This is a genomic window from Parafilimonas terrae (assembly GCF_900115755.1).
Classification (GTDB): Bacteria; Bacteroidota; Bacteroidia; order Chitinophagales; family Chitinophagaceae; genus Parafilimonas; species Parafilimonas terrae.
In genome coordinates this window covers 1-115,343 of the sequence record NZ_FOXQ01000008.1, presented here as the reverse complement: position 1 = coordinate 115,343, position 115,343 = coordinate 1, and the positions used below count along the sequence as shown (strand labels likewise).

The 115,343-nt window shown below is 39.0% G+C and carries 109 protein-coding genes; 59 read left to right on the top strand and 50 right to left on the bottom strand.

Annotated elements, in window-relative coordinates; translation table 11 throughout:
• Positions 1 to 78 precede the first annotated feature (78 nt).
• From BM015_RS13845 to BM015_RS13825, 5 genes are all read right to left on the bottom strand, one after another.
• On the bottom strand, positions 79 to 1,188 hold the full coding sequence (locus BM015_RS13845) for a C1 family peptidase (protein ID WP_090659489.1): 1,110 nt from the start codon (positions 1,186 to 1,188) through the stop codon (positions 79 to 81).
• A gap of 104 nt (positions 1,189 to 1,292) precedes the next feature.
• Positions 1,293 to 2,423 carry an NAD(P)/FAD-dependent oxidoreductase gene (locus tag BM015_RS13840; RefSeq protein WP_090659485.1) on the bottom strand — a complete coding sequence of 377 codons (1,131 nt, stop codon included), beginning with the start codon at positions 2,421 to 2,423 and terminating at the stop codon, positions 1,293 to 1,295.
• Positions 2,413 to 3,120 carry a methyltransferase domain-containing protein gene (locus BM015_RS13835; protein ID WP_245751422.1) on the bottom strand — a complete coding sequence of 236 codons (708 nt, stop codon included), beginning with the start codon at positions 3,118 to 3,120 and terminating at the stop codon, positions 2,413 to 2,415. Before BM015_RS13835 ends, BM015_RS13840 begins: the two co-directional genes overlap by 11 nt.
• On the bottom strand, positions 3,105 to 4,193 hold the full coding sequence (locus BM015_RS13830) for a type III polyketide synthase (RefSeq protein WP_090659482.1): 1,089 nt from the start codon (positions 4,191 to 4,193) through the stop codon (positions 3,105 to 3,107). The genes BM015_RS13835 and BM015_RS13830 overlap by 16 nt, the downstream gene beginning before the upstream one ends.
• Positions 4,190 to 5,050, bottom strand: coding sequence for a UbiA family prenyltransferase (locus tag BM015_RS13825; RefSeq protein ID WP_245751420.1), 861 nt, complete (start codon positions 5,048 to 5,050; stop codon positions 4,190 to 4,192). The genes BM015_RS13830 and BM015_RS13825 overlap by 4 nt, the downstream gene beginning before the upstream one ends.
• 142 nt (positions 5,051 to 5,192) lie before the next feature.
• Here BM015_RS13825 and era point away from each other — a divergent pair, with 142 nt between their 5' ends.
• The 3 genes from era to bioA are packed head-to-tail and all read left to right on the top strand — an operon-like array spanning position 5,193 to position 8,728.
• Positions 5,193 to 6,065: a GTPase Era gene (gene era, locus BM015_RS13820; RefSeq protein ID WP_090659770.1), complete on the top strand. Its 873-nt coding sequence runs from the start codon at positions 5,193 to 5,195 to the stop codon at positions 6,063 to 6,065.
• Between the two features lie 18 nt (positions 6,066 to 6,083).
• On the top strand, positions 6,084 to 7,397 hold the full coding sequence (gene der / locus BM015_RS13815; RefSeq protein WP_090659476.1) for a ribosome biogenesis GTPase Der: 1,314 nt from the start codon (positions 6,084 to 6,086) through the stop codon (positions 7,395 to 7,397).
• Between the two features lie 53 nt (positions 7,398 to 7,450).
• The gene (gene bioA / locus BM015_RS13810) at positions 7,451 to 8,728 is read left to right on the top strand and encodes an adenosylmethionine--8-amino-7-oxononanoate transaminase (RefSeq protein ID WP_090659473.1); all 1,278 of its coding nucleotides are present in this window, start codon (positions 7,451 to 7,453) and stop codon (positions 8,726 to 8,728) included.
• Between the two features lie 12 nt (positions 8,729 to 8,740).
• On the opposite strand, the gene BM015_RS13805 is transcribed toward bioA, so the two are convergent.
• From BM015_RS13805 to BM015_RS13775, 6 genes are all read right to left on the bottom strand, one after another.
• Positions 8,741 to 9,253, bottom strand: coding sequence for an SRPBCC family protein (locus tag BM015_RS13805; RefSeq protein WP_090659470.1), 513 nt, complete (start codon positions 9,251 to 9,253; stop codon positions 8,741 to 8,743).
• A 62-nt stretch (positions 9,254 to 9,315) separates the two neighbouring features.
• Positions 9,316 to 11,070: a sodium:solute symporter family protein gene (locus tag BM015_RS13800; RefSeq protein WP_090659467.1), complete on the bottom strand. Its 1,755-nt coding sequence runs from the start codon at positions 11,068 to 11,070 to the stop codon at positions 9,316 to 9,318.
• A 294-nt stretch (positions 11,071 to 11,364) separates the two neighbouring features.
• Positions 11,365 to 11,865 (bottom strand): thioredoxin family protein, encoded by a 501-nt coding sequence (locus tag BM015_RS13790; protein ID WP_090659462.1) that lies wholly within the window; start codon positions 11,863 to 11,865, stop codon positions 11,365 to 11,367.
• Between the two features lie 48 nt (positions 11,866 to 11,913).
• Complete coding sequence (locus tag BM015_RS13785) at positions 11,914 to 13,032, bottom strand: hybrid sensor histidine kinase/response regulator (RefSeq protein WP_090659459.1); 1,119 nt, start codon at positions 13,030 to 13,032, stop codon at positions 11,914 to 11,916.
• Between the two features lie 26 nt (positions 13,033 to 13,058).
• The gene (locus tag BM015_RS13780) at positions 13,059 to 15,212 is read right to left on the bottom strand and encodes a sensor histidine kinase (protein WP_090659454.1); all 2,154 of its coding nucleotides are present in this window, start codon (positions 15,210 to 15,212) and stop codon (positions 13,059 to 13,061) included.
• 106 nt (positions 15,213 to 15,318) lie between these two features.
• Entirely contained in the window at positions 15,319 to 16,050 is a 732-nt protein-coding gene (locus BM015_RS13775) for a hypothetical protein (protein WP_090659451.1), read from the bottom strand.
• Between the two features lie 176 nt (positions 16,051 to 16,226).
• Here BM015_RS13775 and BM015_RS13770 point away from each other — a divergent pair, with 176 nt between their 5' ends.
• The 9 genes from BM015_RS13770 (at position 16,227) to BM015_RS13730 (ending at position 24,891) form a co-directional block, all read left to right on the top strand.
• Positions 16,227 to 16,691 carry a response regulator gene (locus tag BM015_RS13770; RefSeq protein ID WP_090659447.1) on the top strand — a complete coding sequence of 155 codons (465 nt, stop codon included), beginning with the start codon at positions 16,227 to 16,229 and terminating at the stop codon, positions 16,689 to 16,691.
• A gap of 129 nt (positions 16,692 to 16,820) precedes the next feature.
• Positions 16,821 to 17,138: a thioredoxin gene (gene trxA / locus BM015_RS13765; RefSeq protein ID WP_090659444.1), complete on the top strand. Its 318-nt coding sequence runs from the start codon at positions 16,821 to 16,823 to the stop codon at positions 17,136 to 17,138.
• Between the two features lie 121 nt (positions 17,139 to 17,259).
• On the top strand, positions 17,260 to 18,522 hold the full coding sequence (locus BM015_RS13760) for a NupC/NupG family nucleoside CNT transporter (RefSeq protein WP_090659441.1): 1,263 nt from the start codon (positions 17,260 to 17,262) through the stop codon (positions 18,520 to 18,522).
• A 153-nt stretch (positions 18,523 to 18,675) separates the two neighbouring features.
• Positions 18,676 to 19,143 (top strand): methylglyoxal synthase, encoded by a 468-nt coding sequence (locus BM015_RS13755; RefSeq protein WP_090659438.1) that lies wholly within the window; start codon positions 18,676 to 18,678, stop codon positions 19,141 to 19,143.
• A gap of 22 nt (positions 19,144 to 19,165) precedes the next feature.
• On the top strand, positions 19,166 to 20,326 hold the full coding sequence (locus tag BM015_RS13750) for an MFS transporter (protein ID WP_090659435.1): 1,161 nt from the start codon (positions 19,166 to 19,168) through the stop codon (positions 20,324 to 20,326).
• 89 nt (positions 20,327 to 20,415) lie between these two features.
• Entirely contained in the window at positions 20,416 to 21,210 is a 795-nt protein-coding gene (gene cysQ / locus BM015_RS13745; protein ID WP_090659432.1) for a 3'(2'),5'-bisphosphate nucleotidase CysQ, read from the top strand.
• Between the two features lie 21 nt (positions 21,211 to 21,231).
• Positions 21,232 to 22,176, top strand: coding sequence for a sulfotransferase domain-containing protein (locus BM015_RS13740; RefSeq protein ID WP_090659429.1), 945 nt, complete (start codon positions 21,232 to 21,234; stop codon positions 22,174 to 22,176).
• Between the two features lie 11 nt (positions 22,177 to 22,187).
• Positions 22,188 to 23,294, top strand: a complete 1,107-nt coding sequence (locus tag BM015_RS13735; protein ID WP_090659426.1) for a glycosyltransferase family 4 protein — start codon at positions 22,188 to 22,190, stop codon at positions 23,292 to 23,294.
• 271 nt (positions 23,295 to 23,565) lie between these two features.
• The gene (locus tag BM015_RS13730; RefSeq protein WP_090659422.1) at positions 23,566 to 24,891 is read left to right on the top strand and encodes a UDP-glucose dehydrogenase family protein; all 1,326 of its coding nucleotides are present in this window, start codon (positions 23,566 to 23,568) and stop codon (positions 24,889 to 24,891) included.
• A 74-nt stretch (positions 24,892 to 24,965) separates the two neighbouring features.
• Here the strand turns inward: BM015_RS13730 and BM015_RS13725 are convergent, their stop codons facing one another.
• From BM015_RS13725 to BM015_RS13710, 4 genes are all read right to left on the bottom strand, one after another.
• A complete protein-coding gene (locus tag BM015_RS13725) occupies positions 24,966 to 25,415 on the bottom strand; it encodes a single-stranded DNA-binding protein (RefSeq protein WP_090659419.1) in 450 nt (149 codons plus the stop codon).
• Between the two features lie 135 nt (positions 25,416 to 25,550).
• Positions 25,551 to 27,941: an alpha-ketoacid dehydrogenase subunit alpha/beta gene (locus BM015_RS13720; RefSeq protein ID WP_090659416.1), complete on the bottom strand. Its 2,391-nt coding sequence runs from the start codon at positions 27,939 to 27,941 to the stop codon at positions 25,551 to 25,553.
• A 51-nt stretch (positions 27,942 to 27,992) separates the two neighbouring features.
• Entirely contained in the window at positions 27,993 to 32,873 is a 4,881-nt protein-coding gene (locus tag BM015_RS13715) for a translocation/assembly module TamB domain-containing protein (protein WP_143075867.1), read from the bottom strand.
• A gap of 213 nt (positions 32,874 to 33,086) precedes the next feature.
• Positions 33,087 to 34,202, bottom strand: a complete 1,116-nt coding sequence (locus BM015_RS13710) for an acyltransferase family protein (protein WP_177191908.1) — start codon at positions 34,200 to 34,202, stop codon at positions 33,087 to 33,089.
• A gap of 179 nt (positions 34,203 to 34,381) precedes the next feature.
• Here BM015_RS13710 and BM015_RS13705 point away from each other — a divergent pair, with 179 nt between their 5' ends.
• From BM015_RS13705 to trpB, 10 genes are all read left to right on the top strand, one after another.
• On the top strand, positions 34,382 to 35,770 hold the full coding sequence (locus BM015_RS13705) for a sulfatase-like hydrolase/transferase (RefSeq protein ID WP_090659407.1): 1,389 nt from the start codon (positions 34,382 to 34,384) through the stop codon (positions 35,768 to 35,770).
• A 168-nt stretch (positions 35,771 to 35,938) separates the two neighbouring features.
• Positions 35,939 to 37,387: a sulfatase-like hydrolase/transferase gene (locus BM015_RS13700; protein WP_090659404.1), complete on the top strand. Its 1,449-nt coding sequence runs from the start codon at positions 35,939 to 35,941 to the stop codon at positions 37,385 to 37,387.
• 292 nt (positions 37,388 to 37,679) lie between these two features.
• Positions 37,680 to 39,092, top strand: a complete 1,413-nt coding sequence (locus BM015_RS13695; protein WP_090659401.1) for an anthranilate synthase component I family protein — start codon at positions 37,680 to 37,682, stop codon at positions 39,090 to 39,092.
• 42 nt (positions 39,093 to 39,134) lie between these two features.
• Entirely contained in the window at positions 39,135 to 39,719 is a 585-nt protein-coding gene (locus tag BM015_RS13690) for an anthranilate synthase component II (protein ID WP_090659767.1), read from the top strand.
• A gap of 39 nt (positions 39,720 to 39,758) precedes the next feature.
• Complete coding sequence (locus tag BM015_RS13685; RefSeq protein WP_090659398.1) at positions 39,759 to 40,187, top strand: GxxExxY protein; 429 nt, start codon at positions 39,759 to 39,761, stop codon at positions 40,185 to 40,187.
• A gap of 8 nt (positions 40,188 to 40,195) precedes the next feature.
• Positions 40,196 to 41,188 carry an anthranilate phosphoribosyltransferase gene (gene trpD / locus BM015_RS13680; RefSeq protein ID WP_090659395.1) on the top strand — a complete coding sequence of 331 codons (993 nt, stop codon included), beginning with the start codon at positions 40,196 to 40,198 and terminating at the stop codon, positions 41,186 to 41,188.
• Positions 41,185 to 41,988: an indole-3-glycerol phosphate synthase TrpC gene (trpC, locus tag BM015_RS13675; RefSeq protein WP_090659392.1), complete on the top strand. Its 804-nt coding sequence runs from the start codon at positions 41,185 to 41,187 to the stop codon at positions 41,986 to 41,988. The genes trpD and trpC overlap by 4 nt, the downstream gene beginning before the upstream one ends.
• Positions 41,989 to 42,079: 91 nt before the next feature.
• Positions 42,080 to 42,799: a phosphoribosylanthranilate isomerase gene (locus tag BM015_RS13670; RefSeq protein ID WP_090659389.1), complete on the top strand. Its 720-nt coding sequence runs from the start codon at positions 42,080 to 42,082 to the stop codon at positions 42,797 to 42,799.
• A gap of 2 nt (positions 42,800 to 42,801) precedes the next feature.
• Positions 42,802 to 43,293, top strand: a complete 492-nt coding sequence (locus BM015_RS13665) for a GNAT family N-acetyltransferase (protein ID WP_090659386.1) — start codon at positions 42,802 to 42,804, stop codon at positions 43,291 to 43,293.
• A 276-nt stretch (positions 43,294 to 43,569) separates the two neighbouring features.
• Positions 43,570 to 44,790: a tryptophan synthase subunit beta gene (trpB, locus tag BM015_RS13660; protein WP_090659383.1), complete on the top strand. Its 1,221-nt coding sequence runs from the start codon at positions 43,570 to 43,572 to the stop codon at positions 44,788 to 44,790.
• Here the strand turns inward: trpB and BM015_RS13655 are convergent.
• From BM015_RS13655 to BM015_RS13645, 3 genes are all read right to left on the bottom strand, one after another.
• Positions 44,779 to 45,777 carry an NAD(P)H-dependent glycerol-3-phosphate dehydrogenase gene (locus BM015_RS13655; protein WP_090659764.1) on the bottom strand — a complete coding sequence of 333 codons (999 nt, stop codon included), beginning with the start codon at positions 45,775 to 45,777 and terminating at the stop codon, positions 44,779 to 44,781. The genes trpB and BM015_RS13655 overlap by 12 nt on opposite strands.
• Before the next feature lie 211 nt (positions 45,778 to 45,988).
• Positions 45,989 to 47,347 carry an efflux RND transporter periplasmic adaptor subunit gene (locus BM015_RS13650; protein WP_090659380.1) on the bottom strand — a complete coding sequence of 453 codons (1,359 nt, stop codon included), beginning with the start codon at positions 47,345 to 47,347 and terminating at the stop codon, positions 45,989 to 45,991.
• A gap of 24 nt (positions 47,348 to 47,371) precedes the next feature.
• Positions 47,372 to 48,793 (bottom strand): TolC family protein, encoded by a 1,422-nt coding sequence (locus BM015_RS13645; protein WP_090659377.1) that lies wholly within the window; start codon positions 48,791 to 48,793, stop codon positions 47,372 to 47,374.
• A 232-nt stretch (positions 48,794 to 49,025) separates the two neighbouring features.
• Here BM015_RS13645 and BM015_RS13640 point away from each other — a divergent pair, with 232 nt between their 5' ends.
• The 5 genes from BM015_RS13640 (at position 49,026) to BM015_RS13620 (ending at position 53,531) form a co-directional block, all read left to right on the top strand.
• Positions 49,026 to 49,556, top strand: coding sequence for a 5' nucleotidase, NT5C type (locus tag BM015_RS13640; protein ID WP_090659375.1), 531 nt, complete (start codon positions 49,026 to 49,028; stop codon positions 49,554 to 49,556).
• Positions 49,557 to 50,200: 644 nt separating this feature from the next.
• Positions 50,201 to 50,845 (top strand): sensor histidine kinase, encoded by a 645-nt coding sequence (locus tag BM015_RS13635; protein ID WP_177191907.1) that lies wholly within the window; start codon positions 50,201 to 50,203, stop codon positions 50,843 to 50,845.
• 109 nt (positions 50,846 to 50,954) lie between these two features.
• Entirely contained in the window at positions 50,955 to 51,596 is a 642-nt protein-coding gene (locus BM015_RS13630) for a response regulator (RefSeq protein ID WP_090659369.1), read from the top strand.
• Between the two features lie 180 nt (positions 51,597 to 51,776).
• The gene (gene upp, locus BM015_RS13625) at positions 51,777 to 52,430 is read left to right on the top strand and encodes a uracil phosphoribosyltransferase (RefSeq protein WP_090659366.1); all 654 of its coding nucleotides are present in this window, start codon (positions 51,777 to 51,779) and stop codon (positions 52,428 to 52,430) included.
• A 96-nt stretch (positions 52,431 to 52,526) separates the two neighbouring features.
• Entirely contained in the window at positions 52,527 to 53,531 is a 1,005-nt protein-coding gene (locus BM015_RS13620; RefSeq protein WP_090659364.1) for a PorP/SprF family type IX secretion system membrane protein, read from the top strand.
• Here BM015_RS13620 and BM015_RS13615 read toward each other — a convergent pair.
• From BM015_RS13615 to BM015_RS13575, 9 genes are all read right to left on the bottom strand, one after another.
• A complete protein-coding gene (locus BM015_RS13615; RefSeq protein WP_090659361.1) occupies positions 53,528 to 54,532 on the bottom strand; it encodes a chorismate synthase in 1,005 nt (334 codons plus the stop codon). The two genes, BM015_RS13620 and BM015_RS13615, sit on opposite strands and share 4 nt — an antisense overlap.
• Complete coding sequence (locus tag BM015_RS13610) at positions 54,529 to 54,966, bottom strand: PIN domain-containing protein (protein ID WP_090659358.1); 438 nt, start codon at positions 54,964 to 54,966, stop codon at positions 54,529 to 54,531. Before BM015_RS13610 ends, BM015_RS13615 begins: the two co-directional genes overlap by 4 nt.
• Positions 54,966 to 55,175: a hypothetical protein gene (locus tag BM015_RS13605; RefSeq protein WP_090659355.1), complete on the bottom strand. Its 210-nt coding sequence runs from the start codon at positions 55,173 to 55,175 to the stop codon at positions 54,966 to 54,968. Before BM015_RS13605 ends, BM015_RS13610 begins: the two co-directional genes overlap by 1 nt.
• Before the next feature lie 9 nt (positions 55,176 to 55,184).
• Positions 55,185 to 56,489, bottom strand: a complete 1,305-nt coding sequence (aroA, locus tag BM015_RS13600) for a 3-phosphoshikimate 1-carboxyvinyltransferase (protein WP_090659352.1) — start codon at positions 56,487 to 56,489, stop codon at positions 55,185 to 55,187.
• A gap of 5 nt (positions 56,490 to 56,494) precedes the next feature.
• Positions 56,495 to 57,523, bottom strand: a complete 1,029-nt coding sequence (gene aroB / locus BM015_RS13595) for a 3-dehydroquinate synthase (RefSeq protein ID WP_090659349.1) — start codon at positions 57,521 to 57,523, stop codon at positions 56,495 to 56,497.
• 81 nt (positions 57,524 to 57,604) lie between these two features.
• On the bottom strand, positions 57,605 to 58,696 hold the full coding sequence (locus BM015_RS13590) for a chorismate mutase (protein WP_245751418.1): 1,092 nt from the start codon (positions 58,694 to 58,696) through the stop codon (positions 57,605 to 57,607).
• Positions 58,697 to 58,927: 231 nt separating this feature from the next.
• Positions 58,928 to 59,416, bottom strand: a complete 489-nt coding sequence (locus tag BM015_RS13585; RefSeq protein WP_090659758.1) for a RidA family protein — start codon at positions 59,414 to 59,416, stop codon at positions 58,928 to 58,930.
• Between the two features lie 144 nt (positions 59,417 to 59,560).
• Positions 59,561 to 60,643, bottom strand: a complete 1,083-nt coding sequence (locus BM015_RS13580; RefSeq protein WP_090659346.1) for a DNA topoisomerase IB — start codon at positions 60,641 to 60,643, stop codon at positions 59,561 to 59,563.
• Positions 60,644 to 60,661: 18 nt separating this feature from the next.
• A complete protein-coding gene (locus tag BM015_RS13575) occupies positions 60,662 to 61,003 on the bottom strand; it encodes a response regulator (RefSeq protein ID WP_177191906.1) in 342 nt (113 codons plus the stop codon).
• Between the two features lie 292 nt (positions 61,004 to 61,295).
• On the opposite strand from BM015_RS13575, the gene BM015_RS13570 reads away from it, so the two are divergent.
• The 5 genes from BM015_RS13570 to BM015_RS13555 all read left to right on the top strand — a co-directional run bounded on the left by BM015_RS13570 (position 61,296) and on the right by BM015_RS13555 (position 66,055).
• Positions 61,296 to 62,765: a sigma-54-dependent transcriptional regulator gene (locus BM015_RS13570; RefSeq protein WP_090659341.1), complete on the top strand. Its 1,470-nt coding sequence runs from the start codon at positions 61,296 to 61,298 to the stop codon at positions 62,763 to 62,765.
• A gap of 144 nt (positions 62,766 to 62,909) precedes the next feature.
• On the top strand, positions 62,910 to 64,358 hold the full coding sequence (locus BM015_RS13565) for an ATP-binding response regulator (protein WP_090659338.1): 1,449 nt from the start codon (positions 62,910 to 62,912) through the stop codon (positions 64,356 to 64,358).
• A gap of 105 nt (positions 64,359 to 64,463) precedes the next feature.
• On the top strand, positions 64,464 to 64,616 hold the full coding sequence (locus BM015_RS21405) for a lmo0937 family membrane protein (RefSeq protein ID WP_143075866.1): 153 nt from the start codon (positions 64,464 to 64,466) through the stop codon (positions 64,614 to 64,616).
• A gap of 172 nt (positions 64,617 to 64,788) precedes the next feature.
• Positions 64,789 to 65,421, top strand: coding sequence for a DUF4136 domain-containing protein (locus tag BM015_RS13560; RefSeq protein WP_090659335.1), 633 nt, complete (start codon positions 64,789 to 64,791; stop codon positions 65,419 to 65,421).
• A 13-nt stretch (positions 65,422 to 65,434) separates the two neighbouring features.
• Complete coding sequence (locus tag BM015_RS13555) at positions 65,435 to 66,055, top strand: outer membrane beta-barrel protein (protein ID WP_090659333.1); 621 nt, start codon at positions 65,435 to 65,437, stop codon at positions 66,053 to 66,055.
• Positions 66,056 to 66,116: 61 nt separating this feature from the next.
• Here the strand turns inward: BM015_RS13555 and BM015_RS13550 are convergent, their stop codons facing one another.
• A complete protein-coding gene (locus BM015_RS13550; RefSeq protein ID WP_090659331.1) occupies positions 66,117 to 66,944 on the bottom strand; it encodes an alpha/beta hydrolase in 828 nt (275 codons plus the stop codon).
• A 197-nt stretch (positions 66,945 to 67,141) separates the two neighbouring features.
• Here BM015_RS13550 and BM015_RS13545 point away from each other — a divergent pair, with 197 nt between their 5' ends.
• Positions 67,142 to 68,869: a M14 family metallopeptidase gene (locus BM015_RS13545; protein ID WP_090659328.1), complete on the top strand. Its 1,728-nt coding sequence runs from the start codon at positions 67,142 to 67,144 to the stop codon at positions 68,867 to 68,869.
• Positions 68,870 to 69,047: 178 nt separating this feature from the next.
• On the opposite strand, the gene BM015_RS13540 is transcribed toward BM015_RS13545, so the two are convergent.
• The 8 genes from BM015_RS13540 to rplK all read right to left on the bottom strand — a co-directional run bounded on the left by BM015_RS13540 (position 69,048) and on the right by rplK (position 74,140).
• Positions 69,048 to 70,262: an alanine dehydrogenase gene (locus tag BM015_RS13540; RefSeq protein WP_090659325.1), complete on the bottom strand. Its 1,215-nt coding sequence runs from the start codon at positions 70,260 to 70,262 to the stop codon at positions 69,048 to 69,050.
• Positions 70,263 to 70,311: 49 nt separating this feature from the next.
• Positions 70,312 to 70,752 carry a tRNA (adenosine(37)-N6)-threonylcarbamoyltransferase complex ATPase subunit type 1 TsaE gene (gene tsaE / locus BM015_RS13535; RefSeq protein WP_245751416.1) on the bottom strand — a complete coding sequence of 147 codons (441 nt, stop codon included), beginning with the start codon at positions 70,750 to 70,752 and terminating at the stop codon, positions 70,312 to 70,314.
• Between the two features lie 88 nt (positions 70,753 to 70,840).
• A complete protein-coding gene (locus BM015_RS13530) occupies positions 70,841 to 71,173 on the bottom strand; it encodes a nucleotide pyrophosphohydrolase (RefSeq protein ID WP_090659320.1) in 333 nt (110 codons plus the stop codon).
• Positions 71,174 to 71,230: 57 nt separating this feature from the next.
• The gene (locus BM015_RS13525; RefSeq protein ID WP_090659317.1) at positions 71,231 to 71,725 is read right to left on the bottom strand and encodes a hypothetical protein; all 495 of its coding nucleotides are present in this window, start codon (positions 71,723 to 71,725) and stop codon (positions 71,231 to 71,233) included.
• A gap of 126 nt (positions 71,726 to 71,851) precedes the next feature.
• Positions 71,852 to 72,232: a 50S ribosomal protein L7/L12 gene (rplL, locus tag BM015_RS13520; protein ID WP_090659314.1), complete on the bottom strand. Its 381-nt coding sequence runs from the start codon at positions 72,230 to 72,232 to the stop codon at positions 71,852 to 71,854.
• Between the two features lie 167 nt (positions 72,233 to 72,399).
• Positions 72,400 to 72,927, bottom strand: a complete 528-nt coding sequence (gene rplJ / locus BM015_RS13515) for a 50S ribosomal protein L10 (RefSeq protein ID WP_090659311.1) — start codon at positions 72,925 to 72,927, stop codon at positions 72,400 to 72,402.
• 56 nt (positions 72,928 to 72,983) lie between these two features.
• Entirely contained in the window at positions 72,984 to 73,676 is a 693-nt protein-coding gene (gene rplA, locus BM015_RS13510) for a 50S ribosomal protein L1 (protein ID WP_090659308.1), read from the bottom strand.
• Between the two features lie 20 nt (positions 73,677 to 73,696).
• Complete coding sequence (gene rplK / locus BM015_RS13505) at positions 73,697 to 74,140, bottom strand: 50S ribosomal protein L11 (protein ID WP_090659305.1); 444 nt, start codon at positions 74,138 to 74,140, stop codon at positions 73,697 to 73,699.
• 524 nt (positions 74,141 to 74,664) lie between these two features.
• Between rplK and BM015_RS13500 the strand changes: the two genes are divergently transcribed.
• The 3 genes from BM015_RS13500 to BM015_RS13490 are packed head-to-tail and all read left to right on the top strand — an operon-like array spanning position 74,665 to position 77,375.
• Complete coding sequence (locus BM015_RS13500) at positions 74,665 to 75,240, top strand: NfeD family protein (RefSeq protein ID WP_090659302.1); 576 nt, start codon at positions 74,665 to 74,667, stop codon at positions 75,238 to 75,240.
• 6 nt (positions 75,241 to 75,246) lie between these two features.
• Complete coding sequence (locus tag BM015_RS13495; protein WP_245751414.1) at positions 75,247 to 76,770, top strand: flotillin family protein; 1,524 nt, start codon at positions 75,247 to 75,249, stop codon at positions 76,768 to 76,770.
• A gap of 32 nt (positions 76,771 to 76,802) precedes the next feature.
• Complete coding sequence (locus BM015_RS13490; RefSeq protein WP_090659300.1) at positions 76,803 to 77,375, top strand: hypothetical protein; 573 nt, start codon at positions 76,803 to 76,805, stop codon at positions 77,373 to 77,375.
• A 125-nt stretch (positions 77,376 to 77,500) separates the two neighbouring features.
• On the opposite strand, the gene BM015_RS13485 is transcribed toward BM015_RS13490, so the two are convergent.
• The 3 genes from BM015_RS13485 to BM015_RS13475 all read right to left on the bottom strand — a co-directional run bounded on the left by BM015_RS13485 (position 77,501) and on the right by BM015_RS13475 (position 80,935).
• Positions 77,501 to 79,399: a T9SS type A sorting domain-containing protein gene (locus BM015_RS13485; RefSeq protein WP_090659297.1), complete on the bottom strand. Its 1,899-nt coding sequence runs from the start codon at positions 79,397 to 79,399 to the stop codon at positions 77,501 to 77,503.
• A 129-nt stretch (positions 79,400 to 79,528) separates the two neighbouring features.
• Positions 79,529 to 79,969 carry an ester cyclase gene (locus BM015_RS13480; protein ID WP_090659294.1) on the bottom strand — a complete coding sequence of 147 codons (441 nt, stop codon included), beginning with the start codon at positions 79,967 to 79,969 and terminating at the stop codon, positions 79,529 to 79,531.
• A 135-nt stretch (positions 79,970 to 80,104) separates the two neighbouring features.
• Complete coding sequence (locus tag BM015_RS13475) at positions 80,105 to 80,935, bottom strand: helix-turn-helix domain-containing protein (RefSeq protein WP_090659291.1); 831 nt, start codon at positions 80,933 to 80,935, stop codon at positions 80,105 to 80,107.
• A 369-nt stretch (positions 80,936 to 81,304) separates the two neighbouring features.
• Between BM015_RS13475 and BM015_RS13470 the strand changes: the two genes are divergently transcribed.
• The 12 genes from BM015_RS13470 (at position 81,305) to BM015_RS13415 (ending at position 92,319) form a co-directional block, all read left to right on the top strand.
• Positions 81,305 to 81,745, top strand: a complete 441-nt coding sequence (locus BM015_RS13470) for a VOC family protein (RefSeq protein WP_090659288.1) — start codon at positions 81,305 to 81,307, stop codon at positions 81,743 to 81,745.
• 119 nt (positions 81,746 to 81,864) lie between these two features.
• Complete coding sequence (locus tag BM015_RS13465) at positions 81,865 to 82,734, top strand: DUF808 family protein (protein WP_090659285.1); 870 nt, start codon at positions 81,865 to 81,867, stop codon at positions 82,732 to 82,734.
• 138 nt (positions 82,735 to 82,872) lie between these two features.
• Positions 82,873 to 83,700 carry a helix-turn-helix domain-containing protein gene (locus BM015_RS13460; protein WP_090659282.1) on the top strand — a complete coding sequence of 276 codons (828 nt, stop codon included), beginning with the start codon at positions 82,873 to 82,875 and terminating at the stop codon, positions 83,698 to 83,700.
• Positions 83,701 to 83,771: 71 nt separating this feature from the next.
• Positions 83,772 to 84,695, top strand: a complete 924-nt coding sequence (locus BM015_RS13455; RefSeq protein ID WP_090659279.1) for an SRPBCC family protein — start codon at positions 83,772 to 83,774, stop codon at positions 84,693 to 84,695.
• A gap of 133 nt (positions 84,696 to 84,828) precedes the next feature.
• Complete coding sequence (locus BM015_RS13450) at positions 84,829 to 85,293, top strand: carboxymuconolactone decarboxylase family protein (protein ID WP_245751413.1); 465 nt, start codon at positions 84,829 to 84,831, stop codon at positions 85,291 to 85,293.
• A gap of 84 nt (positions 85,294 to 85,377) precedes the next feature.
• A complete protein-coding gene (locus BM015_RS13445; RefSeq protein WP_090659273.1) occupies positions 85,378 to 85,719 on the top strand; it encodes a YciI family protein in 342 nt (113 codons plus the stop codon).
• A gap of 79 nt (positions 85,720 to 85,798) precedes the next feature.
• Positions 85,799 to 86,149, top strand: a complete 351-nt coding sequence (locus tag BM015_RS13440; protein ID WP_090659271.1) for a YciI family protein — start codon at positions 85,799 to 85,801, stop codon at positions 86,147 to 86,149.
• 45 nt (positions 86,150 to 86,194) lie between these two features.
• Positions 86,195 to 87,421 (top strand): RNA polymerase sigma factor, encoded by a 1,227-nt coding sequence (locus BM015_RS13435; RefSeq protein ID WP_090659269.1) that lies wholly within the window; start codon positions 86,195 to 86,197, stop codon positions 87,419 to 87,421.
• A gap of 162 nt (positions 87,422 to 87,583) precedes the next feature.
• The gene (locus BM015_RS13430) at positions 87,584 to 89,587 is read left to right on the top strand and encodes an FAD-dependent oxidoreductase (protein WP_090659267.1); all 2,004 of its coding nucleotides are present in this window, start codon (positions 87,584 to 87,586) and stop codon (positions 89,585 to 89,587) included.
• 192 nt (positions 89,588 to 89,779) lie between these two features.
• A complete protein-coding gene (locus BM015_RS13425) occupies positions 89,780 to 90,151 on the top strand; it encodes a response regulator (RefSeq protein WP_090659265.1) in 372 nt (123 codons plus the stop codon).
• Positions 90,152 to 90,518: 367 nt separating this feature from the next.
• Positions 90,519 to 91,796 (top strand): DUF4861 domain-containing protein, encoded by a 1,278-nt coding sequence (locus BM015_RS13420; protein WP_090659263.1) that lies wholly within the window; start codon positions 90,519 to 90,521, stop codon positions 91,794 to 91,796.
• A 340-nt stretch (positions 91,797 to 92,136) separates the two neighbouring features.
• Entirely contained in the window at positions 92,137 to 92,319 is a 183-nt protein-coding gene (locus BM015_RS13415) for a hypothetical protein (RefSeq protein ID WP_090659261.1), read from the top strand.
• 106 nt (positions 92,320 to 92,425) lie between these two features.
• Here the strand turns inward: BM015_RS13415 and BM015_RS13410 are convergent, their stop codons facing one another.
• The gene (locus tag BM015_RS13410; protein ID WP_090659258.1) at positions 92,426 to 92,836 is read right to left on the bottom strand and encodes a hypothetical protein; all 411 of its coding nucleotides are present in this window, start codon (positions 92,834 to 92,836) and stop codon (positions 92,426 to 92,428) included.
• A gap of 296 nt (positions 92,837 to 93,132) precedes the next feature.
• On the opposite strand from BM015_RS13410, the gene BM015_RS13405 reads away from it, so the two are divergent.
• Together BM015_RS13405 and BM015_RS13400 are read left to right on the top strand one after the other, a co-directional pair.
• The gene (locus BM015_RS13405) at positions 93,133 to 94,623 is read left to right on the top strand and encodes a hypothetical protein (RefSeq protein WP_090659256.1); all 1,491 of its coding nucleotides are present in this window, start codon (positions 93,133 to 93,135) and stop codon (positions 94,621 to 94,623) included.
• A 14-nt stretch (positions 94,624 to 94,637) separates the two neighbouring features.
• A complete protein-coding gene (locus tag BM015_RS13400) occupies positions 94,638 to 95,477 on the top strand; it encodes a glycoside hydrolase family 19 protein (protein WP_218148500.1) in 840 nt (279 codons plus the stop codon).
• A 51-nt stretch (positions 95,478 to 95,528) separates the two neighbouring features.
• Here BM015_RS13400 and BM015_RS13395 read toward each other — a convergent pair whose 3' ends face one another.
• Both BM015_RS13395 and gldA read right to left on the bottom strand, forming a co-directional pair.
• Positions 95,529 to 96,200 (bottom strand): DUF2461 domain-containing protein, encoded by a 672-nt coding sequence (locus tag BM015_RS13395; RefSeq protein WP_090659254.1) that lies wholly within the window; start codon positions 96,198 to 96,200, stop codon positions 95,529 to 95,531.
• Positions 96,201 to 96,282: 82 nt separating this feature from the next.
• Complete coding sequence (gene gldA / locus BM015_RS13390; protein ID WP_090659252.1) at positions 96,283 to 97,233, bottom strand: gliding motility-associated ABC transporter ATP-binding subunit GldA; 951 nt, start codon at positions 97,231 to 97,233, stop codon at positions 96,283 to 96,285.
• Positions 97,234 to 97,906: 673 nt separating this feature from the next.
• Here gldA and acs point away from each other — a divergent pair.
• Entirely contained in the window at positions 97,907 to 99,841 is a 1,935-nt protein-coding gene (gene acs, locus BM015_RS13385) for an acetate--CoA ligase (RefSeq protein ID WP_090659250.1), read from the top strand.
• Between the two features lie 330 nt (positions 99,842 to 100,171).
• Here the strand turns inward: acs and BM015_RS13380 are convergent, their stop codons facing one another.
• The 6 genes from BM015_RS13380 to rpmH all read right to left on the bottom strand — a co-directional run bounded on the left by BM015_RS13380 (position 100,172) and on the right by rpmH (position 105,588).
• Positions 100,172 to 101,542 (bottom strand): di-heme oxidoreductase family protein, encoded by a 1,371-nt coding sequence (locus BM015_RS13380; protein WP_090659248.1) that lies wholly within the window; start codon positions 101,540 to 101,542, stop codon positions 100,172 to 100,174.
• 17 nt (positions 101,543 to 101,559) lie between these two features.
• On the bottom strand, positions 101,560 to 102,639 hold the full coding sequence (locus tag BM015_RS13375; RefSeq protein WP_177191904.1) for an imelysin family protein: 1,080 nt from the start codon (positions 102,637 to 102,639) through the stop codon (positions 101,560 to 101,562).
• 83 nt (positions 102,640 to 102,722) lie between these two features.
• Entirely contained in the window at positions 102,723 to 103,160 is a 438-nt protein-coding gene (locus BM015_RS13370) for a QcrA and Rieske domain-containing protein (protein WP_090659243.1), read from the bottom strand.
• Positions 103,161 to 103,250: 90 nt separating this feature from the next.
• Positions 103,251 to 104,387 (bottom strand): hypothetical protein, encoded by a 1,137-nt coding sequence (locus BM015_RS13365; RefSeq protein WP_143075865.1) that lies wholly within the window; start codon positions 104,385 to 104,387, stop codon positions 103,251 to 103,253.
• A gap of 204 nt (positions 104,388 to 104,591) precedes the next feature.
• The gene (gene pgl / locus BM015_RS13360) at positions 104,592 to 105,320 is read right to left on the bottom strand and encodes a 6-phosphogluconolactonase (protein ID WP_090659240.1); all 729 of its coding nucleotides are present in this window, start codon (positions 105,318 to 105,320) and stop codon (positions 104,592 to 104,594) included.
• A gap of 112 nt (positions 105,321 to 105,432) precedes the next feature.
• Entirely contained in the window at positions 105,433 to 105,588 is a 156-nt protein-coding gene (gene rpmH / locus BM015_RS13355) for a 50S ribosomal protein L34 (RefSeq protein ID WP_090659238.1), read from the bottom strand.
• A 198-nt stretch (positions 105,589 to 105,786) separates the two neighbouring features.
• Between rpmH and recO the strand changes: the two genes are divergently transcribed.
• The gene (gene recO / locus BM015_RS13350) at positions 105,787 to 106,524 is read left to right on the top strand and encodes a DNA repair protein RecO (RefSeq protein WP_090659236.1); all 738 of its coding nucleotides are present in this window, start codon (positions 105,787 to 105,789) and stop codon (positions 106,522 to 106,524) included.
• On the opposite strand, the gene BM015_RS13345 is transcribed toward recO, so the two are convergent.
• Positions 106,525 to 107,709, bottom strand: a complete 1,185-nt coding sequence (locus BM015_RS13345; RefSeq protein ID WP_090659234.1) for an amidohydrolase family protein — start codon at positions 107,707 to 107,709, stop codon at positions 106,525 to 106,527.
• A 116-nt stretch (positions 107,710 to 107,825) separates the two neighbouring features.
• On the opposite strand from BM015_RS13345, the gene prfA reads away from it, so the two are divergent.
• A complete protein-coding gene (prfA, locus tag BM015_RS13340; RefSeq protein WP_090659751.1) occupies positions 107,826 to 108,893 on the top strand; it encodes a peptide chain release factor 1 in 1,068 nt (355 codons plus the stop codon).
• Between the two features lie 79 nt (positions 108,894 to 108,972).
• On the opposite strand, the gene BM015_RS13335 is transcribed toward prfA, so the two are convergent.
• Positions 108,973 to 110,220 (bottom strand): metallophosphoesterase, encoded by a 1,248-nt coding sequence (locus BM015_RS13335; protein WP_090659232.1) that lies wholly within the window; start codon positions 110,218 to 110,220, stop codon positions 108,973 to 108,975.
• 137 nt (positions 110,221 to 110,357) lie between these two features.
• Here BM015_RS13335 and BM015_RS13330 point away from each other — a divergent pair, with 137 nt between their 5' ends.
• From BM015_RS13330 to BM015_RS13305, 6 genes are all read left to right on the top strand, one after another.
• On the top strand, positions 110,358 to 111,038 hold the full coding sequence (locus tag BM015_RS13330; protein WP_090659230.1) for a metal-dependent hydrolase: 681 nt from the start codon (positions 110,358 to 110,360) through the stop codon (positions 111,036 to 111,038).
• 196 nt (positions 111,039 to 111,234) lie between these two features.
• On the top strand, positions 111,235 to 111,717 hold the full coding sequence (locus BM015_RS13325) for a DUF6169 family protein (RefSeq protein ID WP_090659227.1): 483 nt from the start codon (positions 111,235 to 111,237) through the stop codon (positions 111,715 to 111,717).
• 3 nt (positions 111,718 to 111,720) lie between these two features.
• The gene (locus BM015_RS13320) at positions 111,721 to 112,521 is read left to right on the top strand and encodes a ParA family protein (protein ID WP_090659225.1); all 801 of its coding nucleotides are present in this window, start codon (positions 111,721 to 111,723) and stop codon (positions 112,519 to 112,521) included.
• Positions 112,522 to 112,607: 86 nt separating this feature from the next.
• Positions 112,608 to 113,528 (top strand): ParB/RepB/Spo0J family partition protein, encoded by a 921-nt coding sequence (locus BM015_RS13315; protein ID WP_090659222.1) that lies wholly within the window; start codon positions 112,608 to 112,610, stop codon positions 113,526 to 113,528.
• 28 nt (positions 113,529 to 113,556) lie between these two features.
• Positions 113,557 to 114,195 carry a DUF5683 domain-containing protein gene (locus tag BM015_RS13310; RefSeq protein ID WP_143075864.1) on the top strand — a complete coding sequence of 213 codons (639 nt, stop codon included), beginning with the start codon at positions 113,557 to 113,559 and terminating at the stop codon, positions 114,193 to 114,195.
• A gap of 213 nt (positions 114,196 to 114,408) precedes the next feature.
• A partial coding sequence (locus BM015_RS13305) for a hypothetical protein (protein ID WP_143075863.1) occupies positions 114,409 to 115,343 on the top strand: 935 nt, incomplete at its 3' end.

The window sequence follows — 115,343 nt, the reverse complement described above, 5'->3', positions numbered from 1 at the left end:
AAGCCCTGTTATACTTTGATGCGATTAATTCCTAAAGATTATCAACAAAAACTAAAAATTATAAATAAGGGTTGCCGCTTAATTCATTACGAGCTTTTTAAGCTCATTAGCCGGCAAAGCCTTTTTATTCACAATTACCGAAATGGTATTAATGGCAAAATATGGAATGCTCACATAGATATAACCTTTGTAAGGCCCTACTTCTCCCCATGAATTCTTCACTATAAAATATTCAGCACCATGCTCATCTTTTGCAATACCGGTTATCTGCATTAAGTGGTCGTCCTGTGTTATTTGTTTGTCAAATAAATCCTGTCTTATTTGCTGCGTATAACCCGGCTCATTAAACGATAAAAATGCGGCAGCATCATCGGCATTGGTCGTCCATTTGGCAATACCCGTTTTCTGGCGAAAGCCAATATTGCTTACATCCGCATCCCAGGTTAAAGTGTAGCCTTTTTTAATGGCTTCTTTTGTGGCATTTATTAATTCATCCAATGGAAGATTATAATAAGCATTGCTGTTATAATTATCCGGAACTTCCATTGCAAATTCTGTATAAAAAGGATGATGTGTGAAAGAAGTGAGGCCAATAAAATCAGAAGGTTTTTCTGTTATGTATGCGGCTGCAAAACTTGCAGGCGTGAAATGCTTCCCCTTGTAATCAAATGCAGCAGGTGGCTGGCCAAGATAGCTATTCAATATTTTAATAAAGCCATCTTTCCAGTTTGCGGGTATTGAATCGGTATTCGCGGCCAGTACACTGTCAAGATAATCTTTTAACTGGCCAGCCATTTTATAATTATGCGCCATGATGGTGTCGCCGCCAATGCCCGGATAAACTTCCTGTGGCATTGCACCAAAATTAGCAATGGCATTCAGCATATCCTGTCCAAGGCCTCCTTCTGTGAAACGGGTATTACCACGGCGGCGGATATATTTCACCGCTTTATCAATGTATAAATTATAAACGGTATAAGTTTCAGATAAATCAAGTTCCGGTTGTTTGTTCATCAACAAGTCGCTTTCTGTCATGGCTGTTGAAGAATAACACCAACATGTACCGGAATGCCCCTGGTTTTTTACAGGCGTTGCGGCATTATTTTTTATAACTGTGAATTGTTTTGTCTGTGCATGCACAACTGTAGCAGCAAGCATAAAACTGAAAGCAAAAAATATCTTTCTCATTGATGTAAATTAAGTGTTGCTTCAAATGTTGGTTTCGACAAAAATAATATGGCAGGTGTTAATACTTTGCTATGCTTATAACATATAAATTAAAAACAGCTATTTTAAAACGGCTTGCCATGCGTGGCACGTATAAGGTTCCTGCCAAGAAAAGGCAGGCCATGCAACAGTTTTAAAACAACAGAAGTTGAATTATTTCCCATACATCTTTGCACCATTCTTCCGGTAGCAAGCCTTAAAGCAAATTGTTTTTTCCATGCTGACGTATAATTTGTTTCCATCTCAAATCTTGAAATTCTTCCTTTTAAAAAATCATTCATTTCGGCAAACGCAAGTTTGGATGCATGTATAGCCATACTCATGCCATTACCGCATAAGGGCGTTATCATGCCGGCAGCATCGCCCAACATTAAGATATGATTTTCAATTTGCTTTTTTTTATCAAAACTTATCTGCGAAATGGTAAGCGGCGCATCATACAAAAATTCTGCTTCGGTAAACAGTTTTTTTAAACCAGGGTTTTTATATAAAACCTGTTCCTGCATTTTTTGAATTGAATTAGCACTGGCAGAAAGGTTTTTTGCAGTGGTTAAATAACATAAACAATATTTATCATCTTCAATGGCTGATATGCCGCAATAACCGTTTTTAAAATTGTGCAAGGCAATATGATCTTTTTCAAACCCGGTACGTACATGGTACTTCACGCCAATATAATTATTGAGTTTATCTGGTTTTCTTTCAACAAAAGAACGCTTCCATTTTACATCAAGGTTACTGCGTTTTCCATAAGTACCAGCAACAATTTTTGCTGTAACTTCTCTTTTGTTTGATTGAATAATATGATTGTTTTGATTGAAGCTTATATCAGTTACTTTTTCTTCTGTAAAAACAGTAACGCCTGCTTTTAAAGCAAGCTGGTAAAGCATGTTATCAATCGTATAACGACTGATTCCAAAACCGCCGGGATCAAGTTTAAAATCATACAACCTTCCGTTTACATCGCTTACCTGCAAATTCTTTATTTCAGGCAAATTCATATCGGCTAAAGGCAAACCCAGCAGTATTAAAAAATCATAGCTTTCGTAACTTATATATTCACCACAAACTTTATGAAAAGGATACTTTTCTTTCTCAAACAATACAACCGAATAACCTGCATCGGCAGCCAGCAGAGAAAGGCAGAGGCCTGCCATCCCGCCACCGGCAATCCCTATATCATAATCATTTGCCATGCTTAAAAATGATAAGATAACGAAACGCCCATTTCCATTTGATAGTATAATTTTTTATACCGGCTTTATTAAAAATGTTTATCCATTCCTTTTTATGAAAACCGCGTGCCACACTTAGCGGCGCATCATTTTTTACAAGATAAGAAGATGAAAAAAGTTGAGTAATAATTTTTATGGAATGATAGGCAAACCAGTTGCGTTGCAAGTCATTTATAAAAAAACCAATCGTTGAATTTTGCTGCATAAACTTAAGCTGTTCTATTAAGTCTTTATCGCTGAAATGATGACAGAATAAACTCGAAAAAATTATATCAGGCTTTGATGTAAGTTTTACAGTTTTATAATCCTGTGCCAGCCAAACCGCATTGACTATTGCATATTTTTTTTTAGCCGCTTCAATACATTCGGCTTTTATATCAATACCTGTGCAACTGAACTGAACATTATTTTTCTTGCACCATTTATATAATTGATAAAGATTGTTGCCATCACCACAGCCTATTTCGCAAACATGAACTTTCTTTCTATGGCTTAATAATTTTCTAAACCCGTTTATCGTAATTGCGTGACCACCAAGCGAGGCATTAATGGTATTTATTTCCTGCATGTTCCGTTGTATATCTTCAAACGGGATATCATCTCCATCCAATAATTCTTTATTATATGAACGGTAACGCAGGTTTATTGTTTGGTGCATAAGAATGTTTCCATAGTTAAGCCAGGGCCAAATGCGGTGCCCATAATATTTGCAGGTTTGTCATCAAGATTTTCCAAAATCTCTTTCAATACAAATAAAACTGTGGGTGAAGACATATTCCCAAACCGGCTTAAAATATCTTTTGAAAAACGCAGGTCATCTTTATCCAAATTCAATTGCCTTTGAATGGCATTTAATATTTTTTTGCCGCCGGGATGGGTGCACCAATGTGTTATATCTTTTACTGATAAACCATAATGCTGAACAGCTTCCTCAACCAGCAGGGCAATATCCTGTTCAATTAAATCGGGAATATAACTGCTGAGCGTAATAATAAAGCCACGATGGCTTAGCTCCCACGCCATATCCTTTTTTCCCTTATAAGCCACTTTGGAATAAAAATTACTTAACTGTAATTTTCTTTCAGATTGAATTTTATTTGAAATCAAAACGGCTGCGCTGCCATCAGCAAAAATGATAGAACTTGAAGCGTTATCAGGCGAGTATTCTTTTTGAAAATGGATAGAACATATTTCTGTTGCAACAATCAATACGTTTGAATTGGGCGTACTGTCGCAAATAAGTTTGGCAAGTTTTAAAGCATGCACGGCGCCATAACAGCCCATAAAGTTTACAGATGTTCTGAATACCTGCGGCTGCATATCCATCGCTTCTGCAATTTGCAAATCAAGGCCGGGCGCACTCATGCCTGTGCAGCTAACGGTAATAAGATGTGTTATATCAGCAGGCAGCACATTTTTCTTTAAACAATCATTTATTGCTGCTATGGAAAGCGGCAATGCTTCGCGGTTATAGATTTTCATCCGCTCATCAAGATTAGGCAAAGGTTCATCCTGCGATAATGGTATAAAATTCCAATATTTTTCATCGGGTTGTGTGTAATCAGCGAGTACAGTATATCGTGTTTCAATTTCACTTTGCCTGTACATAAATGCAAGCCTGCGTGCTTCCTTATCATCCAGCCCATAAATTTTTTGCATCATGGGTATTACATCCCGCTGATTAAAGCTGTGCTGTGGCACTGCCGTTCCTATCGAAATAATTTCAATCAAAGCTGGTTTAATATTAATATAGTGATGAATGCCATGTTAGTGCAGGCCGATGCAATTTTATTCATGCGCATGGTATGTTTAAAATCTGCACAGGCAGCATTTTTATTTACTTGTAAAAACCATACCGTAAAATAAATAGCCACCGGGATAAAGAATATAAATAGAATAAAAAACAATAATAATTTATTTACAGAAAGGAAATAAATAAACAAGATTAAAAAAGCCAATGCGTATATAATGCCGCAAAAAATAAATGTTCCCGTTTCTCCAAGCAGCATGCTTATGGTTTCCACATCATCATTCCTGTCTTCTTTATGCTGATAAATTTGCGTGATTGGATAGAACCCTCCTATTAATAATGTTGCACAAATGCCGCCAGCCCATGGCACTACAGTATCAGCGTCATTATTTGCAGCATTAAATACGGTAAAAAAAATAAGTGCACCCTGGTTAAGAATTACAATAAGATAACCAGCAAGCGCATATTTTTTTAATCGTATTCGCCTGTAACTATACAATCTTGAAAACATGATATAAGTGAAAATGCATGCTGCAGTAAGTGGTGAAATAAAAAACGATAATAATACCGCCGCAACATCCATTATAACTGTAAAAACAAATAACTGGTTGGTTGGCTGCAAAGGGTTTTTTATGCCGCCAATGCTCGTTGTATCCTTGTCCATATAACTGTTATAGCCATTGCTGGCAGGATATACCAGTAAATGAATTATGAAAAACAGCAATACAGTATCAGGTACATTAATTTTTTCAACGAACGATAAAGCAAACCAAAAAACCGGCATTAAAAAGAACGAAAAAGGGATACGCAGAAGTTGTATGGTGGATTTCTGTACCAAGATCAGCAGGTTTAAATTTAAAATTAATGGTTATCACTTTACTTCAAAAATTAAACCTTGTTTTTATATACCGGTGAAATGCCAGGCATTACTTCAGGCGCCATCAGCTTATATTTGCCGTTTCATTTTCCTGAAAATAAACATGAAAGCAGGTTTTGTAAATATTTTCGGTAAGCCCAATGCGGGCAAAAGCACGTTGCTGAATGCATTGGTTGGCGAAAAAATGGCCATTGTTTCCAGCAAGGTGCAAACTACAAGGCATCGCATAAAAGCTTTTCTTACAAAGCCCGGCGAATACCAGGTAATTTTTTCCGATACACCCGGCATCATCGAACCGAAATATAAATTGCATGAACGTATGATGCAAAGCGTAAAAAGCGCTTTGGAAGATGCAGACATTGCATTGTTAATTGCTGATGCAACAAAAAATGTGGATGAAGCAAAAGAAATCTTTCAAAGCCTTCGTTTAAAAGTCCCATCCATACTTGTACTAAATAAAGTGGATAAATTAAAGCCGGCACAGATTGAAGCGGCAATTGAAAATTTCAGGCAATCCTCATCATCCTATAAAAAAATAATCCCGGTTTCAGCTTTAAAGCAAGACAATCTTAATGCGCTTTTATCAGCCATTATTGAATTATTGCCTGAAGGCGAATCTTTTTATGATGAAGATGAACTAACGGATTTGCCAACCAAATTTTTTGTAAGTGAAATCATCCGCGAAAAAGTATATGAATTATTTACAGAAGAAATTCCGTATCAGACAGCCGTTATTATTAATGAATTCAAAGAAAAAGAATCCTTAATAAAAATTCAGGCAGATATAATTGTGCAACGCGAAAGCCAGAAAGCCATTTTATTGGGTGAAGGCGGAAAGATGATTAAAAAGCTTGGCACTTTGGCAAGAACAGAAATTGAAAGCTTTCTTCAGCAAAAGATATTTTTGCAACTCTTTATTAAGGTAAAACCTAAATGGAGAGATAATGATTTTAAATTGAGGGAATACGGATATTAACAGCTAAAGCTAAAAATAATGGGTTTTACAGTAGCAATAACAGGAAGGCCAAATGTTGGCAAAAGCACGTTGTTCAACCGTTTGCTTGAACAACGCAAAGCCATTGTAGATAATGTAAGCGGCGTTACCCGCGACAGGCAATATGGCGTTGCCGACTGGAACGGAAAAAATTTTAATGTAATAGACACGGGCGGTTTTGTGCCCGACAGTGAAGATATTTTTGAAACTGAAATACGCAAGCAGGTTAAGATAGCCATTGAAGAAGCCAATGCTGTTATTTTTATGACCGATGTTTCAACCGGCATAACAACGCTGGATGAAAGCATGGCGGAGATACTGCGCAGATCTACCAAGCCTGTTTTTCTTGTCGTGAATAAAGTTGATAATTCGGAACGGCAATTGGATGCTACGGAATTTTACAGCCTTGGTTTTGACAATATTTTTTTTCTCAGCAGCATGAGCGGCAGCGGCACCGGCGAGCTGCTGGATGCCATAACGGAATTAATTCCGGAAGAAGAAGCTGAAGCTGCAACGGCAGATAATGAATTGCCGCGTTTTGCCATAATCGGCCAGCCAAATGTTGGTAAATCATCTTTATTGAATGCGCTGGTTGGTAAGGAAAGAACAATTGTTAGTGATATTGCCGGCACAACAAGAGACACTATTCACACACATTATAATCTTTTCCAGAAAGATTTTATACTCATTGATACAGCCGGTTTGCGCAAGAAGAATAAAGAAAAAGATGACCTTGAATTTTATTCTGTTATCCGCGCTGTAAACGCCATGGACGAAGCGGATGTTTGCATCCTGGTACTTGATGCGGAAAAAGGCATTACGGCGCAGGACGTAAATATTTTTTCGCTGGCTGCAAGAAAGGGAAAGGGTATTGTATTGCTGGTAAATAAATGGGACCTGGTTGAAAAATCAACCAATACGGCAAGGGATTATGAAAAGCAACTAAAAGAAAAGATTGCGCCTTTTACCGATGTGCCTGTTTTATTTATTTCTGCCAAAGAAAAAACACGCATTTTCCAGGCGATGGAAACAGCATTAAAAGTATATGACAGCCGTAAGCGCCGCATTGCTACCAGCAAATTAAATGATGTTATGCTTAAAGCCGTTGCGGCGCACCATGCACCGGTTGTGCGGGGCAATTCGGTTAAAATAAAATACATCATGCAACTGCCAACGGCTGTGCCGTCATTTGCATTCTTCACCAATTATCCGGATGATATAAAAACGCCTTACAAGAACTATCTTGAAAATCAACTGCGGGCTTCTTTCGATTTTAAAGGTGTGCCTGTTAGAATATTTTTTAGAAAGAAATAAGTTGCCGGCCGGCCCGCTGTCGCAACCGGCAGCCCATTTACTACCTTTGCCGCATGAACTTAATTGAACGCGACAGGAAGTATATATGGCATCCGTTTACGCCTCAAAAAAATATGAATGCGCCGGTTGCCATTACCAAAGCAAAAGACAGTTATTTATTTGATGAAAATGGCAACGCTTACATTGATGCCATTAGCAGCTGGTGGGTTAATATTCATGGCCATTCAAATGAATATATCGCCCAAAAAATTTATGACCAGGCTTTGCAACTGGAGCACATCATTTTTGCCGGCTTTACACATGAACCGGCTGTTAAGCTGGCTGAAAGATTATTGAAAATACTTCCTGGTAATTTTTCCAAAATATTTTATAGCGACGATGGCTCTACTTCAACGGAAGTGGCAATAAAAATGTCGATTCAATATTGGTGGAATGTTCGGTCAACGGTCAACGGTCAACGGTCAACGACTAAAAATAAATTGCTTGCTTTTAAAAACAGCTATCATGGCGATACATTCGGCTCAATGAGCGTGAGCGACCGCAGCGTTTTTACATTGGCGTTTCATGATATATTGCTCGATGTAATTTTTATTGATACACCTGATGAAAATAATATCAGTTCAATAAAGGAAGAAATAGCAAAACACGAGAATTCAATTGCAGCATTTATTTACGAACCTTTGGTGCAGGGCGCGGGTGGCATTAAAATGTATGATGCAGTGCTGCTGGATGAACTGCTTTATTTTATACAGCAAAAAAATATTATTTGCATTGCAGACGAAGTAATGACCGGCTTTGGCAGAACGGGTAAAATGTTTGCCAGTGAGTACATGCAAACAAAGCCTGATATTATTTGTTTGAGCAAAGGCATAACCGGTGGTGTTATGGCGCTTGGTGTTACGACCTGTTCAGAAAAAATTTATAATGCATATATAACCGATGATGCACGAAAAACCTTTTTTCACGGGCATTCGTTTACAGCAAACCCGTTAGCTTGTACAGCTGCAAACGCAAGCCTTGACCTGTTTGAAAAAAATAATGTGCTGGCACAAATAGAAAATATCAGTGCGCAAAACATTGCATTTGCAGCACAATTGAAACAATTGAATGGTATTAAAAATGTGCGGGCACTCGGTACTATACTCGCATTTGAAATTGCTCAGGGTGATGATGTTTACCTGAACAATATAAGCCAGGTTGTAACCGCAAAGGCTTTGGAGAAAGGCGTTTATATCCGGCCGCTTGGTAATACGGTTTATATAATGCCGCCTTACTGTATTACGAATGAAGAGCTTGAAAAAGTGTATGCGGTGCTTACAGAAATTTTGTAGAATTAATAATCGCTATGGATTAGTTCCTTCGCAAACCCTTTTCAGTTTAGCAAGACTTACTTCCATAGACGGGCCAAAAACTTTATCGTGCAGCATGGCACTTAACCTTTCCCACGGATACCATTTAAGCTTTTGTTGAAAACTCCAGTTGATTAATGTGTTACCGTTTGAGTTATTGGTTAATTCCAGGTAATTCAGTTGTTCGCCGCCACTGCTTCCTTTCCAAAAAGTGGTGATATGTTTTGGATCGATGGAAATTATGGTAATGGTAAAAGAGCCAAGTGCAATTTTAGAATCTTTATCAGTTGCAGAGCTGGTGAGTTGTTTGAAGTAAGTTGTATCAGCGCCATTGATCCAATATTTCCAATGAGCAATATTATTGGTGTAATACTGAATGGTATCAGCGGGCGCATTTATCTCAACAGAGCGAAAAACAGTTACGGAAGAAGGCATTAATAAACCCATAAGCGTGAGCAGTATAAATAATATTAAAAGGCCTCCAAAAACAATTTTTATATAACGCATAAAAAATTAAAGCTGCAAAAGTAGCAGCGAATGCTTGTGTTGATTCTTTAATAAAACATAAATTATTTGACCAATGATGAAGGCGGTGGTAAAATGCGCTGCACCAAAAAACTTATGCATAAAACGGCCACAGCACCAACTACATTGAGCCAGAGAAAGCCCAGGCCAATTATATTATTGTTATCAAGTATAAATAAAATAACAACAATTATTTCCGATATAACCGATGACCAGAACACCGCCGTACCTTTTATTTTTTTGCAATAAAACGCTACGAGAAAAATACCGAGTATAACGCCATAGAACAGTGAGCCAAGCACATTCACCGCTTCAATTAAACTGCCCATGCGGTTAGCAAATTCCGCTATCACGATACAAAAAACTCCCCACCCAAAAGTTAGCCATTTTGAAATGCGGTAGCGTTTTTCATCTTCATAATCTGATCTTTCCGGATGCAGATGATGCTTTTTTAAACGCATGTAAAAATCTATCATCGTGCAACTTGCCAGTGAGTTTAATGCTGCTGCAATTGAACCCCATGAAGCCAGGAAAATGATTGCGATTAATAAACCAACAAGGCCTTTAGGTAAGTTATCTGTAACAAACCGCAGAAAAATATAATTGGTATCATTGGTATCTGCAGTTGGGTCTGCTTTTGATAAAACTGTTTTATAATTACTGCGTAGTTCATTAGCCTGCGTGTTCAGTTCCTGCAATTGCAGTTTCAAATCAGTTGCAGTTGCTTCATCATTTTTATTTAAGGCTTTAGCATAACCTGCTGCTGTATTTTTTTGCCTGGTATTTACATCGTTAAATGCTGACGATATTGCTTTAAGTGAATCATTATAAGGCGCAGCATAAGTTTTTGTTTCCGCTGTTTTATTAAAAAAAACAGGCGATGGCTGAAACTGATAAAACACAAATAACAATGCACCTAATAACAAGATCAAAAACTGCATGGGCACTTTTACCAGGCCATTCATCAACAAACTCAGTTTGCTTTGCGTATTATTTTTAGCGGTAAGATATCGTCCTACCTGGCTGTGATCCGTTCCAAAATAACTGAGCGCTAAAAAGAAGCCGCCTATTACACCGCTAATAATGTTGTATTTATCTTTCCAAACAAAACCATTGCCTTCTTCAAAGCCTGTTGTTATTACATTCAGTTTTCCCGACGCGCCGCTTATTTTTAAAGCATCTGTAAATCCAATATTTTGCGGCAGCAGGTGCACGATATAATAGCCTGCAATGCACATGGCCGTTATAATAATTATTAGTTGCAGTTGCTGGGTATAGGCAACGGCTTTGGCGCCGCCGCTTACTGTATAGATTATAAGAATACCGCCCATTAAAATGTTGGTATAAAAAATATTCCATCCAAATAAGGAAGACAAAATAATAGAAGGCGCATATACGCTTATGCCTGTGGAGAAACCGCGGGAAAGCAAAAACAATGCGGCTGTAAAAGTTCTTGTTTTTAAATCGAACCGCTGCTCTAAAAATTCGTAAGGTGTAAATACTTTCAGCTTTGAAAAAACGGGCACGAAGGTTATGCATAAAATCACCATCGCTATGGGAAGCCCGAAATAATATTGTACAAAACGCATCCCGTCTGTAAACGCCTGGCCGGGTGCGGAAAGAAAGGTAATGGCGCTTGCCTGCGTGCCCATTATGCTAAGCAACACAAGCCACCAGGGCATACTGCGGTTATTTAAAAAATATCCTTCAAGGTTGCGGCTGGTGCGGCTTTTATACAAGCCATACACAACTATTAACAGCAGTGTAGCAATGAGTACTATCCAGTCGGCACTACTCATGAAAAATAATGTGTAAACCAGGTAAAGAAAATAATAAGCAATACCAGCACAACTATTACCAAAATATACCAGGAGCGCCAGCTTTTAAATAATGGTATTTGAGGTTTTGTTTGCATGGCGGTTAAATTACGGGTAAATATAAAGGAAGTTATATTTTTTATGTACCGGCAATTGGTACGTTGTTGCAGCACGATTGTACAATTTATTCCGATGACTACCGGAACTCCTTCAACCATATATTTTATAGCAACTATAAACGCATGAGGAAGCAATAATGCCAGCAAGCTGCATATATTATTTCACAGGCTGCTTCCCGCTTCTTTTCAATGCTTCGTTGGCAAAGTTCAGCAACACATCAGAAGGCAGGTAGCCTGCCGTTATTAATACAGGTTTCCCTGAAGCATCGGCAATAATCAATGTAGGGTAGCCTTCAATAGCATATTTTTCTGCAAGGCCCGGCCCCACTCCTTTTTCACCATCAACAGAAACATTTATAAAATTCTTATTGAAAAACTCACCCACTTTGGCGTCTGTAAAAGTGTATTGTTTCAGCATTTTGCAAGGTCCGCACCATGTGGCATAAATATCAAGAAACACAAGTTTATTTTGAGATTGTGCAGTTTTTAAAGCTTTATCCCAATCCTGTTCTATAAATGTTATGCCGCCATCTTTTTTAACTGCCACTTCTTTTACTGAAGAATATTTTATTTCACCGCTAAAAATACCTGGTGAAACAAAGCTGGTTGTAACCAATCCAACTGCGGCAAGCAGAATATAAAGTAATGCTGATTTCATTTCAATAATAATTCAGCGAAATAAAAATTAAATTTTCAGAATAAAAAGCTAATTCGATTCCTGGTCTTCCTTCTTCTTTTTGAAGTTTGGAATCATAATATGGAATGTTGTGCCTACACTATAAGCTGATGCTACAGAAATATCACCACCAATTCTTGAAAGTGCTTCCTTTACAATATACAACCCAATGCCAAGCCCGTTTACATGCGTGGTACTGCGGAAAAACATTTTGAATATATTATTTAAATGTTCTTCTACTATCCCTATACCGTTATCTGCTATTTCTATCTGGGCTTTATATTCATCAACTTTAATGTTAACCTCAACTTTGGGGGCTTCGGTGCTTGGTTTTGAATATTTAACCGCATTGGAAAGAAGGTTATCCATAATAATGGATACACGGAAGGGATCATTAAAAAACACCACTTGCTGGTCAACATTCAGTACGAATTCTACAGATGGCTTTTGCATGCGGCATATGGCAATCGTTTCTGAAAGCATGCTCTCAAAATCTATTTCCGCATATTCATCTTCTACCCTGATGCTTTTATAATACTCTATTATTTTCTGGATAAAGGCATCCATTTTATTGACGCATGTTTCTATCATTCCCAAATAATTATTGGGATCATCAACAGAATTTTCCATGCGGGCAAGGTTTATAATGCCCATGGCAGAAGCAAGAGGTGAACGCAAATCGTGCGATGTGCTGTAAACAAAACGGTTTAATTCATCGTTTGTTTTTTGAAGTTCACTTACCTTTCTTTTTAACTGCAACCTTGTTGTGTATAATTCGAAAGCATTTTGAACCGCATTTTGCAATTCAAATTCATCCCAGGGCTTTTTTATGTAGCGGAATATCTCACCTTCATTAATGGCATTGATAATAGCTTCAGCATCTGTATAACCGGTTAGCAAAATACGAACGGGGTCCGGGAAGGCTTTGCGGATAACCTGGAAAAATTCCACACCTGTTGATTGCGGCATCCGCTGATCGCATATAATTACCTGAATATCTTTTTCGTCGTTTAAAATGCTCATTCCTTCGGCAGAGGAAGATGCAATAAATATTTTGTATCTACGGCGAAAGCTTGCCTGGAATGCAAGCAAATTATTTAGTTCATCATCAATATACAGAACCCTGATTTTTTTATCTTCAGCAAACATAGTATGGTTTTTCACAGTTTTTAGGGTTAATCATCTCCCTTATATTTATGAGGTAAAGTTATTATAAATTCAGCACCGTTTCCGGGCGAAGAATTAATATTTATTTTTCCAAAATGCTTTTGAATAATTTTAAACACAATGGCCATGCCCAGCCCTGTTCCTTCACCAACATCTTTGGTTGTAAAAAATGGTTCAAAAATCCTGTGCTTTGTTGCTTCATCCATACCGGGCCCGGAATCTTTAATTGAGATTTCAATTTGACCATCGTTCGTATCTCTCGTTTTAATGGTAATTAATTCATCTCCTTTTACTGCTTTCTGCTTTATAGCCTGTATTGCATTGGTGATAATGTTCATAAAAACCTGGTTTAACTTTCCGGGGAAACATTCTATCACACCTTCGGCATTAAACTCCTTAACCACCTTTATATAGTAAGGAATAGTATTTTTAAGCAGCACGATTGTAGATAATATTCCATCGTGAACATTTACAGTTTTTAATGATGCTTCATCAATCCTGCTGAATGTGCGCAAGCCCCGCACAATTTCCGCCGTACGCTCTGCGCCTTCTTCAATGCCTGCTATCAGGTTTTCGATCTCACTTTGTACATAAGTGAGATCAATTTCGTCTTTTAGATTTTTTATTTTATCAAGATTGGATTTAAAATTAGTATCATCTTTTAACGAATGCAATTCGCCGTATGCATTTAATACTTCAAGCAAATCCTGGATGTCAAGCCTTAAGGGATTTATATTCGACTTAACGAAGTTAATAGGGTTATTTATTTCATGTGCAATGCCTGCTGTAAGCTGGCCCAATGATGCCATTTTTTCTGCTTCTACCAGTTGCGTTTGTGCATCTTTAAGGTTAATAAGCGCTTCATTTAAATGATGATTGGCGTTTTGCAATTCTGCCGTTCTTTTAGACACTTTTTCTTCCAGAATAATGTTCTGTTCGTTTACGAGGCGCTCATTTTTGCGGGACTGTTCCAGGGCTTCAGCCTGCGATTGGTCTTTTTCTTTTTTTAGCACGTTTATTTTATCAGCAAGCGCAATGGAAAGCAATACGGTTTCTATGGCAGAACCTATGTACAGAATGTAATTCGTAAAATAATTAGCGGGTAATATATCTGAATTTCTAAGGCTGAAAATAAGCAACCCTGTTAAAAACAATACCCACGAAACAGCATAAAACGTAGCGGGCCTGTAGCCTTTAAACATGATAATAAATGCGGCAACAATAGCCACGATACTTACCACCACCTGGAAAAAAACAATCATGTAATAACTGATTGAATTAAGGTGCATGAAGCTTGCTATAATTGATCCAAGCAAGGCAAATAATATTATAATAAATATCTTATGAATGAAGGGTGTATAAAGTTTTGTTCTTAAAAAATTCATAGAAAACAATACGCCTGATATGATAGCCATAGAGGAGGAAACAGGTACTGCGTAATAATTAATCCACGGATAATTCATCCACACATACTTAAACAAGAAACCAGCTAATGTAAACTGGGCAAAACCAAGAAAGAAAATATAAAGTATATAAAAAATGTAGCCTTTATCAACCGTTACAAAATAGAGAAAAAGGTTATAAAAAAATATAGCTAATAAAATACCGAAATAAGTAGTAATTATGTTTAGCTTTTTGTTTGCCTGTTCAATCACTTTACCATAAGAGCCCACATACATATCCAGCACTGCAGGGTGGGCGCTTTCAATATGGCCATAATAAGTAACAGCAGAATTTTGCTCCTGGCTTAAATTGGCTATATAATTTGGCAGCTCGCTTCTATTTTGTTGTTTTAATGCATTGCCGGCCATATAAATTTTAACAAGTGTACCGGCAGAATCTTTATACAGCGTTATAAGGGATGTGTTTGCATGATCGAGATTAAGATAAACATCACCTCCTGATTTATTAACTATGGAAAACCTGATCCATATATTCACATCCAGCGATGAAAACACAGGCATTTTTCGGGTACTGGTGTAAAATTCTTTTGCGTCAATTATATTACTGCTATTATACTTCTTATTGCTGTTGTTGAGTATTTCAAGAGACTCTCCTATTTTTTGAGCGTCCGTCCCCTTATTTAAAATAATGTCTCCCGCAAAAGTCTTTGTAACAATAAAAAGAAAAGCTATGCAAATGCAAACCTGCTTTATAGACATCGGTTTTTAAGATATTAAATATTACTGTAAACTGTAAAGAAAGCAATTATTCAGTAAGTATAAAAAGGTTCGTTAAAAAATAAAATATTTTCTTCTCCTCTTTTATTTATACAACATTAAATTCATTCTGTTTAATGCCTTTAACTTCAAGCTCATAATGCACCTTAACAGTTATGTTTTTAAACGGGGATTTTTCTTCGTGCACATTGGAAAGGTTTTCACGCATCCAGAACATTTTTACCCGTTCACGCGGATGGGCTTTGTTTAAAGTGAGCGGGTCTTCCAAAAAGATAATGGTTGCGAGCAAATCAATTTTGGGATAATAAAATGTGCCCTGGTTGCCCACTTCGGTAAATACCCTGGCGCCAATCCACTGGTTAAACCTTAATGTTACCGGCGAGCATAAACTAAACAGGGAACCTAAACCCAACTGGTTAAGAATAACAATAGAAGCCCTTGAAGGAAAATAGCTGCCTATGCCCAGGCCTGCCACTTCAATTGAATTCCATAAACCGCACAACTCTGCAGTACCCGTTTTTGAATAATGCTTTATGTAATCATAAATCTTAGGGTCCATATCGCCCGTAGCCGTTTCCAGCGGCAGGGGGTCAATGCCATTAGCAATATGAATACGGGCGCCGCCATATAATTTTTGCCTGTCAAGCGATTCTACTACAATAACAATAACTGAAGGGCTGTCTATCCATGCATTGGTTGAAGAGGTTACTTTTTGAATGCCGTGATTTTCCAATACTTTTTGATGCCCTAAAACAAACTTTATACATGTTTCTTTATCATCAGTGGCTCTAAAAGCCCTGATTCTTACTTCTGTTTCCATCAGAGAGTTAAAAGTTCAATTGCGAATATTAATTAATCGGTACTTATGTAAAAATTTTTTAAGCAGTAACTTCAGAATATTTACAATTACGCTATATTTTGCGATAATAAAAAAAATATCTTTTATTCAGTAACTTTATCCTTATTCCAATAATCCTTTTATAAAACCAAAGCAACATGAATGACAAAAAAATAAATTTATTGTACATAGATGACGAACCACATAATCTTATAGCATTCAAAGCTGCATTTCGGCGCGATTTCAATATATTTATTGCTGAGTCTGCTTCTGAAGCCCGCAAAATAATAGACGAAAACGACATTCACGTTATTTTAAGCGATCAACGCATGCCGGTAATAACGGGCATTGAATTTTTTGAATCAATTTTAGAAACACATCCCGAGCCTATTCGTATTTTAATTACCGGTTATACAGATATAAATGCCGTAATTGATGCCATTAACCGCGGGCAGGTTTACAAATATCTTACCAAGCCCTGGAATGAAAACGATATTCGCATTTTTGTAAGAACAGCCCACGAAGTTTTTATGTTGCGCAGGGAAAATGCAGAGCTTACACAAAAACTTATGGTGGCAAATGGAAAGCTGGAATTTTTAGCCCGCCAAAGCCTTCTTTCATAAAAACACTGCCGCACTGTCAGTTATTAACGGCATTTTAGTTGTTCACATGGCTTAATAAGTCATTAAGTTATTAAAATGATATTTGGGCTTATTTTTGTTCCCTATTAGCTCAACATAAAAACAAAATATATGGCACTTGAATTTACAGATACGAACTTTGAAACAGATGTTCTGAAGAGCGATAAATTAACTGTAGTTGATTTTTGGGCTGAATGGTGTGGCCCTTGCCGCGCTATCGGTCCCGTTATTGAAGAACTTTCAAAAGATTATGCAGGCAAGGTAAATATTGGAAAGGTAAATGTTGACCTTAACCCCAACATAAGCATGAACTACGGCATAACTTCTATTCCTGCAATATTATTTATTAAAGGAGGTAAAGTAGTTGACAAACAAATTGGTGCAGTTCCAAAATCTATACTGGATAAAAAAATACAGGCAAACCTGTAATTAAATTTCTTTTTTTATAAGAAAGGCTGCCGCAAGGCGGCCTTTCTTGTTTTAAATAATCTTGCAATAAGATAAAGATTTCGTTAACTTATTTTAATTTGAGCGCTTAAACCGCAACTTAATGCAACGACTACAGGGCCTTGCTGGCATTGTACTAATTCTTGGTTTAGCATACCTCGTATCAAATAATAAAAAGAAGATTAATTACAGGCTTGTATTAAGTGGTGTCGCTTTGCAGGTAACTATCGCTATATTGGTATTCAAGGTTCCTTTTATTGGCAACTTTTTCCAATGGCTCGGTCACGGTATGGGCAGGCTCGAAACATTTGCAAGGCAGGGTGCATCATTTGTTTATTCCGGTATAAACGTAACCCAGCCCGATGGCAGCGCCGCCGATTATCTTAAAGGCGGTTTTGTATTTGCCTTTAATGTTACGGCAACTATTATATTGGTTTGCGCAATCGTGGCAGTGTTATATCATTTTAATATTATGCAGCACATAGTATCGCTTATTGCGCGGGCTATGAATTATGTAATGCGGGTGAGCGGTGCTGAAGCCCTTAGCAATGTAGCCAGCGCTTTTGTGGGCCAGGTGGAAGCACAGGTAATGATCCGCCCATATTTAAAAGGCATGACAAAAAGTGAACTGCTGGCAAGCATGAGCGGCAGCCTTGCCTGTATTGCCGGCGGCATATTAGTGGTATATGCAAATATGGGCGCACAGGCCGGGCTTGACCTCGCACCTAAACTTATAACAGCCAGTTTAATGGCGGCGCCTGGCGCACTGGTGATTTCAAAAATCGTTTTTCCCGAAACGGAAGAAAGCGAGACTTACGGGCGTGTAAAACTGGAAGTACACAGCACTTACACAAATGTGATCGACGCCATTTCTCATGGTGCAGCAGATGGCTTTAAAATTGCCATGAATGTTATAGCCATGCTGATTGGCTTTATTGCCGTTGTCGCTTTATTGGATTACATATTGGTACATATAGGCCATTTGTTTAATAAAGATTTTGACCTTACGCTGAATTATATTTTCGGCAAGGTATTTTATCCTTTTGCATGGAGCATGGGCGTACCGGCTCAGGATGTAAACAATGCCGCCACACTTTTAGGCCAGAAATTAACCATTAATGAATTTGTAGCTTTTCAAAACCTTACTAATAAATCGGTTCCCATATTAACAGATAAAGGCTTGCTTATTATTAGCATTGCCATTTGTGGATTTGCCAATTTTAGCAGCGTGGGCATGCAAATTGGCGGTATAGGTGCGCTGGCGCCTGAAAGAAGAAGCGATTTAGCCAAATTAGGATTAAAAGCATTGTTCTGCGGCACTTTGGCATCTTACTTGTCGGCCACTATTGCAGGAATCTTAATGTAACCTATTAACTTTCAATTACTAAACTTATTTAACAGGTTACTTTTTTCCATTTCCGGTATTAATGTGTACAAAATACACCGTACGATTGATTGCATCAGTTTCCTTGAGATTGATGCTTTCTTTTTATAGGGACAAATAAAAACAAGAACAATTATGAACAAGATAAAACATATCGCAATTATTGCATCACCCGATAATAAAACAGATCTTATTGAATGGTCTTATTTTAATAAAGATGCACTTGCAAAACATGAAATATTAGCATCAGGAAATACGGCAAATATTCTCGAAGGCACGCTAAATAAAAAAGTAAATGTTTCAGAATCAGGAAAGCCGGGCGAGTATTCTGCTTTGCGTAATCTTATAGAAGAAAATAAAATTGACGCTTTAATAATGTTTAATGACGCTGAGGAAATCATGCATAACAGGAGTTTATATGGCATTCTGGAAACGGCAATTAAAAACAACATCATCATTGCAACAAACAGAACAACCGCTGATTTTGTCATTAATTCAAAATTGATTGATAATGAATACAAAGTCAGCACAGATGAAAAAAAAATAGCCAATAAAAATACTTTTACAGTGGCTAAAACTTACCCGCTGGCAAAAGCAAGCTGAACATCTATATAAAGACTTTTCCATGAATATTACACTTTCGGCAAACAGCCGGGTACACAGAATAGCAATAAGCGTATTCTTTTTTATAGCCGGGCTTGTGAGCGCAAGCTGGGCAAGCCGGATACCGGATGTAAAAATGAGCCTTCAATTAAGCGAAGCGGCTTTGGGAGGCGTTCTTTTTGCTGTTCCGGCCGGCCAAATTGTTGGCCTTCCATTATCAGGCTGGCTTATTTCAAAATTTGGCAGCAGGCAATTATTGATTTCTGTATCAATATTCTTTCCCCTCACTTTGGTCATGCTTTCGCTGGCAGCATCAACCTGGCAACTGGTTGGCATACTATTCTTTTTTGGTTTCTGGGGAAACCTTTTTAATATTTCGATGAACACACAGGCCGTGGCAATAGAGTCCCTATATGGAAGGTCAATCATGGCTTCATTTCATGGCCTCTGGAGCCTTGCCGGGTTTACAGGCGCTGCTTTGGGTAACTTTTTCGTATCAGGAAAAATATCCCCGCTTATACATTTTTCAATCATTGCCATTTTAGTCTCGCTGCTGGTTTCATTTTTTTACAAATACACTTTGCCGCAGCATAATACAACAACAGAAGAAAAGCAGGCGCTTTTTGTAAAACCCGATAAACGCATATTGCTGTTAGGTTTTATTGGTTTCTGCTGTATGATTTGCGAAGGCTGTATGGCCGACTGGAGCGGTATTTATTTTCATGAGGTTATTCATTCACCTGTAAAATATATAACGCTCGGCTATGTTGCATTTATGGCTACTATGGCAACGGGCAGGTTTATTGGCGACAAGCTTATTACAAAGTTCGGCGTTGAAAAAATACTGCAGTTAAGCGGTGCTTTTATCGCTTCCGGCTTTGCTTTGGTTATTTTATTTCCGGCTTTGCAAATAGCTATAACTGGCTGTTTGCTGGTAGGCTTCGGTGTTTCCTGCGTGGTGCCGCTTGTATATGCAGTGGCTGGAAAACTAAAAGGTATATCGCCCCAGTTTGCACTCGCAGCCGTTTCCACCATTAGTTTCCTTGGCTTTTTAATAGGCCCGCCGGTAATTGGTTTTATTGCACAGGCATCAAATTTAAGATGGTCGTTTGCCGTGGTTGCAATACTTGGCTTTTGCACTACTTTATTAGCCGGTAAAATAAAAAAGGTAATTGATTTTTAATTATTTCAGAGGCGGCCCGGGCCGCCTCAATTGTTTATTAAACATTCCTGCATTATCTTTCGCCCATAACAAAAAATTCCTCATCCAATATGAATGATTTACTGAAAGTCTCTATTGAAGCCGCAATTAATGCCGGCAAAAAAATCCTTGAAGTTTATGAAAACGAGTTTGAAGTAGAAACCAAGACCGACAACTCACCGCTAACCGAAGCTGATAAAAGAAGCCACCATGCAATTAAAGACGCTTTGGCCCCGCTTAATATTGATTTGTTAAGTGAAGAAGGTAAGCTCCTCTCCTATGAAGAAAGAAAAAACTGGAAAAAATTCTGGCTGATAGATCCGCTTGACGGCACAAAAGAATTTATTAAACGCAATGGAGAGTTCACTGTAAATATAGCGCTTGTTGAAAACGGTTACCCGGTTGCAGGCGTTGTGCATGTGCCGGTTACAGGCAAAACCTATTATGGCTCTGCAGAAGCCGGCAGTTTTGCATTTACTTACGATCCCAATTCTTCTGCATCTATAGAAGATTATATAAATAACGCTTCAAAACTTCCGGATGCCCAGGCTCCGGCAGTTTATACAGTAGTAGCCAGCCGCAGTCATAATACGCCCGAAACAGAAAGTTTTATTGAAGAAAGAAGAAAACAACATGGCGAAGTTGAAAGTATCAGTTCAGGCAGTTCCATTAAACTGTGTTTAGTGGCAGAAGGCAAAGCTAATGTGTATCCGCGCCTTGCACCAACTATGGAATGGGATACTGCTGCGGGCCATGCAGTTGCCAAGTTTGCAGGTTGCAATGTTTACAATTATGAAACCGGCAAAGAACTGGAGTATAACAAAGAAAACCTCCTGAACCCCTGGTTTGTGGTTGAACGCAATTAATCAGTAACAAACAACTGTTGCATGAGTGAAAAACAGGCGCCATTTCCTAACGCTTTTTTGATAGGTGTACAAAAGGCCGGCACTACAACTTTAAATGACTGGATCAGCCAACATCCACAGGTGTATTGCTATAATTCTTTAAAAGACATACCGCTTTTTGTAAAATTCCCGGAGCCTGATAGACTTAATAAACGTTTATTGCTCGAAACACCTGCATATCAAAACGAGCCTGTTGTTTTTCACGCTGCGGTAAACTATATTTTCTATCCATCACTTTTGCAGCAGATTGCCGCAAAGCAACCTGCTGCAAAACTTTTACTCATATTACGCAATCCCGTGGCAAGGGCTGTTTCTTCTTATTTTTATTTCAGGAAGATGATGCGCGAAACAAGGGATATAGAAACAGCACTCGCCTATCAACCCAAAAAAGATTTTGAAATAACAAGGGACAACAACGATTTTACTTATATAGAACATGGGTTTTATTATGAACAGGTAAAAAATTGCCTTCAATATTTTTCAAAAGAACAATTATTGGTGCTGGATTATGATGAGTTGAAAAATAATCCGGAAAATCTTTTACAGGAAGTTTTTCATTTTTTAAATATTGATGAGACCTTTAAGCCCGATCTCACTGCAAAAAATATTACCGGTGAGTTAAAAAGTAAATATTTACAACAAAGGCTTATAAAGAAAAGCGGCTTTCGTAAATGGATTGTTGACAAGCTGATTGATCCATGGCTGCCGGTTAATAAAAGAAAATTGCTGAAGAACAAAATGTTTGAGATGAATACATCAAAAACAGCCAGGCAACCTGCTGACGTTTTTGTTGAAGAAGAAACACTTAAAAAAATAAGGGAAAGACTAACTGAATTTTATTTGCACGACACTACAAAACTTGACGAATTACTTAATACCAACTTTTTTTCAAAATGGTTTGCGCATAACACAATACCTAAAGAATAACCAGGCTGCTTATGTATAAAATAGTTCAAATGGTGCCTGCATTAGGCTGGGGCGGAGCGCAGGTTTTTTGCATTCAGTTGTGTAACGAGTTTGCAAAAAAAGAGGGTTATGAAGTTACATTAATTTCCATGTATCATCACGATCCCCAAAAGCACCTCCCGCTTTCCATGCTCGATGAGAAAGTAAAGTTCATCACACTCGGCAAAAAATCAGGTATTGATCCTTCCATGTTTTTAAAGATTTATAAAACGCTCAAAAACATCAGGCCCGATGTGGTGCATACCCATTTGCATGCAGGCTATTATTGCTTTTATACTTACCTGCGTTTAAAATATCCATATAAGAAAATTCACACGTTACATAACCTGGCAAAGCAGGACGCTCCACCGCATGGCCGTAAAATGTTTAAGTATTTTTTCAAGAAAAATATTATTGAAGCGGTAACCATATCTGAAGAGGTACATAAAAGTGCACTTGAAGAATATGGTACATATATTAAAACACTTATTCCAAACGGCTCGGATGAAGTAAAGCCTACCGCAGCATTACAGAAAACAACCGAAAAAATAAACAGTTTAAAAAAAGACAGCCGCACAAAGGTTTTACTGAATGTGGCGAGAATAACAAAGCAAAAGAATCAGAAACTTTTGCTTGATGTAATGCGCAACCTTACCGGCGAAAATGTTATTGCTGTTATTTTAGGTGATTATGTTGCCGATGATAAAACCATTTATGATGAGCTTATCACCAATAAACCTTCCAATGTTTACTTTTTAGGTAAAGTTGCTAACGTAAGTGATTACTATCTGAATGCCGATGCATTTGTACTTACTTCAATTTTTGAAGGCCTGCCGATAAGCTTGTTAGAAGCATTATCTGCAGGTGTTATACCTGTCTGTACACCGGTAGGTGGCATTATTAATATTGTAACAAAAGATATTGGTTTTTTGAGTGATGATGTGAGCGAAGCATCATTTCTGCAGGCATTGAAGAATTATCTTCATTCAAATGAAACAATTATTGAAACTTTAAAAAGCAACGAAAAGCAATTATATAATAAAGAATATAGTATGCAAAGCTGCGCTGATAAGTATAATGCGCTGTATCATTCGGCATAAATGCATTCATTACTCATTATCGTTTTTAAGAAAAAGCATGGCAGGGTTTGAGTTTTTAATAAAAATTAAATTTCTTTGCACCTCATTTTGAAGAGCTGAGGAAATATTTTTGGCTTATCTTATTTAAATTTTAATAAAGATTTACTCGCTTACTTGCAATTAAATCTATGAAGCCTCGTAATTACCGGATCTTTACCCCAACGTATGCTATTAATCGTTATTATTAAAAATAAAACGTTATTTAAGAACCAAAATTTTAAACACTGTTAATATGAAAATAGTTGTAGTAGGCACAGGATATGTTGGACTTGTAACCGGCGCATGCCTTGCAGAAGTGGGTACCGAAGTTATTTGCATAGATGTGAACAAAGAAAAAATTGCCAATCTTCAAAAAGGCATCCTGCCTATTTATGAACCCGGCCTTGATGTGATTGTAGAAAGAAATTATAAAAAAGGCAGGCTGCGCTTCAGTACGAATATTGAAGAAGCTATTAAAGGCGCACAAATTGCATTTATTGCAGTAGGTACGCCGCCGGGTGAAGATGGCAGTGCTGATCTTAAATATGTATTGCAGGTTGCAGACCAGGTGGGTACTTATATGGATGGTTATTTAATTGTTGTAACAAAAAGCACTGTACCTGTTGGCACGGCATCCAAAGTAAAGAAAACCATAAAAGCCGCTCTTGAAAAACGTAATGCTGCGCTTGAATTTGATGTGGCATCCAACCCGGAGTTTTTAAAAGAAGGCGCTGCTGTTGATGACTTTTTAAAGCCAGACCGCATTGTTATTGGCGTTGAAAATGAAAAGGCAAAATCATTGCTTCGCCAGTTATATGAACCTTTCGTATTAAATGGCCATCCTGTTTTATTCATGGATATTCCATCAGCAGAAATGACGAAATATGCCGCTAATGCAATGCTGGCAACGAAAATTTCTTTTATGAATGAGATTGCCAACCTGTGCGAACGTGTTGGTGCAAACGTAAATGAAGTGCGCAATGGCATTGGTTCAGACCCGCGCATTGGCAACCGCTTTATTTATCCCGGTATCGGTTATGGCGGTTCCTGTTTTCCAAAAGATGTAAAAGCACTAATACGCACAGCCCGTGAATATGAATATAACATGCGCATCCTTCAATCGGTGGAAGATGTAAATGATGATCAGAAGAAAGTAATGTTTGAAAAAATTAAAAAGCATTACAATGGAGATATTGCCGGTAAAACATTTTGTATTTGGGGGCTTTCATTCAAACCTCAAACAGACGATATGCGTGAAGCGCCTTCGCTTGTTTTAATAGATGCTTTGCACGAAGCAGGTGCTAAAGTGCAGGCCTATGATCCGGTTGCCATGAATGAAGCAGAGCATTTGTTACATGGCAAAGCTTCTTTAAAGAAAGACGAAACAGCCGCAGCTGAAAATGCAGATGCGATTATCCTGGTAACGGAATGGCCCGAATTCCGCCTGCCGGATTGGGATTCAATTATAAAGAAAATGAAAGGCAGGGTTATGTTTGACGGCCGTAATATTTATAACAACGAAGAAATGAAAAGGCTCGGCTTTATTTATCATGGAATCGGGAAGGAGACTAAGGATTAGGCCACTCAATTAAATAAGTTATACAAATAAAAAGAGGCGGATAATCCCGCCTCTTTTTTTATTCGTTTCTTTTATTAAAATGGAAGGTCATCACCGGCATTGCTCATATCATCATTACTGCCCTGCGCTGTATTATTTGCATAACTGCTGCCGTTTGATGTTTGATAGGATCTTTCCTGCGGCTGGCCTCCCGCATTTAATCCATCAGCACGTGAACCAAGCAGTTGAACGCTTTGTACACGCAGGCTTAGCGAAGCGCCGCTTTTTCCATCATTTGTTTGATAGGTACGCACTTCAGGCGTTCCTTCTGCATACACCTGCGTTCCTTTTTTTAAGTAAGGTGCAATACCTGTACGGTCAGTCCAGTAAGCGCATTCAACCCAGGTTGTTTTTTCCCTTTGTGCCCCGGTGCTATCCTTAAATTTTTCTGTATGTGCAACATTGAAATTTATAACGTTTTTTCCATTTACCGTGTTTACTATGCAGTCTTTGCCAAGATTGCCAATTACCATTAATTTGATCATAGCATTATTTTTTTAGTACTGTGAATGTAAGGGAATTAAAATAAATTTTCAGATTAAAAAAATAAGATTTGCGGCCAAAATTTAGCACCTGCAAGTGCTGGAATATTTTTATAAAAAATATTTACAGCAGATAGTTTATTCTGCCATTAAAGCAATAACAGCTTCATAAATCTCTTCTGCATTTGGTTTACTGAAATAATCGCCGTCACTGCCATAGGAAGGCCTGTGTTCCTTTCCTGTTAAGGTTTTGGGAGCAGCATCCAGATAGCGGTAACCTTGCTGCTCTTCCATTATTTTATTAAACATAAAAGCAGCAGCGCCGCCGGGCACGTCTTCGTCAATAAAAATAATACGGTTTGTTTTTTTAAGGGATTCAACAATTAAATGTTCTGTATCAAAAGGCAGTAAAGTTTGCACATCAATCACCTCGCAGCTTATATTTTCTTTTTCAAGTTTTGCGGCTGCATCCATAATAATGCGCAGCACGGAACCATAAGAAACAATAGTTACATCATCTCCTTCTTTTAATATTTCAGGAACGCCCATTGGCACCCTGAAATCAAGCAGGTTTACAGGAAGTTTTTCTTTTAAGCGATAACCATTTAAGCTTTCCACTACAATTGCCGGATCGTTGCTTTGCAATAAAGTGTTATACATGCCTGCCGCCTGCGTCATATTGCGCGGCACACAAACATACATTCCGCGAAGGGAATTAATGATCATGCCCATTGGCGAACCGCTGTGCCAGATGCCTTCCAGCCTGTGCCCGCGTGTGCGCACGATAAGCGGGCAGCTCATTAAACCATTCGTTCTGTAGTGCAGCGAGGCCACATCATCTGTAAGCGGTTCCAATCCATACACCAAATAATCGAGATACTGTATTTCTGCTATTGGCCGCAAGCCCCTTAAGGCAAGCCCTATGCCCTGCCCAATTATAGTTAGCTCCCTGATGCCTGTATCAAAAACCCTGTCATCACCATACTTTAACTGCAATCCTGCAAATGCCTGGTTTACATCACCAATTAATCCAACATCTTCGCCAAATGCAACCACACGCGGATCATGGCTTAACAACTGGTCGAAATATTTATTCAATACTTCATAGCCATTTGCAATGGTTGGTTTATTGCCATATTCAGGTTTAACTTCTTTTACTTTTACAGCGCTTTTTACGCCTTCATTATACAAGTAACGATTATAAAGAGATTTGTTTAAATCTTTTAGCTCGTTATAGTAATCAAGCAAATTGCTGTGGCCTGGATAATTTTTTGTAATAAGTACAGCGGCTGCAACAGCTTTCATCACATCTTTACGCAAAGGCTCTGTATTTTGCTGCAGCTGTTTTATTAACGCCTGCAACTCTCCATGCCTGTCTATATCGTTTACCGTAACTGCCTGGATTAATTCAATTGCCTTTGCCGCCTGTTCTTTTATTGGCTGAATATATTCTTTCCATGCATTGTTACGGCTTTGCAACACTTTCTTTTTTGCTTCAATTTCAATCTCAAACAATTCTTCGCTTGTTGCAATATTGTTTTCAATAATCCATTCGCGCATTTTCTTTACACAATCCCAATCCCTCTCCCATTGCAAACGCTCAGGTGTTTTATACCTCTCATGGCTGCCTGATGTAGAATGGCCCTGGGGCTGCGTTAATTCTTCCACATGAAAAACTGCAGGTATATGTGTTTCTCTTATTTTATTAATGCCATTTTCAAATATTTCGCACAAGCCCGCATAGTCCCAGCCTTTTACAGTATAAATATCAATACCGTTTGTATCCGGCCTTTTCTGCAGGCCTTTCAATGCTGCTGAAATGGAGCCCTTGGTAGTTTGATTTTCTTTTGAAACAGAAATGCCATATCCATCATCCCAAACAAATATGGCCAATGGTATTTGCATAACGCCGGCTGCATTTACGGCTTCCCAAAAATGCCCTTCCGAGGTGGAAGCATCGCCTATGGTGCAAAAACAAATTTCATTACCATTATTGGAAAGGTTTGTGAACGGTTTTAATGTTTTACTGTTGCGGAATAATTTAGAGGCAAGTGCAAGGCCCACACTACGCGGCATTTGCGCGGCTGTTGGCGCCATATCTGCCGCCACATTTTTTTGTGCTGCAAGGTTTATCCATTCACCATTTTCATCTGTATTGGCTGTTGCATAATGGCTCACCATTTGCCTGCCGGCGCTAAAGGGATCGTGTTCTTTGTTTGGATCAGCATACATCTGTGCAAAGAATTGCTGAATGGTGCCAATGCCTGAAGCAAACATCCAGGTTTGATCGCGGTAATATCCTGAACGAAAATCACCGGGCTGAAAAAATTTAGACAGCGCCACCTGCGCCACTTCTTTTCCATCCCCAAAAATGCCAAACTTGGCTTTACCGGTTAATACTTCTTTACGGCCAAACAAACTTGTTTCGCGGCTTTCAATAACAATGCGGTAATCTTCGAGCACAGCATTGCGAAAGCCTTCATACGAAAGCATGTCTTCCGGTAGGGTATTTGCGGCAAAGTTGTCCATGCGGCAAATGTAAGTATTATGATTTTAACGTCTTACGCCAGGTTGCACCGTTCATTTCTGGCGTTTTTGCCTGCGCAGTGCTGTATCTGCGGTTGATGGTGCTATAAAGAAACTGTCGTTATAGTTTTTACCAAAAAGTTTATCAAAATCCCTTGTATAGGAAATGCTGATACCCTGTCTTGTAACGCGGCCGATTGTACCTGTATTGGTAGCGCCAAGGCTGCTGTGGTTAAAAATAATGGCCCGCAGTTTTCTATCCCTGGAAAGAATAATCTGAACTGAAATATCCGGCAGCCATTGTAAATTATTATTGGTTGCAGTAGCCGCTGCTGCGCCGCTTACATTAAAATCGAGATCGCCGCCAAATGTTATTATAAGCTTGTTATTTAAAAGGCTTTTATTCAGTTTTAATTCAACCGCAGTTCTGTCTAATGTATTGCCCGATGAAGAAGCGCCATTGATACTATAGCTGCTGTAAGTTTTAGCGCCTACATCAAAATGCAAAGTACGGTCGCCGGTAAGGTTATATAACAAGTCGGAGATTTTGCTGTTTAATACGCTGGCAACCTTCTGCGAAATCGTATTATAGGCTGTTGACTGCACAAAGGTTTGGCTGCCTGAAATTTCTCCATAAGGCGAGAAAGAATCAAACACAATAAGCCAGGTAACCTGTTTCAGCATTTCGTTTTCATCGCTTTCCATTTTGGCAAGCAGCCTGTTGAAATTATCATTGGAACGTATGGCGCTGCCTTCGGGAAAATCAAGCCTGAATTTAATTTGCGGCTGCGTAAGCCTTCCAACCAGCTCGGCGATCACATATACATCTCCCCTGTAACCCGATATGCTTTGATCAAGCAGGAAACCTGAGTTATTTACGAGATCGCTTACGGATACATTCTTTGCCGCATATCTTGCTGTAATATTTATTGTAGCGTTGTAAGGGTCGCCGTTCCATTCTATATGGCTGTTTTGATCGGGCAATAATTCAAATGGCTTTTTTACCAGAGACTGAAAATTGAAGTTATAATTTCCCTGCTCAATATTATAACGCCCATTCATTGACACATCGCCTGTTGCAGGCACTTTAATAAGCATTCTGCCATTGCCGGTAGCCTCAATAATATCGCCGGTTAACTCATCCAGTATCACAGACATGGTTACTTTATTGTTGGCAGTAAGATCAAGATTTATATTAAGATTGGTTATTGCCGTTGTATCGGTTTTTGGCTGCTCTCCATATTGTTTAAAGATGATGAAATCAGCATCGGCGCTTTTCTTACTCGTATTGGTTTGGATAAATACATGTGAGGCTTCAGTGGGTTCGCCGGAGATTGACATCTGCATATTTTCCTGCGGGCCACTCAATATTAAATTTGCTTTACCTATAACATTGCCATAAAACAAGGCATTATCTTTTGCCTTTGTATCAAGCAGCAACAGGTTATCTGTTGACATATTAAATGCATAGCGGTTATTTTTAAAAGCCGTTTCATTCAATACACCAGTTACTTTACCGGTGTTTCCAAATTTGTCTTTAATAATGAAGCTTCCAAAGTCAAGCCTGTCATCATAAAACACAAAATCTGCGGAAGGAATAAAATAACGCACCTGCGTATATTTTACCGTAAGCGCACCACTGTCAAGATGTGCATTACCTGTTAAATGCAGGTCTTTAAAACTGCCGTTAAGATGTATAGTGCCTGTTGCAAGCCCGGTAATATCATCGAATATGGTTCCGAGGAAACTGTTAAGTATCCCAATCTTTGCATGATCGAGATGCATGGTAGTGGCAAGCGGTTTATTGGTTGAGTCTTTCAGGTTGTAAAAACCATCGCTGTTCAATACAAAATTTTCATTGTTTGATTTTATGCTGAATATAATTTTCCCAATATCAGCATTATACTTTGTTGAAAGATCAACAAGCCCTATTGAATCATTGTTCAGCCTGAATTGTGTTAAGTGTATTTGGCCGTCGGCAATAAGTTTGGTGTAAATATCCCTGAAAAAAATATTGCCGTTTGCAATGCCTTCTATTAATGGATTTGTAACAAACAACGGCATGATATCGCCAATATCAACATCTTTCAGTTTCACTGCAAGTGCATTGGAAGTGCCTGTTTCATCGGGCACAGATTCAATGGAAATTTCCTGGAAACCCTGTGTGAATTTCATATTCTTCGCAGAAGAGAAATCCCTTTTAATTACTACTTCGCCCTGGTTTTGAAGATTCCATTTTTTATTATTCAATACAAAACTTGAAGGATGGAATGTAATGCTTACACCTTCAGGCAAAGTGCGCACATCTGCATCTAACTGCGCATCATTTAGCGTTGTATTGGCGCTCGTGGTTATAAGCACGTGTGATAAATCGTTGGCAGAACTGATCGACATTTTCGTATTTGGAAAATACATACTGTCGCTCACATAGAACCTTCCAATATTACCTGTAAGCAATAAACTGTCTTCATCGCCATCACCCGTAAACTTCGCATCTTCCAGCAACAGGTTTTTATACCCGGCAACCGGAACGTTTATATCAAAATTAAAATGCTTGCCATTGACGGTGGTGATGCTGCCGGTTAACAGTGCATCATTAAAACCTGAAAAATTAGAATCGAGTATTTTGGCATAGCTTTCAAAATCGCCGGTGTGCACTGAAACATTAAAATTCTGGTTGCTCAATTCCGTTTTTGGAGGGCTGATGAGGGAAGGATAATAGCGGTTAAGGATAGCCTGGAAGTTTTGCGGCAATTGCAATATTTTATATTGCCCTTCCACTGAAGCTACCAGTTCGCGGCTTTCGAGCTTCAGCACTTTTACATTATTTGAATCAAGCGCAGTAGATAAAGTTATTGAATCAAGGTATAACTGCTGATCGTTATGCTTAACCGATGCATTGAGTATTTTAGCGAATCCAAGAAAGTCATCAATATTATGGCCCTGGAAGTTCATATCAAACAACCCTGTAACCACAATGCTGTCTTTAGTAAAATTCAAAGCGTGCAGATTGGCATTTACAAGGTCGCCCAAAATATTAAATGAAGGCGCTTCCCCGTTCAGGTCAATTGCTATATTACTGGTGAAGTTGAAGTTGGTATCAGCAGCAATAAACTCTCCCTGGAAATTGCGTTGTTTTATTTCACCATTAAAACTCAGGTTTTGATACGCATACTCTTTAAAAGTAAGCATGCTGAAATCACCATTAAGCTGTGTTGATATTTTAGACAGGTTAAAACTTCTGCCTGAAATATTGCCCTTGAAAGTAACATTACCAAGATCAGCCACAGACAAAAACTTGCCCAGGTTAAATTGCCTCGTTTCAATAGCGCCTTTATAATATGGTTCTGCCTTTTGGGGAAAAGACAAAGACAGGTCTGTATAAATGCCGCCTAAAGCGCTGGCAAGCGTGCCCTTTGCTTTAAACTCGTTTAAGGTACCTGCAAAATTGCCAACAAACCTTACGTTGCCGAGTGCAGCGAGGTCAGGCGATTTGATAGTGGCAATATCAGGCAAAATAAAAGCAATGTCTTTGCTGTTGGTTTGCGCATTAGCGCCATTTAATGTAATGTTTATCTTACCGGGGCTTGTAGTGTTTTGTATGGCAAGGTCGCCCGATACATAGGTGTTATTACCATTCTTTGCGAAAAGATTTTTTACAGTAAAATCATTTACGGTACCATTAAACGTGCCGCCCAGTGTAAACAACTGGTTCCATTTGGAAAGCGCCGGTGCAAAGAAAGCAATATCGTCTGAGTAAACCTGGCTGCTTTTTATATTGGCCGCCATAACAACTTTGTTTGTATAGTCGGCCATGTCTTTATTAAAATCTTTATACTTCATTACAAAATAATTTGTAATGGTGCTTCTGTTTGTTTTTAAAAGCAGTTTTGAAAACTCCATTTTCTGCGGCGTTAATTTGTATTGCGCCTGTAGTTTTCTTACGCGCAAGCCGCTTCTTTCAGCAGCATTTATGTCAATGCTGGCCGTAATGGTGTCTTTAAGAAAATTAAGGTTTTTAATGGTTCCGTTAATCTTACTTACCATCAGCTTTCTTCCGTTAAAAAAACCTTCATGCGTTATTTCGTTACGCCATCCTGTGCCAAAAAAACAATCTGTAATATTTAAAGTTGATACACGTACACGCAAATTGCCCGGATTAAAATACATGCGCCCCGAATCCCTTACCGTTACTTTCCTTGGTGTTTTATCAATGCCGTCGAAATTTTCAATGTTGTAAGATGTTTTATCCATATCAATTGAATTGATAAGAATAAGGTTTTTGGAAATATCTATGTTATCGGCATCAATCAACAGGCTGCCTGTTTTTAAAATTGTTTTTTGTCCGCGCCACAAATCATTCTTTACATACACCACATTTTTTAAATCAAGCTTTTGTATTTTAAGTACGATGTTCTTGCTTTGCTTTTGTGCTTTATCAGGCGAAGAAAAATGATCGATGAGAAACTGGTAATTCCAGGTAGAATCGTTTCTCTGCTGGTTAATAACTGCATCTTCAATGCCGATATATTTCAGTTCAATATTCTTCTTAATAAAAAACCAGTCTGTAATACGCAGTTTTAAAGCGCCGGCTTTTAACAGCGTGTCTTTATGCTGATCGAGAATAAACGTATTGTTGAGGTTCATTTTATCGAACAAAGAAAAATTCACCTCTCCTATCTTCACCGTTGTTTTTAAATCGGCAGATAGTTTGGCAGCAACTTTACCGGCAATATAATTTTGAACAGGCGATAACTGAATCAGCAGCCACATCAATAACAAGAGAGCAAAAAGGCCAGTTATAAAACGAAGAAATGTTTTTGGCCATAACAATAAAAATGCTATCAGCACATAAACTATAATCAGCAATAACAGGTTTGGCCAGATATACATCCATGCAACTACTGCAATGCCTAAACCCAACAATATTTTCACGATATTTTTAACCAAGCCAATGTGTTATGCGGGTAAAGATAAAATGAAGATTGAATAGTGAATGGTGAATAGTAAGTTGTGAATGATGAATAATGAATCATAATGAAGCGGATTTTATAAACACCTTTAAATAAACTATTAACCATTGACTGCTGACTGATATTGATTGACCGGTAACCGTTTTTTTTACACTCAAAAAACCTGCTATCATATTTACAACTTAAAAAATATTTTCTTTTTATATAAAAAATAACATAAACCCCATTCCAGCGCAAAAATACAAAGCGATGAAATGATGGAGGCGGGCAAGTCCGGCACTTTTATAATTTCCATTAGCCCGCCGCTTATAGCTGTTATATAATCATTAAACCAGCGATGGCCAACTATTTCAAAAAACAGGTAAATAAATAAAGAGTTCATGCCAACTATCACAAAAAACCTGAGATATTTTTTATGATCAAGCACGTCAATCCACCAGTAACAAAATGCAAGGCCAAGCAAGCACCAGCCAAGGGATGCCAGCGTAAACGATGATGTGGCAATGCGTTTAATGATGGGCGTTATGTGCACAATATCCAGGCCATAACCAATAATCAAACATATAAATGCCCATAACACAAGCGGCTTCAATTTATTTTTTGAACCGCTTAAAAACAGCTTACCTGCTAAGGCGCCGGCAATTGTATGCACCGATGTTGGAATACAATTAATAGCCACCCAGCCGCCGCCGTTTATTTTGTTCATCAGCAACAGGTCTATATAATTTCCAAAATTATGTTGGTCGGTAAATGGCTGGTTAAAGTTGGGAACATTGGTAAAGCGATATAACGTTTCCGTAAGCAATAAAAGAAAAACACAAAACAATATTTGTGTGGTTACACGCCATTCAAATATTAAAAATGTAACCAATGTTGTAAAAGAAAGCTGCGTTAATACATCCCAGAGTTCAAACGATAATCCAGACTTTCTAACCGCATAATCCAGCACACCCCAAAAGAACAGCCATGCACTTCGCCTAAGTGTTTTTTTGAACGACCTGTTCCATGTATAACCCTGTTGTTTTTGTTTCCTTAATGAATAAGCCATGGAAACACCAGCCATAAACATAAAACCCGGCTGAATGAGGTCCCAGAAATGCAGGCCATTCCACGGGTGATGAAAGAACTGCTGCATAAAGCCGCGAAAAATACTTTCTTCAGAAGATGCGTCAAAAAGATGTTCATATAAACCTGTGCTTTCAAGCGCCAGCAATACCATTATAAAGCCCCGCATAAAATCGAGGGAAAGCAATCTTGATGAAAAGGAGTTGGTAGAATTAACCGGTTGCATAAACGGTTTTTAAAAAACTTATAGTACTATTAATTCAGTAATAAAAAACAATAATATGAAATCGATATTTAAGAAAGCTGAAATTGTTAAAATTAAAATTGCTTAATTAATCTGCACAGATTCTCCTAAAAAGTTATCTTTTATTATTTATTTCGTGTTCATTTTACAGAAACCAAATAATGAGCACTGTTTTTTCCCGCCTGTTGCAATCAGCTTTTTATCTTTTAATTTTTATAACAATAACAAATACTGCCTGCAAAAAAACTGATCCTGCAACGCCGGTTATTCCCGATCCTTTGCCGGGCTCGAAGCCAAATATTATACTAATTATGGGCGATGACATTGGCTTTGAAGTACCTGGTTTTACAGGCGGTGAATCTTATGCTACTCCGAATATGGATGCAATGGCCGAACAGGGAATGCAGTTTACCAGGTGTTATGGAAGCCCAATGTGTTCACCATCCCGCTTTATGTTGCTTACCGGGAAATACAATTTCAGAAATTATGGAGATGAATCATGGGCAGATTTGGGACTGGATCAAAAAACAATAGCCAATACACTTCAGTCTGCCGGGTATGCAACTTGTGCTGCCGGTAAATGGCAACTTAACCACGGCGATACAGGATTGGCAACTTTTGGCTTTGATAAATATTGCATAACAGACCCTTTTAAACTGGCATCAGAAAATAACTCGGCAACATTAAGGCTTTACAAAAACCCAACTATATACGAAAATGGCGCTTACCTGCCTGAATCGGAGATGGAAGGAAAGTATTCTGAAGACATTTTTTTGAATTACATGTTGAGTTTTATTGACAGCTCGAATAAAGTAAAGAAACCTTTCTTTATATATTATGCACCAAATCTTTGCCATAAACCTTTTTCGCCAACGCCTGATGATCCTGAATTTGCTGCCTGGGATCCATACAAACGGGAATCGTTTTCAGACACTGTATTTTTTAAATCGATGATAAAATATTACGATAAAAATATGGGTACGCTTTTGGCGAAACTAAAAGCAACGGCCATTGAACAAAATACGCTGATATTATTTATAGCCGGAGATAATGGAACAGATGATGAGATCAATTCAAAATTTCAGGGTACATATATCAGTGGCGGAAAAGGACATACTAAAATAACAGGCACCCATCTTGCTTTCGCAGCATACTGGCCGGGGCACATTTTACCTTCCAAGAATGGAAACATTGTTGACCTTGTTGATTTTCTGCCAACCATTGCAGCTGCTGCAGGCGTTGGCGTATCTGCAGGTAACGGCCCACTGGACGGTATTAGTTTTTATGATCAGTTAATGGGAAGCAGTAATGCAGAAGCAAGACAGTACAGTTATAACTGGTATGATTTAAATCAGCGCGGACCTGATGCTGATCCTCCAATTGTGTGGGCGATGGATAAAAAATATAAACTTTACAGCAGTCAAACAAGCCTGATAAATTATGCAGAAGATATCCTGGAAAAAAACCCGATACCTGAAAACGAACAAACAAACAATGAGCAAAAGGAAAGGGCAACATTGCAAAATGTAATAGACTCCTATCACAATTAATAAATTTAGTTTTAAATGTACCAGCACTAAATTTATCACTCAAATAACAATTAAATAAACTTTCTGTTGCAATTTTTACAATCAAGTTTATTTTAGATATTTTTGACTGATCAAACTTTAACCTGCTGCTCTTTAATGCAAGCTGACTTACATTTCTAATTATCTGGTATGAGAAAGATTACTGCCAAATGTTTGAGAACATTTTCTCACGTTAAAGGCATTGTATGGCTGTATTTAATATTATCTGTTTTCTTAGGCATTACAGGATGCCGCAAACCAAATTTATCCCCACCGGATATACCTGTCAAGCCGGTTGACACAATTCCTGCTCCCCCGGTTATATCTAATTCACGGCTGAATGTAATTTTAATCCTGGCAGACGACGTTGGATATGAAATCCCAACTTTTTGCGGTGGCCAATCTTATCAAACGCCTAACCTCGACTTTATGGCTGCAAACGGCACCCAGTTTACAAATTGCTACAGCAGTGCTTTGTGTTCTCCGTCAAGGTTCATGTTATTAACAGGAAAATATAATTTCAGGAATTATACCACATGGGGCATAATGGATCAGTCTCAGCGCACTTTTGCCAATATTTTTAAACTGGCAGGGTATGCTACATGCGCTTCGGGAAAATGGCAATTTGATGGCGGGGATAATTCGATTAAACTGTTTGGATTTGATAAATACATGGTAAATAACGCCTATAATTTGAATAGTGGAGGCGCTGAAGAAACTGCAAATAAATTTTATAAAAATCCGGAGATATATGAAAATGGAAACTACTTACCAGACAGTGAAACCAATGGCAAGTTTGGCCAGGATATGTTCAGGGATTATGTATTTGATTTTATAGATAGCAATGCCAATAAAAACCCATTTTTTGTTTATTGGGCATTAGATCTTTGCCATGCCCCCTTTAGCCCTATGCCAGACGACCCTGCGTTTGCAGCGTGGAACCCAAAGGGCCCGAGGAGCCTGGATGATACGCTGTATTTTCCTTCAATGGTAAAATATATGGATAAGCTTATCGGGCAATTGATAGATAAAGTAAACGCTGCCGGCATTGCAGACAGCACCATTATTTTATTTACTGCCGATAACGGTACAGCCAACATCATTCACAGTGAGGCTAATAACATTATAGTTCCCGGAGGAAAATCATCGCCTTTAAACCTTGGCACACACATGCCGTTTGTGGCTTATTGTCCTGGACTGGTACCTCCTGGTAAAAAAGATTCTTCGCTTATAAGCTTCGTTGACTTCATGGCAACATTTGCCGACATAGCAAAGATTCCCATACCTGCTTCGTATGGCATTACCGACGGAGTAAGCTTTGCACCGCAATTAATAGGAAAACAATATATTTTAAGAGATTGGGTTTTTAATCATTATCCCGGCGCCGGTAAGTTTGAGGGAGATTTAACGCATTTGCGAAGATGGATGCAAAACTCAGTTTACAAACAATACGATACCACAGATAATCCAAAGGGAGGAAAGTTTTATAATCTTGCCACAGACCCTTTTGAGCAACATCCACTTACCACGTCGGAATTAACGCCTGATGAAAAAAAATTGAGTAAAACTTTTTTAAAAACAATGTCAGAGCTTCACTAATAACAATTCTGCAAAATAATTTTGATGATTTGAAAATTGTTTTACATTCGCAACGCATAAATGAAAAAATTAAGCTTAAATATTAATTGGTGGTGGCATACAAACTCTCTGAGGGGCATGTAATGCTATTACTATTATAATAATATTAAACAGCCCCGGCAACACCGGGGCTGTTTGTTTGTTAACACACTAAAGAAGATTATTGATATATGAAGGCCCATGTTAAACCTTTATCGCACAAGAGATGTACAAAGGCGTTCCTTGAGGCCACTGAAAAACAAAAATTATACGAATGAAAAAGATCCGGATAGAAACACGCTACAAAAAAATGCTTTCAGATTTGCACACGCCGGTTGGCATATACCTCCGGTTGCGGGACCGGTTCAGGGATACCATACTGCTTGAAAGCGCCGATCATCACTCGGCTGAAAACAGTTATTCTTTTATCGGCATTAATGCCATAGGCGGTATTGAAATAACCAGTTTTTCAGAAATAGAATTAAAGTATCCTAATCATAAACCCGAAAAAAAACCGCTTAATGAAACAACCAATGTACCTTCTTTGTTATGGAATTTTATGCAGCAGTTTGAAGTAAACGAAACTGATGACAATAATATAAAAATTGCGCAGGGGTTATTTGGATATTGCACGTATGATGCGGTTCAGTTTTTTGAAACAATAGAATTAAAAAGCAAAAAACAAACGCCCGAAATTCCCGTGATGCGTTACAGGCTTTATCAGTATGTAATTGCCATTAATCATTTTAAGGATGAAATGTATTTATGCGAGAATGCCATTAATGGCTTACCGGGTGAAATGGATGTAATAGAATCGCTTATAAGAAGCAGGGACGTGCCTGTATTTTCTTTCAAACTGCAGGCAGGTGAAACGGTGAATATTTCTGATGATGATTACATGCAAATGGTAAAGGAAGGCATTAAAAGCTGTATTCGCGGTAATGTTTTTCAAATTGTTTTAAGCAGGAGGTTTCAGCAAAAATTTACGGGAGATGAGTTTAATGTGTACCGCGCTTTGCGCAGCGTGAACCCATCACCTTATTTATTTTATTTTGATTACAGCGATTATAAACTCATGGGCTCAAGCCCCGAATCGCAATTGATAATTAAAGATGAAAAAGCCATCGTACATCCTATTGCCGGTACATTTAAACGCACCGGCAATGCGGTAAAAGACAGTGAACTTACAGAAGCTTTATTGGAAGATGCAAAAGAAAATGCAGAGCATACCATGCTGGTTGACCTTGCCCGCAACGACCTTAGCCGTTGCTGCGATAACGTGCAGGTAAAACAATTCAGGCAGGTATATTATTACTCGCATGTTATCCATTTGGTAAGCGAAGTTGTGGGCAATGTGGGTAAAGATGCCAACCCTTTTGAATTGATTGCACTTACTTTTCCGCAAGGCACTTTAAGCGGCGCACCAAAATATAAGGCCATGCAGTTGATTGATGAATTTGAGCCCACAACCCGGGGATATTATGCAGGCTGTATAGGGTTCATAGGGTTTGACGGCACCTGCAACACGGCCATTATGATACGCACTTTTTTAAGTAAGAGAAATACGTTGCATTACCAGGCTGGCGCAGGTGTTGTTGCCGCATCAAACCCCGCAAACGAGTTACAGGAAGTGAACAATAAATTAGGCGCACTTAAAAAAGCAATTGAAATAGCCCAAACAATTTAATGACGATAGACCATGGTCCATGGTCAAATGGACTTGTTTAAAATGAAAATATTAATATTTGATAACTACGATTCATTTACTTATAACCTTGTTCATCTTGTTGAAAAAATAACGCATCAAAAAGTAGATGTTTATCGCAATGATAAAATACCGCTGGAAAAAATAAAGGAATATGATAAAATCATTTTATCGCCCGGCCCCGGCATTCCTTCAGAAGCAGGTTTATTATTGCCTTTAATAAAAGAATATGCACCGTCAAAATCTATACTTGGCGTTTGCCTTGGCCACCAGGCAATTGCTGAAGCTTTTGGCGGGCAGCTTACTAATCTTTCCAGTGTATTTCATGGGGTGGCAACACCGGTGAGAACAATTAACAATCAACTATCAAATGTCAACAGTTCTTTGTTTAAAGGCTTATCACAAACATTTGTCGCCGGCCGTTATCATTCCTGGATTGTTAGCAAAGAAAATTTTCCTCCGGAGCTTGAAATAACAGCAGAAGATGAAAACGGTTTTGTTATGGGGCTTCAGCATAAAACGTATGACGTGCAGGGTGTGCAGTTTCATCCTGAAAGTGTGCTTACGCCGGATGGGGAAAAAATTATGCGGAACTGGTTAGGTGCCTGAACGGGGATTTTGAAAGATTAAATTGATTTAAAGATTAATATGGATTTTAAATACAAAGAAATTACTGAAAAAGTTATTGGCGCTGCAATGAAAGTGCATTCAACGCTTGGTAACGGTTTCCAGGAAATTATTTATCAAAGAGCATTGGCATTACAAATGGAAACAGAGGGGGTGTCATTCATAAGAGAATGCAATATGCCAATACTTTACCTGGAACAACAAATTGGTGAAAGAAGGGTTGACTCCTTTGTTGAAAATAAAATCTGTGTTGAATTAAAGGCGATCATAAATCTTGAACCCGTTCATTTTGCACAAGCAAAAAATTATCTTGAAGCATTTAATATAGAGATAGGACTGCTTATTAATTTCGGATCAATAAATTTAGAATTTAAGCGGCTTACCAATTCAAAATACAATCCCTGTATTATACACATTCCTCAAAATCCTTCCTATCCACTCAAATCATAGTTCAGACAATGAAAAAGATCTTACAATACTTATTTGAATACAAGACATTGCCTTACGAACAGGCAAAGGAAATCTTAGTCAACATTTCAAGAGGCATATATAATGATACAGAAGTTACGGCTTTTGTAACGGTGTTTCTTATGCGCAGCATTACCATTGAAGAGCTTGAAGGCTTTCGTGATGCGTTGCTTGAGCTTTGTGTAAAAGTTAACCTGAACGGCCATAAAACAATAGATATTGTTGGTACCGGCGGTGATGGAAAAAATACATTTAATATTTCAACACTTGCCTGTTTTATTGTTGCAGGCACAGGGCAGAAGGTGGCAAAGCATGGTAATTATGGAGCAACATCTGTGAGCGGTGCTTCCAATGTAATGGAGCAAATAGGCTACAAATTCAAAGCTGATAATGCAAAGCTGAACACTGAAATAGAAGAAGCCAATATCTGTTTTATGCATGCGCCTTTGTTTCATCCTGCATTAAAAACAGTGGGGCCGCTTCGCAAAAATCTCGGCTTAAGAACATTCTTTAATATGCTGGGGCCGATGGTTAACCCTGCATCGCCGGCGTTTCAGTTAGTAGGCGTGTATAACCTGGAAATGGCAAGAATTTATAATTATCTTTTGCAAAAAAGCGGCAGGCCCTTTACCATTATCAACGGCCTTGATGGTTATGATGAAATATCGCTTACCAACGATACAAAAGTGATAACGAATAGCGGTGAAAAAATTAAAACACCGGTGGAACTTGGAAAAAGGTTTGTTGACGCCCGGGACATTATAGGCGGGAATACAATTGAGGAAGCGGCAAAAATTTTTATGCAAATTATAAAAGGCGATGGTTCATGGGCGCAGAATGCCGTGGTACTGGCCAATGCTGCTATGGCTCTGCAATGCACAGGCAATTATAAAAATTATAACGATGCTTATAATGCGGCGGTAGAAAGTCTTGAAGGAGGAAAAGCATATTCTGCGTTACAAAAACTAATTTCGCTGCAATGAATATCCTGCAAACAATAATAGAAAAAAAGAAACTGGAAGTGGCTGAAAAAAAATCAATCATGGATATTGATTTTTTAAAATCGCTGAATAAAAATTTTGATACCAAAGGCCTTTCTCTTAAACAGCGTTTATTAAACGGCCAGCCAAATATCATAGCTGAATTTAAAAGAAAGTCTCCTTCAAAAGGCTGGATCAATCAACATATACATATTGGTGAAGTTGTGCCTGCCTATGAAGAGTACGGCGCTGCAGCCAGTTCTATATTAACGGATGAAGATTTTTTTGGCGGCAACATAGAAGAATTAAAAATAGCAAGACTTGAAGTTGAGATTCCTTTATTGCGCAAAGATTTTATAATAGATGAGTTTCAGTTATATGAAGCCAAAGCTTACGGGGCAGATGTTATACTTCTGATTGCAGCCTGCTTAACAAAAGAGCATGTGAAGCAGCTTGCTGTAAAAGCCAAAGAGCTTAACCTTGAAGTATTGCTTGAGTTACACGCAGCAGAAGAAACCGGGCATATTTGTGATGAAGCAGATATTATTGGCATCAACAACCGCAACCTCGAAACTTTTGTTACTGATATACAAACTTCAAAAGACCTGATAAAACTTTTGCCGGCAGACAGGCCCGTGATATCTGAAAGTGGCATTTCGGATATTGAAACAATTATCGCTTTACACAATCTTGGGTTTACAGGATTTTTAATTGGTGAAAATTTTATGAAGGCTTCAAAACCTGCGGTTGCTTTTGCTGAATTTATGAAAGCGCTTAAAAAGCAGAAGAAGCTTGTTTTTTAAGCATGCAGTAATTTAATTATTGATGATGTTGTTTGAAGCATCAGGGGTTTAATATCAGTCTTCAAACAACGGCAACATTCAGCAATAAAACATGACTGAATTGAATAACCAGGCTGCCGGTAGTATAAAGCAGCGAAACCATTTCAGAATTAAAGTTTGCGGGCTTACCAATACAAAACAGGTAAGCCAGCTAAACGAGCTTGGAGTGGAATTCGCCGGGTTTAATTTTTATCGGCCCTCACCAAGATATGTTTATAAAAGCATGCCTTCTGCAGCTATAAAAAAAATACGAGGTAAAATAAATAAGGTAGGAATTTTTGTGGATGAAGATGTGGATGAAGTGCTGCGAACAGTGGATGATTGCGGTTTGTACCTGGTGCAATTACATGGAAATGAATCGCCGCGGTATTGTGAAAAAATATCAAATTATATAACTGTAATTAAAGCATTCCGGCTAAGCAATGATGATAATGTGGAATGGAAAATAAAAGACTACTATGAAGCAGCCGATATGTTTTTATTTGATACGGAAACGCCTTCATTTGGCGGCAGCGGCAAAAAATTTAACTGGCAAATTTTAAAAGGACTGAATATTCAAAAACCGTTTTTTTTAGCGGGCGGCATATCACCTGATGATGCAGATGAAATAAAAAAATTTACTGCACATACTGCTGCAAAAGACCTGTTTGCTATTGACATTAACAGCAAATTTGAATTAATGCCCGGCGTAAAAGATATTGAACTAATAAAAGCATTTAAAAAACGGCTGGAAGAACCGTTGCCGCCAGGTTTGCCTGAAGAAAATACCTGACAATGATAACTATCCGCAAAGCTACAATGGCAGACCTGCCTGCAATACTTGATATCTACAATGATATAATTCAAAATACAACGGCTGTATTTCATTACAACCAGCAAACATTGCAAATGCGGGAAGAATGGTTTGCTCAAAAGCAAAAAGAAGGTTTTCCTGTGTTTGTAGCTGAAGAAAATAATGATATTGCCGGGTTCAGTACATTCGGGCAATTCAGGGCATGGCAGGCATATCAATATACTGTGGAGAATTCCGTATATGTGAAAGCAGGTCAACGCGGCAAAGGAATTGCCAAAGCATTAATGCAGCCTTTAATTGATACTGCAAAAGATATGAGCCTGCACACAATGATCGCAGGCATAACCGCTGACAATGAAGCCAGCATTACACTGCATAAACAATTTGGTTTTGTGGAAACAGCGCGTTTAAAAGAAGTAGGCTATAAGTTTGATAAATGGCTTGATTTAATTTTTATGCAGTTGATATTGTAAAGTTTAAAGTTAATTGGCGGGCCCTGCGAAGTCTCCTGACTTCGCAGGGCGCCGGATTTAATCGGTGCATCTAAATTCAACAAAGAAAAAAAGCTATTTGAGGTTATAATAATGATAGCTGTTAATAAGAGTAATTTTTTACTGAGTACAAAATTTGGCAAACGATTAAAAAGCCCAATAGCAATTCATCAGCCGCAGTGTTGCGACGCAACCGTGCCCAATAGCATTGTAAAAGCTGGTATCATAAAAAATATTTCTTACGATAATTAACGAGTGATGATAAACATAGTAACACCTAATAATAAAGGCACATACAAACAACCAGACATCTTTGGTTATTATGGAAGCTTTGGCGGCGCTTATATTCCTGAAATGCTGCACAGCAATGTGGAAGAATTAAAAGAAAAGTATTTGCAGATAATGTATGAAGAGAGCTTTCAGAAAGAGTTTCAGCATTTGCTGCATGATTATGCAGGCAGGCCAACGCCTTTATTTTTGGCAGAGCGTTTAAGCAAACAATTCAATACAAAAATTTATTTAAAGCGCGAAGATTTAAACCATACCGGCGCACATAAAATAAACAATGCAATCGGCCAGGTTTTATTGGCTTTACGACTGGGCAAGAAAAGAATTATTGCAGAAACAGGCGCAGGCCAGCATGGCGTGGCTACCGCAACAGTTTGCGCATTAAAAGGGCTTGAATGCATTGTATATATGGGTGAAGTGGATATGGAACGCCAGCAACCTAATGTAGCGCGCATGCGTATGCTGGGTGCAACGGTATTGCCTGCAACAAGCGGCAGCAAAACTTTGAAAGATGCTACCAACGAAGCTATCCGCGACTGGATCAATAATCCCAACGATACGCATTACGTAATCGGCTCTGTTGTTGGGCCTCACCCCTATCCTGATATGGTGGCGCGTTTTCAAAGTGTGATTAGTGAAGAAATGAAGAAGCAGTTAAAAGAAAAAGAAGGAACGGAACTCCCGGATTATGTGGTGGCCTGTGTGGGCGGTGGCAGTAATGCAGCCGGTGCTTTTTATCATTTTTTAGATGACCCTAAAGTGCAACTGGTGGCTGTGGAAGCTGCAGGCTGTGGCATTAACAGCGGCATGAGCGCTGCTACAACGCAGCTTGGCAAACCGGGAGTTTTGCATGGCAGCAAAAGCCTTGTAATGCAAACGCCGGATGGCCAGGTGGTAGAACCACACAGTATTTCAGCGGGGCTGGATTATCCGGGCATCGGGCCTTTGCATGCACATTTGTATGAAAGCGGCCGTGCAAAATTTTTAAGCGCTACCGATAAAGAATCACTGGATGCAGCTTTCAATCTTACTAAAATGGAAGGCATTATCCCGGCATTGGAATCTGCACATGCATTGGCAGCGTTGAAACAAATGAAGCTGAAGCCAACCGACGTTACAATACTTTGTTTAAGCGGAAGAGGCGATAAAGATTTGGCTACTTACATGAAAGCAATGGAATCAAACCAATAAATTTTCAATAGCGGCAAAGCCTTCAGCGGGCTGCAATTGCTCCCATAAAATCTTATAAACAATATCTGCTATCGGAATTTGTACGTTGAGGTTCTGATTGGTGATGTGAATGCATTTGCTCGCATTATAACCTTCTGCTACCATTCCCAGTTCAAGTTGTGCAGCTTTAACAGAATATCCTTTGCCAATCATATTGCCCAGCATGCGGTTGCGGCTGTATAAAGAATAGCAGGTTACAAGCAAATCGCCAAGATAAACAGATGCCGAATAGTTAAGTTGGGCATCCGAAGCTTCATGTTTTACTTCGCGTAAAAATCTAACCATTTCATTGGCAGCATTGGCTATATAAACGCTTAAAAAATTATCACCATATTCGAGGCCGTGTGCAATACCTGCGCCCAGTGCATAAATATTTTTTAAGATAGCCGCATACTGCACGCCTAAAATATCAGTGTTTACAATTGTATTAATAAAGTCTGTTTTAAAACTGGCGGCAAGCTGTTTGGTAATATCTGAATCAAGTCCTGAGAAAGTGAGATAAGATAACTTTTCAGCCGCCACTTCTTCCGCATGGCAGGGGCCCAGTACTGTAAAATAATTTTCAAGCTCCACATTAAAATTCTCTGCGAGATATTCATTTAATAATTGATTTTTTTCAGGCAGTATACCTTTTATGGCAGAGATAATTTTCTTTCCTGCAAACACATCTTTATTGAGACCGCTCAAAGACTGATGCACATAAGCTGATGGGATTACCATAACCAGCACATCGCTTTTTTCAATCACATAATTAATGTTGCTGCTTAGTTCCAATAAACTTGTATTAAATGATGCGCTGTTTAAATAATGAGGATTATGCCTGCGCTGTGCAAGCTGATTAATGGTATCAGTATTGCGTATATACCAATAAATATTGTTGCCGTTACCGGTTAAAATTTTTGCGAGGGCCGTGGCCCAGCTTCCGCTTCCTATTACTCCAAATTGCATATCATAAATTAGAATATCAAAGATAGAAGCAAAACCTGCAAACAATGAATTTCGCGTGTTAATCGCATGTTTAAAGACATTGCATAAAAAGGCGGGGTCAGTTTAAAAACTGAGCCCACCTTACAATTATTTGAATAATAACGAAGAGAATAAAATAGCACAATCATTCTTCCTCATACCTCATACCCCATACCTTACCCCATTAGCCTGCCTATTTCTTCTCAAAACTTTTTACAAGCTGGTCTTTGTTTACCACCTTAACCTTGTCGCCGTTCTTAAGTGTTTTACTTACAACATCGTAAGGGCCTGTAATTACCTGTTCGCCGGCTTTTAAACCGCTTGTCACTTCTATATTATTGATGTCCTGTATGGAAGTTTTTACTTCACTCATTTTAACTTTACCGTCAGGCTGTAAAATAAAAACAACTTCTGCAAGGTCATTATCAGTGTTGTTTACAGTGCTGTCGGCCTTATTATTTTTAGTTGAATCGGCTTTTAATACATCTTCCCTGCTCCTCGTTGTTACAGCATTCAAAGGCACCGTTAAAACGTTTGTATGTGTTTGCGTTTGAATATCGGCGCTGGCTGTCATATTCGGCCTGAAAGGAAAAGGCTGCCCTTTTACAACAAGGTCTTTATAATCATCAGGAAGCAGGCGGATATGCACTTCGTAGTTGGTAACAGAAGTAGAAGAAGAACCAGAACTGCTGGCTAAGGCAGATGTTTCAGGGTTGGCTATTTTATATACAACACCTTTGAATTTACGATTATTGAAAGCATCAATTTCAACGATTGCTGTATCACCGAGCTTTACTTTGGGAATATCGTTTTCACCAACATCCACCTGCACTTCTATGCTGCTGAGATCGGCGATGCGCATCATTTCCGTGCCCACATTAAAACTGTTGCCCGCAACGCGTTCGCCTTTCTTTACACTCAACAAACTTATTACGCCATCCATAGGCGCGGTAATGGTAGCACGCTGTAAATCTTTATTGGCGCTGGTTAAGCCTGCAAGTGCATTTTGCACGCTGGCTTTATTAGCGTTGATGCCGCTTTGTGCAGCGATATAATTAGCTTTTGCAGATTCATAAGCCTGCTGGGCAGTTTCAAATTCAGACTGCGAAATCACCTTTTGATCAAGCAACGTTTTCTGACGTTTGTATGCAGCTTCTGCCTGGTCCAACGTAGCCTTTAATGCCCCCAGTTGCGCCTGTGAATTGGCTACCTGTGCCTGCGATTGAGCCACTACGGCAGCAGCCTGGTCTCTTTGTGAAGAATATATATCAGCATAAATTTTGGCAACCACCTGGCCGCGGCGCACTGTATCGCCCTCCTGTACATTCAGTTCCACAATTTCACCTGATATATCAGGGCTCACTTTTACTTCAATTTCAGGGAACACCTTTCCTGTGGCAGTTACCGTTTCAGTAATGGTACGCGTAGCCGCTTTTTCGGCGGTTACTTCAATGCCTTCATCTTTGCCCAGCACACCTGCTTTGCTTAAAATAACAAGCAGTACAATTAGCATTAACAGTATCCCGATTATCCATTTTAATTTTTTACTCATAATGTAAAAGTTTATGCATTCATCTTAAAACTGTACGCCCTGGCCTTTATAAAATTCGAGCACCTTCATTTTAAAGATGTAATCGTACTTGGCAGACGCCTGGTTAATTTTGGCTGTAAATAAATTGGTTTGAATGGTAATGTAATCTATTGTTGAAAGAATGCCTATCTCGTATCTTTTTGTGGCAAGGTCGTAAGCATACTGCTGCGTTTGCACTGCTTTTGTTGTTGAATTGTATTTTGCCAAAGCCGCAACGGCATTGCTGTAAGCAGTATATACGTTTTGCTGCAATGTTAAGTCGTCGGTGCGTTTTTGCAGCCTGTAGTTTTCAAGATTAAGTTTAGCACGGTCGTAATTCGTCCTTAACTGCCTTCCGTTTAAGATGGGGATATTTAATTGCAGGCCTATACCCTGGCTAAAATTAATATTGCCCACTTGTTTAAAATAACGCACCTTACTGTAAATTGGCGCATTGCCATTATTAACAATATAGTAATCCCGATGGTTGGTAAATACCGTATCAGTAAAAGGTATTGAGCCAGTTTGTTCATAATAATTATTACCATAATTGCTGCCTAATTGCCCATATAAACTTAGCGTGGGATACATGGCCCCCTTTGCGCTTTTTACGGCAAATTCTCCTGAAAGGATACGTATGCTGTCTGATTGTTGCAAGGGCTGGCTACCCAAAGCCAACTGATAAACATAGGCAGGATCAAGTTCGGCCAATGCCGGAATAGGAATTTTATCAACATCCGGCGTGGCTACTTTAAAAGGTGTGGACTCATCTAAATTTAGCATCGCTATCAGTTGAATACGGTTCTGATCTGCCGTACCTAATGCAGTAATATAATTGGAGCTGTCGGTTGCCAGTTGCGATTCAAGCTGTGCCGCATTCAATTCAGGCATGCTGCCCGCATCAACCAATTTCCTTGTATTATCAAGCTGGGCGCGGGTTTGGTCAATCTGCACTTTTGCAATATTCGTTTGCTCCACCGCAAGCAGTGTTTGCAAATAAGATGCTGCTACATTCAAAGCAATATCGTTCCTGGCTTTCTCTACTCCAATTTTTGCAGCTTCTTCATTTTTAGCTGATGAGAGCTGATTATTTCTTATGCTGAAAAAATTAAACAATGTAACACCTGCCTGCAAACTATAGCTCTGAAAAAATATCTTATTATTAGTGTATTGATTCGACGTAGGATCAATACTGCGGCCAAACTGATAACCAGCCTGTGTATTAAACCCCAGGGTTGGAATAGATTGCCAGTTGGCCAATTTCTTATCCAGAGTGGCAAGCCTGGCCTGAACGTCAGCCTGCAGTACGCTTACATTATTTGTTATAGCATAATCCACGCATTTGCGCAAATCCCAGGTAGCAGTATCCTGTGCATGTATTTTTTCAAGCGAAAAGAGAAGAAGAAAACTTATAATATATTTCATCATTTTTTTCTCATATTTAAAGCAGGTGATATTTATGAATTATGATTTTCAAACTGCTTCATTAAAACAAAAATAAAAGAAAGCAATTGTGCCAACTCTTAAAATTTATATAAACGGAAAACTGGCTTGTTGAAACTGCTGCCGGTTGTTAAGAAAAGCGCTCGTGGTTTACTCTAAAACAATTTTTGTTTGCGAAGTAATGGTGTTTTATTTTCTTTGAAGGAAAATAATTTGTATGCGCATTTTAATAGATATGGATGATGTATTAGCCGATGCAGTGGAGCGGTTTTTTGAATGGTATGAACGGGATTTTGGCATCCGCTACACCAAAGCAGATATTCCCGGCAAACATTTTTACCAGATAGTGCCCGATGAACATAAGCAACTGGTAAGAAGTTACCCGCATCAGAAAGGCTTTTTTAAAGACCTGCCGGTTATACAGGATGCTAAAGAAACCGTAGAGGTTTTAAGCAGGATGCATGAATTATATATTGTATCGGCAGCAATGGAATTTAAATACTCTTTTACGGATAAATATGAATGGCTTGATGAGCATTTTCCTTTCATTCACTGGAAGCAAAGAATATTCTGTGGCAACAAACATTTGGTAAAAGGCGATGTATTAATTGATGACCACGATTTCAACCTCTCCGTTTTTCCCGGCAGGCCTATTGTATTCACAGCGCCGCATAACATACATTATAAAGAGTATGAGAGAATGAATACCTGGCTTGAAGCAAAAAACTTTTTTGAAGGAATGCCATAGATGATTTTACTGACAAAACAGCAATGATTGCAGATAAACATGTCCTGAGCATCTGTTTCTATCCGGTAATCTAAACAGTTTCTTCACCTTTTAATTAATCGTAAAATAATATCCTCACATAAAATGGGTTGCCCTATGTATTGCCGGCCACTTTGCAAACGGGAAAATTCCCGTTGTTTAAATGCGTAAAATACGTTTTTATTATAATCACAAAAAGCTGAACATTGTATTTGAAAAGTAATCAGATAAAAGGCCGGAAAGCTGTAAAGAAAGTATCGTATTTTATTGGCCTGTAATAAATTATAAAAACTTGTTGATTACCGTTTATATTAAAACAGTAACCATTTTATAACAATAGCAATTACTGAAACCAAATAAAACCAATAGCCTGTAAATTAACCCGTGTTATTCTTTATGTGTTGGCACGTTGGTTGTTCCTGTTGGTATAGCGTCTTACAATTTGAAACGAAATTATCGCTAATGCCTGAAGTAATCTGTAAATTACAAAACGCTTTTATAAAGCGTCGGCAGCTTTGCACAACAACCTGTTATTTCAATAATGATTGTGTTATCGGCACTTATATTCATAAGCGCATCTTTATAAATTAATGCTTCAGCAAAATAAAAAAGAAAGCCAGGTAAAAATGAGATATAGACTCGAACATGAATTACTGTTATCACAACTTGAAACACAAGAATATTCATTCAGCCAGGTAAGTATGGCATTGCATGATAATATAGGCCAGTTATTAAGTACAACTAAATTATTGCTTGGCATGACGGCAATGGGGCTGGCACAGCCGCCCGACACATTGAAGACTGCAGAACATACGCTTGCCAAAGCAATAGCTGACCTGCGCTCATTATCAAAAACACTGCACAATGGATGGCTGCCGCACTTTAATTTCATCAGCCACCTGGAAGCAGAGAAAGAAAGAATAAATGCGCGGGGCATGACACAGGTTGCTATTATAAGCAATAACGAAGAACTGTTATTAGAGCCCGGAGTTCAGATAATACTGTTCAGGGTAGTTTATGAAGCATTGCAGCATATAACCAAACATTGTTCTGCCAAATGCATAACTATCCGGTTAAAGGGCGGATTAAATTTGTTTGAGATTGAAATTGCGCTTTCAGATATTGCGTACCCGTTAAAGAAAAATACAGTTTCAAGCAATATGCAACGGCGCATTCAATTGCTCGGTGGCACAATTAAGTGGCAATACAACGAAATCAATAAATACTTAATACAAATTAAAATACCTGTAAATAATAAAGAAATTGCTTAGCTGATGACAAAAAGCCTTACCCAAAAAACTAAAATTTCATTTATAGATTATTAAAAAAAATCACACCTTTAGATATAACCAGGCTTTAAAACTGCGAAACTTTACAATCATGAAAATTACCATAGGCATAGCAGATGATCATCAATTATTTTTGAAATCACTCAGCCTTCTCATAAGCAGCCTTGAAGACTTTACTATTATTGCAGAGGGCATGAATGGTAAAGACCTCATCAATAAACTTGAAATAAAGAAAATTGAGCCTGATATAATCCTGCTTGACGTAAATATGCCGGTGATGGACGGCAGGCAAACCGCAGAATATCTCTCTGAAAAATACCCCGCCATAAAGCTTGTTGCCCTTTCCATGAAAGATGACGATGCCACTATTATCAGCATGATAAAAGCCGGTTGCTGCTCTTATCTTTTAAAAGATATTCATCCGGAAGAATTGAATAAAGCGCTTCTTGAAATAAATAAAAAAGGTTATTACAATTCAGATGCGGCTAATATAAACTACCGCCGCCTGCTGCAGCACCAGGATAAAGAAAAAGAGCTGCAGCTTACCGATAAAGAAAAAGAGTTTTTACAGCTTGCCTGCAGCGATGCTACCTATAAACAAATTGCCGCCACCATGCATGTTTCGGAAAGAACCGTTGACGGCTACAGGGAAAACCTGTTTAAAAAGCTTAATGTTCAAAGCCGCACAGGCATGGCGCTTGAAGCAATAAGAAGAAATTTTGTTTCCCTGTAAACACTATCAATATTTATTCAGTTAAAATTCATAATTCATTCCCGGATAAACCATTTTACAAGGTTTATTTTTTTCCCGCAAACCCAACTATATCCCCCTTCCCTAAAAGCTTCAAAAAAGGTTTAAAAACCTGTAGTTACAACGTAATTTATAAACCTGAAAACATTTTATCTTCGTGCCATGGTTACCAACCTGAGCGCCACGCACAGTTTACTCACTAACTGGATAAGCGAGATTAGAAATACAGAAGTGCAAACAGACCGCATGCGGTTTCGCCGTAATCTCGAACGCATTGGCGAAGCCATTGCTTTTGAAATAAGCAAAACACTGCCCTGGGAAGAAAAAGAAATTCAAACCCCGCTGGGCATTCATTTAAGCAAAGTGCTGGCGCAGCAGCCTGTGCTGGCAACTATACTCAGGGCTGGGTTGCCATTGCACCAGGGATTACTAAATTACTTTGACAAAGCTGATAATGCCTTTATTTCTGCCTACCGCAAGCATCGCCGTGATGGGAGCTTCGAAATAAACCTTGAATACCTTAGCGCTCCTTCTCTCGAAGACAGGATATTAATTCTTTCCGATCCGATGCTGGCAACAGGCTCTTCACTTGTGGCTGCATTGCAGGCTTTAAAAGATAGCGGCAACCCTTCGCAAATACATATTGTTTCTGCTATTGCAGCTTCTGTTGGAATTGAATATGTAGTAAGAGAATTTGGAGAAAGAATATATATTTGGTGCGGTGATATTGATGATGAATTAACTGCCAAAGGTTATATTGTGCCGGGGTTAGGTGATGCAGGCGATCTTGCTTTTGGCCCTAAAACACAATTCTGATAAAAGGATGCAGCTTTAATTATATCAACTTGTCTTAAAAAATTATTATTCGCTTTCAATAAAATTGAGAAAAGCCCGTTTTATTAAATTTCGAGAATGAAATTATTTGTAACCATCTTTTGCTTATTGATTACTGCAACAACCATTGCCCAGGATCCGCATTTTTCCCAATTCTTCTCTTCACCCATGACGCTTAACCCCGCCTTTACCGGAAAATTCAATGGCATGGTACGTGGCGCTTTCAATTACCGTAATCAGTGGCCCACCATAAACAGGGCTTACCAAACAGCAACAGCCTCAGTTGATTTTCCCATTCTTAGCAATAAAATTCCTTATAATGATACCTGGGGCGTTGGCTTAATGGGTTATACCGATAAAAGCGCTGCCGGCGCTGTGGCCTTTAACTATTTTTCACTTTCAACGGCTTATCATAAAGGTCTGGATGAAGACGGCCTTAAACAACTTGGTCTGGGTTTCCAGGCCACTTATTCAAACATGCTTATCAACACTTCCAAATTAACTTTTGAAGACCAGTTAACCGCAGCCGGTTTTACAAATCCCACGCAGGAAGTTTTTAATAACTCAACGCTTAAAGCCAATTATTTCGATCTGAATGCAGGCATACTTTACTCCATGAGCACCACCGACCGTAATAATTTTTATGCAGGTGTAAGTTTATATCATATTAACCGTCCCAAACAGGAATTTACAGGTGTTAATTACGATTTATATCCAAGAGCTACTGTTCATGCAGGCGGATATTTTCCCGTGGGCGTTCAAACCACTTTGCACCTGAGCGGGCTTTTCAGCACGCAGGCTGGCGCAACAGAAACGCTCATAGGCGGCGCCATGCAGTTTATGGCCGGAGATCCCGAATCTGAAAACCCAACAAGTTTTTATGGCGGTGCATGGATGCGCTTTGGCGATGCCCTCATACCTTACCTCGGGCTTGAATTCAACAATTTACGCGTTGGCGCTACTTACGATATAAATTTTTCCGACCTGAAAACAGCTTCTGAAAGCCGCGGCGGCATTGAGATTTCATTAATCTATATTATGAAACATCCCGACGGTAAATTTGTACCTTGTCCTAAATTCTAAGGAAGTATGCGTGGAATGCGCTGTTCAAGCAGCATTAAATCTGTAAGTACCATAGCTGTAACAGCTTCAAGCACCACCGGCACCCGCAATGCAATGCAGAGATCGTGACGCCCTTTTACAGAAAATTTTTCTATTTGATTGGTTTCCCAATTAAGGGTTTGCTGTTCTTTTGGGGTGGACGATGTAGGTTTTACAGCAATGCGAAGCACCAGTTCATTACCGTTGGTTATGCCGCCAACAATACCGCCTGCGTTGTTCGTCTTCGTTTTTCCGGATGCATCTGTAATGGCATCATTATGTTCTGCACCAAACATTTTTGCTGCCGCGAAACCCGCCCCAAATTCAACGCCTTTTACAGCAGGAATAGCAAATACGGCATGCGCCAATAAAGATTCAGCGCTATCAAAAAATGGCTCACCTAAACCAAGCGGCAAATTATTTACCCGGCATTCAACAATACCACCAATGGAATCTTTGGCGTCAATGGCTTTTTGCAGGCCTTTTTCAAGGTCAGGTTCGCCGCCTATTTCCAATATTGTAGCAGCCACTTTTATAGACTGGGTTGAAGCTAAAATTTTCTTTGCAATAACGCCCACCGCTACCAGGCATACCGTTAATCTTCCGCTGAAATGGCCACCGCCGCGATAGTCTTCAAAACCACCGAACTTTTTGCTGGCTACAAAATCTGCATGGCCCGGGCGCGGTACTGCACGTTGCTTTGCATAATCGCCGGAACGTGTATTATTGTTTTCAAAAATAATAGTGAGCGGCGCACCTGTGGTTTTATTATTGAAAATGCCGCTCTTAAAAATGGGCAAATCGCTTTCCTGCCTTGGTGTTGTACCTTTTTGCGTACCACCTTTGCGGCGCTCAATATCTTCTAAAAAATCTTCTGCGGTTAATGGTAACCCGGCTGGAATACCGTCAATATTAACGCCAACGCTTTCGCCATGCGATTCGCCAAAAATTGTTACCCGGAATATGCGGCCAAATGAGTTCATAATTGTAAAAGCTCCCGAAGCTGTGAAGAATTGTAAATTAAATCCGGAAATGTTTTTTGCAACCCTTTTAAAAGTCTTTTATCGCCTGTCCATAAAATTGCTTTTAATGATAATGCCAAGCCAACAATGGGGGCATCAAACTCATCAATATTTTTGCGGAGTTCAAATGCACTAATAAGAAATGGATCAGGTACAATATCAGTATTAATTACATTAATGTTTTTATAAACATTAAATTTTATCTCTTCAAATTCATCTTTCCTAAGCTTTGATAATTTTAAAATCTTAGTAGTATGATTTGCAATTTCAATTAATGAATAATCACTTATATATAAAGAAGCATGAAACTTCAAGCTATCAAATAAATCAGCAATCCGTCCATCAGGTTTTATAAAAATGCTTATTAAGATATTGGTATCAACAACAATCTTCATTAATCAAGCTTTAGTCTTTGTTTTAAAGCTTCGATTTTTGGTTTTCTTTCTTTTTTAATTTCTGCAACCAATTTATCTATATCCTTTTGGGTAGCCTTTGATTTGCTCACTATTTTTTTATATTCAACGTAATCAATCAGCCGCTGTACATGCTTATCATACAGGTTTTGCGGAACGCGAATTATAATATCTGTATCAGGATTATTCATATACTAAAATTACTTAAAATTTACTGAAGCGTTGAGCTCTTGTAAATGCCTGTAAAAATCAGGATATGATTTATTGATAGCTTCAGCCACTTCAATAGTGGTTTCACCATCAGCTTTTAATGCCAGCAAAGCGCACATCATGGCAATGCGGTGATCATGATGTGAATGAACGGTTACGGCTTTAATCTTTGTAGTGCCTTCAATCTCCATTACATTATCATTCAGCACAACTTTAATGTTCATCTTTCCCAATTCTTCCTGGATGGTTAAAGCGCGGTTGCTTTCTTTGTGCGCCAAACGATGAACGCCCGTAATTTTTGTTATGCCTTTACAGCATGCGGCCAGTGCGGCCAGCGGCGGAAACAAATCGGGGCAATCTGTTGCATCAAATTCAAAAGCCTTAAGTCCATCACCTGATGAAGCAACTTCTATTTCCTTTTCACCAATCAGCAATTGTGCACCGCAGCTTTCCAAAGCTTCCAGTATTTTTTTATCAGCCTGTGTTGATGCTATATCTAAACCAGCCACTTTTATATTGCCTGCAATAGCGCCAAACACCAATAAAAATGCACCGCCGCTCCAGTCGCCTTCAACCGTGTAATCAACAAAGTCGCCGCTTTCCGTATCAGGCGTTTCATCAAAATAAAATGCTTCGTAGTTACGGTTTTCAGGAACCTTTAATAAGAAAGATTCCATTACACTTAGAGTAAGATCAACGTAAGGCTTACTCTTAAGATTGGTAACATTAATCGTTACATTTTTTGCATCTTTTGCAGCATAAGCCAGCAATAAACCTGTTAAAAACTGAGAACTTAATGAACCGTCTATTGTAATATCTTTTGGCTGCAAAGGCCCCTGTATTTTTATTGGAAGCTTACCTTCATTAGATGCAATCTGCACACCTAATTGCGGCATCACCTCATCAAAAAAATCCATTGGCCTTGTAAGTAAACTGCCTTCACCGTTAATCAGCATTTCTTTTTTACTCAATGCAACAATTGGCGTAAACATGCGAATACCTAAACCTGCTTCACCATTATTTACAACAGATGAAACAGGATCAATGCCATCACTTATAATTTTCAAACTTCCATCTTCAAGGTTCTCTACTTCAGCGCCTAAAGTTTGTATAACATTCAATCCTGCAATGTCATCATTGCTTTTGCCTGGATTGCGAATAATGCTTTCACCTTTTCTCACCAATGCTGCTGCACAGGCACGCTGCATGGAGCTTTTAGAGGCAGGCGCATGAACGCTGTTTTTTTTCGCTGAAGGGAAGTTATTAAAGCCGTATCCTTTTATGATTGCTTTCATTTGTTCTACTTGGCTTCCAGTTGTGTTATTATATTTTCAACTTCGCTTATTGCAATCGGTTCTACAACAGCTTTACCAATCTTTTGCAGCAACACATAACTGATCACATCTTTCACTTTCTTCTTATCGGCTTTCATTACATCAATCACTTTTTTTGCATTATAGGATTGATGTACAGGCAAACCATATTTTTTTATCAGTTCAACAACACGGTTGGTATCTTTAAAACCCTGGTAAGCTTCCGATATCATACAAGCCATTACCATTCCAACAGCTACGGCATAACCGTGAGAAAGTTTGTAGGTATTTTCAATTGCATGGCCGAATGTATGGCCGAAGTTCAGCAGCTTCCTGTCGCCGGTTTCAAATTCATCTTTAATAACAACATTCGTTTTTATTAAAGCATTGCGCTGAATAAGATCACACAATAATGTTTTCTTCGACTGGTATTTTTTTAAACTGTTTGCTTCTAGTTCTCTAAACATAACCGCATCTTTTATGCAGGCATGTTTAATGATTTCTGCAAAGCCGTTCTGCCATTCAATTTCGGGAAGTGTGTTCAGCAAAGCAAGATCATGTAAAATAAATGATGGCTGATTGATGGTGCCAACCATATTTTTATACACGCCAACATCAATTCCATTTTTGCCGCCGATAGATGCATCAACCATTCCAAGAATAGTGGCAGGAATAAAACCGAATTTTATTCCGCGCATATAAATACTGGCAATATAACCGGTGACATCTGTGGCAACGCCACCGCCCACACCAATTAATATTGTTTTACGGTCTGCACCCAATTCAATCAGCTGTTTTATAATGGCATCAACAGTTGATTGCTTTTTATATTGCTCCCCTGATTTTAATATGATTGTTTTCCAGCCTTTGAACCTTTTTGCATGCTGGTTAAAAACCTGTTCATCAACAAGCATAACCGCATGTTGAACATCAACAAACTCTTTTAAATGAGCAATGCCTGCCGCAAAATAAAAAGTAGTGGAAGATGTATTGAAGTTTACCTTTTTAATGTTCATTTCACGCAAAGAAGCAATGTTTGCAAAGCTGTAAAGTGTTACAATTTGTTTTTAAGCCTTTCAAAAAAAATTGATGGCCTGTTATTCATCATTCATTATTTTATTCTGATGCGAGATGCTTTCCATGTGAACGGCATCAAAATATTTTGTAACAAATTCTTTGCTTAAGCCTAATTTTTCTCCCTGTGCGTATGCCCTTTCGAGTATTGAATTCCACCGGTTGGTTTGAAGAATGGTGATATTATTATCTTTTTTATACTGGCCTATCTTTTCAGATACCTTCATACGCTGGCTTAAAATCTGCATCAGTTCATCATCCAGGTGATTTATCTGCTGGCGCAATTTTTCCATTTGTGCGTGGAATTCTTCACTGGCCACATCTTCTTTTCTCCAGCTTATGGCGCTCAGCATTTCACCAAGCACTTCAGGCGTAACCTGCTGTTTGGCATCGCTCCAGGCCTGGTCTGGTGTAATATGACTTTCAATAATTAAACCATCATAATCAAGGTCTATTGCTTTTTGAGCAACATCCAGCAGAATATCCCTGCGCCCGCAAATATGTGAAGGATCGTTTATCAGCATTATGCCGGGATTGCGGCGTTTCATTTCAATGGCAAGGTGCCACATAGGCGCATTACGGTATTCAGAATTGCCATAAGAGCTAAAGCCGCGATGTATCAATCCAATTTGTTTAATGCCGGCTTTTGCAACGCGTTCAACTGCTCCAATCCATAATTCAAGATCAGGATTAATAGGATTTTTAATAAGCACCGGTACATCAACGCCGCGTAAAGCATCAGCCACTTCCTGCACACTAAAAGGGTTAACGGTAGTGCGGGCGCCTATCCATAAAACATCAATACCAAAATGCAAAGCATCTTCCACCTGTTTACCGGTTGCCACCTCAACGGTTACAGGCAAGCCTGTAAGTTGTTTGGCTTTTTGCATCCAGGGCAAACCCTTTGTGCCCACGCCTTCAAAACTGCCGGGGCGGGTACGCGGTTTCCATATACCGGCACGCAGCATATCAACCTTTCCTGTTTTTTGTAAACGAACAGCTGTTTCTATTACCTGTTCTTCTGTTTCAGCGCTGCACGGGCCTGAAATAACCAGCGGCCTTTTATTCCAAACCGCCTGTGTAACCTCTTTCATGTTTGCTTCAGTTGCTTGCATTTTTTTGATGTTTGTTTTATGTAGCCGGCTGTAGTAGTAATGGCATCTTCAGTTGTGTCACTCCCTTGTACGTTCCGATTTTTACTCGGCAAAGCCTGCTCTTTAAAGGGCTGCTAAATTACTACAATTAAGTTTTTTTCAGCGATATTTATATCAACGCTAACTAAACAAGTGTTAGTTAATGAATGCGATTGCGGCTTTGTATGAAGATAAAATACGTTCCGCAATTTTTTATGCAGTATATGTAGCAAACTGAGCTTCTTCCAATTCAAATACGGCTTCAATTTCTACTGGTATATTTCCCGGCAGGGAACCCATGCCCACAGCACTGCGCACGCCAACACCGTTATCGCTGCCCCATACATGGGCAAACAGCTCGCTGCAGCCATTAATAACGTAAGGCTGCTTTTCAAAATCAGGCGTTGCCGCCACCATGCCAAGCACTTTTATTACCCTTTTGATATTATTAAATGATCCAAGGTTTTGTTTCAGCGTAGCAAGAATGGTAAGGCCCACCTGTTGCGCAGCATGCTTGCCTTCATCTTCATTCATAGTATCTCCCACCCTTCCTTTTATTAGAGTCTTATCCGGTAATACAGGCCCGTGGCCGGACACATATACAAGGTTGCCCACAATTAAAAATGGCTTATAAACGCCCAGCGGTAAAGGTGCAGGCGGCAGTTCTAATTTCAGTTGTTCAAAACGTTCATCCGGAGTCATATAGAAAGTTTTATGTTTAAAATTTAATGTTTGACTGTTCATTGGTTTCATTAATCATAAAATGCCAGACAAATGCAAAGTGCAATAAATATAAATAAAATGCATTAATAAAGAATGACAGAAGGTTTTGGTTTTTGGATTGATTCAGGCAACCAGTTGTTTCAGCACTTTCATTAACACTTTTTCATCTTTGGTTAAGCCCGATTTATCATTGGGTTCTTCAATTCCGTCAAGTTCTTTAAGGTAATTTTCAATACCATCTTTTTCATAAAGATCTATAATGCCCGGATGCACATAATACTTTTTACACACGGTTCTCGTATTGCCAAGTTTTAAACTCACTTCATTTAAAGCGGCAATAATATTCGATTTTCTGTTCGGCTCATCATCCGCTTTTTCTAACGCTTTTAAACTGCGCAGCATTTGCAAAGAGCCGGCCCATGTTCTAAAATCTTTTGCCGTAAAATCTTCGCCTGTTGCTTCTTTTATATAGTTATTCAGCATGCCTGAGTCAATACTCTTATGATTACCATCTTCATTGTAATACTGAAATAATTCCCTGCCAGGTATATCCCTGCAATCTTTCACAGCTTTTGCCAGCCGTTTATTTTGAATAGTAATATTATGCGTTATACTGCGTTTGCCTTTGAACTCAAACGTAATGTGGCTGCCATTAATATTTACATGTTTATCCTTAAGCGTTGTTAATCCAAACGAGCCATTGGCTTTTTCATATTCAGTATTGCCAACACGTATGTAAGTTCGCTCCATAAGGCTGACGGCTGTAGCCAGCACCTTATTTTCATTCAATTCTTTTTGAAGCATATCCTTTTCAACCTTCAAACGAATTTGCGGTAAAGCTTTGCCAAATTCATACATGCGGTGAAATTTTGTTTCATTTCTCAGTGTATTCCACAACGCATGATAACGGTATTGCTTCCTGTTTTTTATATCATAACCCGTTGCCTGCAAATGCCCGTTTTCTTTATAACAGATCCATACATTTTTCCAGGCAGGCGGCAGCACTAATTTCTTTATCCTTTCTAACTGGCGCTTATCTTTTAATACTTCGTTGTTAAACAGGTAAGAAAACCCTTTGCCTTTTTTCAGCCGTATAATTCCCTGCTCTTTATCTGTAACATATATAAGTTTGGCAACTTCTGCAGTGCGGGAATAGTCTCTTGTTATTTTAAGAAAATCTTTATGCGATATATTCAGGCCAGTCATAAATACCGTGGTTCAAAATCAGGATATAAGGCTTTCAATTGCTTTTAACGAGAGCGGTTTTTCAATAACAGTTACACGCGGATTTTGGGGCGCTTCATTGCCCGATTTATAAGCGCTGATTAAATAGAGGGAAGTATTTGGTAATGCTTCAAGTAAATAACCGGCCTTTGTCCATCCTTGCGAATCAGGCAGGTTATTATCAAGAAAAATGATATCAGGAACAAAGTCAAGCGCTTCTTTTAAACCATCGGATAATTTATGTGAAATAACAACTTCAAATTGTTGCCTGGTGAGATAGTTTTTCAATAGCAGGCACAAATCAACTTCATCATCAATAATTAACACCTTTTTCCCGTTCATAGCCATCTTATACAATAAAAAATATGCCTAATATTTTTTACAAAATATTGTATTATAAACCATAATGAAAAGCAAGAGAATTTGGTACGGCGTTGTATGGCAGTTTGGTAAACTGTATTTACGCAATTCCTCAAACCTAAATATTTGTTGACATAATTCTACAATATACTTCCTGTTTCTGAGTAAATTTACCCAAAAGAATAACGTTGTAGTAAAGCATACCCAATTTGGTCTTGTACTTGCATAACTGAGCAGCAAAGAAATAATTTTAAACCATCACAAAAATTTATTCATGACTAAAGTTTTAGTAATAGACGACGACAGGGACATGTGCCTTTTACTGCGGAAATTTTTAGAAAGAAATAATTTCGAAGTAATAGATTTTACAAGTGGTAAAAAAGCATTGGCCTGGTATGAGGAAAATATGCCCGACATTGTGCTGTGCGATCTGAGGCTTGAAGATATAAGCGGCCTTGAAATTCTTCAAAAGATGAAAGCAACGAACCCTTCCCTCCCCTTTTTAATTATTACAGGCTATAGCGATGTACGCAGCGCTGTTGAAATAATGCGTCACGGCGCTTATGATTATATTACCAAACCATTGTTTCCCGATGAAATTTTAGTGACCATAAAACAGGCGCTGGCTAATGGCGAGGCTATAAAAAATCAACCTGTTAAATCTGCGCAATCACAAAAGAAAACCAGTGAAAATGCACCAGACCTTGAATTTGATATGCATGAAGATTATGTAGTTGGCCCCAGTCAGGCATTTCAGCAAATATTAAAACAGGTAAAACTTGTAGCGCCCACCAATTACAGCGTTATAATTTATGGTGAAACAGGCAGCGGCAAAGAAGCTGTTGCCAATGAAATTCACAGGCATAGCAAACGTGCTAAAGAACCATTCATTGCCATTGACTGCGGCGCGTTGAGTAAAGACCTTGCTGCAAGTGAATTATTTGGTCATGAAAAAGGATCGTTCACCGGCGCATTAAATCAAAAAGTGGGAAGCTTTGAATTAGCTAATGGCGGAACTATTTTCCTGGACGAGGTGGCCAACCTTTCCTATGACATACAGGTTTCCTTATTAAGAGTAGTGCAGGAAAGAAAAATGCGCCGTGTGGGTGGCACTAAAGATATTGAGCTCGATGTAAGGATTATTGTTGCCAGCAATGAAAAACTATGGAATGCAACACAGGATGGTAAATTCAGGGAAGACCTGTATCACCGCTTTAATGAATTTAGTATAGAAATTCCACCTTTACGCGACCGGAAAGAAGACATAATGCATTTTGCCGGTTACTTTCTGCGTATTACCAATAAGGAACTTGAAAAGAATGTAACGAGGTTTTCACAGGATGTTATTAATGCATTCAATAATTATGTATGGCATGGTAATTTAAGGGAATTAAGAAATGTGGTTAAGAGAGCTGTGTTGCTGAGCGATGGCGATACAATAGAACTCAAAAGCCTTCCGTTTGAAATAACAAATTATGAAAAGATAAATGAATTTATACCGTCACAGCCAGCAAGGAGCAATGATATTACAAATGCCGCAACGCCACAGGCAGCAACAACGCCTGCTGTTAAATCAGGTAGCCTTGATTTAAAATCGGCCAGCATTGATGCTGAATATGAAACAATTCTTGAAGCGCTGAAACAAGTGAATTTTAATAAAAGCAAGGCGGCTAAGCTGATGAAAATAGACAGGAAAACTTTATATAATAAAATCAAAGAATATCAATTATTAAATAATAAGTGAGAAGGAAGAACCACAGGGCGAAAATATTTTCAATTACAATGATCACTTGATTTTTTGCTGATGTATAAGCTCTTAATAAGAAGCTTATGCATCAGCAGGCATTTTGCGCATATCATCGTGCTCCTAAAAAACACAGAAGGCTAAATGATGACAGATAATATAAATGTTCTTATTATAGATGATGATGAAGACGATTACTTTATTACGAGTGACTATCTTAAAAACATACCAGGCAAAAACTTTATTATAGAATGGTGTTATAATTATAAAAATGCCCTTGATGAAATAAAGCGTGAAAAGCATGATGTTTTTCTTGTAGATTACCGGCTTGGCGCTAAAACAGGTATCGATCTTATTAAGGAAGCAGTAAAGCTTGAAACAGATGTTCCGTTTATAATACTTACCGGCAAAGGAGATATTAATATTGATGAAGAGGCCATGAGCCTTGGCGCTTTTGATTACCTGGTTAAAGGAGAATTAAGCAGTGAAAAACTTGAACGGTCCATAAGGTATTCTATTGACAGGGCAAGAACACTGAATGAATTAAAAGCGAAAGAAAAAAAATACAGGAATATTTTTGATAAATCGAGCGATGCCATTTTTGTTACAGACGATAAACTTTGTTTCACTGAAATAAATACAGCATTCAGCAACATACTTTCCTGTAATGAACATGCTTTATTTAAAGTAAAACTTACAGAATTATTTACAGATAATCATTTATCAAGAAAATTAACGGAGGAACTCAAACATAAAGGTTCCATTGAAAACCGGCAGGCCGAAATACGTTATAAAAAAAATAAACCCGTTCCCTGCATCATTTCTGCAACAAAAGAAAAAGATGCTGAAGGCAAAGCCTATTACCAGGGTGTAATTCACGACATAAGTTTTATTAAGCAGGCGGAACGGGCCAATTTACGCGCTGAGAAGCTTGCTGCAACAGGCAGGCTTGTGCGTACGCTGGCGCATGAAGTGCGTAATCCAATCAACAATATAAATCTTGCCTGCGAGCATTTGCGCAGCATAGATAATTCAGAAGAAAATGGATTATACCTCGATATTATTTACAGGAACAGCGGGCGCATTAACGAGCTTATAAAAGAATTACTCAATAGTTCAAGGCCCGCTGAAATGCAGCTTACAGATTGCGTATTACAATCGGTTATCGATGAAATTATAAACGCTGCCAAAGACAGGATCAGTCTTAAAAATATTGCACTGCAGGTAGATTATCCTTCAGAATTAATTAATGTTAATGCCGATTTTGATAAAATAACAATAGCACTGCTCAATATATTAATTAATGCTGTTGAAGCCATTGAACACGATAAAGGCAGGATATCTATAAGGGTTAAAAACGATAAAGCAAATTCCTTTATTGAAATTACTGACAATGGCAGCGGCATAAGCGAGGATAGCCTTCACCGTTTGTTTGAACCCTATTATACATCAAAAAGAAATGGCATTGGCTTAGGCCTCGCTTCCACATTGAATATTATACAGGCACACAATGGCTCTGTAGAAGTAATTTCAGAGCCTGGCAGGTCAACTACTTTTGCTGTAACATTGCCCGTTAAAAACAAACCCTTGTAGAATATAATGCCCAATAAGCTTCTTCTTATAGTTAATAAATCCGCTATCGCATTGTAGTAAATAACTGGCACACTTTTTAAAATTATTACTATAAAAATATAAGATATGAGAAGCATTTTATACATCATCGCAGTTATCCTCGTTATAGGATGGTTGCTCGGCGTTTTTGTTTACAGCGTAACCGGTTTAATCCATATTCTGCTGGTATTGGCAATAATATCTTTATTAATTGGCTTAATAGGCGGAAGAAGAGCATAATTACAAATACGATAATTCTTATTAAGCATTTAAAAACCGGTTTTAAACCGGTTTTTATTTTAGGAAAACCTTAATAAACATTCTGCATTAAATTATTGTCAAATAAACGTTTTATAAACACGCTATAATTTCTGTGCACTTGATTTGATTTCTACTTAAAAAATTTCACACAATGCTAAATAATAAATTAACATCGGCAGCGCTGCTCGCCTGCGTTGTAACGCTATTTAGTTGCACCAAAGAGCCTCTGAATAATCTCACGCAGGAAGAGTCCAGGATTTATGTAACAAACGCCGACACAACTATAAATTTCAGCGCATTTAAAACATACAGTATTTCAGATTCTGTTGTTGTACTTGATAATGGCCAGTCATATAAAGACCTTCAGCCTTCCGATCAATCATATATTGACGCTGTAAATAAATATATGCAGGAACGCGGTTATACAAAAGTAACCAGATCAGCCAACCCTGATATTGGTATAGATGTGAACAGAATATATAATACCTCCACGGGATATTACAGCTATGATGATTATTGGGATTATTATGGTGGTTATTGGGATCCTTATTACTGGGGCTATGGCGGATATGGTTATTATGTTCCCACATTTTTCGGCATTTACCAGGTAACCGAAGGCGCTATGAGTGTGGATATGCTTGATTTAAAAAATGCTTCTGAAAAAGGTAAAATAGAAGTTATCTGGAATGGCCTAATACGCGGCGAAGGCATATTCAACGCTTCAATAGCCGAAGGCTCAGTAAAAGCTTTATTCGATCAGTCAACTTATTTACACAGCAATTAAAAGAATTACAATCATGAAAGCATTAAAATCGTTGCTTTTCGCAATATTCATTTTTTCTGCAGCGCAGTTACATGCACAAAGAGGCGTGGTAAATATGAGCCTGCAATATAATTATGCCCTGCCTTTGGGAAGCTTTAAAACAGATGTTATAAGCAAGGGTTCGCCCCGTGGTTTTACGGGAGATATTCTCTATGGTGTAAGCGATAAATTTTCAGTTGGCCTCGGTCTTGGTTTCCAGGATTTTTATGAAAAATATCCAAGAGCCTTATACAATACCGGAGACAAAGAAGTAACCTCCGCTGTATTAAGCAATTCTGTTCAAATCATACCATTGCTGGCAAAAGCTGAATTCAGCCCGCTTGGCAGTGCAGCGCCTGTTCAGCCTTATATAACTGCAGGTGCTGGTTTGGGTGTATCGAGTTTCACACAATACCTTGGTGAGTTTGGTGGCACTGATAATGCAGGTGGATTAATGTTGCAGGGTGGTGCTGGCATTAAAGTGCCGTTTGGAAAATACAGCAAAGCCGGTTTCAGGTTAGGTGCGAATTATAATATGGTTTCTTATCACCATGACGGGTTTAGCAACTTTAATAATTTAAGTTTCCAGGGCGGAATATACTTCCCGCTTAAATAAAAAGTAAAGGATTATTAGCCACGAATGCATAAATAAACTTGCATCGGTGGCTAATAATTTTTCAGTTCATCATTTTGTTATCAATAAAATACCGGCGAAAAAAAAGCAGTTGATATTTTATTGAATTATTCCAGTAAACCCAGTTATGTTCACCGGGCCTTTCAATGTAATCGTGATCAATTTTATTATCTAATAATTTTTGATGAAGGTCACGGTTAACCTGTATAAAAAAATCATTCACGCCGCAATCAAATATCAGTTTAAGTTCATCATTTTGTAAAGAACCAGCAAGGTTTACCACAACATTTTTATCCCACACATCTTTATGTGAAGCATAATCACCGAGATATTTCTTTATATCCCAGTTGCCAGGAAACGGCCTGAAATCAACTCCTCCGCTCATGCTGCCTGCTGCGCCAAAAATATTTGTATGTTTTATAGCAAGATATAATGCGCCATGCCCGCCCATGCTCAAACCCGTTATGGCACGGGCTTTACGTGAAGCAATGGTTCTATAATGTGCATCAATATATTCAGGGATTTCAAGCGCAACATTGGTTTCATATTTCATGCTTGTATCAACCGGGCTATCGAAATACCAACTGCCAAAAGCACCATCAGGGCAAACAACTATAAAATCATTTTCATCAATTGTTTGCAATAAATCAGGCGCTTTCAAAACCCAGTCGCTATAATTGCCGCTGTAGCCGTGCAGCAAATAAACAACCGGTAAATGCGCAGTATCCATTGCATATTTTGACGGCGTTATAACAATACACTTCACATTTTTATGCATGCTTTTGCTGTATATGGCAATGGTATCAACATTGGCTGCATTTACAAAAAAGCAAGCCGCTGTAAACGAAATGGCAAATAATAATTTCTTCATCTTATATTTTTTAAACAATATTTTGAGCTGATGTTATTATATCGAAGTATCCTCAAAGATGCAGGGAGCGTTATTGCTGTAAAAATAAAATTTAAAAAATTTAATTGGGCAAACGATAAAATGCTTTTACTGCATTACAGTTTTTTAAAATATTCACATTAAAAAATTAATGCCTCTCCTGTTGTTATCTTTAACACATGCAAAAAAATTTTTTTCTATTCATATTCTTGTTGGTTGCACAAATATCGTTTTCACAAAACCTCGTCACTGTTTTTGAAAAATCAAACGGTAATCAAAGCGCAACCTATTTTGAATGCATTGATTATTATAAACAGCTTGCAGCAACTTTTCCCGCAATAAAAATATTAACCGGCGACACAACCGATGCGGGTTATCCTTTGCACGTTGTTTTATTTGCTGCTGATAAGAATTTTAATATCAATGAATGGCACAAGCAACGTAAGGTTGCTGTATTGGTTAATAATGGCATTCATCCAGGCGAGCCGGATGGCATTGATGCAAGTATGATGCTGCTGCGCGACCTTGGACAAGGCAAAATAAAAATGCCCGATAATGTAGTGCTGGCTGTTATCCCGGTTTACAATATTGGCGGCAGTTTAAACAGGGGCAGTTTTTCAAGGGTTAATCAAAACGGGCCGGAGCGTTATGGCTTTCGCGGCAATGCGCAAAATCTTGATCTTAACCGCGATTTTATAAAAGCAGATTCTAAAAATGCATTTGCCTTTGAAAAAATATTCCAGCAATTAAACCCTGATATTTTTATAGATAATCATGTAAGCGATGGCGCCGACTATCAGCATACAATAACATTGCTTACAACGCTGCATAATAAGCTTGGCGGTGAAATTGGCAGTTTTTTGCATGATGTTTTTGAACCTGCATTGTATAAAGGCATGCAGGAAAAGAACTGGGATATGTGCCCGTATGTAAACTTTGAAGAAAGTAGTTTAAAGAATGGATGGGAAGCTTATTACGATGCTCCAAGATATAGCACCGGTTACGCCGCTTTGTTTGAAACAATAGCTTTTATGCCCGAAACACACATGTTGAAACCGTATGCAGACCGCGTAAAAAGCACTTATAGTTTTATGCAAACCGTGATTGAACAGGCTTCAAAATTTTCTGATGATATTCTGGCAAAAAGAAAAGCTTCGCTTGATGCTGTTAAACGGCAAAAAGAATTTGCTTTAAGCTGGAAAGTTGATTCTTCAAAGTATGATAACATCACTTTTAAGGGTTATGATACTTCTATGAATATAAGCGATGTTACCGGCCTGCCACGTTATTATTACAATCATTCAAAACCATTTGAAAAAGAAATAAAGTTTTACGATTATTTCATTCCATCTGTATCTGCACAAAAACCAAAAGCATACATTATTCCGCAGGGCTTGCATGATGCAATCAACCGTTTAAAACTAAATAACGTTACCATGCATCAACTGCAAAAAGATACGGTGATTAATGTTGAATACTATAAAGTGGATGATTATAAAGCTATGCCTAAAGCTTATGAAAAACATCATCGCAATAACCGTATCAAACTAAGCACATATACTGATACCATTCATTTCTTAAAAGGAGATTATATTATCTATACCGGGCAAAATGCAGACAGGTATATTGTTGAAACTTTGGAGCCGCTGGGCGATGACAGTTTCTTTTCATGGAATTTTTTTGATGCAATATTTCAACGCAAAGAATATTACAGTAATTACCGTTGGGAAGATGTTGCAGCGGCCTATTTAAAACAACATCCCGAAGTACGCAGTCAACTGGAAGATAAAAAGAAGACAGATGCAGCTTTTGCTGCTTCGGCACAGCAGCAATTATATTTTGTTTACACACATTCGCCGTATAGTGAACCAGGTTATATGAGGATACCGGTTTTCAGGATTAATTAGGAGGAATAGGGATTGGGAATAAGTTGATTGGTTGATAGTTGAAGCGTTTAGGAATTAGGAATTGGAATAAACCTTGTGAACAAGAACGGTAATTTTATAATCCGATAAAGCAGGCGCAAATTCACCCGGTGTTTACTATAAACATTCTTTGGCCAAAAAGGAATTTAACTGAGAGCGTCTATCTTTTGCTTGCAATCAGCAAATTCAAATCAGTAAATTTTAAATCGAAGCGCTGGCTGATATATAAATCGGTAAGATGGCCGCGGTACATATACACGCCATTACGCAGGTTAAAATCGTGCCACACCATTTCTTCTATGCCACCAGCATCGCAGGCTTCCAGCAGTAAAGGCATCAGCACATTGCTGATGGCATGACTTGCTGTGCGTGCATAACCGCTTGGAATGTTCGGCACACAATAATGTATTACGCCATGCTTTACAAATGTTGGGTGCTGATGCGTAGTAATTTCACTGGTTTCAAAACAGCCGCCACGGTCAATGCTCACATCAATAATAACGCTGCCGTAACGCATATTTTCAACCATTTCTTCCGTAACCACAATCGGGCTTCTGCCACCCTGGTTGGTTAATGCACCTACAGCTACTTCGCAGGTTTTTAATTGCTTGGCAAGAATGCGGGGCTCAATAACGCTCGTCCATATACGAACGCCAAGGTTATTCTGCAAACGTTTTAACCGGTAAACATTATTGTCGAAAACTTTTACGGATGCACCCATCGCCAATGCTGTTCGTGTAGCAAATTCACCAACCACACCAGCGCCAATGATAATAACTTTTGTGGGTGGAATACCGCTTATACCGCCTAATAAAACGCCCCTGCCCTTTTCCCGGCTGCCAAGATACTGGCCTGCAATAAGCATGGCGGCGCTGCCGGCAATTTCACTCATGCAGCGAACAATAGGAAAATTACCGCTGCCATCTTTCAGGTTTTCAAAACCCAGCGCCGTAATTTTTTTTTCCATCATTTTTTCAACCAAATCTTTCTTAAGCATAGAAAGATGAATGGGCGAAATAATGGTTTGGTTGTGATGCAAAAAGGGAAGGTCATCTTCCATTACCGGGGCGCTTTTAATAACCATAGGCGCCTTATAAACATCTTTCTTTTTTAAAGCTATTTCTGCGCCGGCTTCACTAAAATCGTTGTCGGAATAATTACTGCCTTCGCCTGCCTTGGTTTCCACAATTACGTGATGGCCGTTGCTTACCAGTACATTAATTGCTTCGGGAATAAGCGCTACGCGGTTTTCCTGGAATACCATTTCTTTAGGAATGCCTATGGTTAACTTCGCACTTTGCGGTTTTATGTCTAATGTTTCTTCCTGTGTTTCAAAACTGAAACCGGTACTGATAATTGGCTTCGTGGTTGCCATGCTTTAAATTAATTGGGGCTATAAAAATAATATTAAGTTAGAATAGTTGCTAAAGAATTACAAGCTTACGTACTTTATTATCAATAGCTTCTAATGAAATGTGCAATGTATCTTCCGGCAAAAGTTCCGGAAATTTTTCAGGCCATTCAATAAAACAATAATTGCCGCTTTCAATACAATCTTCACAACCTGCCTGTATGGCTTCCGTTTCATCTTTCATGCGATACCAATCCATGTGAAATATAGTTCCCGCAACGGAACTTGTATATTCATTTATAATAGCAAACGTTGGGCTGCTCACGGCATCTTTTACCTGCAGCACTTCACACAATGCATGAATAAGTGTTGTTTTACCATTGCCCATTACTGCATGAAAAGCCCATATTTTTTTTGAGCTATATTCATTCCATAGTTGTTTGGCAACAGTTTTTATTTCTGATATGTTATAAGTTCGTTGTTCCAATGTTTTCTTAAAAGTCCAATAGTTCACTTGTTCACAAGTTTATTCCCAATTCCTGATTCCAAATTCCTCAACGCTTCAACCAATCAACCTTTCAACTTATCAACTATTCAACCAATCAACTTCCCTTCAACTTCTCATTCTCCTTATGCCTCGTTGCATCACGAATATTTTTCTTTTCAAAATTTTTCTGTAAAGCTTCTGTAAGATCAACGCCTGTTTGGTTAGCAAGGCAAAGTAACACCCAAAACACATCGGCCATCTCATCGCTTAAAGATTTGTTTTTATCAGATTCCTTGAAAGATTGCTCGCCATAAGTACGCACCATTAACCTCGATAACTCCCCCACTTCTTCCATTAAAATACCAAGATTGGTAAGTTCGTTAAAATAGCGAACGCCGGTTGTTTTTATCCATGCATCTACATCCTGCTGTGCTTGCTGTATGGTCATGCTGATTAAATTAAGTTAGATAAAGGCAGCAAAAATAAACTTATAATTATGTATTTATTAATGACCGGCTTTTCCACTCGTTCTGTATTTTTTTAATTCTTTAATACGGTTTTGAATAAAGAATAAAACAATCAGCCCAACCACGCCAAAAGAGCAATCTATCAGTATATGAAAGAAAGGAATGCCTCTTATGCCGCCTGCAATAAATGCAAGCGGGAAAATGCAAATGCAGGTGATTATAGCCCATTGAATGATCCACCTGTTGCGCACGGGATGCTGGTAAACGCCGATGAATAGAAAAGCAATTACAATGTGTGCAAAAGCAAGCCAGTCGAATCCATAAAAAATAAAAGGATATTCTTTTTGAGTTATTTCCAAACCTGCTACCACTTTTAAAAGCCATTGCTGTATAATGGAACCTTCTTCAAAAAAGTGGATGCCAAGTAAAAATTTTAATTCGCTTATTAACGGGAATACTGTTATGCCGCTTAGTAAAAGCACAATGATGAAAATAATTATGAGAATGCGGATTTGTGTAAACAGTTTTGTCATGGCAGCAATAAGTTTTATATATCAAAATAAATGCACAGTAACCTATATAAACAAAAAATCCCGCCGGGAAACGGTGGCGGGATTTTTTGTATTTCATTATCTTTTTTAAAGAAGCTTGTGCAGAATTTATTTAACTTCTACATCAGCGCCTGCTTCTTTCAATTTAGCTGCGATTTCTTCTGCTTCAGCTTTAGCAGCACCTTCTTTTACAGGTTTCGGAGCGCCATCAACTAAATCTTTAGCTTCTTTCAGGCCAAGACCAGTTAAGTCTTTCACGATTTTTACAACCTGTAATTTGTTAGCGCCACCGCTTTTCAGAATTACATCAAAAGCTGTTTTTTCTTCAGCAGCAGGAGCAGCAGCACCGCCTGCAGCAGGACCAGCTACAGCTACTGCAGCAGCCGCAGGTTCAATACCGTACTCTTCCTTAAGAATTTTTGCTAATTCATTCACCTCTTTTACGGTGAGGTTAACCAGTTGTTCTGCAAATGCTTTTAAATCTGCCATGGTTTCAAATTTTTGCCGCCTTCATTGCCTGAGCTCCGGCGGTAGTTATTAAAAAAACTTGTGTGTTATCCCTTCAGGCTTGAGATAATTATTTACGAATTACGATTTGGGGGTTTACGATTTATACACTTTCAAAAAATCGTACATCGTAAATCTGAAATCGTAAATTAGTTTGCTCTTTCTTCCAGCGCTTTTACCAGGCTTGCAAGTTTGCCGCCGGCGTTTAAGCCGCTGATAACATTCTTGGCAGGTGATTGCAACAAGCCAATGATTTCGCCGATAAGATCGTTCTTGCTTTTGAGCGTTTTTAATGTTTCAAGCTGATCGTTGCCTACAAAAACATCGCTGTCAATATAAGCTGCTTTCAAAACAGGTTTTTCTGTTTTGCCTTCTGTGCGAAAGGTGCTGATGATCAACGCCGGTTCTTTCGGGTTTTCGCTGAACATTAAAGCAGTAACGCCGTTCAGGCTTTCAAACATGCCGGAATATCTTTCCGCATCAATGCTTTCAAGCGCCTTTTTAATCAATGTGTTTTTAGCCACTTTCATTTCAACATTCTTATTGAAACAAATGCGGCGCAGTTTACCAATCTGGTCAACTGATAATGCTTCTGTGTTGGTAACATAGAAGTTATTATATTGATTGAATTTCTCTTTAAGAGCTTCAATTACTTCGTTTTTTTGATCTTTATTCATAAAGAATATTTTTTGTGCCTTCTTACCCCTTCCCTTTAGGAAGGCTGGGATATGGGCTAGTGAACAGATTTTGTGTCAACAGTTATTCCGGGGCTCATAGAGCTGGCAACACTTACGCCTTTCAGGTAAATACCTTTAGCTGTTGTTGGTTTTAATTTGATGATGGTATTGATCAGTTCCTGGCCGTTGGCAGCTAATTTTTCAGGAGTGAAAGATACGCGGCCGATAGAAGCGTGAACGATGCCTGCTTTATCAACCTTGAAAGCTATCTTACCACCTTTAACTTCATTTACTGCGGCTGCCACATCGTTTGTAACGGTGCCTGTTTTAGGATTCGGCATAAGGTTACGCGGGCCTAAAATTTTACCCAGTTTACCAATCTTAGGCATAACTGATGGCGTTGCGATGATAACATCAACATCCGTCCAGCCGCCTTCAATTTTCTGAACAAATTCATCCAAACCCACAAAATCAGCACCTGCGCTTTTTGCATCTGCTTCTTTATCGGGAGGACATAAAACCAATACTTTTTTTGTTTTACCGGTACCGTGCGGTAAGCTTACGGTGCCACGAACCTGCTGGTCTGCTTTTTTAGGATCAACACCTAAACGAATATGCAGGTCAACAGAAGCATCAAACTTCGCTGTGTTCACTTCTTTTACCAGCGCAGATGCATCTTTTAAGGTGTATAATTTATTTTTATCAACCTTTCCTTCTACTTGTTTTCTTTTTTTAGAAAGCTTTGCCATTGTAATAAGTTTAGTTGTGATTAATTGTTCCAGGGTGCTGTGCCTTCAACATTTAAACCCATGCTGCGGGCAGTACCGGCAACCATTTTCATTGCGCTCTCAACCGTAAAGCAATTGAGATCGGGCATCTTATCTTTGGCAATAGCCTCAATTTGATCCCAGGTTACTTTACCCACCTTGCTACGGTTGCTTTCTTTGGAACCTTTCTGAATTTTGGCAGCTTCCATTAACTGAATTGAAGCGGGAGGAGTTTTGATAACGAAGTCAAAAGACTTATCGGAGTAAACGGTAATTAAAACAGGAAGCACTTTTCCTATTTTATCCTGTGTGCGGGCATTGAACTGTTTGCAGAATTCCATGATGTTCACACCCTTAGAGCCAAGTGCAGGGCCTACCGGAGGTGCAGGGTTTGCCTGACCGCCTTTTACCTGCAGCTTTACAAAGCCGGAGATTTCTTTAGCCATTTTAATAATTTTTATTGGTTCAAACGTCTCGCCTGCATTGTGCGGGCTCGACTCCCAAGTTTATCCCGGTGCTAACCGGGAAATATTCTAAAAGAACTTTTGGGGCGGCAAAGGTAAGGGAAAGAAGGGAAAAGGCAAAGTAAAAATTCAAAAGATGTAACCCAAAAATAAATCAAAATTACAGAGCTCTTCAAAAAGTAAAGAGGAAGAAATAAATGTGTTCAATTCATATAATCCCAATCTTACCACAAAACATCTACAGCCTTATTCAAATCTTCAATTTCTCATTATACTTTTCCAGCCCGGTTACATATTATTATAATCAATGAATCAAGCCCGTTAATATCAATCAATTCTCTAACCTGAAATACTTTTTTGCAAGGTTTTACCACACAAATAATTTTCAATGCTGCTATTTATAATTCTCTATATTCGCACAGAAGACGCTGCTATGAGTTATAAGTTCAGTTGTCGTAAAATAATTTATTTGCCCTTAATCAAATAGCTGAAAAATAATTTCAACAATGATCTCTTTTTTTGATGGTATGCCTGGCCTGCTTCAGGGTTTCTGGTGGGTAGCGCTAATATCCAGCCTCATTTTTTTTGTTCAGACAATAGCAACATTTATTGGCGGTGGCCACACAGATGTTGATGGGGTAAATGCAGATTTTAGCGGTGACCTGGATAGCGTTCATGCGCCCTTTCAGATGTTCTCCTTAAGAAATCTTATAAACTTCATGCTGGGTTTTGGCTGGGCGGGCATTGGCTTTTACAGCGCTGTTGAAAACAAAGGATTACTTATTGCCCTTGCTTTTGGCATAGGCATATTATTCGTGTACCTGTTTTTTCTTATCATAAAGCAATTTTTAAAACTTTCTGAAGACAATTCCTTTAAAATAGAAAGATTAATAGGTAAAAAAGCCGATGTGTATCTTACCATACCTGCACAAATGAGCGGAAAAGGAAAAATACAGGTAAGCCATAACGGCACATACCACGAACTGCCTGCCATAACAGAAGGCGAAACAATAACTACCGGCAGCCTGGCAGAAATAACAGGTATAACCAATGGCGTTTTAATTGTAAATAAAGTATCATAATTGCTCATGGAAAATTTAATGAACAGCCCTTTCTTTTTAATTATTGTAGCTGTAATTGTTTTGTTTGTAACCCTTACAGCCCTTATTTCAAGGTATAAACGTTGCCCTTCCGATAAGATATTGGTTATTTATGGAAAAACAGGCGGTGCTTCTGCCAAATGTATTCATGGCGGCGGCGCATTTATCTGGCCGGTGATCCAGGATTTTGCTTACCTGGATTTAAAACCTATATCAATAGAAGCCAATTTAACCAATGCCCTTTCCAGGCAAAACATTAGGGTAGATGTGCCCTGCCGTTTTACCATTGCCATTTCAACCGAACATGATACCATGGGCAACGCTGCTGAAAGATTATTGGGCCTTAGCCCCGATCAGATACAAGAGCTTTCAAAAGATATACTCTTTGGCCAGCTTCGCCTGGTTATTGCCACCATGACCATAGAAGAAATTAATTCTGACCGTGATAAATTCCTTGATAATATTTCTAAAAATGTTGACACAGAATTAAAAAAGATCGGCCTTAAGCTCATCAATGTAAACGTTACTGATATTAAAGATGAATCAGGATACATTGAAGCGCTTGGTAAAGAAGCCGCTGCAAAAGCCATTAATGAAGCCAAAATAAGTGTGGCTGAGCAGGAAAAAATAGGTGAAACCGAGAAAGCCAGTGCCGACAGGGAGAAAGACACGCAGATTGCTGAAACCAACCGCGACAGGGATGTAAAAATTGCCATAACGCAAAAAGACAGGGAAGTAAGCATTGCCTCTGCCGGTAAAGATGAAGCCATTGGAAAAGCAGAGGCGCAGAGAGATTCAAGGATTGCAACATCCCAGGCCAACTCCCTTGCTGTGAAAGGTGAGAATGATGCTAAGATAACCATTGCTAATTCCGACGCCCTGCGCCGCGAGAAAGAAGCGGAAGCATTAAAAGTGGCTGTTACGGCCGAAAAAGTGCAGGCTGCAAAAGCATTGGAAGAATCATACCTGGCAGAGCAAAAAGCAGAAGCTGCCCGCGCTGAAAGAGAACGCTCTACACAAAATGCCAATGTAATCATACCGGCACAGATTGCTAAACAAAAAGCAATTATAGATGCCGAAGCAGAAGCGGAAAACATTCGCCTGAAAGCAAAAGGTGAGGCCGATGCCATCTTTGCAAAAATGGAAGCGGAGGCCAAAGGCTTATATGAAATACTTACCAAGCAGGCTGAAGGTTACGACAAGGTGGTGAAAGCTGCCGGTGGTAATTCTACCAATGCATTCCAGCTATTATTGCTGGAGAAACTTCCCGAACTTGTGAAGACGCAGGTGGAAGCTGTTAAAAATATCAAGATTGATAAAATAACTGTTTGGGATGGCGGCAATACTGAGAACGGCAATGGTACAACGGCCAACTTTGTTTCAGGAATGATGAAAACCGTTCCACCGCTTAACGACCTGTTTAATATGGCAGGGCTTAGCCTTCCAAGCTATCTCAAAGGAGACGATATTAAAAACAACCCGGATAATGCGCCCGTAAAAACTGATAGCTGATATTGGAATAAATTAAACTGCTCATTTTTCAAATGAAAATATCGATCTTTTTTGCAACGTTACTATTCGCAGCAAATTCTATTCATGCACAAGGCGGTAAAAACGTTGATAACTTCAAAATAAATAAACAAAACGTTGCAGTATTCTTTTATGATCCGTTAGATAGCCTGTTTAAACATGACAACAATTTCCAATCAAGGCCGGACAAAGAAAAATCGGATTTACTTGATAAATATCTTCATGAACATCCGTTGTATTTATTCAGGTTAACAAACAATAAAACCAAAGACATTACATTCTTATGCATCCGCGGGAATCCTGAAAAGGTAAGTACGAAAATGTTCTATAAAGTGGAGGTGATAGAAAATGAACCGGCAGATTTTAATCCAAATAATGGCAATTACGCAAACAATATTTCGCAGGTTATTGATAAAGTGAATTGCGGCGGAACGCTTTTTGAAAACATGTCGCTATTTGATAATGAAGAAGGAAAAAAAGCTGTTGGAAATGGCATACAACTTTTCGGTTATAACAGGCGGGTTCAGCCTTATTCTGAAATTAAAACTTCAATAGAAAATATAACCAGGTCTTTAGCTTCACTATAAGTTTTTTTGAAAATCATCAGGCCTTTTCACTCAATTTTTTTAACAGCGTTTCTGTAAAAGAACATTAAATACGCACGCATAACTCTTGCTAACAAGCCCCTCAAATGGTAATATCACCGGCACCTTTAATTTCGTATCATTTGCCTGGAACCAACCAACCTTCCGTCTACATACAGAGAATAATAATAAGCGCCGGAAGCAAGCGCAGATGCATCAATACGGATGGTGCCCTTACCTGTTCCTGAAATATTTAACTGCTTTAACTGCTTGCCGTTTATATTGGTGACAATAATTTTTGCAGATGAAAACTTAACGGGTAATGAATAGGCCACAGTTGTGGTATTATTAAACGGGTTAGGCATATTCTGCTCCAATCTTGCATCAGCAATAATAGTGGCATGCTGATTATTGGCCGTTAACTGTTTCGAACCAACCATTACCCTTAACTCATCTATTTGTTTTTGCAGGTTATTTATTTTTTCATCTTTTGCCTCATTGTCCTTGCTTAATTCCTGCACAGCTTTTACCAGTGGCACTACAAAATCACTATATCGCAATCCATATAAACCATCATCAGTTTGAGGTTTGTCAACGCCACTAAAATTGTAGTTAAGTTGCCTGGCTGCAGCTTCTACTTCCTGTGCTTCAAAGCCGTTATAAACAATCTTTGCTGCACGGGCAGCTTGAGCTTGCATTTCCCGTTTAAGACTGTTATAAGCACTATCATTTTTTGCGTTTCGTTCATAGTATGCATTCAGCGCATTTATATCAACTGTATATGTTATAGGTTTAAGCAGATTAATAAAAGCCAGCCCCTTTACATCATCTTTTTTATTCGTTTTATAACGGCCATCAGAAAAAGTTGTCCATGAAACCTGTCCGCCTATGGAAACAATATTTGTATTACCTATACGCACTTTGTTTGATGCATCAACCTGTGTCATATATCCAATAGCTATGGCATTGGTTAACCCGCCTGAGCTTACGTTAGCAAAAAAACCAATGGCTGTATTTCTTTTACCCGTTGTATTATTATATAGCGCATTATAACCGTATGCTACATTACCATAACCGCTGGTATTGTAGTATAACGCATTTGCGCCGCCTGCTGTATTTTGATAACCTGATTGATTATAAAAAAGCGCTCTTGCCCCGGCGGCAGTGTTTGCATATCCAATTGTATTAAAATTTATGGCACTTATACCGTTGGCTGTATTCTCATAACCGGAGGTATTAGCCATAAGCGATCCTATGCCTGTTGCCGTATTTGAGCGGCCGGTAATATTATGCGTAAGCGCAAGCCTGCCTGTTGCCGTATTCCCTGAACCTGTTGTGTTTTCAGAAAGCGCAGCTGCGCCTGTTGCTGTATTGCCAAAGCCTGTTGTGTTTTGCGCAAGTGTATAATAACCGCTTGCCGTATTGCTGCTGCCGCTTGTATTTCTAAATAATGAAGACTCACCAATTGCCATATTATAGTTTCCGTTTGTATTATAATAAAGCGCCTGGTATCCATTGGCTGTATTGCCATGCCCTGTTCTGTTACTGTAAAGGCTTTTGTAACCTGTAGCGGTATTTGACGAGCCGTTTGCATTATTGTACAGGCTTCCGTCTCCTATAGCTGTATTAAAAGAGCCAGACCTGTTGGCATATAAAGCATAAGCGCCATTGGCTGTGTTTGATTGCCCTGTTACATTATTGCGCAATGTATTAAACCCTGTCGCGGTATTATTGTTGCCAGAAGTGCCGGCAATCAACGCATCAGCTCCCACGGCCGTATTCGATAAACCTGTTCCGGTGCTACAAGTAATAAATCTTGAACCACCTATGTAAATAGAACCGTCAAGAAACATGTCTTTCCATGATTTGGAAGCTGAACCTATATTGAGATTATTATCATTTGCCGGAAGCAGCGTTGCATTTACGGCAGTGGTAGCATTTAAATTTGAGAGGCTTTGATTAGCGTTTTGTGCAAATGTGGTTTGAAAGCAAATAATGGTCAATACAATAGCATTAAACCTTTTCATAGATTTTTATTTTTGTTTGTAATGAATAGGCTGATATATAAGAAGACTTACTGCGGTATGCATATTACGGGGCACAGCAAGCCCGTGCCTGCAGGCACATTCAGTAAAGTGAGGTTAGTTACGAAACAATCAGGCGCCTAATTGCTTCATAAAGTCTGCATGATCCCAGGTAACCGTTATGCGCTCAATAATATTATCATCGCTAAAACGGAAAACAAAAATGTGATCGCTGTCAAAAGTTTTTCCTTTGCTTTCAATGCCTGCAAAGTCTTTTGCCTGCGTACCACGAATTACAACCTGGCAGCGTATGGTGTTTTCATCTTCAGCAACGGCCGCATCTAAAGTGTTATCAATATCGGGGAAACAATCTGTCAATGTTATCCAGATGTTTTTACCCAACTCACCAATTTTACCGGTTCCGGCATCACCCAATGGCACAAATTCAACTATGCCACCGGCATTACAAAGCGACAACATTTTATCAATATTTTTTTGCTGATAGACAAACATAAATTCAACGCAGGCATTTTTTAAACTGAGCTCATGCTGCATTGCGACGGTGGTTTCCATAATGCATTTTTTTGTTTTTGGATAATTTGTTTGTTGAACAAAGTTATTTTACCTGCACGGGGCAGTATTGTAAGTATGCGTCAATCCGTTGTAAAAATGCGACAGCGAACGTGCTAAACTTCAATTAATAAATAATCAATTATTGCCTGCCGGTTTTTCTACATAGTTAGCGAGTTCTGTATTTTCCTTTAAATATTGTTGCGGTGTGCGGCCGGTAAATTCTTCAAAATCTTTTATAAAATGTGCCTGGTCATAAAAATCACATTCATAAAAAATCTTCGGCCAGTCAACTTTCTTTTTACCTGCAATAAGGTTGCACAAGTAACCAATACGGCGAATGCGGGCATAATATTTAGGGCTTAAGCCTACTTTCTGAAAAAATTTTCTTTCAAAGGTCCTGCGGCTCATATAGCTTTTTTCCAGTAGGTCATTTACCTGCAACATACCATTTTGCGCCACAATAAAATTGGCTGCTTCGTCAATATAATCAGGTTCGGGTTTCAGCGTACGTAATTGTTGCAGCATAAACGCTTCAAGCACCGCTACTTTTTCCTGCTCGCTATTGGCCGCTTTAATGGCAGCTATATATTTATCTATAATTTCTTTTGAAAATAATTTATACAGGTCAATGCGTTCTTCCACAAATTCAAACATTGGCCAGTTAAAAATTGTTGCCAGCGCCGCAGGTTTAAAAACAATACCCGCAATGCCTATCGTTCCCTGTAAAAACAAATTATAGCTGTAAATGCTTTGCCCCGATGCAAACTGGAGTGGCACGGGCAGCTTATCATATTTTTTATTTTGCAAATGATAAGCATCTCCATAATTAAATACAATAGAACCAAAACCACTTGGAGGAGATTCAACCATCATCATTGAATCCATAGGCCCTTCGCTATCCCAAATAAAATAACATGCTATGAACGGCTGCAATGCCGCACAAGGCGTATGCTTATGATAAAACATATTGTAAGATAAAAATTATGGATAACAGTGTGGTGACAGCTAAAACATGTGTTGCAGAGGTCTTCATGTTTTTGCTTTTTAGTGTTAATCATATTTATTATTGATGCAAAAACCACATCAGATATATATGTAATTCCTCCTGTACTGCAATATAAAATACAATCATAAATATGCATAATACAGGAGCCGCTAATTCAAAAATTAAGAAAGGCTGCCAGGCAATTGACCTACGTAGCAGCATCCCTTAGTTTTCATAAATTTTGATAAAAATTCAATCCTGCTGACATACTGTTGTCACAAAGAGAATTGACCTTTACATCGTGCAAACATTTAAATGATGAATTAAATTTTTAAATTAAAAATTAAGATATGAACCTCGCTTCTGTTAGAATAATTACGGCTGATATTAAAAGCCTGGTGAAATTTTATGAACACGTAACCGGCGTTACACCTATACAATACACTGAAGATTTTGCCGAACTAAAAACACAATCAGCCACTTTAGCCATTGGCAGCACCAATACCCTTCAATTTTTTGGAGGTGATGAAGTTGCAAAAGCAGCGCAAAACCATACAGCTATCATCGAATTCAGGGTTGCAGATGCAGATAAAGACTACGAAAGGCTCGCAGGTTTTCTTCAGCCTTATATTGTGCAAAAGCCCACAACAATGCCCTGGGGAAACAGGTCGCTTTTATTTCGGGACCCGGATGGCAACCTGGTTAATTTCTTTACGCCTGTTTCGCATGAAGCAATAGAGAATTCTGATGCAGGGAAGCAACAAAAATTTGCAAAAAAAGTTTGCTGTTGACGTTGTCATAAATAAAAGGCTTATAAACCCGGTGAGGCACATGCTTGTTTAAACATTTAAAAACAAGCATAATACAATTCTTAAATTGATATTTTTACGCCCTTACCAATAAACCAAGTATGGCATCAGGCTTTTTTGCAATTTTAGACGATATAGGCGCTTTAATGGACGACGTAGCGGTGGCAAGCAAAGTAGCTACCGGTAAAACAGCAGGAATATTAGGCGACGACCTGGCTGTGAATGCAGAAAAGGCCACCGGCTTCCTGTCTTCAAGGGAGTTACCGGTGTTATGGGCTATTACAAAAGGCTCGCTGCTTAATAAAGCTATTATAATACCAATAGCTTTATTATTGAATATGTTTCTTCCCATCGCCATAAAAATAATATTGGTTTTGGGCGGCTTTTACCTCGCTTATGAAGGGGTTGAAAAAATCATCGATTTTCTTTTTCACCGCGCTAAAAAAGGCCAGGAAGTAATTGCAGAAAAAGAAGAAAATAACAACAATGCAGAAAAAGCAAAAATAAAAGCGGCCATATCAACTGATTTTATTCTTTCTATAGAAATTGTGATCATAGCACTGGGAACGGTTTTAGATAAAAGCATGGCCATTCAGATCATTACGGTTATTGTTGTTGCAACATTGGCCACAATTGGCGTGTATGGAATTGTTGCGCTCATTGTAAGAATGGATGATGCAGGTTATAAGCTTATAAAACATACAAACAATAAGGGCTTTTTGTCAAAACTGGGAATACTACTGGTGAAGGCATTACCGGTTATTATTAAGATACTTGGTGTTGTTGGTACCATCGCTTTAATACTGGTTTCAGGCGGCATTTTTATACATTATGTTGATTACTTCCATCATCTTTTCCCGGGAATTCCACCCATAATTAAAGAGATATTGTTTGGTTTGCTTGCCGGCCTTATTGCGGTTGCAGTCATAACAGGCGGCAAAAAATTAACTGCATTAGTAAAAAGGCCATAAACCTGCTGCTGGCATAACGCAGTAATAATTCCCATTTACAGAAATTTTATAGTTTTGAAAAGGCTTTTGTATGATGAGTGATCGCTGTACAAAACCACCCGGCCTGAACGTTACCATAATATCATAGCAGGATAAGCAATGCAAATTCAGTTTCATCACATTGAACCTCATTTTCTGCTCAAGAGCTATATAGAAAAGATGTGGTTCTTTAAAAGCAGCGGAAAAATGCCTGCTGATGATATGAAACTGGTGGTGCCAAACGGGAATATCAAACTCACCCTTTCTTATCAAAACGGAGTTGTAGCCGCGATAAACGATAAAATATTTGCATCCAAAGAACACGATATTACTTTAACAGGCTTGATTGATGTGCCGGTAATATTAGACGTTGATAAGGATATCACTACAGAAACCATCGGCATTGAATTGAACCCGAAAGGGGCATACCGTTTTTTTCATTTTAAGCTGAATGATATTCAGAATAAAATCTATTCCCTGGGTGATGTGTTGGGAAATACAGGAAGCCGGTTAACGGAGCAAATCAGCAATACTGCATTGATACAGGAAAAAATAATTTTATTACAGCAGTTTCTTCTTAAACAACTTTCGCTATCCAATGATGATCTTATTTTTGAATATTGCATTGAAAAAATAGCTGCCTCAAAAGGAAGTATAACCGTTAAAGAATTAGAAAGAAAAACAGGTTACAGCAGCCGCTGGCTGAATTTAAAATTCAATGAAAAATTAGGTATAAGCCCAAAAAACCTTTGTTCCATAATTCGCTTCAAACAATACTACCAAGTATATATAAACAGCAAGGAAAAACCGTTTTCCAGGAACGACTTTTATAACGCGTATTACGACCAGTCTCATTTTATAAAAGACTTTAAACGCTTTACCGGCCTGGCTCCTACAAAGTTTGAAAAGCAAACAAACGATTTCGGTAAAAGTTATTACAGGGAATAGCACTTCCGATTTTTACAATATTGCCTTAATGGTTTTATCTTTTTTTGTATAACAATTAAAGACAAAACAATATGAAAAATAAAAGTTACAGTGCAGCCATTAATGTTGCCAAATCAGCAAAGCAAGTTTTCAATGCAGTTAGTGATGTAACAAAATGGTGGAGTAAAGATTTTGAAGGTAACAGCGAAAAGCTGAATGATGAATTTATCATTAACCATCCCGGCAAGCATTATTCAAAACAAAAATTAATTGAAGTTATTCCTGATAAAAAGATAGTTTGGCTTGTTACAGAAAGCCAGCTTACTTGGATTGAAAACAATAAGGAAGAATGGACAAATACAAAAATGATTTTTGAAATAAGCGGTAATGAAAACAAGACTGTTCTTCATTTTACACACGAGGGGCTTTCTCCCGAGAAAGAATGTTATGCAATGTGCGAAAAAGGGTGGGATATAGTTATTAAAGATTGGTTGTTTCACTTTATTTCAGTGGGCACACCTTCTGCAAAAATGGCTGAAGCAGCGAAGATCAGGAACCGGCATTTTGAGGATACAACCACAACATCAAAAAAGGATTTTCATAAAACCATTACGGTAAGCGCTTCTGCAGAAGAAGCTATGAAAAAAATAAGCCAGGTAAACGCCTGGTGGAAAAAAGATTTTTCAGGCAGTGCTGAAAAATTGGATAATGCATTCACCGTTCCGTTTGGAGCGCCTTCTTTTGTTGAGTTCGTTGTAAGCGAATTCTCACCCGGCAAAAAACTAGCCTGGAAAGTTACTGATTGCTATTTGCCCTGGTTTAAGGATAAAAAAGAATGGAATAATACAGAAGTTGTTTTTCAGCTTTCCCAAAATAACGGAAAAACCAAAATTGACTTTACGCATATGGGCCTTACGCCGGAAGTTGAATGTTATGATGTTTGTGAAAAAGGATGGAATGGTCATATTAACACCCTCGAAAAATTCATTAACGAAGGCAAAGGCCTTTCGGAATAAATGCCCCTGCAAAAAATACCCTGAATTCTTCCGGCAACTTGCGTAGCCGGAATTTTTTTAAAAATTATTTCGGCCTGGTTGTCCTATTCTGTTTCATTAAGTTGTCATTTGTTTTTAATTACTAAATATTTGAATGATGAAACAGAGAATTAAAATTAATGAAACAGGCCGCGAAGCAATTACGGCCCTTTACCCGCTTAATAAATACCTTGCAAAATCTTCTATTGAAAACGCCTTATTCGACCTGGTTCATTTCCGCGTATCACAAATAAATAAATGCGCTTTTTGCCTTGATATGCATTCTAAAGACCTGCGGGCCATGGGCGAATCGGAACAACGTTTATATGTGCTTGATGCCTGGAGGGAAGCGCCTTTTTACAGTGATCGCGAAAAGGCGGCATTAGCATGGGCAGAAGCATTAACACAATTGGGAAGTGGTTCGGTACCCGACGAAATTTATGAAAATGCACGCACCCAATTTTCTGAACAAGAACTGATCGACCTTACCATGGGTGTTATTGCCATCAACAGTTATAACCGCATTAATATTGCATTCGGGGCAGATGTGGGCAGTTATAAAGTTGGCCAGTTTGCTTAACCTATGTTTCTTCTTTAACTGCAAAGAAGGCTAATTTCTTTGCAGTTATTACAATTCATTTTAAAAACTTAAAAAAATAAAACCATGAAAGAATTCTTATTTATTTATCGCAGGGATGTTAACAATATTCCCAAAGGTTCACCGGAAGAGATGCAAATTGAAACGAAACGATGGATGGACTGGATAGGCAGCATTGCCGCACAAAATAAGTTAGTGAACAGGGGCAATCGCTTAGAAGTTGGGGGGAAAGTGGTGAAGGGGCTCAGCCTTGTTACAGATGGCCCTTATGCGGAAATAAAAGAGTCCATTGGCGGTTATTCCATTGTGAAAGCCAATACTATAGAAGAAGCTTGTGAAATGGCAAAAGGCTGTCCTGTATTTTCTATTGGCGGCACTGTGGAAGTAAGAGAAATCAGCGTGATGTAATTATCAAAAAAAACTTCTGAACCTGTCCTATGTTTATTTCACAGATTGTCGTTTGTTTTTAATCATAAATTAAATTACAATGAAAGATTTTCTTTTCATCTTCCGTGTTGATTATGCAGGAATGGGCCGGCTTTCTGCTGAAGAACTTCAAAACGTTGCAGCAGCAGCCAAAGGCTGGATTGAAAATATTGCTGCACAAAATAAATTGGCAGATAAAGGCAACCGTTTAATACCGGGCTCGGGAAAAGTTTTAAGGAGCAAGGACATTATTACAGACGGGCCTTACGTGGAAACCAAAGAAGCTATAAACGGTTACCTCATTATAAAATCAGCTACGATTGAAGAAGCTGTTGATATTGCAAAAAACAACCCGCTGTTTAAACTTAATATAGGCGGGAGCATAGAAATAAGAGAGGTAAGCACTATTTAATTCCCCGAAAAAAGCCTTCGTACTTTTGCGAAGGCTTTTTCTTTTATGAATGATGATAAATTAATACCGCATTTGTTTCGCACAGAGTACAGGAAAATAATTGCTGTGCTTTGTAAAACATTCGGACTTGAACATATTGAGATAGCAGAAGATATCGCCAGCGATACATTTCTCCAGGCATCAGAAACCTGGGGCATTAAAGGCCTGCCTGATAACCCCGCAGCATGGCTAACTACCGTTGCTAAAAACAAAGCGAAAAACTACCTGAAGCATAATAAGATTTTGCTTGATAAAATAATGCCCGGCATTAAATACAGCGCCCCTCAAACCGAAGAAACAATAATAGACCTGAGCACTGAAAACATTCGTGACAGCCAGTTAAAAATGATGTTTGCGGTTTGCCATCCCTGCATTGCCACAGAAGCACAGATAGCATTGGCATTAAGGGTTCTCTGCGGTTTTGGCATTGATGAAATCGCTTCTGCATTTTTAACGAACAAGGCAACCATCAATAAAAGACTTGTAAGGGCTAAAGACAAATTGCGCAGGGAAAAAATTTCTATTGAGTTGCCGTTGCCCGATGAAATTAATAACCGCCTGGATGTTGTATTGAGAACTTTATATCTTTTATACAATGAAGGTTATTATACTTCGCAAAATGAAAATATATTACGCAGGGAACTTTGCTATGAAGCCATGCGCCTGACATTTTCATTAATAGAAAATGAGCAAACAAACCTCCCGCAGGTGAATGCCTTATTCGCATTAATGAGTTTTCATGCTTCGCGGTTTGATGCAAGGATGAATGAAAAAGGAGAAGCTGTTTTATATGATGAGCAGGATGAAACGCTCTGGGATAAAAAACTAATTCAGCAGGGCGAATATTTTTTACAGCAGTCATCGCGTGGAAAGCAGTTATCCAAGTATCATCTTGAAGCAGGCATTGCCTATTGGCACACATACAAAGAAGACACGAAAGAAAAATGGGAAAACATTTTGCAGTTATATAATCAATTGCTGATGCTGGAATACTCACCGGTTATTGCATTAAACCGAACGTATGCTTTATCAAAAGCTAACAGCATTGATGAAGCCATTGCAGAAGCCGAAAAACTGCAGCTCACCCATAATCATTTATACCATACTTTACTGGGAGAATTATACAAAAATAAAAATGTGCAAAAGGCAGCCTTCCATTTTTCTGAAGCATTGCAACTCGCTAAAACCCCGGAAGACAAACAGCTTATACAACGAAAGATAGATGCGTTATAACGATGTCTTTTTAATGCATTGTTTCTTCTTGCTTTTCCGGTAAAGATTAATCTGCAGATTTAAGGGCACACCGTTATTATCTTTACAACGCTTTGCAAAATGTATGATTTTGCAAATCTGAAAACATAATGATATTACTTTTAAACCCCATAATGAAAAAGCATGAAGAAATATATACTGCTTATTGTTGGCATCATCAGTTTAATACAATTAAAGGCACAAAACAGTAAGCCATACGATATATGTGTTTATGGTGGAACGGCGGCCGGTGTAATAGCAGCTTATACAGCAAAGCAATCAGGCAAAACAGTTTTGCTTATAGAACCGGGCAAACATGTGGGTGGCTTAACAACAGGCGGTTTAGGCTTTACCGACATAGGTAACAAATATGCCATCACCGGCCTTGCAAGAGATTTTTACCGCCGCGTAGGAGAACATTACGGAAAGTTTGAACAATGGATTTTTGAACCGCATGTTGCTGAAAATATATTGATGGATTGTTTAAAACGTGCATCGGTGCAACCACTGCTTCAGCACAGGGTGGTGCGTGTTGAGAAAAAGAACGGGTTTATTAAAAATATTACAATTGAAAGCAGCAGCAATCCCGGCACTAATGCTTATCAAACAATAACTGCAAAGGTATTTATTGATTGCTCTTATGAAGGCGACCTTATGGCGAAAGCAGGCGTATCATATTTTACAGGCAGGGAAGCCAACAGCCTTTATAATGAAACGTACAATGGCGTTCAGTTAAGGGACAAGCACCAGTTCCCGGATGGCATTGATCCTTATAAAATTCCTGGCAAACCAGAAAGCGGCTTGTTATGGGGCATCAGCAATGAACCATTGCAGCCGCAAGGCAGCGGTGATAAAAAAATACAGGCTTATAATTTCAGGATATGTTTAACCAGCGATCCTGCTAATAAAACAGACATTACAAAGCCTGCAGATTATGATCCTTCCCGCTATGAATTGCTGCTGCGTTACCTGGAAAAAAAACCGGCTAAAGACCTGGGAGGTTTTTTGAAGTTTGACCTGATGCCCAACAATAAAACAGACATCAATAATAACGGCCCTTTTTCAACAGATATGATCGGCATGAATTATAATTATCCTGAAGCTGATTATAAAACGCGTTCTGAAATACAGGCAAAGCACGAAGCTTATACCAAAGGGCTTTTATATTTTATAGGCCATGATCTGCGCATGCCGCAGCATTTGCGTGAACGCATGCTGCGCTGGGGTTATCCGAAAGATGAATATACCGATAACCATAACTGGTCGCCACAAATGTATGTGCGTGAAGTAAGGCGCATGAAAGGAGATTATGTTATGACGCAGGCAAACTGTGAAGGAAAGGAAGTTGTGGAAGATGGCATTGGCATGGCCGCCTACACAATGGATTCGCATAATTGTGAACGCATTGTAGTAAACGGTATGGTAAAAAACGAAGGCGATGTGCAGATTGGAGGCTTTGGCCCCTACCCTGTTTCTTACCGCTCATTAATACCCAAACCTTCAGAATGTAAAAACCTGCTGGTGCCGGTTTGTTTATCTGCAACACATATTGCTTATGGCTCTATAAGAATGGAGCCTGTTTTTATGGTGCTGGCGCAATCTGCTGCAATGGCTGCTGTAATGGCCGTTGATTCAAACAAAGCTGTTCAGGATATTAATATAAAAAAGTTACAGCAGGAACTTATTATGAACCCGCTGGCTGATAACAGCACGCCTGAAATATTGGTTGATAATGATGACGCTGTGCAGGCCATTGTTAAAGGCAACTGGCAAAAAGAAACAAGAGGTTCTTACGGCCCGTCAATGTATGTGACAAACGGAGCAGCCGGTGAAACGGCTTCGGTAACATTTATGCCGGCTGTAAAAAAAGCAGGCAGCTATAAAATATATACCTACATGCCAAAGTTTGCTTCACTGTCGCCATTAATTACTGCGGAAGTTTATGATGGTAAAACAATCATTAAAAAAGAAATAAAAGAGAGCGATATAAATGTGCAGGGGCAAACATCGGGTGAATGGGTTGAGCTGGGCTCATATAGCTTACCTGCAGGAAAAAAGGCCTATGTAAAAATTTCCAATAAAGGCAGTCAAACTATTGTAGCGGACGCCGTGTTGTTTGTTCCGGAGTTTAAGAATATCAATTTTTAAAACTTAACAGATTGAAAATTAAAAATTTAAACCAATCAATTTCATATTGGGAAAAAGTAAAAAAAGCTATCTTTAGTGTATCACCGCTTTTGGCATGATTATAGGCAATACAGTAAACCCGGTTTGATAATTTTTGATACGTTTCTGCTAAGTTCTTATCAATAACTACAGACTTTCATAAAAATCATTACAATGAAAAAAGTATTATTGATTGATGACGACGAAGAAGATCAGGAATTTTTTATTGAACAATTACTTGAATATAAATCCAGTCTCCAGGTCATATCCGCATACGACGGGGAAGAAGGCTTGAAATTAATTCACTCAATAAAACCCAAGTGGGTGTTTTTAGATGTTAACCTTCCACGCATTAATGGTTTAAAACTCCTCGAATCCATTAAAGAATTTTTGCAGGCCGAAAATATATCTGTTTATATGTATTCAACAAACGCAGGCCTTCAGAACAAAAAGCAAGCATCTGAATTAGGCGCAAAGCATTATTTTCAGAAACCTGAAAGCATACCTGAATTAAGATCAATTTTCAAAAAGGCATTTGGAGAATAATTTTTTTTAATTCAAACAAATGCCTGCTATTTAGTTTGATAAATTTTTATTGCAGCCAGAATATTTGCATCTGTGTATTATAACCTTTGATAATTCTCCAGCTTAAATTCATTCTTTTACTTATTCAATTTTCAAACTTTTTACAGGATTTGCCACCGCTGCTTTTACGGTAACCATTTTGAAGCAGTAATGCAGGCAAGCGGTATGGTTATTATAAATGCTATCAGTAATAAAAATGCAAACTCACGATAAAGCAGCTTCAATATATTTCCTTGTTACTATGAAGCTATTTCAACTTCTCCATTCTTACCGCAAATAAATCGCTGCGTGGTTTTCATTCTTATCATTAACATGTAAACTTGCAATAATGAAAGTCATCAATAATATTTTGCTATTTATAATAATAAGTTTTTTGGGTAGTGTAAAAAGCAATGCACAGCAGCACACATTTTCCATTGTAAACAAAACAAAAGTTGAAAGGGTCAATGAACTTGTTATTCTTAAAAGGAGTGATATTGAAAAATACGCAGGAAAAACTTCGGGCGATTCCGGTTATGAAATCATATCAGGGAATGATAAAATAGTTTATCAAACTGTTGATACAAATTATGATGGCAATTGGGATGAACTCGTTTTTTTATCATCATTCAAACCAGGTGAAAAAAAAGTTTTTAAACTTGTTATGACTAATGAACCTGTTGCAAACACAGCAACTGCAATGGCGCATGTGCGCATGAAATATAAAAATGCAGACGATAGTTTTGGTGAAAGTGTAGCCAGCGCAACCATGCCATATCAAAATCCACCAACGGATTTCAGTAAACAAAAATTACCGCCTTATTTAACGGAAGGTCCGGGTTGGGAAAATGATAAAGTGGCTTTTCGTTTATACTTTGATACAAGAAATACAATTGATATTTATGGCAAGCGCATTCCCGGTATGGTGATGGATACAGTGGGCGCCAATCCGGCAAACAGCTATCATAATTTATCAGCATGGGGGATGGATATTCTGCATGTTGTAAAATCGCTTGGCGCCGGTTCGCTGGCCATTGCCACAAAAGATGAAAACGGCAAAGACACGCTAATACGGTTAGGCGGCAAAAACATTGCAAAAGAAACATATCAGCAAATAGCCGATGGCCCTTTGTATGCAGCTTTTAACATGCATTATGAATGGAAGATTAATGGTAAACCTGTCACCATAAACCAGCAGGTTAGCATTTGGGGCGGGCAATATTTTTATGAAAGCAACGTAACGGTAATCGGCGCGCCGGAGGGTTCAAATCTGGTGAGCGGCATTGCAGATTTTTATGAAAATGCAGTTGATAGTTTTCATACTTCAAACACGGCTGCCTTATTATCGCATGGCAAACAATCTGAGAATAAAGATGAATTAGGCATGGCAGTTTTACTTCCGCAAAAAACATTCGCCTTTTTTAAAGAAGCGCCAAAGTCCAATTCTGATGTAATGGAAACACATCTTGCTGCTCAAAATATTACAGACAATGAACCGCTAACATTCAGGTTTTATAGTTGCTGGAAACTGACGGATAAAAGATTTGTTTCAAAAGGTTTTTTCAAACAATTTCTGCATAACGAAGCAGAAAAATTTGGAAAGCCATTGCAGGTGAAATGGAAATAAAACGAGTGAAGGATGAATGGTCAGTTGTGAAATTCATGTGTTATCAATATTTAATTCACCATTCAATTGTTGCATCCATAATACATACCTTACCATTCGTGAAATAAAAAATACCGTTTGTATGAGATTCTATGCCGGCAATTCCGGGGCTGTATATCTTTACGCCTTCAAATAAAAGAGCATTGCTCTATATATTATGAATACATTTCTTCAAAAGAAATTCACTATTTGCCGGTTAAGGGAAAATCCGCCGGAAGTTCCTGTCCTGTAATCTTCGCCGGTAAAAATTTACCGGTTTGTAAAGGCGCATAGCCGCCATCTTTTCAAATTAAATAATAAAATGAGATCAACATTATTGCTGATCGCCTGTGTTACTTTATTAATACTGGTGATCAGGAAATACATAACTATACAGGAAAATAAGAAATCATTACAGCCAAAAACGGTTCATCATAACATAATAAAAGATGCTTACAGCCTGCTGCCCGAAGACCTAAAGATTGGTCAGCTTCATAGTTATTAAAAAGCGTTGCACAAAAGGAGAAAAAATTGGCCGGGATTTGTTTTGCCACAGACGCACAGATAAATAAACATCCTGGTATCTGTGGCTGATTATTCTTTAATGCTTCTTAAAGATTACCGTCAAATGTATATTTAAAATCCACCAGCCACCTGTCATTCCTTTTAATAACCTTCACTTTTCGTGCAACCTTATCATAAGAATTTTTGTAATTAATAATATGGGTTGAATCATTTATCGTTTCATCGGCATTAATGATAATGGAAGCGCCGCTGTAGCTATACTTTTCATCAGAGGGCTTTAAATTATAGTCGCGTTTTATTTTTAAAAGGTCTTCTGTATTAACGCTGTCATTGATCATATAAAAAGCAGCTTTATCAAAATCTCCTTTTAAACATGCATCAATAAATTCACGCCCGCCTTCCAGCGCTGTTGCCGCAGGCAAATAATTATTGCCCATACAGGAAGCAAGTAAAATAACAACAAGAACATTGCAGGAAATTTGCCGTATCGTTTTCATCAGCCTCAAAATTACAATCAAAAATTTGTCTGCAGAAACTTTGGAAATATGCCTGATTGTAATTAATATCGTTACGGGATTTTTTTAAAGGCTAACGTGCTATGGAAAATGCTGCATCCCTCATTCTTTTTATTTATTGTGTTTGCGTGCAGTTATGCTTTTCCGAATAATATTTAGAAAAACACTTTGTAAAATCATCTGCTTCGTATAAGGATTTATAACTGCCTGGTTTGAGAAATTATTTTATATAACCATATAGCCGAAAAGGTATTCAGAGTAGGCCAAAAACTTACAGCATGTTCAACACTCCTGTTCTCGATGTTGCCATTGGGCTTGTTTTTATTTTTTTGTTATACAGCCTGCTTGCCACGTCTGTTAATGAAGCTATTGCAACGGGCCTCTCGCTGCGGGCAAGAATGCTTAGGAAAGCCATCATGCTGCGCATGCTTTCCAATACAGAAGAAGAAAATAAAATACTCAACTTCCTCAAAGGCTTCGCCGGGATTTTTACAGAGATAGTTTACATTTTTGGCGGTGCGCCGGAGAAGAAACCTGAAGATAAAAATATAGGCGACCAGTTTTATTCGCATCCTATAATTAGAAACTATGCATCGAGCAGTTTTTTTAAAATTCCCTCCTATCTTGCTGCTTCCAACTTTGCCATAATTCTTATTGAAAGTTTAAAAGAAGATTTTAATAACAAGATCAATGAGATTGCAGCTCAAAAAATTGGCAACGGAAAATCTGTTCGTGAAGTGCTTGATGAGCTGAACAACAGCCCTGATGTTATCAAAATAAAAGAATTGCTTGATTATTACGCCTGGTACTATGCTGCAAACCCGGGCATTAAAACCTATAATGAACTGCCCGGCCTGCCGCGTGGGCTTGACAAAGAGATACACTGCATCCTGCAGTTGCACCTGCGCAACAGCTTATTTGATTTTAATGCATTTAATAAAAAAATTGAAGGCTGGTATAACGATACGATGGACAGGGTGAGCGGCTGGTACAAAAGACAAACACAATTCATACTTTTTGTGCTGGGCTTTGCTCTCGCTTTTATTTTTAATGTTGATACCGTTGCCATTACCAATAAATTATCAACAGACAAAGATGCAAGAGACCAGGTGGTGCAGTTAGCTGTGCAGTCAGCAGATTTATATAAAAATGATCCGCGGGTGCAAAAACAGCAGCAGCCTGCCAACGGGGAAACAAATCCTGATTCATTATTAAAACTTTCACAGGGTTATTTAAATGAAGCTAAAAGAACTTTGGACTCCAGTCTTAAAAACCCGAATATGGTTGCCGGTCTTGGCTGGGGCGAATATGGAAAAGATGACCCGGCATTTATACGCAGGCTTTCGGCCAAATGCTTTCACCGGTTTTTAATTTTTGGAAGAATACGGATGAAAGATTCGCTTAATGCGGTAAGCAATCGTATAAACAAAGAAATCTCCCTTCAGCAAAAACCGGTTAATAAAGACTCATTAATACTTGTTCAGTTTTATAAAGAACAGGTAAAAAATTTCCCTGTTAGAATAAAAACATCTTATATATTTTATTCAGTCGGCGCTAAAAAAATACTTGGGTTTATGATCACGGCTTTTGCCATTTGCCTGGGTGCACCTTTTTGGTTTGATCTTTTAAATAAACTCATTAAAATACGCGGGGCAGGCAACAATAACAACAGCAGTAATACGGTTGATTTAACTGCAGCAAAAGAAACCTCAACCACTATGACTAATACAACAAGCACACAAAATACCAGCGAGGAGGCTGTAGGATAGTTATGCCGCAATTAATGGTTACAAAAAAATTGAATAAGCGCAGTGCTTTGCCAATGATATTGCCTGACGCTAATAATATTGTTGACACCGTGCCTAAAGGTTATATATTTTTCGGCACTGAAGTTATGGCTGTTCCCGGCATTACATTGCCACAGCCGCCACTTGATAAATGGTATAAAGACAGCGATGGCTTTTTTTATTGGGGCGGCGCATTAATGATAGTAAAAGATGTAGCAACGGAAATACATCCGCCAACGCCTGTTTCAGGTGTTTCTGCATTGCAAATAAAGTTTGCCACCGGCGCATTAACATCCTATGCTGAAAAATTTTCAACATTTTTAAATGATGCCTGCACCCGTTTTCAAATTAATACACCAGCCCGTGCATTATGTTTTTTAGCGCAGGTGGGCCATGAAAGCGGCGGATTGTTTTATACAGAAGAATTAGCCAGCGGAAAAGCTTATGAAGGGCGGGCCGATTTAGGCAATACGCAGCCCGGCGATGGCATACGTTATAAAGGAAGAGGGCTTATACAAATTACAGGCCGGGCCAATTATACATCGCTTAGTAATGACCTTGGAATTGATTGTGTGAATAACCCTTCTTTATTGGGCGGGCGTAATGCCAATGTATGCACGCCGGAACAATTAAAAAACGCGGCATTAAGTGCAGGCTGGTTTTGGAATTCGAGGAAATTAAATGACCTCGCAGATAAGATGGATATAACAAAACCGATTGAAGACGATTTGAACCTTACTCAATTTAAAGCCATCACCAAAAAAATAAACGGCGGGTATAACGGGTTATCAGACAGGGTTGCCCGCTATAAAGCAGGGGCAAGTTTGTTTGTATAAGCCCGGGGTAATTAATATATTTTGAGGTATAATAAAAAGCCTGGACAGACGTTAACCCTGCAGCGCCTTATTCAAAAAAACAATAAGCGGGTACAACGCTTCAAAAGCTTTTATAATGGTTGCCTCAAATTTTTTATCAGTCAATTGTTCATCACTTAAAGGCGACATGGCAACAACACTTTTAAGCTTTATAAATTCAATAGCGGGATTATTTTCATCATAACCTTTCGGCGGCCTTGTTAAACTCCATTCACTATCGCTGCTGATGCCTTTTGTATAAACCGCTTTAAATTTTTTATTATTAATGATGCTTTTAAACTCATCAAAATTGTAATCAATTTCCTGCCGCACTTTTTTCAGCATATCAGCATCGGGCTGGTAAATGCCACCGCCAACAAAACTCCCGCCCGGCTGCAGGTGCAGGTAATAACCGCCTGTATTGCTCTTTTTGCCACCAGCATTTATGTATGCGCCAAAGTTGGTTTTGTAAGGCGATTTGTCTTTGCTGAAACGTATATCGCGATTAATCCTAAACAGGCAATCTTTTGGCGCAAGCGATACCAATGTTGCATCCGTTTTTGAAAAACCCGATAATATAGTTTGAAGCGAGGCCGTAAAATCTTCTTTGGCCGCTTCATATTTTTTGCGGTTAGCATCAAACCATTCTTTGTTATTATTTTTTGCAAGTTGCTTTAGAAATTGAAGTGTTGATGTTTGTAGCATAGTATGTAGTTAGTTGAATAGTTGATTGGTTCATTAGCTCAATAAACCTGGCAGGCACTTTTTGATCCAGGCCATCTCACATTCACGCTTGACCCTGCCCGACTGAGCCGGTCAGGCGGGGATTCACGTTTGATGTAGTCAAACTCCTGAATATATCTTCCAGGTTATTGCCTTCTGTTTGTAAGGAAGTTATATCCAACTGTTCAGCAACAGCGAATTCAAGCAGTTGCCTGCGCAGCTCATTGGTATCGCTGGTGGATATTTTAAAGCTTTGATCATTTACTGCAACAACCTGTTTGGCGCCGGGTAAACTTTCAAGCTGCGCTTTATTGATCTTCGTTGAAAAACTTACTGCAATACTATTTGACTGCACATTTTGCTTAAGCGCTTCCACACTGCTGTCGGCAACAAGCTGGCCTTTGTTGATGATGATAACCCGATCGCAGATGGCCTGTACTTCCTGTAAAATATGCGAAGAAAATAATACCGTTTTATTTCGCCCCTGTTCTTTAATAACGTTGCGTATTTCTATTATTTGATTAGGGTCCAAACCGCTGGTTGGTTCATCCAGAATTAAAACTTCAGGATCATGTAATAACGCCGCGGCAAGGCCAACACGTTGCTTATACCCTTTTGAAAGCTGCCCTGTTCTCTTTTTGCTTTCAATTGACAGGCCTGTCAATTCAATAACGTTTTGAATTTTTTCTTTTGCATGTTGAATCTCATGCACGCCCGCAATAAACTGCAAATATTCCTTTACATACATATCGTAATACAAAGGATTAGATTCCGGCAGGTAACCAATTTTTTTCTTGGCATTCATCACATCCTTACTTACATCTGCGCCACACACTTTTATATTGCCATCATCGGGTTGTAAATAACCGGTTATCATTTTCATGGTGGTACTTTTGCCCGCGCCATTAGGGCCAAGAAAGCCAACAATTTCTCCTTTACCAACAGAGAAAGAAACATTGTTTACGGCTTTTTGCTCACCGTATTGTTTTAAAAGATTTTTTACTTCAATTGACATGCTTTTATTATTGAACCTTCTTCTATTTTTAATTCCAAGGGGATGATAAGATTGTTTCTATTTTATATTTGGTCACTTTCTTTTCTTGATAAAAGAAAGTAACCAAAGAAAATCAAGAAAAAATGATATTGCAAAGTGCATATTGGTTTTTTATTTGTCTTTGCGAACCTCCTTCGTCGGTTTCAGCACATTTTTTTCCACGCCCCGATTAAACTTTTGTGCTGATGACTTTTCAGCAGTTTAGCCTTGATGCTTAGGTTCAATCAGCGTGAGTATGTTCAAGAGCTTAATTGTTTATAGCTGTTACATTCACGTTTGACGATTCACTTTTCACGAAAATCAATCCTGTAAATCCATTAATCCCACAAATCAGGGCTCAGACAAGCTGCCATCTGTTCAACGGTACAAGTGTTGCGACGCAAGGAACGATGCCACAATGTATCAATTGCTGGTCACCAAATAAATCAAGCTGCCTGCAAGGCCATAACAACTATAAATTTTCAACGAGCTTACATTCACGTCTGACGATTGACGATTCACGAACCCTGTCAGCATTCACAAAGATAGCCGCTGTAATAAAGCAGAGGCTTACCACTCCGTTAATAAAAACATTTTATTCTTTGCTATGTAAAGATGTTTAATAAATTTACGCCTCACAATAAATATATAGCTCATGCCATATCCGTTTCAGATCACATCGTTGGAAGAATACCAGTTACGTTACAAGCAAAGTGTTGAAAACCCCGAAAAATTCTGGAGTGAAGTAGCCGAAAGTTTTTTATGGAAAAAGAAATGGGATAAAGTGCTCGAATGGAATTTTACCGAACCTAAAGTGGAATGGTTTAAGGGTGCTAAACTAAACATTACAGAGAATTGCATTGACCGCCATTTGGCAGAAAAGGGCGACCTGCCCGCTATTATATGGGAACCAAATAATCCTGAGGAAAGAACAAGAGTGGTTACGTACAACCGCCTGCATAAACGCGTTTGCCAGGTGGCGCAAATGCTAAAAAACAATGGCGTTAAAAAAGGAGACCGTGTCTGTATTTATATGGGCATGGTACCCGAACTGGCTTATGCTGTTTTGGGTTGTGCAAGAATAGGCGCTATTCATTCTGTAATATTCGGCGGCTTTAGCGCACAAAGTATTGCAGACCGTTTGGAAGATGCAAAGGCCGAATATATTATTACCTGCGATGGCGCTTATCGCGGCGAAAAAGTTATTCCGTTGAAAGATGTGATTGATGATGCATTGGTAGGCAATAAAACCGTAAAAAGGGTAATTGTTTTTACAAGAACGAGAACACCCGTATCTATGATAAAAGGCCGCGATATATGGTGGGAAGATGAAATGCTGTATGCCGAAGAACAGGTGGAAAAAAATGGCGTTGTTAAGTTTGATGCGGAAGAAATGGATGCGGAAGACCCGTTGTTTATTTTATATACATCCGGTTCCACCGGAAAACCCAAAGGCGTGGTGCACAGCTGCGCGGGTTACATGATATTTACCGCATACAGTTTTGTAAATGTATTTCAGTACCAGTTTCCGCAAGTGCATTTTTGCACGGCAGATATTGGCTGGATAACCGGCCACAGCTATATTGTTTACGGCCCGCTGGCTGCCGGTGCAACATCATTAATGTTTGAAGGCATTCCTACCTGGCCCGATGCCGGGAGGTTCTGGAATATTGTTGACAAATACAAAGTAAACATTCTGTACACAGCGCCCACAGCCATACGCAGTTTAATGGGCTTTGGCGAAGCGCCTTTAAAAGATAAAGACCTTTCTTCATTGCAGATTCTGGGCACTGTTGGTGAACCCATTAATGAAGAAGCCTGGCATTGGTATGATGAAAATATCGGCAAGAAAAAATCGCCCATTGTTGATACCTGGTGGCAAACAGAAACAGCGGGCATATTGATCTCGAACCTGGCAGGCGTAACGCCATCAAAGCCAAGCTGGGCAACGCTTCCGCTGCCTGGTGTGCAGCCGCTGCTGGTGGATGAGAGTGGCCAGGAAGTTACAGAGCCTGATGAAGAAGGCTTATATAAAGGCAACTTATGTATTAAGTTTCCATGGCCTTCCATTATACGCACCACCTATGGCGATCATGAACGTTGCCGCACCAATTATTTTGCTACTTATCCTGGCCTGTATTTCACCGGCGACGGTGTTTTAAAAGATAAAGATGGCAACTATCGCATTACTGGCCGTGTGGATGATGTATTGAATGTAAGCGGTCACCGCATTGGCACTGCTGAAGTAGAGAATGCTATTAACATGCACAGCGGCGTTGTTGAAAGCGCGGTTGTAGGATACCCGCACGATATAAAAGGCCAGGGTATTTATGCTTATGTAATTTATACCGGCACCCACGATGCTGAGCTTACCAAACGCGACATTACCATGACTGTTAGCCGCATCATTGGCCCTATTGCCAAGCCTGATAAAATACAGTTTGTAAGCGGGTTGCCTAAAACACGCAGCGGAAAAATTATGCGCCGCATTTTGCGCAAGATAGCCGAAGGTGAAACCAAAAATATAGGCGATACCACTTCATTGCTCGACCCGAATATTGTGGAAGAGATTAAGAACGGGAAGGTGTAGGAGATATTATAAGGTATTTGTGTAAAATTAATATACTGCCTCATCTAAAAGTTATATCATAAAGCAGATTAGGGTACCGGGCACTTTTAAGCGCCACCTGCATTTGGAATTTCATCTAATTCAGGAAAAAAGAAGTGCAATAATTAATAAGTTCAATTGAAAGCATAGAAAGTTTCTATGCTTTTTTCTTGACTTTGACGAAAGAAAATTGTGCCGCAAGTTGACAAAGAAAACGAACAGCCAAAAACTAAACATTCTATGCGTACGAACTACAGCAAATGAAAGCGCCATTGAACGAAGCCTTGCATGCTCTCACCTGGACCTTTTCTCTTACAAACTATTCAAAAACTTAATCAGCTTAGCCCTTTCAGCAGATGACAAATTCATAAACTGTTCTTTAGCTTTTTCGGCTTCACCACCATGCCATAAAATAGCTTCTTCAATGCTGCGGGCACGGCCATCATGCATGTAATAAGGTGTTCCGTTTGTTTTGGGAAAAAGGCCAATTCCCCATAAAGGCATGGTGCGCCATTCGCTACCGCTGGCATCAAAATCAGGGCGGCCATCGGCTAAGCCAGGCCCCATATCATGCAGCAATAAATCAGTATAAGGATGAATGCGCTGGTTGGATAATTGCGATACAGCAAAATCAATCCCCGTTTGCACTGTTGGTATGTGGCATTTGGCGCAACTGATCTGCGCAAACAATTTTGCGCCCTGCACATTACTGCTGTCATTCACATCGCGGCGGGCCGGTACTGCTAAAGTTTTAATATAAAATGTAACAGCATTCAATATACTGTCGGGCAATTCTATTTTGGTTCTTGTTTGTGTGTATTGAGATTGCCCCTTACTGCTTTCGTCGGGGAGTAAATAACTGGTTACGCCCATATCCTGCTGATAGGCAAGGGCAACCTGTCGCTCTATTGTGCTGGTATTGGCTTTTAACCCAAATCGTCCCAACTGCTTTTTATTTACGGCAGTATCAAAAATGTAATTAGGTTTCCCGCTTATGCCGTCGCCATCTTTATCGCTTTCATCAGCAAAAGATAAAATGGTGCTTTCAGGGATATTTTCCAGTAAACCGGCGCCAAAAACGGGCGGCGCTAATCTTGGTGATAAATAATAAACAGCAGGTAAAGGATAATATGGATTTTGCAATGTGTATGTCGGCACGCGTAATGTTACAAAGCTTCCATCTGCATAATTAATTATGCTGTCTTTATAAGTAATATCAATATGTGCCTCAGGCTGCACGCCAAGCAATGCTTTATCCTGCACCTGGAAACCATAACCTGGAGCACTTAACGGCGCTCCATGTTCATCCAGGCCGGGAATGCTTATCCTGAATAACAGCGATGAATTCTGAAAGCCTGCTGTGGGTGTTCCTTTGCCATCATTATGGTGGCAGGAAATACAGGAAACATTATTGAAGATGGGGCCTTTGCCACCGAATACAGTTGAGTCGGCAACGAAGGTCTGTTCAAAGTTTTGATCACCTAATCCATGCACGATAAGGTCTCTTCTGTTTAAGCCGTCAATTTCATGTGTAAAAGCCTGTGATGAAACATCGAATACTGTTGCTGCACCACCGCTTAACCTGTCATCATAACCTGAAGCAGGAAATGTATCTGCCCTGTTGCACATAACAAAGGCAGATACAATACCTGTCATCAGCAGCAAAGTCTTCAAATACTTCATTATAATCTCTGTACTTATTAATTTTTAATGTTTGCCAGCAGGAACGGCTGTAATTCTTCTTCGAGGATGTCCCTTACTTCGCCAATAGCGTCCATTAAACCCTGCAACTGTACCCTTTGTTCAAAAATGGCTAATTCAAAAGGACCATTAACTGTACTGAATGCATTGATGGCGTTATCAAACTTTTGCCTTATCTGGTTATCCAGGTTTTTATTCATGGATGATACAATATTTGTTAAGCCTGTTCCCTGTGCTTTATATTTTCCGAGATATACATTGTAAGCGCCCTGGATATTATTTTTGAAATCCACCATTGAATTTTCAGAATAAGGAGATTCAACTTTATTTGAATCACTTTGGATAAATGGCACAAAAATTTTACCCTCATCTTCATCAGAATGCCCAACTTCATTGCAAATGCCAATCATTCCGTCATTTAGTGCAGTAAAGAATTCATAGTAAGTGGAGAATACTGAACTTCCGTTACCGGCAGAAGTTACTTTATCGGTGTAACCGCTTGTCCAGTCTGTGTGTAATTCATTACAAAGCTCTTCCACATCTGCAGAAAGGCTTATAAGGTATTTAATTTCCCTGTCAGTAAATTCAGCAGCGGTTTTATTGCTTTTTTCGCCCCAAAGCATATATTCAATAGGGTGAAAACCGCGTAAAGAATAATCGAGTTTTTGAATATCTGCAAGTTCAAGCGCATTGCTTTCATCTGCCAATAATGTATTCATTTCTGAATAATCAGTTGGCCATGTATCCATTTTAGGATCATACTCATTGTCTTCAACCGGGCCAAATAAAAAACCTTCTGATGTTTCCCAAATAGCACGCAGGTTTAACCATGCCTGCTTGGAGGCGGCAAGGTTAGCATCGCTCTTATCTGCAACAAAAGCATTTACTGCTGTATTTAAAGTAGTGGCTGAAGCAGCGAGGTCTGCATACGTAGCCAGCGCTACATTTGTTCCGAAATTGCCGGCCACTGCAGCTTCTGTTTCAGCAAGGTTATCAGTTGGTGTTGTATCGTTATCATCTTTACTGCAACCTGCAAAAACCAGCACTGCAAAAGCGATGACCGCTAACTTGTTTTTCATACGCATATTTTTTATTTTTTTATTGCCACACGTAATCCGCCAGTAACCATTTCAGTTGGCATAACGTATTCTCATGGCTCATTTCATGGTTTGAAATTGTTTATGTGAATGTTTAAAGTGTTATTAGAAATCGTTGTATTAAAATGTTGTAATGGCTGCTCTGCCGGGCCTTTTCTCACATTTCCCTGCTTATCAAAATCGCTGCCATGCAAGCTGCAATGATAGCCGTTGTTCGTTGGCGTTAACTGGTTATCCTGGTGTGTGCATTGTAATAATAATGCTGTATAAGAATTATCAGGATTTTTTTGAACTGCCACATCGTAATACCAGCCATTAGGGCGAACGATCTGCAATGCAGTTTTATCAAATAGATTCAATGGTATATTAAGAAAGCCATTTGTAACAGCGGTTTTATATACCGGTGCAACAGGCGAACAACTTTCCAGTTGAAGCCAGGAATAGCCTGCTGCGCCTAACAGGCATATTTTACAGGATGATGATAAAAATTTTCTGCGTTGCATAATGTATGAACCAGGATTTTAAAAGATTATCTGAGTTAAGGATATAAATGTTTTCTTTTCATCTTTAATCAACCCAAATCTTTGTTCTGATTAAAAAGAATACCCTATCCCAACATTTAAGAACTGGTTACTGCGGCTATACGGCAAAGCGTTTGGCGGCGGGTTAATGACCAGCGCCGGGTTTTGAGGCCCTGTATGCTGCAGGCGCACATCAGCCTTTATAACCACATTTGGAATGGGTAAATAACTAAAGCCAGCAATAATTTGCGTTTGCTTTTCTGTGCCATCGTAAATTGCTTTTGGCGGAGCAGGCAGGTTTGAATTGAGATCGAATATTTCGCCGCGAACGAATGTTATAAACTGCGCTGTTTTTTGTTTGTTGTATAACCAGTCATAACCTGCTTCTGCATAAGCTCCATACATGCCGCTGGCAACGTTTTTTGCATAAGCCGTATTCACTTTATCAGCATCGGGATAGGCAACGTAAGCGCCTAAAATTTTCCCACTGAAACCATTTTTTGAATACTGCACATCTGCTTCGCCAAGATAGAGCGGCGTGCCAAAGGCGCCATTATCCAGGTCAAGGCTATCAGCGCCACGTTTGCTTAAGCCAACTGTTCCACCCATATAACCTGAAACCTGGAATTTAAAATCTGAAATATTGTATTGCACAGCAGCCGTTAAACCAAGGTTATTGGCAAAGGCATTGCTGCCAAGGCCACGTCCATCCCTGAAACCCGAACCATGCTGAAAATTTGCGCTGTTCAAACCATTCATTATACCGATGTCATAAGTAAGCGGAATATTATTGAGTGTGCCGTAAAATGCCACGCCAATCTCACGCCATGTGGCAGGAATAATCAATTGCTCAACCAGCGGCCTTTCAACGCCATTAAAATTTACTGGTAAATGGTTTTCATTTAATATACCAATCCTTGGCAGAAACAAGCCTGCCACCAAATAATTTCGCGAATTGAAATTGAATTTCAGGTAGGCCTGCTCCATAGATATGTCGCCGCCAACAGAGCTGTTGCTTTCATCGCTATTACTGCCGGCCACAACGGCATGCTCTAATTCCATTTCTGTAAAAAGGGAAATTTTATCGCTGAAACGATGGCCGACAAACAATACAATTCTTTCTAAAGAAACAGTAGATTGTTGCTGATAAAAATTTCTTTGATAAAATGCATCGCCATAGCCAGAGATAACAGTTTTGTTTTTACCCATTCCATTATTGAGGGAATCTTCATTCGTTAGTACAAGATTTTGCGCACTGGTTCTGAATTGAGCCTTTGATGTTAAGGAAAAAAGTAAAATGAAAATCGCGGAAGCTGCTATACTCAGTCTCATGGGGCGCAAAAGTACTTGCCCCTCTTTGCTGTTGTTTACGAATTTGGAAAACGGCTTTACGAAAATGGGAAACCTGCGGTTTTAGCCATTCATGGCTGCTTCATCTACAAACCAGTTTAATTCGCCGTGCACCGGTTTTATTATTTGAGAAGGATATTTTTCGGGATCGTATGGTTTATGCATTACATTATTTAAAGCCACGGCTTTACCGCTGCCGCTTACAATAAATGCCAAGTATTTTGCAGCATTTGTTATGGGCGCTGTTATGGTTATACGGTACATATCCTGCTGTTCAAGCCACAAATAAGTGCACCATTTATTTTTTTCATTGATAGCATCTGTATGGCCGGGAAATAATGAAAGCGTATGTGCATCATCGCCCATGCCTAATAAAACAACATCAAATGTTGGTTCGTTTGTACCTTTATTAAAATAATGTTGCAACACCTCTTCATATTCAGCAGCCGAAGTTTCGGCACTCATATTTTCTGTTTGCATAAAATGTATATGCGCTTCATTAACCGCCACGTGATTTAATAAAGTTTCACGTATCATTCTTGCATTGCTGCGTTCATCGCTGTAGGGAACAAAACGCTCATCGCCTATAAAAATATTGGCGCGGCTCCAGTCGATTTTATTTTTATAAGCATCACCTGCCAAAAGCGCATAAAGTCTTTTAGCCGTGTTGCCGCCTGTAAAAGCAATTGAAAAGCGTTCTTTGGTTGCCAGCGTTTTGCAAATGCAATCTACCATCCAGTTGGCAAGGTGTTCGCACAAATCATCATAATCTTTACAAACGTGCAGTTCCATTATTTAATAGTTTATGCCGAAGATAAATACAAATGTTTGATGGCCTGATTATATGCAAAATAAAAAAGGCCGGCGCAAAGCCAGCCTTAAACATCAGTATAGTTGTATAAACTTATTTTAATTTCCTTTCATCAGAAACGGTAAGCTTGTGGCGGCCTTTGGTTCTGCGGCTTGCCAAAACTTTACGTCCGTTTGCAGTTTGCATGCGTTTGCGAAAACCGTGTACGCTTTTCCTGCGGCGATTGTGTGGCTGAAACGTTCTTTTCATCAGTAAAAATTTTTATTGTATAAAACAATTATTTTCAATAAAACCAGGTAACAGTCACCATACTGCTCCTTGTGAAAGGACGGCAAAGGTAAAAGAATTTCACCAAAAATTGTTAATTGATTTTGGAAACAAACATGTTAAAAATTCCTTTTGTAAACTTCATTCTTTTTACAAGTAATTGTTTGCTTTGCCGGATGTATGACGCATAAAACCAAAGGTATCGTTATTAAAACCATTAATTATGGTGAAACAAGTATAATAACTGCTGTTTATACGGAGCTTTTTGGCCTGCAGAGTTATATTGTAAAAGGCGTGCGGCAGGCCACAAAAAAATCAGCGGGCAAACAAATGTATTTTCAGCCTTCGGCTATATTGGAAATGGAAGTTTATCACAACGAGTTAAAAAACCTTCAATTCATTAAGGAATATAAATGGGGTTATTTATACGGAAAAGTTTTGTTTGATGTGGTGCGCACTGCGATTGCACAGTTTATGATAGAACTTTTCCAACATGCCGTTAAACAGCCGGAAGCCAATCCTGAATTATTTTATTTGCTGGAAGGCAGCCTGCTGGAAGCCGACAAGGGCGGCAACGCTGCAGTGGCTAATCTTCCGTTATATTTTATGCTGCACCTGGCAACCGAATCAGGTTTTGAGCTGCATGGAAATTTTTCCAGGCAAACGCCTGTGCTTGATTTAAAAGAAGGGGCTTATACGGGTTTGGAACCAATTCACCCCGATTATATTTCCGGCCCGCTGGCTGAAGCGATTTCCCAAATTCAGCGCATACAATTATATAACGAACTTGAAAATATTAAACTGAACAGGCAGTCGCGCCGCCAATTACTGGAAAGTTTACTCGTGTATCTTTCGTATCACCTTACCGGCTTTCAAAAACCAAAAAGCCTGCCTGTGCTACAGGAATTGCTGGATTAATTATAATATCCGTTTGGCTGCAGAAGCTTCAGAAAAATTTTTGTGTTGAATATTATTAATCAAAACAATACCAGGCTTCTTTCCTTTTTCAAAACTCCCTGAATGATTATAAACGCCCAAAGCGGCTGATCCGTTTAATGTTGCCCATTGAAGCAGGCGCTCAGTTTCAAGAAATGGAAAATGCTTTTGCAGTGTTTTCATTTCATCCAACAGGCTAAGGCTATAATTGCTTGAATAGCTGTCTGTACCTAATATAATATTGCAATTATTATCACTAAATAATTTAATATCAGGTAATTTATCTTCTATGTACAAATTGGCATTTGGGCAAAAACACCAGAATAAATCCTGCTTATTTGTTTTGCTTTGTTCAACGGCGAACTCAATATCGCTTTGTGTGGTAAACGTATTATGAATAAGCAGCAGCGATTTTGTCTTGTTTAATAATGGCAGATAAGATTGAAGGCTGCTTTTATTATGCGCCTGGAAAAATTTTGTATTAATATTCAGATGATGATAAAGCCTGAAAAAATCGCCGGCATTTTTACGGTACAATTCATCCTCGGCGCTTGTTTCCTGGTTATGTATAGAGACAATTTTACCGGCTGAAAAATCATTGATCAGCTTAAACATAGCTTCGCTTATTGTATAAGGCGCATGCGGAACGACGTAAGTATTCCGCAATCCGGCAGTAACGAAATCATTATACAACTGCTGCGATTTTTCAAATATTTCCAAAGCTTTCATTTCTGTAAAGCCAATGGTTTCTATAAAGTTAGAATAGTTTATTTTACTTTTTAATTTAATTGGAATAGTATCAATTGTATTACATATATCGCCAACGGCAACAATTCCGTTTTCATACATTTCTGCATCGGCAGCAATAATGGCGTCCGTAATAATTTCTTTTTCAAATCCGCGTTTGCCAACAACCGATATTAAAAAATCAACTAAGCCGGTTCCCGTCCCAATCACATTTTTCATGTGACTCAATTCAAGGTGGCAATGGCAGTTAATAAACCCGGGAGATAGCAAGCCTTCAAATTTTTGTATATCGCCGCCGGCTTCGGTTTCGTTAATAATTGCTTCAATCACGCCAGCTTCATTTGTAACAAGAACCTTGTCTTCACTCAGAATTTCCTTTCCGTCAAAAATAAAATCGGCCTTAAATTTCCTGTAATGCATGTTGTAAAATTAGCGGCTGAAAACATATAACTTTGCACACTTTTTAAAAGTTCACAGGCTAAAAAGATGCTTACAGGTTAAAATGTCGGCAACTTGTGAACGTTGAAACTTATAACATGTTAGACCAGTTAGAAGCAATAAAGGCGAAGTTTGAGCAAACAGGTGTTGCGTTAACCAATCCTGAAATTATAAACAAACAATCTGAATTTCAGAAACTGAGTAAGGAATACAGCCAGTTGGAAAAAATTGTAAAACCTTATGAAGACTATAAAAAAGTGCTGGAAGACTACGAGTTTGCCAAAGACGGATTGAATAGCAACGATGAAGAAATGCGGGAGCTGGCAAAGATGGAATTGCCTGAACTTGAGGAGAAGAAAGAAGCGCTTGAAAAACACCTCACCCAACTTTTAATACCAAAAGATCCGCAGGACGATAAAAATGCTGTGCTTGAAATTCGTGCCGGTACCGGCGGCGATGAGGCCAGTTTGTTTGCCGGCGACCTGCTTGATATGTATTTACGTTATGCTGCAAAAAAAGGCTGGAAGACGGCCATTGTTAGTGAAAGTGAAGGCACAGTGGGCGGCTACAAAGAAATAAATGTTGAAATTATTGGCGAAGACGTTTATGGTACTATGAAATTTGAAAGCGGCGTTCACCGGGTACAGCGTGTGCCCGATACAGAAACACAGGGCCGTGTGCATACTTCTGCTGCAACAGTGGCGGTAATGCCGGAGGCAGAGGAGGTGGATTTTGAATTAAACCCTGCCGATGTAAAAATGGAAACTGCCCGGAGCGGCGGCGCCGGTGGCCAGAACGTAAATAAAGTGGAAACAAAAGTGATGCTTACGCATATTCCCACCGGGACAGTGGTGGTTTGCCAGACAGAGCGAAGCCAGTTGGGCAACCGCGAAAAGGCGATGACAATGTTGCGTACCAAATTATATGAAGAACAGGTGCGTAAACAGGAAGAGGAAATTTCAAGGCACAGGAAAACCCTGGTAAGTACAGGCGACCGCAGCGCCAAGATCCGCACTTATAATTACCCGCAAGGCAGGGTAACAGATCATCGCATTGGCTTAACTTCTTATAATCTTGACGCCGTTATGAATGGCGATATAGACCAGTTTATTGAAGCTTTGCAGGTGGCTGAAAATGCAGAGAAGATGACGAAACAGAATAATTAATTGCTAACCGGGTTCCATTTACTTCAAATTTAATTGCAATTATTTTAATGACTATTTTATAGTCGAAATAACGCGTAACTCACACTAGCTCAATTACTGTTATTTCCGGAAGAATACCAACTCGCCCCGGGTAACCAATAAATCCATAACCACGGTTTACATATAAACATTGCCTGCCGGTTTTATAAAGCCCTGCCCATTCTTTATAGAAATACTGAACAGGGCTCCACTTGAAATATGGATTTTCAACGCCAAACTGCATGCCGTGCGTGTGGCCGGAAAGCATTAAATCAATATCATGATATTTGGGGCGAACCTCTGCATCCCAGTGGCTGGGATCGTGGCTCATTAAAATTTTAAACGGGTATTTTTCCGTTCCGGGATATGCTAAATCCATCCTGCCATATTTTGGAAAACGGCTGGAAGCGCTCCAGTTTTCAATGCCCAGCAAAGCAATTTGTTCGCCATTCTTTTCAAGAACAACATGCTCATTCATCAGCAGGCGCCAGCCAAGTTCACCTTGCAATTGTTTCAGCCTTTCAAGGTTGGCATGTTTGGCTTCGGGAGTTGGCCACTGCACATAATCGCCATAATCATGGTTGCCGAGGGTGCTGTAAACGCCCATCGGCGCCTTTAAGCGGTTAAACACATCCATATAATCCATCATCTCGCTGGCCTTATCGTTCACCAGGTCGCCGGTAAAAAGAATTAAATCAGCATTTTCTTTCACGATCATGTCAACACCGCGGTTTACTGCTTCTTTATTGGTAAAACTGCCGCTGTGAATATCACTCACCTGCAAAATTTTCATGCCTTTAAACGATTGGGGCAGGTTATCAAAAGCCAGTTTTATTCTTCTTACTTTATAATTATACTTGTTTGAAAAACCGGCCATGAGCGTTGTGAACAACCCGCCGCCTAAAACAAAACCCGTCCAGGTTAAAAAAGCTGAACGGGTAATTGTGTTGCCTTCATTGGCAAAATCAACACCTGTTTTTGGAAAAATTTTAGTCATGAGCCAAACAAAGAGCCTGCGTATATCGTCAAGCAGGAAAAAAGTAGAGGCAATAAGCTTGGCGAAGAATAAACCTATAATGATTGCGAAAGCGTAGTTGCGAATCACAGTATGAGTGGAAAGATACCCGGAGTAAGGAAAGAAAATAATGAATGCAATGGCCGCAACGGAAATAAGCCAGTAAACGCAATAAATAATCGCACGGCTTTTTTCACTGTTATTATGTGTAAGAAACCGCAATACCCAAAAAACATAGAGGTCAACCAATAGCAAAATAAGAATGATGATCCACCAGCCACCTGAACTTCGCATATTTAAAATTTTTACAAATTAAAACAGGCTTTATAAGATGTGCATAAAAAACCTGTGTAAGTAAACCTAAAAAATTAATATTGTTGAAGACAGTGATTGTAAAAAATTACATTTGTGCCCCTTTAAACAATACCGTAATGAATTTAACGTATTATGGCCAATCCTGCTTTAGCGTGGAAGTAAACGGTAAGAAATTATTGTTCGATCCGTTTATTACATATAACCCGCTGGCTAAGGATATTGATAAAAAGGAAATAAAGGCTGATTATATCTTTTTATCGCATGGCCATACCGATCATTTTGCTGATGCATTTGAACTTGCGCAGCAAACCGGCGCTGTTTGCGTGGCTGCTGCAGAAGTTGCAGACTGGCTTGGCAATAAAGGCATAGAAAAAGTGCATCCCTTAAATCATGGCGGGCCGGTAAGTTTTGATTTTGGAAAAGTGCGTGCAGTGAATGCTATTCACTCATCCTCATTTCCGGATGGCAGTTATGCGGGCAATCCTTTGGGTTTTGTTTTTACTACTTCCGAAGGTGATTTTTATTATTCGGGAGATACAGCCCTTACAATGGATATGCAATTAATTCCACGTTGGGCAAAACTTAAATTTGCGGTGTTGCCAATAGGCGGAAATTTTACAATGGACGTGACTGATGCCATTGCTGCCTCAGACTTCATTAATTGTAATAATATTGTGGGCGTTCATTATAACACATTTGACCTTATAAAAATAGATAAAGAAAAGGCTGTTGAGGAATTTAAAGCGGCGGGTAAAAATTTACTATTACCGGCAATTGGCGACACGATTGAAGTGTGAATGCAGGTTTACGGTGAATATGGAATGGTTTAAATTTGAATGATGAAAGATAATAGTGTGATTCATATAAAAGTTAACGCAATTAAGGGGTCTGTTTTGGAAACAGGCATAAGCGAATATTTAAAAAATTTGTCTTTACTCAGAAAAAAAAGAAGGGAGTTTTATAAAAAAGGAGTTGAAAAGCAAATAAAAAAAATTGAACGAAGCGGGCTATAAATTTATAAAGACTGCGCCTAACGAGTATGAATTTTATACCGTTTTTGGTGCTGCATATAAGGTTTCCTTTGATGCTGCATCAATGTACTTTAAGACAGAGCATCCCGTAAAAGATTTTATTTTCAGTGCAGATATTCAGCTTCTTTATCCAGGTCTCTATAATCATTATGACTATGTTATTGGCATTACGATAGCTGAGATCTTTTTTCATTTTTTTGAGTCGGATAAAAGAAACATAATATTTTACATTTGCGACCCTTCAGACGGAAAAATGGCCGCCCGGAACCGGAAGTTTGATTTCTTGTTCAGGAATTTTGGAAACAGCAATTTTAAAAAATTAATTGTTGAAATAAATATGAAGGAAATTGCCGTGCAGGCAGATTTTATTTTTGAAAAAAATAATGTTTTTGCTTACGACTTACCAATCATTATTGATGAAGCAAAAGATAATTTAAGTAAATAGTTTATGGCAAGAACAATAGGAGTAGCAAATCAAAAGGGCGGTGTTGGCAAAACAACAACGGCAATAAACCTGGCAGCAAGCCTTTCTGTGCTTGAATTTAAAACCCTGCTGGTGGATGCAGACCCGCAGGCCAACAGTACCACGGGTATTGGTTTCGACCTGCATAACATTACCAAAAGCCTGTACGATTGCATGGTGAATAATACGCCCGCCAGCGAAGTGATCTTAAAAACAGATGTTCCTTTCCTCGATCTTATCCCCTCGCATATTGATTTGGTGGGCGCTGAAATTGAAATGATCAATTACCCCGACAGGGAACTGGTTTTAAAACGCATTCTCGAGCCGGTAAAAGACGAGTATGATTTTATTGTGATCGACTGCTCGCCATCGCTTGGGCTAATAACCGTAAATGCATTGGTGGCTGCCGACAGTGTTGTAATCCCCGTGCAATGCGAGTTCTTTGCATTGGAAGGATTAGGCAAGCTGCTTAATACCATAAAAATTGTGCAGAGCCGTTTAAATACCAGTCTCGAAATAGAAGGTATTTTAATGACGATGTATGATGGAAGGCTGCGCCTCTGCAACCAGGTGGTGAACGAAGTAAGAAGGCATTTTGAAGATATGGTATTTAGCACCATCATTCACCGCAACAGCAAGCTGAGCGAAGCCCCGAGCGTGGGAAAACCGGTTGTGTTGTACGATTCTGATTGCAAGGGCGCTGTAAACTATCTTAACCTTGCCAAAGAAGTGCTTCAGAAAAACGATATGACTAAAATTAAAAACGAAGAAAGAATACTTGAATAGTTTAAAAGTTCACCTGTTCCAATGTTCACAAGCTTAGTGAACCCGTGAACCTGTGAACTTAGTGAACATTTAAACTTTAGTTAAACATGGCAACATCCAAATCAAATAAAGAAACATTAGGAAAGGGCATACGCTCTTTATTAAAGACTATAGATTCAGATCTTAAAACCACCAGCGGCACATTAAAAACCAATGTAGTGGAAGCCGCCACCAATGTGCTTCGCATTCCGGTTGCACAAATTCAGCCTAACCCCAAAAACCCCCGCCGCGATTTTGATGAAACGGCGCTGAACGAACTTGCCTCTTCTTTAAAACAGTTTGATGTTGTTCAGCCTATAACGGTATCAAAACTTGCCGATGGTAAATACCAGTTAATTGCCGGTGAAAGAAGGTTACGCGCCGCAAAAATTGCAGGGTTAAAAGATTTGCCCGCATACATACGCCAAACCAACGACCGCGAACTGCTTGAACTGGCCTTGCTCGAAAACCTGCAGCGCGAAGATTTAAATGCCATTGAAATTGGCCTCAGCTATAAGCGCATGATGGACGAGCTTAATTACACCCAGGAGCAGGTGGCCGAAAGAATGGGAAAGGAAAGAAGCACCGTTACCAATTATATCCGTTTGCTTAAACTTCCGCCGGACATTCAGGTGGCAGTGCGTAACGGCAACCTGAGCATGGGCCATGCAAGGGCTTTGATTAATATAGATACGATTGATAAGCAGCTTTATCTTTTCAACGAAATAAAAAATAAGCAGCTTAGCGTGAGGCAAACCGAAGAACTGGTGCGCAAACTTTACCGCGTGGATGCAAAGCCTGTTAAATCTGCCGGAAAATCAAACCTTAACGATGCTTACAAACGTATAGAAGATAATTTAGCCTCTTATTTCTCAACAAAAGTTACGCTTAAGCACAACTCAAATGGAAAAGGCAACATCGTTATTGAATATTACTCCAGCGATGAGCTTAATAAAATTCTTGAGTTATTGCACGCTCAGGCAGATTAACATGCGTTTATATCGTTGCTTCATATTAATGCTCATTTCTGCTGTTTCTTTTACTGCCGTTGCCCAAAAGCCGGACAGCGCCATTATAGTAAATACCGGGAAAGAAATTTTGCCCGATACAGTAAAGCCCGAAAAAAAAGACAGCACCGGCATTACAGCTAAGGCAGATTCCATTCCCGCAAAAAAGAAGCACGATCCGCATATTGCCACCCGCCGCTCTGCCATTATTCCCGGCTGGGGCCAGGCATATAACCGCGAATACTGGAAAATACCCATTGTATATGGCGCACTGGCTGTGCCGGCAAGTTTATTTGCCTATAATAACAAGTGGTACCAGCGCACAAAAGAAGCATACGGTATATTGGTAAATGGCGGCGACACTTCTAAGATTTATCCTGACCTGAAAAATATAGATGCTTCCTACATACAATCGTTCCGCAACCAGTTTAGGAAAGACAGGGATTATTCCGCTTTATTCTTTTTACTGGTTTGGGGTTTGAACGTGGTGGATGCCACCGTATTTGGCCACTTAAAAGATTTTGATGTAAGCGACGATTTAAGCATGCACGTGCAACCCGATTTTAATATCATTACCAAAACACCGGCCCTATCTGTTGCCCTCAATTTTAAAACAAAGCAGCCTAAAATGCTGCCTTCTGCTTTTTAGGCTTTAAGTATTCACAAATTTCACTTTGCTAAAACCGGTTAAGGGCCCGCTAACACCATCTCAACGCTAAAACATTGGGTTAATTAAAAATTATTTTTTCTTCCGCACATTATTAAAATCTCATTACATTTGGTTTATCAACTAACTATTCGCCAAAACCTAAACATAATAACCGCTAAATACTTAATTCTTCATAAATAAAAACCCAAAAACATGGCCAGACTAATTATCCCCGACGACTTTACCAGTCAGCTTACTTTGCTTAACAACATTATTGCACAAAACACGGCGCTGGGCGCTTCAAGCCCGCTCACCGCATTCTTAGCACAGCAAAATATTGTGCTCACAAACGATGCGGCCACCGGCGCAGCGGCGCAAACACACGATGTGGGCCGTGCTTTGCTTAAAAAACAAAGCGAAAACTACCGCCAGCTCCGCGATCATTATTTCAGTACGCCCTGGACGCACTTAACCGGCGGCGTTCAGTTTCTCAAAACCTTTTATAAAGGCAATACCAAGGAACTTGGCAACTGGGGCATAACCATTACCGACAGCGGAAAGGTGAATTACCCCGCAGCATTCGGCGACCGCACCACCGTATTCATTGCTTTTACCGCAAAGCACAACAGTTACCCCGATGGCGACAGCCCTTTGCAGCCTTTTCTCACGCAGCACAACATAAACCTGGATGCCGACAGCGCATTAGTGGAACAAGCCACCACCAATAACACCAGTTTCACCACGGCAGCCCAGCAAAGCGAGAATGAAACGGAACTTCGCAACCAAATTTGGCTGCCCGTGCTGGAAAACATAAAAACCATTGGCAATTATTTAATGAAACTGTTTAGCAATAACCAAAAATCGCTGGGAAACTGGGGTTTTGTGGTGGACGACAGCAGCCAAAAACCCAAACTGCGCACCACCAGGCTGAAACTGGGGGAACAAATAACCGTAAGCCCGGTTTTATTGGGCAGCACACTTACAAATACGGGCGAAGTTGAAATCCATTTGTATAAAGGAAAGGCAACAACCGGCAATCCGGTAATAATTCACGCTACAGAACAGTTTGGAATACAGAAAGGATTCAGCACCGTTACAGTTGTAAACCCTTCCACCCTGCAGGAAGCAAGGTTCACGGCAATGGTGAG

What these genes read in the sequence shown, in the direction of transcription:
- BM015_RS13845 (WP_090659489.1), bottom strand. Translation starts at nt 1,188, where the DNA reads ATGAGAAAGATATTTTTTGCTTTCAGTTTTATGCTTGCTGCTACAGTT.
- BM015_RS13840 (WP_090659485.1), bottom strand. Translation starts at nt 2,423, where the DNA reads ATGGCAAATGATTATGATATAGGGATTGCCGGTGGCGGGATGGCAGGC.
- BM015_RS13835 (WP_245751422.1), bottom strand. Translation starts at nt 3,120, where the DNA reads ATGCACCAAACAATAAACCTGCGTTACCGTTCATATAATAAAGAATTA.
- era (WP_090659770.1), top strand. Translation starts at nt 5,193, where the DNA reads ATGAAAGCAGGTTTTGTAAATATTTTCGGTAAGCCCAATGCGGGCAAA.
- der (WP_090659476.1), top strand. Translation starts at nt 6,084, where the DNA reads ATGGGTTTTACAGTAGCAATAACAGGAAGGCCAAATGTTGGCAAAAGC.
- bioA (WP_090659473.1), top strand. Translation starts at nt 7,451, where the DNA reads ATGAACTTAATTGAACGCGACAGGAAGTATATATGGCATCCGTTTACG.
- BM015_RS13805 (WP_090659470.1), bottom strand. Translation starts at nt 9,253, where the DNA reads ATGCGTTATATAAAAATTGTTTTTGGAGGCCTTTTAATATTATTTATA.
- BM015_RS13800 (WP_090659467.1), bottom strand. Translation starts at nt 11,070, where the DNA reads ATGAGTAGTGCCGACTGGATAGTACTCATTGCTACACTGCTGTTAATA.
- BM015_RS13790 (WP_090659462.1), bottom strand. Translation starts at nt 11,865, where the DNA reads ATGAAATCAGCATTACTTTATATTCTGCTTGCCGCAGTTGGATTGGTT.
- BM015_RS13785 (WP_090659459.1), bottom strand. Translation starts at nt 13,032, where the DNA reads ATGTTTGCTGAAGATAAAAAAATCAGGGTTCTGTATATTGATGATGAA.
- BM015_RS13780 (WP_090659454.1), bottom strand. Translation starts at nt 15,212, where the DNA reads ATGTCTATAAAGCAGGTTTGCATTTGCATAGCTTTTCTTTTTATTGTT.
- BM015_RS13775 (WP_090659451.1), bottom strand. Translation starts at nt 16,050, where the DNA reads ATGGAAACAGAAGTAAGAATCAGGGCTTTTAGAGCCACTGATGATAAA.
- BM015_RS13770 (WP_090659447.1), top strand. Translation starts at nt 16,227, where the DNA reads ATGAATGACAAAAAAATAAATTTATTGTACATAGATGACGAACCACAT.
- trxA (WP_090659444.1), top strand. Translation starts at nt 16,821, where the DNA reads ATGGCACTTGAATTTACAGATACGAACTTTGAAACAGATGTTCTGAAG.
- BM015_RS13760 (WP_090659441.1), top strand. Translation starts at nt 17,260, where the DNA reads ATGCAACGACTACAGGGCCTTGCTGGCATTGTACTAATTCTTGGTTTA.
- BM015_RS13755 (WP_090659438.1), top strand. Translation starts at nt 18,676, where the DNA reads ATGAACAAGATAAAACATATCGCAATTATTGCATCACCCGATAATAAA.
- BM015_RS13750 (WP_090659435.1), top strand. Translation starts at nt 19,166, where the DNA reads ATGAATATTACACTTTCGGCAAACAGCCGGGTACACAGAATAGCAATA.
- cysQ (WP_090659432.1), top strand. Translation starts at nt 20,416, where the DNA reads ATGAATGATTTACTGAAAGTCTCTATTGAAGCCGCAATTAATGCCGGC.
- BM015_RS13740 (WP_090659429.1), top strand. Translation starts at nt 21,232, where the DNA reads ATGAGTGAAAAACAGGCGCCATTTCCTAACGCTTTTTTGATAGGTGTA.
- BM015_RS13735 (WP_090659426.1), top strand. Translation starts at nt 22,188, where the DNA reads ATGTATAAAATAGTTCAAATGGTGCCTGCATTAGGCTGGGGCGGAGCG.
- BM015_RS13730 (WP_090659422.1), top strand. Translation starts at nt 23,566, where the DNA reads ATGAAAATAGTTGTAGTAGGCACAGGATATGTTGGACTTGTAACCGGC.
- BM015_RS13725 (WP_090659419.1), bottom strand. Translation starts at nt 25,415, where the DNA reads ATGATCAAATTAATGGTAATTGGCAATCTTGGCAAAGACTGCATAGTA.
- BM015_RS13720 (WP_090659416.1), bottom strand. Translation starts at nt 27,941, where the DNA reads ATGGACAACTTTGCCGCAAATACCCTACCGGAAGACATGCTTTCGTAT.
- BM015_RS13710 (WP_177191908.1), bottom strand. Translation starts at nt 34,202, where the DNA reads ATGCAACCGGTTAATTCTACCAACTCCTTTTCATCAAGATTGCTTTCC.
- BM015_RS13705 (WP_090659407.1), top strand. Translation starts at nt 34,382, where the DNA reads ATGAGCACTGTTTTTTCCCGCCTGTTGCAATCAGCTTTTTATCTTTTA.
- BM015_RS13700 (WP_090659404.1), top strand. Translation starts at nt 35,939, where the DNA reads ATGAGAAAGATTACTGCCAAATGTTTGAGAACATTTTCTCACGTTAAA.
- BM015_RS13695 (WP_090659401.1), top strand. Translation starts at nt 37,680, where the DNA reads ATGAAAAAGATCCGGATAGAAACACGCTACAAAAAAATGCTTTCAGAT.
- BM015_RS13690 (WP_090659767.1), top strand. Translation starts at nt 39,135, where the DNA reads ATGAAAATATTAATATTTGATAACTACGATTCATTTACTTATAACCTT.
- BM015_RS13685 (WP_090659398.1), top strand. Translation starts at nt 39,759, where the DNA reads ATGGATTTTAAATACAAAGAAATTACTGAAAAAGTTATTGGCGCTGCA.
- trpD (WP_090659395.1), top strand. Translation starts at nt 40,196, where the DNA reads ATGAAAAAGATCTTACAATACTTATTTGAATACAAGACATTGCCTTAC.
- trpC (WP_090659392.1), top strand. Translation starts at nt 41,185, where the DNA reads ATGAATATCCTGCAAACAATAATAGAAAAAAAGAAACTGGAAGTGGCT.
- BM015_RS13670 (WP_090659389.1), top strand. Translation starts at nt 42,080, where the DNA reads ATGACTGAATTGAATAACCAGGCTGCCGGTAGTATAAAGCAGCGAAAC.
- BM015_RS13665 (WP_090659386.1), top strand. Translation starts at nt 42,802, where the DNA reads ATGATAACTATCCGCAAAGCTACAATGGCAGACCTGCCTGCAATACTT.
- trpB (WP_090659383.1), top strand. Translation starts at nt 43,570, where the DNA reads ATGATAAACATAGTAACACCTAATAATAAAGGCACATACAAACAACCA.
- BM015_RS13655 (WP_090659764.1), bottom strand. Translation starts at nt 45,777, where the DNA reads ATGCAATTTGGAGTAATAGGAAGCGGAAGCTGGGCCACGGCCCTCGCA.
- BM015_RS13650 (WP_090659380.1), bottom strand. Translation starts at nt 47,347, where the DNA reads ATGAGTAAAAAATTAAAATGGATAATCGGGATACTGTTAATGCTAATT.
- BM015_RS13645 (WP_090659377.1), bottom strand. Translation starts at nt 48,793, where the DNA reads ATGATGAAATATATTATAAGTTTTCTTCTTCTCTTTTCGCTTGAAAAA.
- BM015_RS13640 (WP_090659375.1), top strand. Translation starts at nt 49,026, where the DNA reads ATGCGCATTTTAATAGATATGGATGATGTATTAGCCGATGCAGTGGAG.
- BM015_RS13635 (WP_177191907.1), top strand. Translation starts at nt 50,201, where the DNA reads ATGAGATATAGACTCGAACATGAATTACTGTTATCACAACTTGAAACA.
- BM015_RS13630 (WP_090659369.1), top strand. Translation starts at nt 50,955, where the DNA reads ATGAAAATTACCATAGGCATAGCAGATGATCATCAATTATTTTTGAAA.
- upp (WP_090659366.1), top strand. Translation starts at nt 51,777, where the DNA reads ATGGTTACCAACCTGAGCGCCACGCACAGTTTACTCACTAACTGGATA.
- BM015_RS13620 (WP_090659364.1), top strand. Translation starts at nt 52,527, where the DNA reads ATGAAATTATTTGTAACCATCTTTTGCTTATTGATTACTGCAACAACC.
- BM015_RS13615 (WP_090659361.1), bottom strand. Translation starts at nt 54,532, where the DNA reads ATGAACTCATTTGGCCGCATATTCCGGGTAACAATTTTTGGCGAATCG.
- BM015_RS13610 (WP_090659358.1), bottom strand. Translation starts at nt 54,966, where the DNA reads ATGAAGATTGTTGTTGATACCAATATCTTAATAAGCATTTTTATAAAA.
- BM015_RS13605 (WP_090659355.1), bottom strand. Translation starts at nt 55,175, where the DNA reads ATGAATAATCCTGATACAGATATTATAATTCGCGTTCCGCAAAACCTG.
- aroA (WP_090659352.1), bottom strand. Translation starts at nt 56,489, where the DNA reads ATGAAAGCAATCATAAAAGGATACGGCTTTAATAACTTCCCTTCAGCG.
- aroB (WP_090659349.1), bottom strand. Translation starts at nt 57,523, where the DNA reads ATGAACATTAAAAAGGTAAACTTCAATACATCTTCCACTACTTTTTAT.
- BM015_RS13590 (WP_245751418.1), bottom strand. Translation starts at nt 58,696, where the DNA reads ATGCAAGCAACTGAAGCAAACATGAAAGAGGTTACACAGGCGGTTTGG.
- BM015_RS13585 (WP_090659758.1), bottom strand. Translation starts at nt 59,416, where the DNA reads ATGACTCCGGATGAACGTTTTGAACAACTGAAATTAGAACTGCCGCCT.
- BM015_RS13580 (WP_090659346.1), bottom strand. Translation starts at nt 60,643, where the DNA reads ATGACTGGCCTGAATATATCGCATAAAGATTTTCTTAAAATAACAAGA.
- BM015_RS13575 (WP_177191906.1), bottom strand. Translation starts at nt 61,003, where the DNA reads ATGAACGGGAAAAAGGTGTTAATTATTGATGATGAAGTTGATTTGTGC.
- BM015_RS13570 (WP_090659341.1), top strand. Translation starts at nt 61,296, where the DNA reads ATGACTAAAGTTTTAGTAATAGACGACGACAGGGACATGTGCCTTTTA.
- BM015_RS13565 (WP_090659338.1), top strand. Translation starts at nt 62,910, where the DNA reads ATGATGACAGATAATATAAATGTTCTTATTATAGATGATGATGAAGAC.
- BM015_RS21405 (WP_143075866.1), top strand. Translation starts at nt 64,464, where the DNA reads ATGAGAAGCATTTTATACATCATCGCAGTTATCCTCGTTATAGGATGG.
- BM015_RS13560 (WP_090659335.1), top strand. Translation starts at nt 64,789, where the DNA reads ATGCTAAATAATAAATTAACATCGGCAGCGCTGCTCGCCTGCGTTGTA.
- BM015_RS13555 (WP_090659333.1), top strand. Translation starts at nt 65,435, where the DNA reads ATGAAAGCATTAAAATCGTTGCTTTTCGCAATATTCATTTTTTCTGCA.
- BM015_RS13550 (WP_090659331.1), bottom strand. Translation starts at nt 66,944, where the DNA reads ATGAAGAAATTATTATTTGCCATTTCGTTTACAGCGGCTTGCTTTTTT.
- BM015_RS13545 (WP_090659328.1), top strand. Translation starts at nt 67,142, where the DNA reads ATGCAAAAAAATTTTTTTCTATTCATATTCTTGTTGGTTGCACAAATA.
- BM015_RS13540 (WP_090659325.1), bottom strand. Translation starts at nt 70,262, where the DNA reads ATGGCAACCACGAAGCCAATTATCAGTACCGGTTTCAGTTTTGAAACA.
- BM015_RS13530 (WP_090659320.1), bottom strand. Translation starts at nt 71,173, where the DNA reads ATGACCATACAGCAAGCACAGCAGGATGTAGATGCATGGATAAAAACA.
- BM015_RS13525 (WP_090659317.1), bottom strand. Translation starts at nt 71,725, where the DNA reads ATGACAAAACTGTTTACACAAATCCGCATTCTCATAATTATTTTCATC.
- rplL (WP_090659314.1), bottom strand. Translation starts at nt 72,232, where the DNA reads ATGGCAGATTTAAAAGCATTTGCAGAACAACTGGTTAACCTCACCGTA.
- rplJ (WP_090659311.1), bottom strand. Translation starts at nt 72,927, where the DNA reads ATGAATAAAGATCAAAAAAACGAAGTAATTGAAGCTCTTAAAGAGAAA.
- rplA (WP_090659308.1), bottom strand. Translation starts at nt 73,676, where the DNA reads ATGGCAAAGCTTTCTAAAAAAAGAAAACAAGTAGAAGGAAAGGTTGAT.
- rplK (WP_090659305.1), bottom strand. Translation starts at nt 74,140, where the DNA reads ATGGCTAAAGAAATCTCCGGCTTTGTAAAGCTGCAGGTAAAAGGCGGT.
- BM015_RS13500 (WP_090659302.1), top strand. Translation starts at nt 74,665, where the DNA reads ATGATCTCTTTTTTTGATGGTATGCCTGGCCTGCTTCAGGGTTTCTGG.
- BM015_RS13495 (WP_245751414.1), top strand. Translation starts at nt 75,247, where the DNA reads ATGGAAAATTTAATGAACAGCCCTTTCTTTTTAATTATTGTAGCTGTA.
- BM015_RS13490 (WP_090659300.1), top strand. Translation starts at nt 76,803, where the DNA reads ATGAAAATATCGATCTTTTTTGCAACGTTACTATTCGCAGCAAATTCT.
- BM015_RS13485 (WP_090659297.1), bottom strand. Translation starts at nt 79,399, where the DNA reads ATGAAAAGGTTTAATGCTATTGTATTGACCATTATTTGCTTTCAAACC.
- BM015_RS13480 (WP_090659294.1), bottom strand. Translation starts at nt 79,969, where the DNA reads ATGGAAACCACCGTCGCAATGCAGCATGAGCTCAGTTTAAAAAATGCC.
- BM015_RS13475 (WP_090659291.1), bottom strand. Translation starts at nt 80,935, where the DNA reads ATGTTTTATCATAAGCATACGCCTTGTGCGGCATTGCAGCCGTTCATA.
- BM015_RS13470 (WP_090659288.1), top strand. Translation starts at nt 81,305, where the DNA reads ATGAACCTCGCTTCTGTTAGAATAATTACGGCTGATATTAAAAGCCTG.
- BM015_RS13465 (WP_090659285.1), top strand. Translation starts at nt 81,865, where the DNA reads ATGGCATCAGGCTTTTTTGCAATTTTAGACGATATAGGCGCTTTAATG.
- BM015_RS13460 (WP_090659282.1), top strand. Translation starts at nt 82,873, where the DNA reads ATGCAAATTCAGTTTCATCACATTGAACCTCATTTTCTGCTCAAGAGC.
- BM015_RS13455 (WP_090659279.1), top strand. Translation starts at nt 83,772, where the DNA reads ATGAAAAATAAAAGTTACAGTGCAGCCATTAATGTTGCCAAATCAGCA.
- BM015_RS13450 (WP_245751413.1), top strand. Translation starts at nt 84,829, where the DNA reads ATGATGAAACAGAGAATTAAAATTAATGAAACAGGCCGCGAAGCAATT.
- BM015_RS13445 (WP_090659273.1), top strand. Translation starts at nt 85,378, where the DNA reads ATGAAAGAATTCTTATTTATTTATCGCAGGGATGTTAACAATATTCCC.
- BM015_RS13440 (WP_090659271.1), top strand. Translation starts at nt 85,799, where the DNA reads ATGAAAGATTTTCTTTTCATCTTCCGTGTTGATTATGCAGGAATGGGC.
- BM015_RS13435 (WP_090659269.1), top strand. Translation starts at nt 86,195, where the DNA reads ATGAATGATGATAAATTAATACCGCATTTGTTTCGCACAGAGTACAGG.
- BM015_RS13430 (WP_090659267.1), top strand. Translation starts at nt 87,584, where the DNA reads ATGAAGAAATATATACTGCTTATTGTTGGCATCATCAGTTTAATACAA.
- BM015_RS13425 (WP_090659265.1), top strand. Translation starts at nt 89,780, where the DNA reads ATGAAAAAAGTATTATTGATTGATGACGACGAAGAAGATCAGGAATTT.
- BM015_RS13420 (WP_090659263.1), top strand. Translation starts at nt 90,519, where the DNA reads ATGAAAGTCATCAATAATATTTTGCTATTTATAATAATAAGTTTTTTG.
- BM015_RS13415 (WP_090659261.1), top strand. Translation starts at nt 92,137, where the DNA reads ATGAGATCAACATTATTGCTGATCGCCTGTGTTACTTTATTAATACTG.
- BM015_RS13410 (WP_090659258.1), bottom strand. Translation starts at nt 92,836, where the DNA reads ATGAAAACGATACGGCAAATTTCCTGCAATGTTCTTGTTGTTATTTTA.
- BM015_RS13405 (WP_090659256.1), top strand. Translation starts at nt 93,133, where the DNA reads ATGTTCAACACTCCTGTTCTCGATGTTGCCATTGGGCTTGTTTTTATT.
- BM015_RS13400 (WP_218148500.1), top strand. Translation starts at nt 94,638, where the DNA reads ATGGTTACAAAAAAATTGAATAAGCGCAGTGCTTTGCCAATGATATTG.
- BM015_RS13395 (WP_090659254.1), bottom strand. Translation starts at nt 96,200, where the DNA reads ATGCTACAAACATCAACACTTCAATTTCTAAAGCAACTTGCAAAAAAT.
- gldA (WP_090659252.1), bottom strand. Translation starts at nt 97,233, where the DNA reads ATGTCAATTGAAGTAAAAAATCTTTTAAAACAATACGGTGAGCAAAAA.
- acs (WP_090659250.1), top strand. Translation starts at nt 97,907, where the DNA reads ATGCCATATCCGTTTCAGATCACATCGTTGGAAGAATACCAGTTACGT.
- BM015_RS13380 (WP_090659248.1), bottom strand. Translation starts at nt 101,542, where the DNA reads ATGAAGTATTTGAAGACTTTGCTGCTGATGACAGGTATTGTATCTGCC.
- BM015_RS13375 (WP_177191904.1), bottom strand. Translation starts at nt 102,639, where the DNA reads ATGAAAAACAAGTTAGCGGTCATCGCTTTTGCAGTGCTGGTTTTTGCA.
- BM015_RS13370 (WP_090659243.1), bottom strand. Translation starts at nt 103,160, where the DNA reads ATGCAACGCAGAAAATTTTTATCATCATCCTGTAAAATATGCCTGTTA.
- BM015_RS13365 (WP_143075865.1), bottom strand. Translation starts at nt 104,387, where the DNA reads ATGGGTAAAAACAAAACTGTTATCTCTGGCTATGGCGATGCATTTTAT.
- pgl (WP_090659240.1), bottom strand. Translation starts at nt 105,320, where the DNA reads ATGGAACTGCACGTTTGTAAAGATTATGATGATTTGTGCGAACACCTT.
- rpmH (WP_090659238.1), bottom strand. Translation starts at nt 105,588, where the DNA reads ATGAAAAGAACGTTTCAGCCACACAATCGCCGCAGGAAAAGCGTACAC.
- recO (WP_090659236.1), top strand. Translation starts at nt 105,787, where the DNA reads ATGACGCATAAAACCAAAGGTATCGTTATTAAAACCATTAATTATGGT.
- BM015_RS13345 (WP_090659234.1), bottom strand. Translation starts at nt 107,709, where the DNA reads ATGCATTACAGGAAATTTAAGGCCGATTTTATTTTTGACGGAAAGGAA.
- prfA (WP_090659751.1), top strand. Translation starts at nt 107,826, where the DNA reads ATGTTAGACCAGTTAGAAGCAATAAAGGCGAAGTTTGAGCAAACAGGT.
- BM015_RS13335 (WP_090659232.1), bottom strand. Translation starts at nt 110,220, where the DNA reads ATGCGAAGTTCAGGTGGCTGGTGGATCATCATTCTTATTTTGCTATTG.
- BM015_RS13330 (WP_090659230.1), top strand. Translation starts at nt 110,358, where the DNA reads ATGAATTTAACGTATTATGGCCAATCCTGCTTTAGCGTGGAAGTAAAC.
- BM015_RS13320 (WP_090659225.1), top strand. Translation starts at nt 111,721, where the DNA reads ATGGCAAGAACAATAGGAGTAGCAAATCAAAAGGGCGGTGTTGGCAAA.
- BM015_RS13315 (WP_090659222.1), top strand. Translation starts at nt 112,608, where the DNA reads ATGGCAACATCCAAATCAAATAAAGAAACATTAGGAAAGGGCATACGC.
- BM015_RS13310 (WP_143075864.1), top strand. Translation starts at nt 113,557, where the DNA reads ATGCTCATTTCTGCTGTTTCTTTTACTGCCGTTGCCCAAAAGCCGGAC.